This window comes from Flagellimonas onchidii, assembly GCF_004804315.1.
Lineage (GTDB): Bacteria > Bacteroidota > Bacteroidia > Flavobacteriales > Flavobacteriaceae > Flagellimonas > Flagellimonas onchidii.
Genome location: NZ_SRXX01000005.1, coordinates 115,344 through 230,686 on the forward strand (window position 1 = coordinate 115,344; position 115,343 = coordinate 230,686).

The window sequence follows — 115,343 nt, forward strand, 5'->3', positions numbered from 1 at the left end:
GCCGAGAACGCTCCATTGTTTTCCGCTTTGGATAATCAATTGAATTTTTTGAATACCGACGAATTGGATTTGAGTGACTTGAAAACCGCCTTAAGTTTTGATAATGGCTCGGTCAAGGTGAAACCATTTGAGATAAAATATAAGGATATAGCCGTAAACGTGGACGGGAGTCATACGTTTGACAAACAATTGCAATATAAGGCTACCTTGGATGTTCCGGCTAAATATCTGGGAAGCGAGGTAAACGATCTTATTGCTAAAATGGATGACGAAAGTTTAAAGGATGTAACCATTCCGGTGGTTGCCAATATTGGAGGTAGCTATACAAGTCCATCGGTAAGTACGGACCTTAGTTCAGGTATTACCAAATTGACCAAGCAATTGGTGGATATCCAAAAGCAGAAACTTTTGAATCAAGGGAAAGATACTGCAAAAGACATGTTGTCCGATGTGTTTGCAAAGGATGATCAAGATTCCACGCAAGTGGAGTCTTCCGGAGTTAAGGAGGCTTTGGGTGATCTTTTAGGGGGCAAAAAAGAAGATAGCACCCAAGCCAAGGACTCAACAAACTCTGAAGACCCTGTTAAAAACACCGCAAAGTCTATTTTGGGTGGACTTTTGGGCAAAAAGAAAAAAGACACGGTAAACAACTAGTACAATAGAGAAAAAATAGGTAAATGGTCAGAGGGGTAAAGGTTATTTTCTCTTCGGTCATCAATAGCATCATAACTGATTACAGGAATGTTTTTGGTTAAAATGTAGTCAATTCTTGCTGTGGGTTTTTTATCGGGGTTAAAACCATTGAAAGTTCCTATAGGTCCATGGGCTGGGATTTTACTTATTTCGAAGGCATCATCTAATTCAGCTTTTAAAATTTGAATGGGTTCATCGTCGGGGTGACTGTTCAAATCTCCGATCACTGCAATAGGTTCGTCTTGAATCTCCATGTCATTGATCAAACCTAGAACGAGCTTAGATGAATTTTTTCTGGCTTCTTTTCCAATATGGTCATAGTGACAATTGAATACGTGAATCGTCTTTTTGGTGTTTTTGTCCTTGAACATGGCATATGTGACAATTCGCTCCATGGAGGCATCCCATCCCACAGAAACCATGTGGGGCGTATCAGAAAGCCAGTAGGTTTTTGTATCCAATATTTCCAGACTATCTGGGTTAAAAAAAATGGCGGCATATTCCCCTTTTTGCTTGCCATCATCTCGCCCAACACCAACATAGGAGTAGTTTGTTAAGGTATCATCCAAATACGTCACTTGGTCGTGAAGACCCTCTTGAATGCCCAAAATATCTGGTTTGTAATGAGAAATCAACTTGGCGACATCCTCTTTTCGGTTTTCCCACCAGTTTTCTTTGTCATTCGGATTGTTGTATCGAATGTTGTAGGTCATTATTGAATGTTGGGCGTTTAGGCTAAAGATCATCATCAACAATGGGAGCAGTACGTACTTTTTTTTCATGATTTTTTAAATAGATGAAACTATGTGCTTAAAATGTTATTTAAATAATTGAATGGTATAATCCAAAAGCTCTATTCCTCCACTTTTTCCATGCCCTGGCACTACAATTTGCAAGTCAGGGTATTGTTGCTTTATTTTTTCAACCGTATTGGCCCATTCAGATTCATTGGCATCTTCCAGATTTCCCTTGCCGGCTTTTAGGGATTTAACCAGACAGCCACCAAACAATGCTTTTTTATATGGAATGTATCCAACAACATTGTCTACTGTATGTCCTTCGCCAAAATACTTTATAAAAACAGGCTCTGTACCGACCGCGATTTCCGTATCATTGACAAAACCTTGCTCTGGTATAAGCTCAAGTCCTTTTTGTGCAAGTAAATCGATTGTTTTTTGACTGGCAAATGACTTTATCCCTGCATCATGAAACTGCCGCAGCCCACCCCAGCAATCTTTATGAAAATGGGTGACGACAACTGCAGCGATTTTTTTCTTATGCACTTTTTCGACCCAATCAATAAGTTCTTTAGTTGCATAGTTATCGGTCGGACTATCAAAAATTATGGCTTCATCTTCATTAAAATAAACCATACCATTGCAGGGCACTCTACCAAAATCATTTGTGTTTAAATACGAAACATGAACAAAAACATTAGTGTTTAGAGGTTCAACGGTCAACGTTTCTGAACTATAGAATTTTGGTGGCTTATTATTCTCAGCACAACAGTAAAGTAAAATTAAGATGCTTAGAAAAACGAATGTCTTATTATTTATGAATTTCATTTTAAAATTATGCGCTGTAGCTTTTCTAGCTTTGGATAACTGTATTTCTAATTTTTAAATTTCAATTTTTCTGTCTGAAATATAGGGAACGATAGGATATCCATATTTACTCATATCGACACCAAGGTCTTTAGGAGAAGGTCCCACGAACTCTGTCTTTTTTCCGAATAAGCGGAAGGTATTGTCCGTAGAAATTTCAGCATATGCCCATATTGGATCTTTGTATGGAACGGTATATTTTATCCAGGGATGGCTTTTATCCACCGCTTCGCTATAACGAATGTGTTTGAAATCGTCTCCCAACCATTGATACGACATGCTGTTTATCTGAATATAGTGTATGCCATTGATATTGTTGTGATAGTTTTGATGATGATGACCTGAAAAAACAAACTGTACTTTTTGAAAACCAGCTTGTTCGTTGGCCTGTTCCAAAACCAGTCTACTCTCGGTGCCGTTATAAATACCCCCTAAATCGTTATCCAACCCTTGGTGACAGAAAACAATTGTTGGTAATTGGGTTTCTGCCAAATCTTTTTCAAGCCATTCGAGCTGCTCTTTTCCAATATATCGGGCATATCCTTTAGGACGATTGGGTGACGGATCTTTGTCATTTCCATCCAAAACAATAAAATGATATCCGTTGCAATCAAATGAATAATATTTCCCCTCGGAGTTCCAATATTCAACAACTTGTTCTCGGGTAAAACCGCCATCCATATCATGGTTTCCGATGACATGGTATTTTTTTCCAGGGTAACTGTTCCAAATAGACATGAAATCTAGATTGTGATCGTATGGGCGGCAAAAATCTCCTAGTTGAATTATAAAATCTAGATTTTTTTCCTTGGCTTCATCGACAAAGGCCTTTAATCTGGAGTCCGCATCGTGCATAATATCTTTATGGATATCTGCGCAGATACCGAAATTTAATGATTTCCTTTTGTTCTTTGTCAAATTTTGAGCGCTAAGACTTGTTGGAAGCGCTGCCGCTAGGCCACCTATTGAAAGAATTTTGACAAAGTCTCTTCTGTTTTTCATTTGGTTGATTTTTGGTTATAGGGGTTTTGGAAGTTATTTTCAATTATTTGATGTCAATTCCAACGTAGTATCCTTCGCTTCCCCGTATGTTGAAAACGGTACTATCTTCAAAGAGTAAATATTGACCTTTTACCCCTTTTAAGATACCCGAATAACTAGGAGTTTTTTCTAGGTTAAGGCTTTTGACTTTTTCTGGGTACTGTAAAACAGGAAAGTCTAAATGGGTTTCTGAATTCGAATCGATAAAATAATCTAGCACTTCGTCCGGAACGTTTGGCTTTAATTTACTACGCCATTCCACTAGATTAACATCTTCAATAGTATTGGTGAGCATTTTACGCCAACTTGTTTTGTCACTTACATGAGCTTTAAGCGCTACTTCTGTAATTCCTGCCAAATACCTATTGGGGACTTCAACAATTTCAATCGCCTCGTGGGCACCTTGATCAATCCATCGTGTTGGGACTTGTGATTTTCTGGTGACCCCAACTTTGACATTACTGCTATTGGCCAAATACACGATATGTGGTTGCAATTGCGCTTTCTTTTCATATTCCAGATTACGATCTTCTTTACCTAAATGAGCGGTACTGAGCTCTGGTTTCATAATCCAATCGCCGGCTGCTGGGGATTCATAAAAACAAGACTTGCAAAAACCTTGACGATAAATGGGTCTTTCCCTCCCACAGTTCAAACACTGATACTTGATGAAGTCAATTTGGATTTCCTTGTTCAACAATTGATTCATGTTCAAAAAATCGTTCTCGAAAACCAAGTAATATTGAATGGGAGAACCCAGTTCGGTCTGCATTTTTTGTAATACACCTTCGTAAAGCATAGTAGAATGAATGTGTTTTTAAGCTGATTTGAAAATGAAGGTTAGATGACCTATTTTAGCTAAAGCACCCAACCTTGTAATAGGTTAAAGATACCTAAAAATGCCAATACCCTTATTCAATTCAATAGCTTCTTGGTTGTTAAAAAAACGATACCACCAAATAGAGCTTTTTCTAAAATATCCTTTGGATGTGCAAGGGGAGGTGCTTCAGCATTTAGTGGATTTTTCAAAGGACACCATGCTGGGAAAGCAATACGGGTTTAAGGATATTGCAACGTACGAGGAATTCGCGAATCGTGTGCCCATTGTAAATTATGAAGGTATAGCCGATTTGATAGAACGTAGTCGGCAGGGCGAACAAAACCTTTTTTGGCCTACTACTATAAAGTGGTTTGCCAAAAGTAGTGGTACAACAAATGCAAAGAGTAAGTTTATTCCAGTAAGTGTTGAAGCCTTGGAAGATTGTCATTATAAATCCAGTAAGGATTTGCTTTGTCTTTACCTTAATAATAATGAGAATTCTCAATTGTTTCGAGGCAAGAGTCTTCGTTTGGGTGGAAGCAAAAAGTTATATGAGGATAACGGTACTTTTTTTGGTGACCTATCGGCGATTTTGATAGATAATATGCCACTATGGGCAGAATATAGCAGTACTCCAAGCAACAAAGTGTCATTGATGAGCGATTGGGAGCCTAAGCTCAAGGCTATTATTGATGAAAGCATTCTAGAAAACGTAACAAGTCTGGCAGGAGTACCGTCATGGATGCTTGTATTGCTTAATGATGTATTGGAGAAAACAGGAAAAAAGAATCTTTTTGAGGTGTGGGAGAACCTAGAAGTCTATTTCCATGGAGGTGTTAGCTTTGCACCATATCGAGAACAATACAAACGATTACTGCCCAGAAAAAACTTCAACTATTATGAGACCTACAATGCCTCGGAAGGGTTTTTCGGGATTCAGGACAGGAACAATTCCCAAGACCTTCTTTTAATGTTGGATTATGGTATTTTTTATGAGTTTATCCCAATGGATTCTTATGGAAAAGAAGAAAAAGCCATTCCCTTATGGAAGGTTGAGATAGGGGTCAACTACGCTATTGTGATTACAACAAATGCCGGTTTGTGGCGATATAAGATTGGAGATACGGTTCGTTTTACTTCTAAAAATCCATATAGGATACGGATTACTGGCCGTACCAAGCACTTTATCAATGCTTTTGGGGAAGAATTGATTATTGAAAATGCAGAGGAGGCCTTGAACCAAATTTGCCAAAAGACGGATGCCCAGATAAAGGATTATACTGCTGCTCCTATCTTTATGAACGGTAGTGAAAAAGGTGCTCATGAATGGATAATCGAGTTTAGGAAACCGCCCAAGGATGTGGCTTACTTTACAGAATTTTTGGATAATGCACTGAAATCACTTAATTCAGATTATGAAGCTAAACGTTATAATAATATTACATTGCGTATGCCAAAGGTTCATGTTGCCCGTCCAAACCTGTTTCACGACTGGCTCAAATCCAAAAATAAGTTAGGAGGGCAACACAAGATTCCCAGATTATCCAATGAAAGAGCTTATATTGACGAATTACTCCAATTAAACCTTAAGAACTGATTCTCATTCTTAGGCCAAGGCTGCGAAAACGTTTTCGTTAACACCTCATTTTATCGAACAAACCTCCGTTTTTGTCAAATAAATATGGATTTTCCTCGTTTATGGGTGAAGTTTGATTCTGAAATTTTAAGTTCCCTCATCTTGTTAAACTAAAAAAATTGGTTATGGCTGAAAAACTTGTTATTATCTCCGATATGTGGGGAGTTAAAAAGGGTCTTTGGATTACATCTTATTTTGGATATCTTCAACAGTATTATGACATTGTCTTTTACGATTGTCAACAATTGGGATGCATTGATACACCTGTTTCTTCCGAAGAAAATATTCACAAGGCTTTTGTAGAGGGCGGTATTGATACGGCAGTAGCCCATTTACTTAAAAAAGAAACCGAGGCGAGTCATTATTTGGCATTTAGTACTGGGGGTACCGTGGCGTGGAAAGCTGCATTGAAAGGTTTGCCAGTAAAATCACTTACAGCTGTTTCACCTACCAGGATAAGGTTGGAAAATGAGAAACCTGATATACCAATGAACCTTATATATGGAGGGAAAGATGAATTTCGACCGAGTAAGGACTGGGCTAACAAACTAGAAACTGAAATCAATGTGATTCCGAACTTTGGGCATCAATTGTACTCAGATGAGAAAATTATATCAGAAGTTTGTTTAAGCCTGCTCACAAAGGTCACCAAAAAAGCAGTTTAGTCTACGAAACTGCTTTTAATTTCTTTATGGTTTCATACGAAAGTTTTTCCTCGGCATAGGCCTTGGTCACCTTAAATTCCTTTTCGTCGCTACTCGGCAGTGTGAACATTGCATCCGTGAATACAGCCTCGCACAGAGAGCGCAATCCTCTGGCTCCTAATTTGTACTCAACGGCTTTTTCCACAATATAGGTCAATGCCTGTTCCGTAATGCTAAATGAAATGTCATCCATAGCAAACAGTTTTTCGTACTGTTTGATAATGGCGTTTTTGGGTTCGGTAAGAATGGCCCTTAATGTTTTGGCATCCAAAGGATTCATATGAGTGAGTACAGGAAGTCGTCCAATGATTTCAGGGATAAGTCCAAATTCCTTTAAATCTTTTGGAATAATGTATTGAAGAATATTCTCGTTATCCAGACGATCTTCTGCCTTTGAAGCACTATAGCCAACTGCTTGCATATTCAATCTTTTGGTGATGATGCGCTCGATACCGTCAAAAGCACCTCCGGCCACAAAAAGAATATTCTCTGTATTTACCTCAATAAATTTTTGATCTGGATGTTTTCGCCCACCTTTAGGTGGAACATTGACAACGGTTCCTTCCAATAATTTCAAAAGACCTTGTTGAACACCCTCACCTGAAACATCTCGGGTAATTGATGGGTTGTCACTCTTTCGGGCAATTTTATCTATTTCGTCAATGAAAACAATACCTCTTTCTGCCTTTTCAAGGTTATAATCAGCAGCTTGCAACAACCTTGTCAAGATACTTTCAACGTCTTCTCCAACATAACCGGCTTCCGTTAAAACCGTGGCATCGACAATGGCTAAAGGAACATTCAACATTCGGGCTATGGTCTTGGCAATAAGGGTTTTTCCAGTACCCGTTTGTCCGACCATAACAATATTACTCTTTTGGATTTCAACATCATCATCCTTGCCCTTTGGCTGTAAAAGCCTTTTGTAATGGTTATAGACAGCAACCGACATTACCTTTTTGGTGCGCTCTTGCCCAATAACAAAAGTGTCCAAAAAGTCTCTAATTTCAAGAGGTTTTTTCAAAACCAATTCCGAAGAAAGGTCTTGATTTTTAGATTGTTTGGATTCCTCAGCTACAATACTATGGGCTTGTTCTATACATCTGTCACAAATGTGTGCGTCTAGACCAGCTATAAGAAGGTTGGTCTCAGGTTTTTTTCTACCACAAAAAGAACATTCCAAGTTTTCCTTTGCCATATAAACATTTAAAGTTCAATCACTAATAACGTAAAAAATCTGTGTTTTGTTTGTTATTAGTGGTTGTTTTTTATCTTATTTGTTCGTTTTTAGGACTTATCCCTTACCAAAATTTCGTCGATCATGCCATATTTTTTGGCCTCATCTGCCCTCATCCAATAATCTCGATCACTATCCTCATAGACTTTATCAAACGACTGTCCAGAATGTTTGGCAATAATCTGATACAATTCATCCTTGATTTTAAGAACTTCTTTAGCAGCAATTTCTATATCACTGGCTTGGCCCTGTGCTCCAGACAAGGGTTGGTGTATCATTACACGTGAATGAGATAGCCCACTACGTTTGCCTTCTTCGCCCGCGCAGAGCAATACAGCAGCCATGGATGCAGCAATACCGGTACAAATAGTAGCTACGTCCGGTTTTATAAACTGCATCGTGTCATAAATGCCCAATCCGGCATAAACACTTCCGCCAGGTGAATTTATATAGATTTGAATATCTTTTGAGGCATCTGCGCTTTCCAAAAAGAGCAGCTGCGCTTGGATAATATTGGCAACCTGATCATTGATGCCTGTACCCATAAATATGATCCTGTCCATCATTAATCTTGAAAAGACATCCATGGCTATGGCATTCAGCTGTCTTTCCTCTATAATGTTTGGAGTCATTCCAACTGGGTACATACTACTCACGATTTGGTCGTAATACATGCTGTTGACCCCATGATGTTTGGTGGCATATTTTTTGAACTCTGTTCCGTAATCCATAGGAATTTCTTCGATTTAGCTTAAAAAAAAGGTGCCGAAAACTAAGCTTTCGGCACCGTAAAGATACTTATTTTTCTTTTAGCCCAATCTAGCTGTAGGCTTCCTTAACAAAGTCATCATAGGTAACCTCTTTTACCTTGAGGTTTGCGTGTTCTTTGTAGAAAGTCAATAGTTTTTGGCTCATCAGCTGCTCTGAGAGTCTTTTTACTTCGTCTTGATTGCTCATTACACGAGTCGCGATGTTTTCCAATTCTTCTTCTTGGGGGTCCAAATGTCCATATTGCGCCATTTGTGACTTGATAAAGCCTTTGGCAAACTCTTTCAACTCGTCTAATTGAACTTGAAGGTCATTTTCTTTGATAATTTTACCTTCTATAAGTTGATAACGAAGTCCTTTTTCAGACTTTTCAAATTCTTCTTTGGCTTCATCATCTGTTAGAGGGTTTTCGCCACTGACTTGAATCCATTTTCTTAAGAATTCTGATGGAAGATCAAATTTGGTGTCTTCAATCAATCTTTCCGTGATATCGTTCAATAATTTTTGGTCGGATTGTTGCTCAAATTGCTTTTCAGTGTCCTCTTTGATTTTCTCCTGAAGCTCTTTTTCCGATTTTACAGTGTCCTTTCCAAATAATTTATCAAATAACTCTTGGTCGAGAACAGCGGGTTGGCGTTCGTTGATTTCTTCAATGACAAATGAGACTTCGACATTAAGTTTCTCAGCTTTTTCCCTACTAACTCCCAAGGCACTGGATAACAGGTAATCTTCTTTAAAAAGCCCCTTGGTTTTTAGTTGAACTGAATCACCCACTTTTTTGCCCACAAGGGCATCTAAAGCTTTTTTGCCCTTGATTTTATCAAGTTCAATAGTAGTCTTGTTTTCTATTTCCTCAGCTTCATTTTTGAAAGAACCGGTCAGTTCATCAGACTTGCCAGCTTCAGTTTTTGAAACCAATTTACCGTACTGTTTCTTGATGCGGTCTACTTGCTCATTGACCATTTTTTTATCAGCAACGATTTTATATTGGGTAACTGCTTTTTTGGTCTTTACCTTGACTTCAAAATTTGGCGCTAATCCCAATTCAAATTCAAAATCGAGACTGTCACCGTCCCAGTCAAAATCTTCCTGTTGTTTTGGAAGTGGATTTCCTAGAACATCCAATTTTTCCTCGGTAAGATATTTGTTAAGGTTGTCTTGAAGTAATTTGTTTACTTCATCTACTAAAACCGCTTTTCCATACTGTTTTTTGATAAGGCCCATAGGTACATGTCCTTTTCTAAATCCAGGTATGTTAGCCTGTCTTCTGTAATCATTCAGAATTTTTTCTACCTTATCTTTATAGTCATCCTTGCTTATGGCAACTTTTACCACTGCATTTAGCTCGTCAATCTGCTCTTTTGTGATATTCATCTCCTACCTTTTTTTGCTATTCAAAAATGGGTGGCAAAAGTAATGCATTTTCTGATTGGTGCCAACTTTTTAAAGTATTGGTTTCCAAATACAATCAATTCTTTTTATCCTCTTTGAAAATTGAATGTAAAATAGATTGTAAAAAAGATAGTAGTAGGCTGAAAATTATAGCCCACCAAATACTGGAAACTTCAAATCCATCAATAAAATTTGCAGCAATCAGTATTATGAGTGCATTGACCACCAAAAGAAATAAACCTAACGTAATGATGGTAATGGGCAACGTCAGAATAATTAAAAATGGCTTCACCAAAAAGTTAAGCAATGCCAGAACCAAAGCCACTATAATTGCAGTGGTTATACTGTCAACATCAACTCCTGGCAATACATAGGAAAGAATGATTACAGCTAAAGCATTTAATAATAATCTGATAATTAGTTTCATCTTCAAAATTGGTTTAAACAAAAAAGGCACCGCTGAAACGGTGCCTATAAATATAGTGAATTTGAGTTAGTTACTCGATGTAAAGCCCTGTGTAGTCAAGTGGATTCACTCCGGGTAGATTGGACCCAAATTTTTCATTTATGGCCTCGAGAAAAGCATTGGCAAGAATAGCATACCCACGAGGTGCCGGGTGCACGCCATCCAAAGAGAATCCTCCTCCTGTGGCAAAAGTAGAAGTGACTGTACTGCCATCTGGCAAAGGAAAACCAGAGGTCTTCAATTCACTCAACAATGCATTGGCGTCGACAAAAGCCAAATCAAATTGAGTTGCGAGAGCTTCTATTGTTGCATTATAAGCTGTAAGGGCATTGCTTATCGCAGTTTGCTCTTCAGGTGTTAATACCCATTTATCCTCTAGGGGAATTGCAACTCCATTAATTGATGTTGGATCCTGCGGGTTAGCCAGTGACCCAATAAATGTGCGAGAGGTCAAAACCATTAGGTCTTCTGCGGTAGCTTGCCTCATGTTTATAAGTGCAGAGTTGATACCGGTCAAATTAGTTAAATCTTCATCAAGAATTACTACGGCATTACTATCTCCAGCGGAAAAGGAAATGGTTCTTTTGGCTATTTCCATGTCTGCTTCCTCTTGGGTAATGGCCATCTGACCCACAAGAAAATTCAAGGCACCGGCTACTCCTGCATTGTAAGCCGCATAAGAACCGTTTAAAAGTGTGGCGGTAGCCTCATCTAGAGGAACCGGGTTATGCGGTACGGTAGTGAAATAAGGAATATCCGTTACATTTGGAATGTTAGCAATGACACCATCTGCTCCTCCAGCGGTCATGGTTGCAAGGATGCCATTAAGAGCATTTGCAAAAACGTTGGGGTCAGTAATATCGTTTCGCTCGTATGTGGCAGGATTAATGTTTCCTGTTTGGTCTGTTCCTGAACCTCCATTGGTGGCATACAAAAGGATGTCATTAGAGCCCACCCAGGTCGAAAAGAAGGTAGCTTGTTGAGCTGCTGCATCTCCGATAACAGTGGCATCTTCGCCCGAAGAGAACCTAACAAAGTATGGGTTGGCAGCTCCCAAAGCCAAAGCGGCCAAACTTCCATATCCCGGAGCTAACAATTCATAACTTTTGGCACCAGGAACGCCCATGTTGTTAAATGGTCCGGTAAGTTTGGTGGAAATTTCAGTGGATCCAGTGCCAGCAACAGGAGTTGGGGCAGGACCATCAGGTAAAAAAGACAAAATCAATCTATTTCCCAAAAGTGGATTTCCCTGCAATGTGGCGCCACCTAGATTATCCGCCATAAAAGGAATTTCAAAAGCTCCTCCACCTACCAAAGCAAAGTTGGAAGCCAACATATTTGGAAACGAAGCTTCTTGTCCAGCCCTAAACAACGCATTGTCAGAAAAACCTGCCGTTAGAGAATTTCCTATGGCGACATATTTAGAGAAATTGGCTGTTCCGGCAGTGTAAACCACGGGGTCTGGTTCTGGCGGTGTTACTATTGGAGCTTCATCATCTTCACAGGCAATCAAGAATAAGCCTAAGAAGGGGAGCAGAGCATATAACTTTTTCATATTCAAATCTGTTTGAGTTAGCGTAAGTTAAATTTATGTTTAAACCAGTCTTACCAAAACTAGGTGAAATTTGTTATTCAGGCAATAAAATGGGCAAAAAAATTATGCATGCATAATAAAAGGCAGTAAAATTTATGAATTTAAAAAGCGTAAGGACTTTTCGGAAAACTGCTTAGGGTTTTCTGCATGCAGCCAATGTCCGGCATTGGAAACAGTTTCAATTTCAGAATTTGGAAAGTGTTTTTTTATCTCAGAGAAATCATTAGGAAGAATGTATTCTGACCGATCACCACGAAGGAAAAGAGTGGGGCCATCATATTTTTCATTCGAATTGATGTTTTCTCCAATCTCATCCATTTTGTCTTTCAGAACATCAAAATTGAAACGAAACCCTAGTTTTCCAGGTTCCTCCCAGAAAAGATTTTTTAAAAGAAATTGTCGAATGCCAAATTCTGGAAGGTATTGGGAAAGTACCGTGTCGGCTTCTTTTCGGCTAGAAATTGAATCAAGGTCCAATTTGCCCAAAGCATCTATTATATATTGATGATGTGGCGGGTAGTATTTTGGCGCAATATCGGCCACTAATAGTTTGGAAATTCGGTCAGGGTTGGTGACCGCCAATTGCATTACCGTTTTGCCGCCCATGGAATGCCCAATAAAATGGGCCCTTTCAATTTGATGATGATCCATATACTGAATGACATCCGAGCTCATGAACCCGTAATCAAAATCATCGGAATGAAAACTCTTTCCGTGATTACGCTGATCAATCAGATGAACTTGAAAATTGTTTTGGGCGTATTGATTTCCCAAGGATTTCCAGTTGTCGGACATGCCCAAAAAACCATGTAAAATCAACAAGGGCTGCCCTTCTCCAAGAATCTTTGAATGTAATACTTCCATTACGTCAGCCTGTGTAAATACATATTGATAACATTTTCAAGCCCCAAGTAAATAGATTCGCAGATAAGTGCATGGCCTATGGAAACTTCTAATAGGTTAGGGATGTTTTCTTTAAAAAATTGAATGTTGTCCAGGTTTAAATCGTGTCCTGCATTAATGCCTAAACCTAATTCATTGGCCTTTTTAGCTGCTTCGGCAAAGGGTTTGATGCTTTCAGATTTATTTCCAAGCGCAAAATCATGGGCAAAGCTCTCGGTGTAAAGTTCTATTCGGTCAGTCCCTGTTTCTGCAGCCCCTTCGACCATTTGAACATCGGGGTCCACAAAAATCGATGTCCGTATGCTATTTTCTTTGAACGTTTGGATTACATCAACCAAAAAGTCCTTGTGCTTTACAGTATTCCAGCCAGCATTTGAGGTAATAGCATCTTCAGCATCAGGAACCAAAGTGACTTGAGTGGGTTTTATGGCCAAGACAAGGTCGATGAACTTAGGTATTGGATTACCCTCAATATTATACTCGGTGGTAACTACGTTTTTGAGGTCATATGCATCTTGATATCGTATATGGCGTTCATCGGGTCTTGGATGTATAGTAATGCCTTGGGCACCGAAAGATTCGATATCCTTTGCGGATTTCACCAAGTTGGGCATATTGCCTCCCCTTGAATTTCTAAGGGTTGCCAGTTTGTTGATATTGACGCTTAGTTTTGTCATGTATAGCAGTTTTGAACGTCAAAAATAAGAATTAGGCACGCCTTTTGCGATTTAAAATTAGTATTTTGCGCTAGAATAAATTGTTATGCAAATCCAAGATCAAATAGTATCTACCGTACCTATTTTTGAAGTCTCAGAGACTTTGGAAGAGGTTATCCGATTTTTTGAGGAGACTACTTTTTCCCATGTTGCGGTTACTGAGGATGGGGTTTTCATTGGATTACTGTCAGAGAATGATTTGGCATGTTTTGAGCCCAAAAAAAATATTGAAAGCTTCCGCTATGAATTGGAAACCTTTTTTGTGACCAAGGAAACTGCTTGGTTGGATGTGCTCGAAATGTTCTCTAGGAACGAGGCAAATATTTTACCTGTGCTCGATGATAACCAAATCATCATGGGATATTATGATCTTGAGGATATTGTCTCTGTTTTTATCGATACACCTTTTTTTAGGGAACCTGGAGGAATCCTTGTGGTTTCCATTGGAATCAAAGACTATTCTTTTAGCGAAATTGCCCAAATAGTAGAAAGTAACAATGCCCGTTTGTTGGGAGCTTTTATTACCGATTCACAAAATGATGTAGTGGAAATTACACTTAAAGTTGGCTCCGAAAATTTGAATGAAGTGGCCCAGACCTTCAGAAGATATAATTATAATATTGTCTTTGGTAATAGTGATGACCAGTTTTTGGAGGATTTGAAGCAACGATCGGACTATCTGGAAAAATACCTTAACGTTTAGGATGAAAGTAGCGGTTTACGGGCAAAGTTTTCATGAAGAGGACAAGACCTATCTAATTGCATTGTTGGAGGAACTTCAAAAAATTGAGGCCAACATTTTTTTGGAATTAGGCTTTGATCAGCTTGTCTCTGAACATATCTCGAGTTTCAATTACAGTACTTTTTCCCAAAACTCTGGTTTGGACTCCTCCTTTGAGATGTTCATCAGTTTTGGGGGGGACGGTACCATGCTACGGGCAGTTACTTATGTAAAAGACTTGGGGATACCCATTGTTGGGGTGAACACCGGTCGACTTGGTTTTTTGTCAACCTTTAAAAAAGAAGATGTCCGCAAAGTTGTAACCGAATTCACGAAAGGAAATTATACCATTGAGGAACGAAGTTTGGTAGAAGTGGAATTGCATTCCGAATTAGAAGAAATTGGAGATTTGAATTTTGCCCTCAACGAGATTACGGTCAGCAGAAAAGATACCACCTCGATGATTACAGTTGAAACGTATTTGAACGAAGAATATCTTACCTCGTATTGGGCCGATGGTTTAATAGTATCCACTCCAACAGGTTCCACAGGATATTCTTTGAGTTGTGGAGGACCGGTGATAGAACCTTCGGCAAAATCCTTGGTTTTGACACCTATTGCCCCGCATAACCTTAATGCAAGGCCATTGGTTATTTCCGATAATACCAAAATTAGGTTGAAAGTATCTGGTAGGGAAGAAAATCATCTGGTCTCGTTGGATTCAAGAATTGCCAGTATCCCCAATGGGAAGGAAATCAGGGTACGAAAATCAGATTTTACCATTAAAATGATCGAATATAAATCAGAAAGCTTCTTGAAAACACTCAGAAACAAGTTGCTTTGGGGCCAAGATAAGCGTAATTGAACCTATCAAAACAATAAAAGAAGCTAAAAGCTGTTTATCAAAAGAGAACATTCAAACAGTATACCCTATTGACTTTCCTTTACCTCTAATATGTTTAAGTTTTTGATTGTATGCGGATAGTTTTGGCTATTTTACTCTGTTGTGTGTTCAAGGTCAGTGCTCAAACCTATGAGGTTGGTCTTTTTGCTGGCGGAGCTAACGTCATAGGAGATGTGGGCAGGACCAATTTTATTTTACCTTCGGGCCCTGCTTTTGGTGGATTGTTTAAATGGAACAAAAGTAAAAGGTACGCCTGGCGAGCAAGTGTGTTGTACGGAACCTTTACCGCAGATGATACCAAATCAAGTAAATCTTCTAGAAGACAACGCCAATATGTGATCGACAATTCAGTATTGGAGTTCTCTGCAGGTCTGGAGTTTAACTTTGTGGAATATAATCTTCATAAGCTCGGACCAGCCTTCACTCCCTATCTTTATACAGGATTAACGTACTTCAGGTACGATTTTAATTATTTTGATGCTCTACAAGTGCAGGATATTAACCAAAAAGAAGGTAGTTTTGCAATTCCAATGACGGTAGGGGCCAAATATCGTTTAAATGAATTTTTGATTCTAGGAGCAGAGATTGGGGCCAGATATACCTTTACGGATAATCTGGATGGGAGTAACCCGGAAGGTTCCAATTTTGAAAGCTTCAGATTCGGAAATATATTGAGCGATGACTGGTACGTCTTTTCTGGTATTACATTAACGTATACCTTTGGGCGCAAACCTTGCCAGGATTGTTTTCAATAAAATGCATACACTAGAGGACGTAGACAAAAACAAACTCCCCAAGCACGTAGCCGTGATAATGGACGGTAATGGAAGATGGGCCAAACAAAGGGGGAAACTTCGGGTTTTTGGCCATGAGAATGGGGTGAAGGCCGTACGCAGCACGGTTGAAAGTTGTGCAAAACTTCAGATAGAGTACCTTACCCTTTACGCTTTTTCTACAGAAAATTGGAATCGCCCCAAATTGGAGGTAGAAACATTGATGAGGCTTCTGGTGTCCTCTCTTCGAAAGGAATTACAAACATTGACCAAAAACAACATAAGACTTTGTACTATTGGGAATATTGATTCCCTTCCTTCAAAAGCACAAAAAGAATTGGCAGAGGTCATTTCTAAAACCGCTGATAACACTGGTATGACCCTTACTTTGGCCTTGAGCTACGGTTCTAGGGAAGAATTAAAAACTGCTGTTAAAGAAATCAGTATCAAAGTTAAAAATAGTATAATTGCACCTGAAAATATTGACGAAACCGTTATTAATGACCATCTTTACACGCATTTCATGCCAGATGTGGACTTGCTTATCCGAACCAGTGGGGAACAAAGGATAAGCAATTTTTTACTTTGGCAAATTGCATACGCTGAATTACATTTTATTGATGTATTTTGGCCGGATTTTAGTGAGCATCATTTGGTAGAGGCAATATTAAGTTACCAAAATAGAGAACGACGATTTGGAAAAACTAGCGAACAACTTAACTAAGGTTACGAAAAATACCACCCAACTATATCTAAAATTACTCATCCTTATACTTTTTACAAGCCAAAGCTTTGCGCAGGATACCTCTTTTGAGAATGGGAAGGAATATATTTTAGGCGGATTGACCGTAACGGGTCTTCAAAGTTATAACGAGCAAACCGTTAAGACCTATACCGGACTTCGCGTGGGGCAACCTATCACCGTCCCCGGGGATGAAATTAGTGCGGTTATTAAAAAACTGTGGGGCTTGGAACTTTTCAGCAATGTTGAGTTCTATTACACCAAAATAGAGGGCAACAAAATATTTTTGGAATTGAATATTTTGGAACGTCCAACGCTTTCCAATGTCACTATATATGGAGTCAAAAAACGTAAAGTAGAAGACATCCTCGACGATACTGACCTCAAAAAAGGCAAGAAAATTACAGAGAGCCTTATTGCGAATACCAAAAACTATTTGGAAAATAAATACAAAAAACAAGGTTTTTTAAACGCCAAAGTAACCATTGCCACGGCTTCAGATACCATAGGAGCAAATACGCAGAGCATGGTAATCAATGTAAAAAAAGGTGATAAAGTAAAGATTAGAAGTATTGTTTTTGATGGAAATGAGCAGTTGTCCGACAAAAGATTGCAGAAATCACTAAAAAAGACCAAAAAGAAAAAATTCTACCGTTTCTGGAAAAAATCAAAATATATAGAGGATCAATACAAGGAAGATCTCTCCAATCTGATCGATACTTATGCTGAAAGGGGATATAGAGATGCAAGGGTACTTTCGGACACCTTTGTCAAGGTAGACGAAAAAAGTATTGATTTAAAAATAAATGTAGAGGAAGGCAACAAGTACTATTTTGGAGATATCAATTTTGTTGGAAACTCTGTTTATTCGGATAGGATATTGAGTCAAGTTTTGGGAATTCGTAAGGGACAAACGTACAATGGCGTGTTACTCAAAAAGCGAATTGCCGATGATTCTAAGCCCGATGGAGAAGATTTGACCAATCTCTATCAAAATAATGGCTATCTTTTTTCTAGCATCAATCCGGTAGAGGTATCTGCAATCAACGATACTATTAACTTTGAGATTAGAATTATAGAGGGTAAAGAAACCTTTTTAGATCACGTAACGGTTACCGGTAATGACAAAACCAACGACCATGTGATTTTTAGGGAACTACGAACTAAGCCCGGGCAGAAATATAGCAAAGACAATATTGTAAGAAGTATTCGTGAACTTGGACAATTAGGCTTTTTTGATGCTGAGCAGATTGCTCCGGACATTCAAAATCCGAACCCTAATGCTGGTACAGTGGACATCAATTACAGTTTAGTGGAGTCGGGCTCCAGCCAAATTGAGTTGCAAGGTGGTTTTGGTGGAGGTGGTTTCATAGGAACCCTCGGACTTTCATTTAGCAATTTCTCCCTAAAGAACATTTTTAATGGAGAAGCGTACAAACCCGTTCCCATGGGTGATGGGCAAACTTTTGCGTTACGTTTGCAGGCGAGTAGAACTTTTAGGGTCTACAGTTTAAATTTTTCAGAACCATGGTTAGGCGGTAAAAAACCGGTTAGATTTAATCTTTCCTTATCAAGAACGCAGCAGTTTGCTACCAGTTTTAATAGTAGGGGTAGATTCGATGTGGACAAGAACAGAGGGTTTGCCATTACTGGTGTATCTGCAGGTTTGGCCAAAAGGGTACGATGGCCAGATGATTTCTTTACCGTTTCTCATTCTGTTGCCTATCAGCTCTACGATTTTAACAATTTCAATAACGGACTTTTCAACTTTGGTAATGGTAGCTCAAACTCCTTGAGCTATACATTAGGTATTTCTAGAAGCTCGCAAGGGCCTAGTAGAATATTTCCAATGACTGGTTCAAACTTTGAATTGACAGCGAAGTTTACACCGCCATATTCACTTTTTGGAAGCAAGGATTTTAAGGAGATACGATCCCAAATCAATGATAAAACAACTCGGTTAATAGAAATCGGTGGACCAAATACCGGAACCGTGGAAGAACAGGCCGAATTTGTTCGCCTTAGTGATGAAATAGAAACTTTGGAAGAAGAACGCTTTAAACTGTTGGAATTCTACAAGATTAAGTTTAAGGGAGATTGGTATACCAACTTGGTGGATAAGTTGGTACTTCGAACCAATGCAGAGTTCGGATTTTTAGGAAGCTATAACAATGACATAGGTGCTGTACCTTTCGAACGCTTTTTTGTAGGAGGGGATGGCCTTGGTAACTTTACACTTGACGGCCGGGATGTAGTACAACTTAGAGGTTATGAAAACAGCTCTTTGACTCCTTTTAGCCGAAATGCAATAACAGGTCAAAATGAAAGGGATGGAGGTACAATTTATAATAAATTCTCTCTAGAACTTAGATATCCGTTGACCTTGAAACCATCTGCTTCCATCTATGCACTTACTTTTTTGGAAGCGGGTAACGCCTTTAACAATTTTAGTGAATTTAATCCGTTTGAATTAAAACGATCTGCCGGAGTGGGGCTACGTATTTTTATGCCGGCATTTGGTCTCTTGGGTATTGATTTTGGATATGGATTCGATTCAGATGCAAATCCATCCTCAGTTGGGCCAAGCGGCTGGCAAACGCACTTCATTATCGGTCAGCAATTTTAACTCTAAGAAAATATGGGCATCTTAACGTAATAAACAGCTCATTTTGAATTAATTAGTTATTTTGGCACGATATTTTCTTTGTAAAAGCGGAATCAAAAATGAATAGTAAAGTTCTTTTGACATTGATTGTTTTGATGGTATCACTGCATGGCTTTTCCCAAAGAGGTGTCAGAATAGGATATGTGGATATGGAATATATCCTGGAAAATGTGGAAGAATATCGTGATGCTACAGAACAGTTAAATGCCAAAGCTGTTAAATGGAAGCAAGAAATTGAGCTCAAACAAAGTGTTATAGAGCAAATGAAGAAAGATTTAATGGCCGAAAAAGTATTGTTGACGGATGAACTCATTGCTGAGCGCGAAGAGGAAATCCAGATTTTGGAGGGTGAAATGCTAGATTACCAACAAGATCGTTTTGGCCCACAAGGTGACTTGGTGTTACAAAAACAACTTTTGATTCAACCTATACAAGATCAAGTTTTCAATGAGGTCCAAAAAATAGGAGGTAATAAAAGATATGATTTTATTTTTGATAAATCAGCAGATGTCGTAATGTTGTATTCCGAAAAAAGACACGATATAAGTGACTTGATATTAAGGGAGATAGCTAGGACACGAAAAGTGAGCAAGTCCAACAAAAAAGCAAAGGAAAAAAGCAGGTTGGACAAGTTCAAGGATGAACAGGCAGAAGAAGATAAAGAAATAAGTGAGGCCTTAAAAGAGCGCCAAGCAAAAGCGGAAGCAGCAAAAGATGCAAAAGCAAAATCAGCCGAGGAGCGAAGAGCCGAGCAATTACGATTAAGAGAAGAACGAAAGAAAGCATACGAGGCAAGAAGGCAAAAATTATTGGAAGAGCGTGATGCCAAGCGAAAAGCAAAGCTTGAAGAACGAAAAAAAGCGCAGGAACAAGAAAAAGATTCAATACCTAATTAAATATTGAAACATAAAAATTAACTTTTCAAAATAGTAACTTAGAACCATGAAAAATGTAAAGAAGATCGCTGTAGCCATTGTATTGTTTGTTGCAGCTACGGGCTTTGTAAATGCGCAGAGCAAGGTTGCACACATTAATGTACAGCAATTATTGTCTGAAATGCCGGAGATGAAGACAGCCCAAGCAGAACTCAAAAAATTACAGGAAACCTATAGAGCTGATATAGAAAGCTCACTTACTGAATATCAAAACAAAGCGACTCAGTATTCCAACGAAGCCTCTTCAAAGACAAGAGAAGAAAATTTGAAGCGACAAGAAGAATTGGCAGGTTTTGAAAAAAGCATTGGTGAATTCCAGCAAAATGCACAACAGCAAATGGCACAAAAACAGCAAGAACTGTTTGCGCCAATTTCAGATAAAGCCAAAGCCGCTATCGAAAAAGTGGCAGCTGCCGAAGGTTTCGACTATGTTATTGACGCAAGTCCAGGATTGAGCCTTATCGTTGCCAAAGGAAAAGATTTGTTGCCAGCTGTAAAACAAGAGCTAGGCTTCTAAATTTGGATTAAAAATATATTTAAACCGCTTTTTTCCGTTGAAAGAAGCGGTTTTTTTATTCCATTGATTCAATAGTTATATTTTTGGATATGCAAAATCCAATAGGAATTTTTGATTCTGGCGTAGGTGGGACCTCTATCTGGAAAGAGATTCGTAAAATACTCCCTTTGGAAGATACTATATATTTGGCCGATAGTAAGAACGCGCCCTATGGCTCAAAATCTGAAGAAGAAATACTTCAACTTAGTATAAAGAATACAGAGTACCTTCTTGAAAAAAAATGTAAGCTTATTGTGGTGGCGTGTAATACCGCTACTACAAATGCCATAGACGAGTTACGGGCAAAGTATGAGGTGCCCTTCATTGGTATTGAACCAGCAATAAAGCCTGCGGCTTTGCGGACCAAGACCAAGAAAGTAGGGGTATTGGCTACAAAGGGTACACTGACCAGTAATTTGTTTTATAATACCTCCAAAATATTTGCGGAGGGTATCCAAGTATTTGAACAAGAGGGTACAGGGCTGGTCGAATTGATCGAGGCGGGTAAAGTAAATTCTGAAGAAACAAAGAAGCTGCTGGTTAGATATATTGACCCAATGCTTCAAAACGGAATCGATTCGCTTGTTTTGGGCTGCACCCATTATCCATACTTAATACCTGTGCTAAAAAAAATCCTTTCAACCGATATCAGCATTATTGATTCTGGGGAAGCGGTTGCACGTCAAACCAAAGCGGTTCTTGATAAGCAAGGGCAGTTAGCTTCGGAAAATAAAACTCCAAAACACATTTTCTATTCCAATACCGATATCACTGTGCTTCAAAGCATGGTTAAGGAACCCAATATTCAAGTGGCCCATCTGGATTTTTAAGAATACCTCATTCTAGAAATGAGAAGCCCGAAATGGATAATCTGACTATTTTCTTTTATAAGTAAGATATGTGAAATCAAATTTATGCTTATCATCCTTTGGATGATATTTCTCACGCGTTAACTCCCAAGCGGCCTCATCAATTTCTGGAAAAAAAGTATCCGCTTCAAAGCTATGGTGGATTCGGGTCAGCTCAATGTCCGTAGCAATGGCCATTGACTGTTTGTATATTTCCCCTCCACCAATAATAAAGGAGCGTTCTTCATCCCCGACCAATCCGATAGCTTCCTCCAAAGAGTGTACTACCTTGCATGGGAATTTAGGTTTGTAGTTTTGATCCCGCGTCACCACAATGTGCTCGCGGTTCGGTAAGGCTTTAGGGAAGCTTTCCAGCGTCTTTCTGCCCATAATTATCTTATGGCCCGAAGTGAGCGCTTTAAAACGCTTAAAATCGTCCGGTAAATGCCAAGGAAGGTCGTTGTTTATGCCCAGCGCATTGTTTTCTGCTGCAGCTGCGATTATGATCAATTGTTTCACTGATCTTTTTTTTTATTGATGTTGGAAATGGGAAAATCGGTCTCTATTTCCTTTTGAAGTTCTGAAATCCGTTGTTTTTGTTTTTGCACTAATCTCTCCCGTTGCTTTCGCTCCCAATCCTGGCCCATAAACTTGTGGGTGACAAACACATTGAAAGTGTGAAGAACCAACAAAAACATCCAAAGAAGAATAGCCCAAACAGACCAATCATATGTTTCTCCATATTTAAGAATCTTATTGGCCAGCACCAACAGCACACTTCCAATCAAGAACATCACAAAATGGGAGAACAACCTTTTCTTTTGGCGAACCCTCTTTTGGGCATTTTCCAATAGTTCGTGTTGTTCAATGTCAAGAGTACTTTCCGATGATTTCTTTTTGGAAAACATTGAATGGCTATCTTTATTCACAAATATAACCTAATTAGACCCAAAGCACTAGAAATGCAAAATCTCCGAAAAAAGTTCCCCGTTTTAAAACAATGTATTTATGCAAATACTCCGGCAACTGGATTATTGTCTGAAGATTTGATGGAGTGGAGGCAAGAACATGATTTGGACTATCTAATCGGAGGAAGTATCACCAAGCAAAAGAATTTTGAAAGCATTGGGGATGTAAGAGATGCCGTTGGTAGGTTTTTTCAGTGCATATCGGAAAATGTGGCTTTGGTCCCGAATTTTACACTTGGATTGAACATGTTGTTGGAAGGACTATCTAAAGATAACCGTATACTTTTGGTGGAAAATGACTATCCTTCTCTAAACTGGCCTTTTGAAACCAGAAGTTTTCATCGAGAATATGTCAAAATTAGCAAACACTTTGAGGAGGAAATCTATAATAGAGTTGAATCTGGAAAAGTTGATGTTTTGGCCATAAGTATAGTACAATGGATCAATGGTATAAAAATCGACCTTGATTTTATAAAAAAGCTAAAGAACGATTTTCCAAATCTTTTGGTTATTGCGGATGGCACACAATTTTGTGGAACCCAATCTTTCAACTTTGCTGATTCTGGGATTGACGTACTCGGGACCAGTGGTTATAAGTGGCTTTTGTCGGGTTATGGCAATGGTTTTGTTTTGGTGTCCAAAGCAGCAAAAGAGCGCTTTATCCCCAAGTTTATTGGCAATGGTTCTGTAGACAGAAATGTGAATTTAAGAAACACCATACCCTTTTGTAAACATTTAGAACCTGGACATTTGGATTCTTTCAATTTCGGAAGTCTACAATTTTCACTGAACTTTTTAGAGACCGTTGGTATGAATCATATTGATGTTCAACTTCAAAAACTATCACAAAAAGCCAAAGAAGGATTTTCTTCATTAGGGTTATTGGAAAACGAGGTGGTGGAACGTAAGGTACATAGTACAATATTCAATATTAAAGGAGATGAGCAGCTTTTCAATAAATTATTGGACGAAAACGTGGTATGTACCAGGCGTGGAAGTGGCATTCGACTCGGTTTTCATTTCTATAACACCGAAAATGAGATAGATGCCATTTTGGATATTATTAAATCTTGAGAAGCCAATTCTTTATTTTGTAAAAAAAATCCTCTTGATTTTATCAAAGTAATTCTATTGTTAGCTGCATTTTAATAATCTGATAAATCGAACTTAACTTATTGTGAATAAGCGGTTTTATCTATTGTTTTGTGCTGGTTTTTAATCTTAAAAAACAAAATCATGGCAATAAAGAAACAATACCTTAAAAGCAAACCTGTTTGTAAAGTAACATTTACAGTACCTGCGGAAGAAGCTGAAAATGTAGCTGTTGTAGGGGACTTCAATAATTGGGATCCAAAAGGGAACACCTTGAAAAAGTTAAAAAACGGAACATTCAAAGGAACCTTTGACCTTCCAAAGGAAAACACATTTGAATTTAGATATTTGGTTGACGACACCTATGTGAACGATGTAGAGGCAGATCGTTACCAATGGAACGATTACGCTGGTACGGAAAATGCCGTTTTAGAACTGTAATCAGAAAAAAAATGTTGCCATTGAAGTCTTTAGGCTTCAATGGTGACCCCTTTCCAAAAGGCTACCCGACCTTTTATTGACCGGGCCAATTCACTGGTTTCTGGGTAATACCAAGCGGCATCTGTGTTTTCTTCTCCATCAACCTCCACGGTGTAATAAGACGCGACCCCTTTCCATGGGCAGGTGGTATGTGTTTCGCTGGATTTAAAGTATTCTTTTTTAATACTTTCTGCAGGAAAATAGTGGTTACCCTCAATGACTATGGTATCATCACTTTCTGCGATTACGGTATTGTTCCAAATTGCTTTCATAGGCTACTTTTTAAAAACATAGTTTTTAAACCACTGTTTATCATCCGTAAAACTGTTGACAATCTTAAGATCGGCTTGATTAGCCAACCATTCCACAGTGGTATCATCATACTTTTGGGAAATCTCTGTATGGATGGTTTCCCAAGCATTAAGACGAACATTAAGGTCTAAACTTTCAATCTGGACCGATTGGGCTTCTTTGGACACTAAATAGCTTTTAGCAGTTCCGGTCTCTGGATCATATGCTTCCCAGTGCAAAAATTTATCTACATCAAAGTTTCCACCCATCTCTTTATTGATTCGGGTAAGGATATTCTTGTTGAAAGCTTCTGTAATCCCAGTTTTATCATTGTAGGCATCCAAAACGGTCTGTGGGTTCTTTTTTTGGTCAAGACCCATGAAAATAAGGTCGTCATCGCTTATGGAATCCCTCATGTTTTTTAAGAACTCAATAGCTTGGGGGTGCAATAGATTGCCCATGTTAGAGCCCAAGAAAAGAATAACCTTGCGTCGGCCGTTAGCTTTTCCAATATCACGTAGCGTTTCAAAATAAGTGCCTTGCAGTGTATTGACCTCAACTTCCGGAATCTCCTTCTTTATGGATGTCTCCAACTGATGCAGGGCATTTTGGCTAATGTCAATGGGTCTATAATCAAAGCTGATTTGTTGGTTCACAAAATGACGAAGCAGGATTTTTGTCTTTTTTCCATCACCAGCGCCCAATTCGAATAGGCTGAAAGGTTCTCCATCTTTTCTGAAAAGCTGGGCTATTTCACCTTTGTTTTCATCTAAAATGTGGTATTCATAATCGGTAAGATAATACTCGGGCATCGCCATGATATCCTGGAATAGTTTATCTCCCACTTCGTCATAAAAGTATTTGGAGGATAAATATTTGGGAAATGCTGTCAGTCCCTCGTAAACTTCTTGTTCAAAAGTCGAGACGAAAGTTGGAGCTTGTGTTGTTTGCATAGGTCCTATGTCGAAATTATTTGGCCAACCTTAATCCGGTAAATTGCCAACGTAACTGGGGATGAAAAAAGTTTCGGTATGTATGTCTTGTATGTTTCTCCGGTGTTGCCACTGAACCCCCTCGTAAAACTTTTTGATTGACCATGAATTTACCGTTGTACTCACCAAGAGCGCCGTCAGCTTTTTTATATTTTGGATAGGGCAAATAAGCACTTTCGGTCCATTCCCAACGTTTGCCCCATGGGAAATAAGCTTGGGCAACTTCCCACTCAAATTCAGTAGGAAGGCGATGGCCCTTCCATTGTGCGTAAGCAAAAGCCTCAAAATAGGAAATGTGGGTCAAAGGTGTGGCCATGTCTACCTTTTGTAGTCCTTTGGAGGTATAATGATTCCATTCACCTTCGATTTGGTGCCAGTATAGGGGAGCGGAAATGTTATTTTGATTCACCCAATCCCATCCTTCGGCGTGCCAAAGGTCAAAACGTTGATACCCTCCATCATCTATGAATTCCAAAAATTCACCATTGGTGACCAATTTATTGGAGATTTCATAGGAATGGAGAAAGACTTTATGTCTTCCCAATTCATTATCGTAACAAAAATCTTCCGAATCATGCCCAATGTTATAGATACCTTCTTCAACTGTAACCCATTCTTGATTGTGACTTTCGACAGGATGGTCTTGAAATTGGACTGAATAAACGGGTAATAAAGGATTGTTTCCTAAAATATATTTGATATCGGTCAACAAAAGTTCCTGATGCTGTTTTTCGTGATGAATACCAATTTCCAACAAGGAATTCAGCTCACTGTTTTGGGTAATTTCAAAAAGCTTTTGAATGTTTTCAGTAACGTATTTTCGATACGCATAAACCTGATTTACCGAAGGTCTTGAAAGATTTCCGCGATCGGAACGAACGACTCTTTTGCCAACAGTTTCGTAATAGCTGTTGAATACAAAAGAGAAGTCGTCGTCAAATTGGGTATACCCTTGAAGGTGCGGTTTTAGGATAAATTCCTCGAAAAACCAAGTAGTGTGACCCAAATGCCATTTGGGCGGACTGACATCTACAACGGGTTGTACCACATAATCCTCAATCTCAAGGGGTTCGCATATGGATTCAGTGTGTTTTCGGGTTTCCAAAAAGAAATCCAACAGGGAATCGGTAAGAATCATAGCAGTGTTTTATTCCTTAAAGATAAAGAATAATGCCTTAGCCCATGGCATAGATGGGAAGGCTGAAACTAAAAGATGTACCCTCATTTGGCTGGCTAAATACCTTGATGCTGCTATCGTGGATTTCAACAATTTTTTTGACAATGGCAAGTCCCAAACCAGCTCCTTCTTTTTGCTCACCTACTTTGGTTTGTCGGTAACGCTCAAAAATCAAAGCCTGATTGTCTTTTTTGATGCCAGGGCCGGAATCCTTGATGATCACCTCCACGTGATTATCCTCGGTTTCGATTTTCACTGTGACCTTTCCGCCTTCTGGGGTGAATTTAAGGGCATTGTCCATCAAATTTTGAATGGCTCGTTCCACAAGAGAAATATCAGCAAAGACCAAAGGAACATTTTTGTCCATTGACAATTTTAGATCTATGTTCTTTTGTTCGGCCAATATCATGTAATTTCCATGGATATCATTGGCCAGTTCACTGATTAAAAAAGGTTCTTTTTCAGGTTGGATTTGATTGGCCTCTAATTTGGAATATTCAAACAATTGGGAAATCAGTTTGGACAAACGTTCACTACTGCGCGAAATGGTCTTCAAATATTCCGCCCTTTCTTCGGTGCTCAGCTCATTATCCTTCATGTGCAGGGTCTCTATATAACCTTGAATAATGGATAAAGGAGTTCGTAGATCATGTGAAATATTGGCAATAAGTTCCTGCCGTAACTGATCAACCGATTTTATTTTCTCAATATCGGAAAGAATGGTGTCCGCCATATGGTTGTAAGTACTGGCTACATTGGCTAAATCGGTTTTTTCCGCATTTTCAATTCTGTATTGAAGATCACCCTGTTGAAAACGCTTAGCGGCGTATATGATCTTTCGTAAACTTCGGGTAAGATACCAAATGGCAAGAACACCCAGCAACGTAGCAAAAATCAGGGTCAATATTGAACCTCCAAGACCTAAACGCATAAAATAGCTATTGAAAAGGTCGTTTTGGGTGGCTAAAAAATCTTTTCCAGCCAAAATAATGTATACATATCCGGTATGACCATCTTTGTTGAAATGGGCCGCCGAAAAAATAGTCTGTTTGGTCAAATCCTTTGGGTCATCCCCTAGGGTATAATTGCTTCCATTTTCATTAATGAACTTTTTTATCGGGATCAGGTTCACCTTTTTTTGCTTGGTTTCAGGAGCATCATGATTCAATACCACGGAGTATTGTACATATCCCTCTTCGTCCAAAAGATAGACTTCAATTGCACGGTTAACGGCCATCATATCGTGCATAATATCCCCAAAAAGGGCCTTGTTCACAGTTCCCGTAGAGTCAAATGGATGAGCATTTTTGAATTTTTCCTCAATAAGATCTTGTGCGAGATTGGCATGTAAACGCTGTGTGGTCTCGTGAAAATACTTGTTGGAAAGATAAATTGAGGTCACCGTATACCCGATTCCGGCCAAAAGCAGAATGGCCAGAAAAGACAAGGATAATTTTAATATAAATCGAACGGAAAGAATACTGTTTTTCATGGGTTGGTTTTTGGTCAGGCGCCAATAAGTTCTTCATTGAATTTGTAACCTACGCCCCAAGTGGTCAAAATAAACTTGGGATTGCTCATATCGGGTTCAATTTTGGAACGAAGTCGGTTAATATGTGAGTTTACGGTATGTTCATAACCTTTAAAATCATACCCCCAGATCATATTCAACAGCTTCGTGCGATCGTAGCTTTTTCCGGGATTGGACGATAGAAGTACTAGCAATTCAAACTCCTTGGGTGACAGTTCTATCTTTCTACCATCAAGGAGCACTTTGCGCATATCAACATCAATCGAAAGAATGTCATATTCCATGAGCTTTGGGTTGCCTTCGGACGTTGATTCCACTGTATCCATTTTTTGTCGTCTAAAGATGGCTTTTACCCTTGCGATAAATTCGCGAACGCTAAAGGGTTTGGTGAGATAATCATCAGCACCCACTTCAAGCCCCAAAACCTTATCAATCTCCTCTGATCGGGCGGTCAGCATTAAGATTGGGGTTTTAATTTCGCGGGCCCTTAGCTTTTGACAGATTTCGATGCCATCCATTTCGGGAAGCATCACATCCAAAATAATAAGGTCTGGATTTTCGGCCATGGCCTTTTGCAAACCAATATCACCTTGGTTTGCGGTAACCACAGAACATCCCAAATCCTTAAGGTGAATCTCCAAAAGACGAATGATCTCAATATCATCCTCAACGATCAAAACTTTTTTCATGATGCAACGAAGTAAAATGTAAAATATCACGGAAAGTTCACCATTTCGTATAAAATTTTCATGATATCCCGGTTTAACAGTCTGTTTTTTGGGTAAATCTTTACAATTTTCGCAAATACATTATTTAATTAACTGGTAATCAGAGTGTAATGAATTTTGACTTTTACGTGATATTTCTGCAACAACTTCCCTTTTCATTTGTAGAGCAATTATAAACAACAAGAAAATGAACAACTTAAAATCTATTATGACATTATTGGGCATAGGATTGATTTTGGTTTCATGTGATCCAGAAACAGACGATGCACCATTGGTCTTGAACGCAGGAGAACTTTCAGGAGGACCTTTTACTTTTACTGTTGATGGTACCCCTGATATGGTAAGCGGAATCACCTTGGATGACTCTAATGTGGTTGGAACCAACAAAGGGTATGTTATTACTGATGACGCTGGTAATATTTTAGGACTCCCACCTACGCTTTCCGATGTGGAAGGTGTTAATTTTGATGGTGCCGGAGCGGGAATTTGCTTTATATGGCACATTGTCTATGAAGCTGGACTTTCTGGATTGGAAATGGGCGAAAACACTGATGATTTATCTGGTGAATACGAGCTTTCCAATTCCATTATGGTTACGCGAAATGGTCTTAACGCTGGTAAACTTACAGGTGGCCCATACACATTTACCGTTGATGGAACTCCTGACATGGTGAGTGGTGTTGCTTTGGATGACACCGATCTTAACGGAACTAACCAGACCTTCGTGATTACGGATGACCAAAACAAAATTTTGGGGTTACCGCCAACTCTTGAAGCTCTTGAAGGTGTAAACTTTGACGGTGCCGGTGCTGGAGTGTGTTTTATATGGCACTTGACCTATGAGGATGGGCTTTCTGGATTGGAAGCTGGTGAAAACGTAGCAGATTTTGATGGAAACTATGCACTTTCCAATTCCATCATGGTAACTAGAAATGGGCTGAATGCAGGAAAACTAGCTGGTGGACCTTTTACTTTTAAGGTTGATGGAACACCTGACATGGTCAGCGGAATTACACTCGATGATGCGGAACTTAACGGAACCAACCAGACCTACGTTATTACGGATGATCAAAATAAAATTCTTGGATTACCACCAACGTTGGAAGCAGTAGAAGGAGTAAACTTTGATGGCGCAGGTACTGGAGTGTGCTTTATTTGGCATTTGACTTATGAAGATGACCTTGAAGGACTGGAAGCGGGTAATTATGTGGCTGACTTTAGTGGAAACTATGCACTTTCGAACTCCATAATGGTGACAAGGGAAGCACTGCAGACTAAAAACTTCACCGTTACTATAGAAAACGTGTTCCAACACAAAGATTATTTTGCCAACGGAACTACTGGATTAATTCTTCCAGGTCAGTCAGAATCCGTCACATTTAATGCAGGTACTGGGCATTACTTGAGTTTTGCGACCATGTTCGTTCAGAGTAATGATTTATTCTTTGCTCCAGATGAAAACGGAATAGCATTATATGATGCGGACGGTTACGCAATTACTGGTGATATCACAGATCAGATTGATTTATGGGATGCCGGAACAGAAGTGAACGAAGAGCCAGGTGTAGGCGCCAATCAACCTCCAAGACAAGCAGGGCCAAATACCGGTACTGATGAAAACGGAACTGTTGAACTGATCGAGAATGTAGGTGACGGCTATGACTACCCAGCGGTTAATGAAGCCATCAAGGTGAAATTGGAGCACGACGGAGGTACACAGTTTACATTGACCATTTACAATATTTCAGATACGTGTGACTTAGAAACACCATTCGCCCCTGGGGTATGGGTAATCAACAACGCTGACCAAACACCTTTATTTGTTGAAGGCGAAGCTGCTTCTGAAGGCTTGGAGGATCTTGCTGAAGATGGAGATATAAGCATTTTGGATGAAGAATTGACTGCTGTTAGTGGATTGGTTTCACCATTTGCACCAGGAGCTTATGAAATCAATGGACAGGTATTTACTACTGGAAAAGCTTCTTCTGCTGCCTTTGAGGCCTTGGCTGAAGATGGTAACCCTTCAGGTTATGATTATGTGTTCAATACTCCTGTGGGAGCAGGAGGACCAGCACCTATTTTCCCAGGTGAATCATACAGTTTTGAATTTACCGGACAGGCAGGTGACGTACTCTCTTTGGCAACTATGTTGGTACAATCGAACGATTGGGTAGTAGGAGCCAACAATATAGAGTTGTTCGATGGTGATACGGCCATTTCAGGAGATATCACTTCAATGTTCAGAATCTATGATTCAGGTACCGAAGTGGATGAATACCCAGGAGCTGGTGCGTACCAAGCACCAAGACAGCCCGGGCCAAACACTGGTGCCGATGAGAACGGCTATGTAGAACTTGAAACCCATATTCCAGCCAATGTACCTGCCATTGCCGATATGGTTAAGATTACAATTACAACCAATTAATCGCTATGAAAGAGAAAGTTCGCAGGTAGTTTGTTTAATTGTTTGTGGAACACCCAGGTTAGCGCCTGGGTGTTTTTTTATAGCTTAAAAGTTATGGGAATTGAAAAAGGAATCACAACGGGCTTACCATTGTTTTTACCGGGAATCATTTTTGGCAATTGTTGAATAATTCGGATAGCTTCTTTTTCCAAAACTTTATGAGGGCCTTTTGTTCTAATATTATCGATGCCACCCTCTTTAGTAATTTCAAAAATAATGTTTACTCTGCCAGATTTTCCGGATCTTATCGCTTCTACGGGATATCTAAAATGTCTTGTAATATGATCTTGCATCATTAGCTGAAAACACTGCTTGGCTTTTTTATATGAAAGATTCTCGCAACCGGGGAAAATGGGAATCTCCCATACCGTACCCCCTTCATATTTTTCTTCGGCAGGAATTTCTACCAGTATCCCATATTTTTCTTTAGGTGGAAGAAATAAATAATTGAAATAGTGGACAGATGCTATAGTATCAGCTTTACGGTTCAAAACTTTGAATTGGGGCAATGAAGGCGGTATCTCGCTTATCTGACCTCTAAATTTTTCAGATAGCTTTTTAGAGTTAATTTGAATCTGACTTTCTTTATTTTGTACATGACCTTCGCGATTAACCTGAATGGACAATCGAATGCTCAAAGTGTCTTTGGAATGTTTTCTGATTGCCATCAAATTACTCTTCTGATTTAGAATGGCAACTACCTTGTTTTTTATCAAACCATTTAAATATTCGATTGCGGCTGTTTCGTCACTTACATTTGGATGTATCAAAAGCTCCCGTGGAAAATATTCAATTTGTGGAGTTTTTGGTTTGGGTAGGATAAAGTGAACCGGAAGTCCGTAAACAAAGGATACACTTTTACCATCCTTAATTGCAGGTTTCAGATGGGAAAGCATCCCAATAGCTCTTACGGCCTCATTCTTAAAATCATCATTTTTACTTCGGGCCTTAATGTTTTTTATAGCTCCTATGGTATCCACTTCAAACTGAAGGTATACCACACCCTCTTCTTTGTTCAAAAGGGCTTGTTCGGGATATTGAACCACTTCGCCCACATGCTGAATTACTTGGTTCTTAAAACAGATGTTCTGGTCAGTTGCCCCATTGCAAGGACTCCCTTCAAACCGAGGAAAATGGTCTACCTCATGAGGGTTGTATAATTTCTTTTCTTGTGAAAATGCAAGCTGTGCAGAAAAGAATACAATAAAAGTAAAAATGATTTTCATGGAATATTGTTAGAATTTACTTCTTGAGCGTCCAACGGCAAGAACATTTAGTTCAGTTTTGAAATGGCTTGGTATGGGTTCATTATTTTCATTTTTGGCAGGCTCCAAGACAACTTCATTTTCCGCTAAATATTTTTCAATCGCTCTTTTGGCTTCCGGAAAAGTGGTCACGGCTATGGCGTTCGATAGGCTTCCATCTATATTGATCTCAAAATAGACCGTTACCTTACCGCTAAACTTTTGACCATCTGCCAAATGCAGTTTTTTTGATTTGGTCACAATGTCAAAAAGCTTGTCCTCAAGACAACGTTTTTGATCTTTTGCCCTTTTGCAGGTCGAAAAAACAGGAGGAATCGGAGCATCTTCGCAAGCGATAAGCGGTTCCGGTTCCGTAATTGGAGGTGTTTCAATGTTTGGATTGAAGACTATGGGGAAACTATGCGAGATGTTAACTGCTCTTCCATCTTTTTGTGCGGGAACCATTTTTGGAAGTGCTTTTACAATTCTGATGGCTTCTTCTTTAAAAGAGTTTTCAAGAGATCTTGCCTTAATGTTGGAAACTATGCCCAGGGTATCGACCACAAACTGAACATAGGCTTTTCCGGTTACTCCCTTTTCTCTGGCTTCTTCTGGATATTTGAGGTTAGTGGTCACATGGGACATCAACTGTAGCGTAAAGCACGATCCGGTATTTGGGTTTTTGCACAATTCACTATTGATGATGGGGTAGATGTCTACTTCATTGCTCTTATAGATTTTTGACTGTGCGAGCGAAACGTGAAAACACAACAAGAAGCCCAGCAAAAGAATTTTGTTCATAAATGACGTTAGGTTAAGGTAACTGGGGGTACTGTTGGTGAATATAGCCTACTGAACGATAAAATCAAAAGGTTATCGTGTAAAAAGAACCGGATTTAAGTGTGAATCGATGACCGAACCGATTTCCACCCCGGGGCACCAAGTTTCCCAATCGTTGACCTGTCCGTCGTTTTCTGGTTTTTTCAGGGTCATGTCCTTGTCCATATAAATAACGGTCATCACTTTTCGGGTTTGGTCGGTGGTATTGGCGCCTGCCCTATGGAAAATCCAACCGGAATGAAAACTGACCTCTCCGATATCAAAAGGTTCGGACACCGTTGGGCAATCGGTCAGCCGTAATTTTTCGCCAATTTTGGTTTCACTTTCATCGCTGATAGATAATTCCCTTCCTGTTAAGATGTGTTGACTGCCGGCGGAAAACTCCAAGGGACCCATTTCGGAAGGAACGGCCTGTAAGGGCATCCATAAGGTGATGGATTTGTCCGAAGATAAGGGCCAATAATATTGATCGGCATGCCAGGGCGTGATGCCACCGCCGCCTTCTTTAAACAGCGCTTGGTCGTGGTACATACGAACCCCATCCACTTGCATAAGGTCGGAAGCTAGCTGTGCCAGGCGTTTGCTGAACAAGATTTCCTTGATTTCTTCGTCCTGTGTCCACAGGTTGAAAATCTGTAAAAAGGCTTTACCGTAGGTGTCCCGTTCTTCGAGAGGAATGTCTTGGGTATTCAGCTCCTCCACTTTAGTGGAAATTATGGTATTGATATGCTCAAGAACCTCCGGCGGCAATACTTCTTTGATTTTGATAAAGGCGTTTTGTTTGTAAAATTCAATTTGCGCTTGGGTCAGTTGGAAGGGCTCTTGGAGAATATCGAGATTCATACTTTGGGTTAAGGGTGGAAGATTAAAAGTTCTAATACAGCAAGTTAAGCAAAAGTCAGTTGTATTGCATTTTGAAAATGAGATGGACAGAAACCGTCAATTCGAGTTTTTCCTGTCAGATTGAGCGTAGTCGAAATCAAAGGAAAAGTATCGAGAATAGGGTTTTGTGACGCCAAATTCTTTTCTTACTCAAATACTTCCGAAATATCTTCGATGAATTTTAAGGTACCTTGTTCCAAGGTCTGGGTAAGGGCGTCCAAATTGCCGAAATCTGGATTATTGACCAAAACATGTTCGATGATGGATTCTTTTGGGGTGGGAGAGAGGGGGTATTTGTTCCAATCCCGGTCTTGGAACACTTCCCAATATTTCTTTTGGATTTGTTTGTTCTGTCCTACCAGCCAAACTTCGAAACGAAGTACCTCGTGATTGAACACCAACCCAATTTTTAGTTTTTGGCTTTTTAGCGATTTTGGGGTGATGGGAAAATAGCTCATGTCCATATACCCTTGATAAAAATTGCCCACGATAAACTCCCCGGGGTATTGATTGATAAAATGGTTCCGTACCCCCATTAAATATTGGATAAGGGCCTTATAGGCTTGGGGAACATGGCCTAAGGCTATTTGTTCTTTGTACTGTGGGAAATGTTGTTGTAGGATTTCGTTCATTGATGAATTTTTCAGGTTTTTTATAAAGGTCATAATTTATTATGACCCTTAAAACCGAAGTGCGATTTATCTTTGGCCGATATATGGGGCGAATGATTTAAAGAAGGTTTTTAACCTTTGATGAGAGTTAAAAGGAAACAAATGTTAGATACAAAACAACTTGAAAATTTAGCCGAACTTATTAAAGATGGTTATGGCACCCCAGACAAAATGGCTAATGTTCTGGACTTAGGAGTAGAAATGTTGTTTTATGTTGAGGAAGGGGCCTTTTCCCAAAGGGAAATTCAACATGTGGTTACCGCTATCAGGGATATTGTTGGAGTTTTGAGGAAATCAGTAGTTGATTGATGATTTTATTATGGTGCTACTCAAAGTCACAATGAATAGTAGCTGCTATTATTGGACAATGTTTTTATTTGTGCGACAGCTGAGCTTTCAATTCTAACAAAGCACTAACTGCATTTTCGATTTGTTTGTCAGATTTAGTTCCAGTTACCACTTTTCCAGAAGGTTGATGAGTAATTTTTACATGAACAAACATCCTTCTAAGAATTTCCATTGGATCAAGTTCCTCTATTTCCAATTCTTCTTCATTAAAATATTCAATCACAAGATTTTTCTCTCCGAAAAAGCCTTTCAACTCTTCATACTGCTCATCTAAATCCATTCAATTTTTTTGCAAATGTTATACGACTGTCTCGGCAATGATTTCATCGAAATCCAGCTGTTTGATTAATACGTTTATTTAGGTGTGGTACAAAACCATAATGGGGATTATTGCCATTGTTAGCAAACGTTATTATTTTTCCATTTGTGCATTCCTCATCATTAAATCATATTCTATGCCATCATCTTTGATTTCGCCTTTCACTTTGATAGGTTCATTTTCGTTCAAATCTGGTTCTTGGGACTTGTCCGAAAACAATATCACAAGCTTCCTTCGATTTCCTTTAAAATCTATTTCTGTCAGAATATAATTGTGTCCACCATCCGCTCCAGTTGTTTGAACTTTATATTTCTTAACGAATAATTCTGTCATTTTTTATTTGATAAATACCGCATTTTTGAGTTTCCCATTTTTGAAGTCCAACTCACAAATAAAACCTCCGAAATTCCAAAGTTTGTTTCCGCGACCCTTCATAAATTCCACATAAGAATCAACAGTCATATTTGTTGGATGTTCTGCCGTCCAAACTAAATTGCCATTGCTATCAAGAGCCTTACAATTTTGAAACTGTCTATGTCTTGGTGCATTATCGTCGAAATCATAAATCACGACAGCCAAATCGTTAATAACTCGAACATCTTTTATTCGATGTTCCAATTCATATTGTTTTCCGTCAATACTTAAAGTTCGATTATCAGATTTTACTTTATTCAATATGTTTTTTCTAATGTTTGCTAACGGTCTAGGCTATGATGTCGTTGTGGAGATTTGCGTAGGGAAATCTTTCATACGGAATCTAGCTGAATGAAAGGTTTAAAGAACTGAAGTTAGCCAAAATAACGTAACGAATTGAAGCATTTGTCACAAATAGTATTTTCTAGTTTGTTCTTTATCCTCTTTAGGGATTTCCTCCCATTCGATTTTGGAATTTTTTGGCTCCCTTTTATTTAAAATTATTCTTTTGCCATATCGTTCAGGAATTAGTTCAAATTCCCTTCCGTCTCGTTTGATTTTGTAGATGTAAGTACTTCTGCAGTATAGGAATTCATCCACGAATTGAGCCTTTATCCCATAATTTGTCGATTTTAAATCTGAGGCAACACTAGGGTAAATAAGGCAATTGATTTCTTCATTCTTTAAAAGAATATTACTTAATGCGCTTCTGGGCTTATATTTATATTCTTCCCCTTTTTCAACTCTTTCTTGAAATTTTGAAGAAATAAATTGTTCGATGAGCTTGTCTTTTTGACAGGCATATCTATAGTCTTTTAATTCCAAATTTTCTTTCGGATTAGCTTTTAATGCTTCAATTCCTGCATACTGTGAACGCATTTTGATTTGAGGGTATTTTTTATGAAAAATACCAATCATTACTAGGTCCATATTCGAAGGAGCCAATTCTTTGATTACAGCACCTAAATAGTTGGAAGAGTAAAAAAAATTTTGTCCTTTATCGCTACATCTATTCAGTCTATGATGGACTTCGCCGATTTCTTTGAAATTTGGATACCATATTGATTTTGTTGTCTGTAGATCTGACTCGTTTGTGCCAGTTATTATTCTTGCTCTGAAAAGTCCCTCAAATGAAAGATTTATAGTTGGTCTTGTATGTCCTAAAATAGCTTTTGAAAAAAAATATTCTATTTCTTCAATTGAGCTATTCCGAAAATCAAAACTCCTAAGTTTTTCCTCCCAATTATCGTTCATTAATATTGTGTGTAGCTTATTGTATGAATGTCTTCTGCATCAATAAACCGGATTAAGACAAATAAGTAATGCTATTAAACCGCCACAACCCCTTTAATATGAGGATGGGGGTCGTAGTTCAATAGTTCAAAATCGTCAAAAGTAAAGTCAAAAATATTCTTCACGCTTGGGTTCAACCTCATGGTAGGCAAGGGTCGCGGGTCACGGCTCAGTTGCAGTTCCACTTGTTCCATATGGTTATTGTAAATATGGGCATCACCAAAGGTGTGTATAAAATCTCCGGGTTGGTAGCCACATACCTGGGCCATCATCATCGTAAACAAGGCGTAGGAGGCAATGTTAAAGGGCACGCCCAAAAATATGTCGGCACTACGTTGGTAGAGCTGGCAAGAGAGTTTGCCATCGGCCACATAAAACTGGAAAAAGGCATGGCAAGGGGGTAGGGCCGCTTTTCCGTTGGCCACATTTTCACTAAACGAAATAGAGGTATCGGGCAGCACGCTGGGGTTCCAGGCAGAGACCAACATGCGTCGGCTATTGGGGTTGTGCTTCAAAGTCTCGATTACTTCTTTAATCTGGTCGATCTCCTCACTGTTCCAATTGCGCCATTGGTGTCCGTATACTGGGCCCAAATCTCCATTTTCATCGGCCCATTCGTTCCAAATACGTACGCCATTCTCCTGCAAGTAACCCACATTGGTATCTCCTTTTAAAAACCACAGCAATTCATGCACAATGGATTTTAAATGCAATTTTTTGGTGGTCACCATGGGAAATCCTTCCGATAGGTCGAACCGCATTTGGTAGCCAAAGACACTTTTTGTCCCTGTTCCGGTACGGTCGCCCTTTTGGTTTCCGTGTTCCAATACGTGTTTTAGTAAGTCGTGGTATTGTTTCATGATTGTAAAGGTAAAAGGTAAAGGGTGAAAAGGCAAAAGGTGGGGCAGGTGGGTTATTATATTTTATTAACTATAGGTGAGGCGAAGGGTTAGAGGATTGAAAGGGTAAGGGCTAAGGATTAAAGGTGAAGGTAAAAGGGTCTAGAGTGGAAGGTTAAAGGGTTATGGGTTTTGTTTGTTGTATTTGATTAGTGCAGCTATTTGCTTTTGGAGGCGTTGTACTTTTTTGATGATAGGAGTTATGTTTTCTGATGGAATGAATTCCAAATCCTCGCAAAGGATGAGATGATTTTCTAATTCATAAGCAGAACCAAGACTTATTTGAAGAAACCGTACAAAATCCTTGTTGGAATATTTGCCGCAACCTTCCGCTATGTTAGCAGTGATTGAAACAGAACATCTATTAATTTGGGATATCAACCCGTATTTTTCTGTGTCGGGAAGCACTTTGGTAGTCAAATAGATTTCTTTAACCAATATTCTGGCCTCTTTCCAGACTTTCAACTCTCTAAAATTTCGCATGGCAATAACCTTTTAAAATCTTGAGGTTGATTTTATAAGTTTGTTTGACGTGCCAAACTTTAACTCTTCACCTTTTTACCCTTCAACTTTACCCTTCAACCCAATTTATCCTAGAATCATACCGGCGATGGTGGCAGAAAGTAATGAAGCCAAAGATCCGCCCAAAACGGCTTTCATACCGAATTCGGAAAGGGTTTTGCGCTGACCTGGAGCCAAGGAGCCAATACCTCCAATTTGGATACCAATGGAAGCAAAATTGGCAAATCCACAAAGCATGTAGGTGGCCATAATCACTGATTTGTTGTAGGTAAAATGTAGACTACTGGCCATGTTTTTTAGTTCAGCGAGTTGAATGTAGCCGATAAATTCACTGGCAGCGAGCTTTATACCTAACAACTGCCCCATGAGCATGATGTCATCCCCGTTTACCCCGATGAGCCACATGAGGGGAGCGAAGACCGTACCTAAAATGGCTTCCAGTGAGAAACTATCATATGGCGAATTGTTGGCAATCCAATTGTTCAAAGTCGTGAAATCACCGACCCAACCTAAGATTCCATTAATCATGGCGATAAAGGCCACAAACACCAAAAGCATGGCACCAACATTCATGGCGAGTTTGAGTCCTTCTGTGGTTCCGTTGGCAATGGCATCCAAAATATTGGCGCCAATATTTTCATTGGAAACTTTTACATCCGTATTGATTTTTTCCGTCTGCGGATAAAGGATTTTAGAAACGACAATAGCTCCAGGTGCCGCCATTACCGATGCGGCCAGTAAATGTTTGGCAAAAACCAATCGCAGCGCAGGGTCATCTCCACCTAAAAACCCAATATAAGCTGCCAATACTGCTCCAGCTACGGTCGCCATTCCCCCGATCATGACCAAAAGAATCTCTGATCGGTTCATTTTTTCCAAATACGCCTTGATTAATAGCGGGGCTTCGGTCTGCCCCAAAAATATGTTTCCAGCAATAGAAAGGCTTTCTGCACCTGAAATCCCCAATGATTTTGTCAATAGCCAAGCCATGGCCTTGACCACTTTCTGGATGATTCCCAAGTAAAATAAAACTGATGTCAGTGCCGAAAAGAAGATGATGGTAGGTAATACTTGAAAAGCAAAAATGAATCCGAAGGTGTCCATATCCACCACAAGGCCTTCAAACAAAAATTTACTTCCCGCTCTTGTAAAATCGAGGATGCTGACGAATACCTGCCCAATTTTTTCAAAAATCAATTTTACCAAAGGCACTTTAAGAACACCGATGGCAATTAAAAGTTGTAGTGAAAGTCCGATTACGACGGTTTTCCAATTGATGGCCCTACGATTGGAACTAAAGAGGTATGAAATCAGGATCAAAACTGCCATTCCCAAAGCGCCTCTCCATAAACTGTTTATGGAAAAACCTTGATTGGGAATTATTTCTGGGGCTTGACTCTGCGAAATATCATCCAGAATGGTGGTGTCGTGTGCAAGAGCCAGTGAATCTGGAAGTGCATTCTGACCAAAAGTGACTGCACAGGTAAAGAATAAAAGTATGAGTAGACTTCTGGTTTTGTTCGGCATGTAGTGGATTTATTTGCGCTTGGAGATTTCGTCCCTTATTTTGGCGGCCTTTTCGTAATCTTCGCTGGCTACCGCTTTTTCCAATTCTTTATGTAGTTCTTCGAGCGTAAGCTCACGATACCCTTGGGACGAGGCACCGGATTCTATCTCCACGGTTTCTCCTTCCTGGAGGATTTCATCTACCACAATACTGTCGTCATCTTCATTTTCCTCATCTTCTTTGGCCGAAAACTTTAGGAAAATACCGGCTTTGTCCAAAATGGTCTTGTAGGTGAAAATCGGGGCATTGAACCGTAGCGCCAAAGCAATGGCATCGCTGGTTCGGGCATCGATAATTTCTTCTACTTTATCCCTTTCGCAGATGATGCTAGAATAGAACACACCGTCTACCAACTTGTGTATGATCACCTGTTTGATTACAATCTCAAAACGATCTGAGAAGTTTTTGAACAGGTCGTGTGTAAGCGGCCGTGGAGGCTTTATTTCTTTTTCCAATGCAATGGCAATAGATTGGGCCTCAAAGGCACCAATGACAATGGGAAGTTTTCTATCTCCTTCAACTTCATTCAAAATAAGGGCATAGGCGCCATTCTGTGTTTGGCTGTATGATATCCCCTTTATTTTTAACCGTACTAAGCTCATATAATCTTCCTATAAACGCAAAAAAGCTGTTCAAATAGTGGCGATACCAGTTATCTGAACAGCCCCTTGCAAAAGGCAAATTAACAAAATTTAAGCGTTTTGGGCTTTAAATTCCTTTAATTTTTCGATGAGTTTGGGCACTACTTCAAAGGCATCCCCAACAATCCCGTAATCCGCGGCCTTAAAGAAGGGAGCTTCGGGGTCGTTGTTGATCACTACTTTGGTTTTAGAGGCACTTACCCCGGCCAAATGTTGTATGGCACCAGAGATGCCAATGGCAATATAAAGGTTGCTGGCCACAGGTTTTCCGGTCTGTCCCACGTGTTCTCCATGCGGACGCCATCCTAAATCGGATACAGGTTTGGAGCAAGCAGTAGCTGCACCTAAAATATCGGCCAATTCCTCGACCATACCCCAATTTTCAGGACCTTTGAGACCACGACCTCCAGAAACCACGATATCGGCATCGGCAATGGTGGCTTTTCCAACCACTTTGTCCACTTCTACGGATTTGGTGGTGAAATCTGCGTCGGACAGTGATGGGTTAAAATCTTCAATGGAAGCGGAACCTCCATTTTCATGGATGCCATAGGCATTGTTCGAAACTCCAACGATTTTTACATCTGAGCTGATTTCGGTATGCGCGAAGCCTTTGTTACTGAAAGCCGTTCTTTTTACCACAAATGGGGATGTACTTTCTGGCACGGCAACCACATTGGGAACATAACCAGCGGCCAACTTGGCGGCAAGTATCGGAGCCAAGAATTTAGTATCCGCACTTGAGCTTACGATAATGATCTTTGCGTCTTCTGCTTGGGCGGCTTGGGCCAATACATTCGCATAGGCTTTGGCGTTAAAAGTGTCTAATTGACCATTGGCCACCTTTAATACTTTGGATACTCCATAGTTGCCCAAAGAAGCTTCGTCTTCGGCATTTATGGTAACTGCAGTTACACTTCCGCCAACTTCCTGTGCTACTTTGTGAGCATAAGAAGCTACTTCCAATGCATTCTTTTTAAATTTTCCTTTGTCTGATTCGGTATATACTAATACTGACATAATTTTTTCTGGATTCTAGTTCTTAAATCACTTTAGCTTCGTTGTGCAATAACTCGACCAATTCCCCAACATTTTCAGCATCTACCAATTTAACAGGTCCTTTTGCTGCTGGTTTTTCAAACTTTTGGTCTTGGGTCTGGGAAGCCGCATCGACAGGTTCAACTACATTGAGGACTTTTTTTCTGGCCATCATAATTCCTCTCATATTGGGAATCCGAAGGTCGCTCTCTTCTACCAATCCTTTTTGCCCTCCAACTACCAAAGGTAGTGTGGTGCTTATAGTCTCCTTACCACCGTCGATTTCACGTGTTGCGGTTGCATTGGTTCCATCAACCTCCAGCCCAATACAAGTGTTCACAAAATTCATATCAAGGAGTGTGGCCAAAATTCCTGGCACCATCCCTCCATTATAATCTATGGATTCCCTGCCGGCAATAACTAGGTCGTAACCCCCATTTTTTACTACTTCAGCCAATTGTGTGGCCACGTAGAATCCGTCAGTAGGTTCGGCATTAACGCGAATCGCTTCATCAGCACCAATAGCTAAGGCTTTGCGGATAGTAGGCTCGGTTTGCGCTCCTCCAACGGTCACCACATGAACTGTCGCACCTTGCTTTTCCTTGAACCACATGGCGCGCGTCAATCCGAATTCATCATTGGGATTAATCACAAATTGTACTCCGTTTGTATCAAACTTGGTGTCCCCTTCCGCGAAGTTGATTTTGGAAGTGGTATCCGGTACGTTGCTAATGCAAACTAAAATCTTCATAGTATTTTGGATTTATCGGCGCTAAGATAGCTATAAAAATTCGAAATTTATTATGCATGCATAATAAATTTTTGTTCTTTTTTTAAATTTTACTACGGCATTGTTCTTTTGGATTTTGCTATTTTTGCATGCGTTTTTGAGCATTCTAACTCATATTCTAATACTTAATGAAAACACTACAGTTCAGACAAGCAATCGCAGAGGCCATGACCGAAGAGATGCGTAGGGATGATACGATTTATTTAATGGGTGAAGAGGTTGCCGAATACAACGGTGCCTACAAAGCGTCAAAGGGAATGTTGGATGAGTTTGGACCGGAAAGGGTTTTGGACACTCCTATTTCTGAATTGGGTTTTGCGGGAATCGGCGTTGGGTCTGCCATGAATGGAAATCGACCTATTATTGAGTTCATGACTTTCAACTTTTCATTGGTTGGAATCGACCAGATTATAAATAATGCGGCAAAGATTAGGCAAATGTCTGGTGGTCAATTTGCATGCCCTATCGTATTTAGGGGACCGACTGCTTCTGCCGGTCAGTTGGCGGCAACACACTCACAGGCTTTTGAAAGCTGGTATGCCAATTGCCCTGGTCTAAAAGTTGTTGTTCCGTCTAATCCTGCTGATGCCAAAGGATTGTTGAAAGCGGCCATCCGTGATGACGACCCCGTTATTTTTATGGAGTCTGAACAGATGTATGGTGATAAAGGTGAAGTGCCAGAAGGAGAGTACACCATTCCACTAGGAGTAGCTGATATCAAAAGAGAAGGAACAGACGTGACCATCGTTTCCTTTGGAAAAATCATCAAAGAGGCTTACAAAGCGGCCGATGAATTGGAAAAAGAAGGAATCAGCTGCGAGATTATCGACTTGAGGACCGTTCGTCCAATGGATCATGATGCTATTTTGAATTCCGTAAAGAAGACCAATAGAATGGTAATTTTAGAAGAAGCATGGCCTTTTGGAAATGTGGCTACTGAGATTATCTACCATGTTCAGGACAAAGCATTCGATTATTTGGATGCTCCTATTGTAAAATTGAATACAGCAGATACACCAGCTCCTTATTCTCCAGTACTTTTGGCGGAATGGCTACCTAATTCCAAGGATGTGATCAAAGCTGTTAAGAAAGTGTTATATAAATAGGATACTTATATTTGTAAGGTATATTAGCCTCGTCGACAAAAAAGTTGGTGAGGCTTTTTTTAAGGAACAGTTTTTGATAAGAAACTACTTTTAAATCAAACGAACCATTACGCTTAAGAGATTTCCGCCTAGGTTTTCTCTAGCGGGACATATCAAAAAATGAAAAGATTCCTTTTAGTTTTTTTCCTAACGTTATTTAGTGCTTTTGCTTATTCACAGACCAAGGTCGGTGGTATTGTTATAGATGATTCCGGTTCTCCCATTGCCTTTGCCAATATTGTTTTTAAAGATTCTTCGGAGGGAACCATCACAAATGATAATGGGCGATTCTATATAGAATCGGATGAAACATATAGCACTATACTTATTTCTTTTATTGGGTACGAAACCAAGGAAATTGAACTTCAACAGAAGGTGAACTTCAACATGGAGATTGTGCTGGCCGAATCTACAGAGCAGCTAAAGGAAGTAATTGTATACACGGGCAAACAATCTAAAAAGGATAACCCTGCTATAGATATTCTAAAGAAAATCTGGGCAAAAAAGAGGGAGAATGGACTGCGAAAGTTCAAACAATATCAATATGATAAGTATGAAAAAATTGAGTTTGACTTAAATACCATAGACAGTGCCTTGATCAAAAGTAGATTGTTCAAGGGACTTGAATTTATGTTTGAAAATCTTGATACCTCTAGGATTACTGGAAAGACCTACTTACCCATGTTTTTGAATGAAACCTTCTCCAAAGTTTACGGCGACAATGTTATAAATGAGGAAAAAGAAGATGTATTGGGCAACAAAAATTCTGGATTTAGCGGGCATCAGGCCATCACTGCCTTCGTAGAGGACCTATATTCAGATTACGATATCTATGACAACTATTTAAAGTTCTTTGACAAGAGCTTTACAAGTCCTTTGTCTAAAACAGGCGTGGATACCTATAATTATGTACTTTCAGATAGCACTTTTATAGATGATAAATGGTGCTATAATATTATATATTATCCCCGACGTAAAAATGAACTGACCTTTAAGGGTGATTTTTGGGTGAATGATAGTACATACGCCATCAAAAAAATAAATCTTCAAGTTACCAAGAGTGCTAATATCAACTGGGTAAAGGAAATTTATATTGAGCAGGATTTTGATGTGGTCAGCGATTCCGTATTCCTTTTGAAGCGGGATTACATGCTTAGTGATTTTAGTCTCTCAAAAAAGGAAAAGTCGCGAGGTATCTATGGCAAGCGTACAACGGTGTACGACAACTATCAGTTCGACACCAACAGATCAGAAGAATTTTATAAATCGGAATCAGACCCTTATGATCCCAGAGTTTTCTCGCAGGACAGTACCTTTTGGAAGAATGCCCGTTTGGAAAAGTTGAATGAGGATGAGTCTGGCATTTTTAAGCTTCTAGACACCTTGAAAACAGTACCAAAATTTCGTACGTATTATGACTTGGTCAGTATTCTGGGCTCTGGGTATATTGAAATAGATAAGTGGAACATCGATATTGGAAACATTTACAGTGTCTTTGGTTTCAATGATGCTGAAGGAACACGGGTCCGGCTTGGGGCAAGAACCTATTTTGGGCAAAACGATTTGTGGCGCCTTCAAGGTTATCTGGCTTACGGATTTACCGATAAAAAGGTCAAGCATGGTTTTTCTGCTAAATTTTTATTGGACAGAAAGAGCAGGCTAATATTGTCAGGAGGAAATAGAAGGGATATAGAACAATTGGGGCTTAGTCTTACCAGTACCAATGATGTGTTGGGAAGGAGTATTGCCTCTTCTTCTTTGGTCACAGTGGGGGCTAATGACCGTTTGACCAATATTAATCTATCTACTGTTAATTTGGAAATTGAACCTGTAAAGAATTTTAGGGTAAGGTTTGGGAGTTCGTTCCGAACTTTGAGTTCTGCCTTGCCCGACGCGTTTAATTTAGATTATGTGGACCCTGAATCTCCAACGGGAATATCATCCGAAGTAAAGCAGTTCGACCTAAATACTACCCTGATTTACACTCCAGGAAAGAGAACCATAGGTTATGGGGTGGAACGTGCTAATATCAATGATAACCACAGTACTTTAGTATTGAACTATACCAAGGGCCTAAGCGGATTTTTAGAAAGTGACTTTAACTATGAGCGCCTTCAGTTTTCTTATAAACAGCCCTGGCAAATAGGTGGTTTTGGAAGACTTACCAGTAGTGTGGAACTGGGTAAGACCTTTGGAGAAGTGCCATTGAGCTTACTAAGCGTTATACCCGGAAACCAAACCCTTTTTTCTTTGTACAATGTCTTTCCTAATCTAGATTTTTATGAGTTCGTGACAGATACTTACGCCACATTGCATCTGGAGCATAATTTTAATGGTAGACTGTTTTCCAGAATTCCCGTTTTGCGCAAGTTGAACTTAAGGGAAATTGTAGGGCTTCGAGGTGCTTGGGGGAAATTATCTGACGAGAATATCGCACTGAGTGCACCGGCTAACATTCCTTTAATGGCACCGGAAGATCAAATCTATTGGGAGTATTCCTTTGGAGTAGGGAACATTTTTAAAATTCTACGGATAGACTTCAATTTCAGAGGAAATTACCTTGATAATCCTGATGCAAGACCGTTTGGCATAACAGGTACCTTCGGATTTAATTTTTAATTAACATAAAACGTGGGCTGACTGTGCGCAATTCACGCAGTTCACACTATTTTTGCAAAAAATTTAAAACCTTAAGATGTCAAAGAAAGAAGTAACCTTCGATGTGCTGATTGAAATTCCGAAAGGAAGTAGAAATAAATATGAATACGATTTTGCCTTAAATAAGATTCGATTCGATAGAACTTTGTTCTCATCCATGATGTACCCGGGAGACTATGGTTTTGTCCCAGAAACGCTGGCGTTGGATAAAGATCCTTTGGATGTATTGGTTTTGGGAACGGAGCCCACCTATCCCATGGTTGTTATGGAAGTTAAACCTATTGGGGTTTTCCATATGACTGATGAAAAAGGTCCGGATGAAAAAATAATCTGTGTTCCCGTTAACGATCCTGTTTGGAACAACAAAGAAGACATCACCGATATCAATCCACATAGAAAAAAGGAAATCGAACACTTTTTTGCCGTGTATAAAGATTTGGAAGAGAAGAAAGTAGATACTGGAGGATGGGGAGATGTAAATGAGGCTATAGACATCTATCATCAATGTGTACAACGCTACGATGAAAGTCCGCATAAAAAGCAGCGAACCTTTACCATATAAACAAAATTGAACCCAAATTAATGCGTTTTTGATTACCAAAAACGCATTTTTTTTATTAGGGTGTATTTTACTACATTAGCTGCCATTAAAAAAATCTTAAAATAACTACGAACTATGGATTTAATCGTAAAGTTTCTGCCCGCATTCGGTATTTTGGGCTTGTTGTACGTGCTTATTAAAAACGTATGGGTCTCAAAACAGGAGGTTGGAGATGATAAAATGGCGCGAATCGCCAAAAATATTGCCGATGGGGCAATGTCATTTTTAAAGGCAGAATATAAAATATTGAGCATTTTTGTCATATGTGTGGCCATTTTGTTGTACTTCAAAGGAAGTAGCGAGGAAGGATCAAATGGAATGGTTGCAGTTTCCTTTATCGTGGGGGCTATCTGTTCAGCACTTGCTGGTTTTATCGGAATGAAGGTAGCCACAAAAGCTAATGTAAGAACAACACATGCCGCTAGAACTTCATTAGGGAAGGCCCTTGAGGTCGCTTTTGCAGGAGGTGCAGTTATGGGTCTTGGTGTTGTAGGATTGGGTGTTCTTGGTTTGAGCACGCTTTTTATGTTTTATAGTGGTCAAGGTTGGGAGCTTGGAGAAGTATTGAACGTACTTTCAGGTTTCTCTTTAGGTGCTTCATCCATTGCACTTTTTGCTCGTGTTGGGGGTGGTATTTATACCAAAGCCGCTGACGTGGGAGCTGACCTTGTGGGTAAGGTAGAGGCTGGTATCCCGGAGGATCACCCGTTAAACCCTGCTACAATCGCGGATAATGTTGGTGATAATGTAGGAGATGTTGCTGGAATGGGAGCTGACCTTTTTGAATCTTATGTAGGTTCCATTATCGGAACCATGGTATTGGGAGCTATCATAGTAACTCCAGGTTTTGATGGTCTTGGTGCGGTATACTTGCCATTGGCTTTGGCGGCAATTGGTATTGTAATGTCTATTATAGGTACCTTTTTTGTTCGTGTAAAGGATGGTGGAAACCCACAAACTGCTTTGAATATTGGAGAATTTGGTTCTGCATTTTTAATGCTGATAGCATCATATTTTTTAATAACAAATTTTATTCCTGAATCCATTGAAGGACTACCATTTGGTGCAATGGGTGTTTTCTATGCTACTATTGCCGGTTTGGTGGCTGGTTTGTTGGTGGGTAAGGTTACCGAATATTACACAGGTACAGGAACAAAACCGGTAAACTCGATTGTACGTCAATCCGAAACTGGTTCTGCAACTAACATTATTGCTGGATTGGGTGTTGGAATGATGTCCACAATGATTCCTATTATTTTGATTGCTGCGGCTATTTTGGTCTCTCACCATTTTGCAGGTCTTTACGGAATCGCAATTGCTGCGGTGGGGATGTTGGCAAACACTGGAATCCAGTTGGCTGTTGATGCTTACGGACCTATTTCGGATAACGCTGGTGGTATTGCTGAGATGGCTGAATTACCAAGTGAAGTTCGAGAGCGTACCGATAAATTGGATGCGGTAGGAAACACTACGGCTGCAATTGGTAAAGGATTTGCGATTGCTTCTGCTGCATTGACTGCTTTAGCACTTTTTGCAGCCTTTATGCAAACCGCAGGAATAGAGTCTATTGATGTTTCGCAACCTAAGATTATGGCTGGACTGTTGATTGGTGGAATGCTTCCATTTGTATTCTCCGCACTTTCAATGAACGCGGTTGGTAGGGCCGCTATGGCAATGATTGAAGAAGTTCGTCGTCAGTTTAGGGACATTCCCCAACTTAAGGATGCTTTAGAGGTGATGCGAGCTGTTGATTCAGATATATCTAAAGCTACCGATGAGCAAAGAGCAACTTTTGATGCTGCCGATGGTGTGGCAGAATATGAAAAATGTGTGGCTATTTCAACACAAGCCTCTATCAAAGAGATGGTATTGCCTGGTCTTTTGGCTATAGCTGTTCCTGTCGCTGTTGGATTTATCGGTGGAGCTGAAATGTTGGGTGGATTGTTAGCAGGTGTAACTACCGCAGGTGTGTTGATGGCTATTTTCCAATCTAATGCCGGTGGTGCTTGGGATAATGCTAAAAAGACAATCGAGAGTGAAGGTCGTAAGGGTTCTGACGCCCATAAGGCTGCTGTTGTTGGAGATACTGTAGGAGATCCTTTCAAAGATACTTCGGGTCCATCTTTGAACATCTTATTGAAATTGATGTCCGTTGTGGCGTTAGTTATCGCACCAAGTTTGGTAAGCCCTGATGCAGGTGATGAAATGGGTATGTTGAATGTTGATGGAATTGAAGTTTCAATTACTGAGGAAGGTGTTCAGGAAAATCCAGAACAAGTTGAAAAACAAGCCCAGCTTGAAATGAATACTACAGAAGCTCAAGTAGCGATTGAAAATGGCAAAGAAGCTAAAAAAAAGGTAGCCTTGTCCGATAACGCGAAGGAATAACTTTAGTTCATATATAGAATATGAAAGGCCCGAACCTTTAGGTTCGGGCCTTTTTGTTTAATGTCACATCGAACGCAGTCGAGATGTAAATCATTGCATGTTTTTCCTTCAACACTTCGACAGGCTCAGTGTGACAATTACTGCAACTTAAAGGTAATCGGAATAGAGAAAGGAACTTTTACCGCTTTTCCTCGCTGCTTTCCAGGGGTCATTTTAGGAAGTTTGTCAATGATTCTTGCAGCCTCTTTTTCCAAAGTTTCATGTGGCCCTCGCATACGTACTTCATCAATACTACCATCTTTTTGAATGGTGAACATTACACTCACTCTGCCTTGTAAGCCCATTTCTTGAGCCATTACTGGATAACGGAAATTTTTTCTGATGTGTTTCTGCATCATTTCCTGAAAACAAGCTCTTTTATCCTCTGCATCTTCACAACTTGGAAAAATTGGTACTTCCTCAACGAATACCCAAGGACAAACAATGAGGCCTTCTTCCTCTTCTTTTTCAAAAACAATATTATCAATGTTCAATGCGCTGCATGTAATTATTCCGGTTGTATCTATGGGAATGGGCAGATTACAACCCATTATTGGAATTTCCTCTTCAATAATAGGAATAACGGAAGGTGGAGGGGGTGGTAATTGAAAAGTAATGGGTGGCACCTCTTCGATAAGTTCATCCTGTATTTCAACATAAGCAATATTCCAATCAGGTGTTTTGTACTGTATTTTCCATTCTAAAGCAAGATAGGAAAGTAACAAAATGGTTGTTAGTCCTATTAAAAAGTAAAGTGGGCTATTCTTTTTCAATTCCGATTTTGGATTCTTCTTTAATTCCATAAGTCGTAGGTTTTACGGATTTTTCAATAAGATTTTGAGCTTGTCGAAGGAAAATCTTTTATTTTCGAGTACCTACGACAAACTCAAACTTATTATTGTTGGGTTATTGCAACCTAAAGGTTATAGGGATGGAAAAAGGAACTTTTACAGCTTTTCCTCGCTGCTTTCCAGGGGTCATTTTAGGAAGCTTGTCAATGATTCTTGCAGCTTCTTTTTCCAAAGTTTCATGTGGCCCTCGCATACGTACTTCATCAATGCTACCGTCTTTTTGAATGGTGAACATTACGCTCACTCTACCTTGCAAGCCCATTTCTTGAGCCATTTCTGGATAACGGAAATTTTTTCTGATGTGTTTCTGCATCATTTCCTGAAAGCAAGCTCTTTTGCCTTCGTTGGTCTTTTCATTTTCACAACCGGGAAAAACAGGCACAGCTTCGATAATTGCAAATGGAATTACCTCATTAGGTTCTTCCTTGTCAAAAACAACATCTTCCACGTCCATTATTTCGGTTTCATGGTCTATTTCGCTCGACTCAATTACAGTTTCAATAATGTCTTCGTCATTATCGACAACCTCAATTATCGGGGGAGCTTGAATTTTCGGTGGAGGTGGGGGAGGTAATTTATTGATTAATAAAGGGACTTCTTCGATAAGTTCATCTTGAACATCCAAACTTGCAATGTCCCAATCTGTGGTTTTATAATATGTTTTCCACTCCACAGCTACGTAAGACAATAACAAGATTAATGTTAGCCCAATCATAAAATAGAGGGTGCTGTTCTTTTTTAGTTCCAATTTTGGATTTTTCTTAAGTTCCATGTTTTCAAATTTTATGAAGCCTAGACTTCGAGTTAGAGATATTGGGTGTTAACCCTAACCTAAAACTAGTTTGAAAACCATGGTTGTAAAACCCATAATGAGGGAACCACCTGTTTGAATGAGGGACTGGGAAAAAAAATTAAAGACCTAGCTCGGTCAACGTTGTTTTAAGGGCTTCACTTGAAGGTCTTGGAGCATTGGCGTTCACTATTTTTCCATCAGGGTCGATCAAAATAAAACGTGGTATACCCTTAATTTGATAATCCTGAACAAAATCAGACTCCCAAGCTTTGTCGGCAATCAGCTGTGTACCACCTAATGCTTTGTCAGTGACCATTTTTTGCCAGGCATCGTAACTTCTGCGTGTATCTATAGAGATGCTGACAAATTCAATGTTTTTATCGTGATAGGATTTTTCAACTTCTTTTAGGGATGGTATTTCTTTGATGCAAGGTCCGCACCAAGATGCCCAAACGTCAATGTAAACATATTTGCCCTTAAAATCGGATAGTGAAGATTCACCACCTGCATGGTTTTCGTAAGCCTCAAATGCAGGAGAAATAGCCCCAGGAACTATTTTTTTGAGCTTATTGTAAGAATCAGTGATTTCTTCTTTATGGGTATCATTTGTCGATATCGACATAAACTTGTTGTAGTAACCATCTAAATCCTTGGTGTACGGAATGTTGCCCAAAACCCCTCTGTGAACAATAGAGTTTCGGATGTTTTCCACGGGAATCTGCTCCACTATTTTAAAAAAGGCTTCATTGTTATCAATGCTATCGTTCTTGGCAAGCTCTTTGGCTTGGTCTTGGTAATGACGATGAACCAAGGACTTATACATGACGGAATAGTCAAAATCTTCTTGATTCAAAAATGACATTTCTTTTCGTTTATCTGGAAAACTTTCCGAGACTTTAAAATCAGGATCTTCGGTTACAGCTGCATGAGCAAAATCTTTATACTCACCCAGAAGCGTGGTGGAGTAGTGGTCGATATCCCTTTTTTCTTTTTCCCGAATATTTTCGGGTATGCTGTCAAACGAATCAAGCAGGTTTTCTACTGCTGTGCTCATTTCATTTACCTTGGCTACAAAATCAGATTCTTCTTGTGCATAAAAACTTTTGAAATCATTACCGGCTACCTCTTGGTACTTGTTTTGTTTTTGTACATAATAACGATCTATGGCTGCCCCATCTCCTTGAAATACTAGGGTGTTTTTAAAATCTTTTGGATTATATTTTACATGTACATTATATCCATTTTCCAAATAAAGAAGTATGTTGTTGATACCATCGGCCAATCGGTAAGGTATGTGTTGGATATTCCGTAAAGTATCTGAGAAAGTGCCATTTTCGTTTACTGGAATCTCTTTTCTAAATTCACCATTGACTGAGATTAAGGCCATTGTTTTGGTTTCAGGATCAAGCACTTTACCTGAAATGAGGGCATCTTTCTTTTCCTCTTGTTGGGAACAGGCTCCTAAAATTAAAAGGATAAGGATTGGGAACAGGTTTTTCATGGAGTTTAGGTAAACGATTAAATGGGTTGAGATCTTTGATTTGCTTAAAATAGCCCGTGGATTTCGGCATCAATTTTATTGATAACTTGACCCAAGTCTTCAGGTTCATCAACAAAGTTGATGTTGTCCACATCAATGATTAAAAGCTTGCCTTTTTCATAGGTGTTTACCCAGGCTTCATAACGTTCGTTCAATCGACTTAAATAATCAATGGAGATACTGTTCTCATAATCACGACCCCGCTTATGAATTTGTTTTACCAAATTTGGAATGGAACTCCTAAGGTAAATGAGCAAATCTGGGGGTTGGACCAAGGTTTCCATTAACTCAAAGAGACTTTTATAGTTTTCAAAATCTCTATTGGTCATCAGACCCATGGCGTGTAAGTTGGGTGCAAAAATATGAGCATCCTCATAAATGGTGCGATCTTGAATAACATCTTTGCCACTTTCCCTGATACTTAAGATTTGACGGTAGCGACTGTTCAAAAAATAAATCTGGAGATTAAAGCTCCAACGCTCCATCTGCGTATAGAAATCATCTAGGTAGGGGTTATCCACTACATCTTCAAATTGGGCATCCCATTTATAATGTTTGGCTAATAAAGTGGTCAATGTGGTTTTTCCTGCTCCAATGTTTCCGGCTACGGCAATGTGCATGGGTGTTGATCTTGAATAGTTATTAGATTGTGGTTTGTGATTGCAAAGGCATACAATATACAACGAATCTTGTGGAAGGTAAAACCAACTTTGTTGGTTTTATAAACGTTTCGATGAAAAACCATTCTCAGTGTTTTAATGCATGACAACTGCAACCGGGAATTGAAAAACTCTGGGTTTGTTCGTGCCAAGGAAATGCTTGGTTATACTTATTGTTTTCCCAATAGAATTTGCTTCTTGTTTTGGATTCGTTACCTATTTCATTCATAGTTTCGGTATCGTACAGACGTCCATTGACCATGGTATATCGAATGGTATTGGTGTTCTCAATGTCTTCCAATGGGTTTTTGCCTAGCACTATTAAATCTGCTAGTTTACCTGCTTTTAAAGAGCCAATTTCATTGCCCATACCTATGTATTCGGCACCATTGATGGTAGCAGCCTTAAGGGCTTCCAAATTAATCATGCCTCCTGCTTGTAGCATCCAAAGTTCCCAATGGGCGCCCAAACCTTGTAATTGTCCATGGGCTCCAAGATTTGCTTTTACTCCAGCATTGGAAAGGTCAGTCACGGTTTTAGAAACTAAAATATGACCATTTGTGTATTCTTCTTGGGGAACTTTGGTTCGATGACGACTTCTGGAATCAATAATGTGTCTGGGAGTATACTTCAACAGTTTTTCATTCTCCCAAACATTGTCACGCTCATAGTAATAATATTCGCCGTTCAATCCCCCATAATTTACAATTAGGGTAGGGGTGTATCCACTTTTACTATTGCTCCAAAGGGTAAGAATATCATTGTAAACTGGAGCAACGGGAATATTATGTTCAATCCCGGTATGCCCATCCATGATCATACTTATGTTATGGAAAAAGGTAGACCCACCTTCGGGAACCACATTAACACCCAGTTCTTTGGCTGCTTGCATCACTTGCTGTCTTTGTTCACGACGAGGCTGATTATAACTTTTAACCGAGGTTGCTCCAAAAGCTTTTGTTCTACGGATAGCAGAACGGGCATCATCCAAACTGTTGACCACGGCCTTGAAATCTCCATCTGCGCCATATAAGATAAATCCAGTAGAGTAGATTCTCGGCCCGACCATTTCACCACTTTTCACCAATTCTGAAAGTCCAAAGACCGTCTCACTATTGGCGGATGGATCATGTGCAGTAGTTACTCCAAAGGCAAGGTTAGCGTACAATTGCCAATGTTTTTTGGTATTTAATCCATCACGGAATGCTCCAATATGAGCATGGGCATCTACAATACCGGGCATTATGGTTTTACCGGTAGCATCAATAACCTCAGTGTTTGATGGAATAGAGATTTCCGAAGAAGAACCTATGCTTTCTATTTTATTGTCTTTGATTATGATGGTGGCATTTTCCAAAACTTCATCACTTTCCATAGTGATGATACGTGCATTGGTAAATGCTATCCTACCTTTTGGTCTGTCTGTTTTAGCAATAAGCCCAACGGATACGCCTTTTTCTGTAATGGGCGGAATACTATCAGGTGAATTTTTAAGAAACGTAAATCTTTGATTCACATCATTGGAGAAATATTCACTTCCCAAAGTCCAATGCAGTTTTTTGCTATCATTGGACCAGTGTAGGCTATAACCCGCATCTTTAGCGACTTGGGTAACAGGGAAAGCTTTACTATTAGGGTCAAAATCGATGATTTGCCCGGTCATTGCCATCGGAGCGACATAGGCCTTATGCAAATTAGAGAACAACAGCCATTTATTATCGGGAGATGGCACAATGTGGTTAGCGTATTTGGATTTAAAATGGACGCGTTCATCCTTACCGTTTAAATCTACACTTTTAAGCTCTTTGGTCAACGAACCAAAAAATTGCCCTCCAGTTTGAAAGAAGATTCGTTTGTCATTCTTGCTAAAGGTTGGTGTTAAGCCATTTCCAGTAATCTTTTTGGCATTGTTTCCATTGGAATCCATAATGTAGATCCCTGGCTCCTTTGTATAGGTGTGTCCCTGATCATTGCTTCCTCCTTGTTTACCATAAACAATGTGATTTCCGTCGTTGGAAAATGAGGGGAATCTAAAGATTCCTTTTACAGCTGTTAACTTCATAGATGTTCCACCATTGCTTGACACTTTTTGTATGCTTCCCAATTGTTCGTCGTCCCAGGTCACATAGATAATTTGCTTTCCATCGGGAGAGAAGGAAGGTTCAAATTCTAAATCAGTACTTTTTGTCAAACGCTTGGGCTTGCCATTGGGCAGCGTTTTGGTCCAAAGATGTCCCAAGGCACTAAAAACTATTCTTTTTCCATCTGGAGAGGTTTTTACATGACGAATTACCTTGGCAGTAAACTCGTCAGAATCTACCTGATGTTGTACACGATGGGTTTCGGCAATTTTAATTGTGTTGTCTACCTGAAACGGTATGGAGTCTACTTGAAGCGTTTCAATATTGATTTTTTGAATTTTACCACCTGCCCAAAAAACAAGGGCCTTGCTGTTGGGCATCCAACTGAAGTTGGGATAAGTGCCAAAAATAGCCCAGGCTTCCATCTGGTCTTTATTCAAGATATCATAAATAGGCCATTCCTCCCCAGTTTCCAAATCATGGATGAACAGAACAGTTTTGGTTCGTACTCGTTTTACAAAAGCTAGTTTTTTGTTATCGGGAGAAACTGTGGGCCTTGATGCGCTTCCGGGACCTCCAGTGATGGTAATGGTCTTTCCGGTTTCAAAATCGTAGCGTTTTACGGCATAAATCTGTGCGTTGGGATTCTTGTTATACTGGAAGAAACCTCCCGGATACAAATCCTCACAGTAGTACAGATATTTTCCGTCACTGGAGACCGATGGTTCGTTTACGTCCTGTTGATCGTTTTTGCGTTTGGTAAGCTGCAGTCCGCTTCCTCCCGTAATATGATATTGCCACATTTCACCTGCACCTAACGAACGCTGGGATGTAAAGTGTTTTCTTGCGATCAAATGGTTTCCATCTGGTGTCCAGACGGCGTTGTTCAACAATCTGAAGTTTTCCTTTGTGATTTGTTTGGCATTGCTGCCGTCAACATCCATTACCCATATGTTGTCTCCGCCACCAGCATCAGAAGTAAACGAGATTTGCCGACCATCTGGGCTAAAACGGGGTTGTATCTCAAAGGGCAAGCCTGAGCGCAACGCTTGGGCTTTTCCACCCGAAATGGGTATGATATAAATGTCTCCCAATAAATCAAAAACTATTTGTTTACCATTGGGGCTGACATCAAGGTTCATCCAAGTACCTTCATCAGTTGATAAATCAACATCATTTATCGGCCAATCGGAATAGGGATTGGAAACATCCCATTTTTTATCGTCTTTTTTGTCCTGGGCAAAAGTGAAGCATACTAAAGAGAGTGCAAGAAATGAAAGGAATACTTTGCTTTTCATGATTTGTGAATTAGTCGGTCAGCAAAATACGGATAAACGGCTAAAAAGTAACTCTTGGGATTTTAAAAATACTTAGGGAAGTAGGTTAAAAGAAAAACTATTTTGTTGTGGCAAAGTTAACAGATAAGCTTGTAGCCATAACCCCTGACATTGATAATCTGTACTTCAGGATCTGGTTTTAGCTTTTTTCTAAGCTTGGTAATAAAAACGTCCATGCTGCGGGCATTAAAAAAATCATCATCTCCCCATAATGTTTTTAGAATGGTAGAACGATCAAGAATCAGATTCTTTTTTTGGGCAAGATGATAAAGCAGTTGCGATTCGCGGTGTGTGAGGATGGTTTCTTCTTTTCCAAGCAATAGCAACTGTTTTATGCTGTTAAATCGAAACTTTCCGATAGTAATGTCTTCAAGGTTTTGCTGTAACGCTATACGATTCAAAAGCGCATTGATTCGTACAATGAGTTCTTCCATGCTAAAGGGTTTCTTCAAATAGTCATTACCTCCGTGCTCAAATCCTTCTACGACATCTTTGGTTTGTGATTTGGCGGTTAAAAAAATGATGGGAATGGATGGATTCTCTTTTCTGATTTCCTGAGCCAGAGTAAACCCATCTTTTTTGGGCATCATTACATCCAAAACTAAAAGGTCTGGATCATATCGATGGTAAGCCCGCAATGCTTGTTCCCCATCTTCACATAAAGTGACCTCAAAATTCCGCGTTTCCAAGCTTTCCTTGATAATCATTCCCAAGGACGCTTCATCTTCTGCCAAAATTATTTTTATTGATGAAGTCATATTAGAATTTTGAAAACGGTATTCTTTTTATCGGAGACCAATTGGAGAGTTCCCCCATGTTTTTCAATGATTTTTTTGGAATAAAAAAGCCCTATACCAAACCCTTTTACATCATGTTGGTTTCCTGTTGGTACGCGATAGAATTTCTCAAAGATTCTATCTCGCTGCGATGGGGAAATGTTTCCACCGTTATCGGCAACCGTGATTTCGAATTGATTTATTAATGAATTCAAATTAATATGTACTTGGTTACCTCCATATTTTATAGCATTGTCAATGAGATTGGCCACAGCATTTTCGAAATGAAAAACATCCACTTCGGTCTGAAAAACTGAAACATTGGTACTGAACAGTAAGTCTTTCTCGTTAGAAATTAGCATTCGATATTTTTCAACTAATTGTTCCAAGATTTTCACAATATCAGTAGACTCTTTACTAATAATGAGCTTATCGTTGTCCAGTGTGGCCGTTTCCAAAAGTTTTTCTACCATTTGGTGGAGCTTTTGTAATTGTTGATTGGAAATGTCCAAGTATTTTTCCGTTTTGGTCTTGTCGTTTTTCTGGTTGAAATTCCTGATGCCTTCAATGGCCGTTGTTACGGTGGCAATGGGAGTTTTAAACTCGTGCGTGATATTACTGATGAGATCGTTTTTGATTTCGGACAATTGTTTTTGTTTGTTTATGACACGCATCAAGTATAGCAGGCACAAAACAATGGAAGTTGATAGTGCAAATGAAAGTAAGATACCGGTAAGACTTCTTTTTAAAATGGTTAAAGTGGGATTGGAAAAAAACAACTGTAGTTTTTGGGAGTCGGGAAGATATGTAGATTTCGAGTCGGTCTTTAATTCATGGTTATTTGGAAAGACCCGATTCGACCCAAAAATTATGGAATCGTTTTTAAAATGGGCAAATCTGTATGCTATTTTTATATCCTTTCGGTTGAGTTCATGCAATAATAAACTGTCCAATACTTTAAAATCTATACTATCACTCAAGGCTGCCACTACCAATTTGTTTGCTAGTTTTCGCAGCTCACCTAAACTGTCCCTCATTTTCTGTCGGAACATGCGTAATGAGTGTTTGTCTCCTTCCGAGAACCTTACTGTCAAAGAAGATCCCTTGGTACTGTCTCTGTTTTCCGAAATTCTTTCTTCAGCAACCAATGAATCTAGCTTGGCTTTTATCCATGTTGAATCCTTGCCGATTATTTTTAAGAAACGACCATTGCGTTTTTGTCCGTTTCGTGAATTGATTCTTCCGAAAAAAGCAAAAAAATCCGTTTTGGCCTGACCAGCATAATAAGCTTCCAAACTGTTGTCCAAACTAATCTGTACTTCATTGACCAAGCGCTGTTTATTGGTGCTGTAGTTTTGGATGTTCCAATAAATCTGAATACCAATGGTCACAAGAATTGTAAGACCAATTAGATAAACCAAATTCTTATGTTTTGTGTATTCCATTGCCCCTAAAATAGACCATTGTTTTGGGAATATAATTTCGCTTAACACTAGTTAACACCGGTTAACGGTGTTTTCCATCGGCTAGATTCAAATTTGTGGAGATGTTGAACATAAAAACATATACATGAAAAGTATAAAATGTATTCTACCGACTTTAATCACCATTCTGTTTTTGGCCAAAGGATTTGCTCAGGATTTCCAGGGTGAGGCCACTTACTTTAGCAAAACCTCATTTGATTTGGATTTAGATGGAAGACAGCTTTCAGAGGAGCAAAACCAACGAATTAGACGACGGGTGAAAAACTCATCTGAACGCACTTATGTTTTGACTTTTGATAAGACATCTTCTTTATACATACAAGAGGAAAAATTGGATGCTCCCACCAACGGTGGTCAAGGACGCGGAAGAGGCGTTCGGTTTGCTTTTGGTGGTTTTGGTGCTGGCGGCAAATATTATAAGAATGTACAGGAGAAGCGATATCTGAGCCAGTCTGAAATGTTCGGGAAGCAGTTTTTGATTAAGGATAGCCTTGCTCAATGGGAATGGGAGCTGGGTTCCGAGACCAAAAAAATTGGGAATTATACCTGCTATAAGGCCACTGCCATTATTGAGCCAGATTCCACCACTTTTGAACGTTTACGACGAATGGCAAGAGGGCCTAGAACCCGTCAGGGAGGCGAAAGGGATAGTACAAGAAGCAATACTGTTTTATCTCGAATAGAAGAACCGAGGGAGCGAGTTGTGACGGTCTGGTATACTCCTGAAATCCCCATCAGTCAAGGGCCTGGAGACTATTGGGGGCTGCCCGGGCTTATTTTAGAGGTAAATGATGGAAGAACTACGATTCTATGCACCAAGATTGTGCTGAATGCTGAAGACGCAGAGGAGATAAAAATACCTTCCAAGGGAAAAGAAGTGAGCCAGGCGGAGTACGATAAAATTTTGGGCGAAAAAATGGATGAAATGTCCGAGCGATTTCGTGCAGGCAATAGACGTGGTGGAGGTAACGGAATACGAATTATTACAAACTAAGGCGAAGTGCGAAGTTGTAAATTCATAGTCTGTGCCATATTCTTTGGTGTAGTGGCAAATTATGTCCAAGGTCAAAAAATATCCATTAGCGGTACAGTAAAGGACAGCCTAGGAAACGCGTTGGACGTAGCTAACATTGTAGCCATAAATCAAGCTGATCAAAAACCGGACGGTTTCGGTATTACTAATCCAGATGGGTTTTATAAAATCAATATTAAGACGAATAGCGACTACATCTTAAAGGTTAGCTACTTAGGGTTTCAAACTCGTGAAATTCCTTTGGAGACGCAAGAAACGGATGTAAATCTCGATGTTACCTTATATGAAAAACCTCAAAGCTTGGAGGAGGTGGAAGTAGTCTATGAAATACCCATTACCATTCAAGGGGATACCATTGTGTACAATACTGATTCTTTTGTTTCGGGAACTGAAAAAAAACTGGCGGATGTATTGGAAAAACTGCCTGGAATTGAGGTAAACGATGATGGTGAAATAGAAGTCGAAGGCAGACGAGTCTCGAAAGTTATGGTCGAGGGAGAAGATTTTTTTGATGGAGATTCCAAAATAGCCTCCAAAAATATTCCGGCCAATGCGCTGGATAAGGTTGAGGTTTTACGAAATTATAGTGAAGTAAGCCAATTAAGGGGAGTGACCAACAATCAAGATAATGTGGCTTTGAACATCAAACTGAAAGAAGGTAAAAAGAAATTTTGGTTCGGAGAGGTCACTGACGGAACCGGGGCGGATGGTCGTTATGTAGCACATCCGAAGCTGTTTTATTATAGTCCCGAGTACAGCATCAACATTCTTACTGACCTTAACAATGTCGGGGATTTACCCTATACAGCGCGTGATTTAAGAAACTTTACCGGTGGATTGCGTGGAGCAACAAGGCAAAATAATGGAACCTTGTTCAATACAGGGTCCAATGATTTGGGATTGAGTACACTTCAGAACAATAGGGCAAAAGAAATCAGCTCAAGGTTCGGAGCACTGAATTTTAGCTATAAACCGTCGGAAGCTTGGCGATTTAGTGGTTTTGGAATTTATTCCTATAACAATAGCTTGATGGAAACCAATGCGGCAAGAACCTTTATTACCACCAATCAGCAAGAAAATACGATAACCGATACCGATCAGGTGTCACATTTGGGGTTGATAAAGTTTGAGGCCAATTTTAGTCCTTCGTCCAACCTTCAATGGAACTATGACGCTTTCTTTAAGTTTTCCGATGAAGAAGAGGCGGTAAACGTACTTTCTATCTCCGATGTAACCGATAATATTGTTGAAAACAAGAAGCAAAAACCCACTAATCTTACGCAAAATTCAAACTTGTATTATACCTTAAACAAGAACCATATTTTTGCTATGGAACTGCAATATGTGCATACTGACGAGGATCCTTTCTACAATGCCATCCGCGAAGAGCAACCTTTTTTGAATATTATTCCCTTTAATGATACACAAAGCAATTTTGATATTAGCCAAGAGCAGCGCGTGCTAACAAATAGGGTAGATGCCAAACTGGACTATTACTGGGTTACCGGTCCAAAAAGCAATCTGAATTTTACCTTGGGAACCACGCAGAGTAGTCAAAACTTTAACTCAAGGATTTTCCAGATTTTGGATGGCGGAAGCGTATTGGATTTTAATGATAGTGAACTGGGCAATAGTGTGAGTTATGATTTTTCGGATAACTTCCTCGGTGTTCATTATAAACTTATTACAGGCAAGTTCACTTTAAACCCTGGATTTACAGTTCATAACTACACGGCAACAAATTCGCAATCGGGAACAACTGTGAAAGATGAGCTTTTTAATGTGGTTCCCGATTTATTTATCAACCTTCAATTAAAACAATCCGAAAGTTTGAGATTGAATTACAATGTAAGCCGAAATTTTTCCGACATTAATCGATTCGCTCAAGGCTATGTTTTCAGTGATTATAACTCTATCTACCAAGGGAATAGGGACTTGGAAAGTGCCCTTTACCATAATGTGTCCTTGAATTTTTTCAGTTTTAATATGTTCAGTCGCCAAAATATTTTTGCCAATGTATCTTATAGCAAGCGAATTGATGCTTTTAAGAGCAGTACGGATATTGGGGGAATCAATCAGGCCAGAACAACCATAAATTCTAATTTAGAAGATGAGACCTTTAATGCATCTGGCAACTTTCAGCGTACATTTGGTAAAGTAAAGGTGTCCGCAAGAGCTAGCTTAAACCATTCCAATACCAACAATATTGTCAATGGTGCTCCCCGAAATTCCAAATCGTGGACGCATAGTTATCGAGGGTCTGTCGGAAGTAGTTTTATCGATGCTCCAAATTTGGAACTGGGTTATCGTTATTCCGTTAACAACTACAACACAGGCGGCACAGAATCCACTTTTTTTACGGATCGTCCGTTTGCAAAGTTCGATATGGCCTTCGGGAAGGGTTTTATCTTTTTAGCCGATTACGATTACTATTTCTATCGGGATAAATCAGGTACGGTAGAAAACAAATATGGATTTTTGAATGCGAGCCTTTCCTATCAAAAGAAAGATAGTAAATGGGAATACAGCATAAATGCTACCAATTTGACCAATAATCAAGAATTGAACAACGACACCTTCAATGACTTATTTTTTAGGACTTCGGCGTATGTGGTGCAGCCCCGCTATGTAGTTTTCAAAATCAAATATGACATATAGCCAGTTGTTGGACTAGGATTAATTTTGAGGAGTTTAAGTTTTCACATACTTTTGCCCTTCAAAATAATGAGGAAAGATTTGACTGCTTGCAACCTCCCTAAAAAATGCTAAAAAGGAGTGTAAACTTTTTTGGGCTGAAACGTCAAATCTCACCATAAAACATGTAGTCCATGCCATATCTGTTTACATCAGAATCCGTGAGCGAAGGCCATCCAGATAAAATTGCCGATCAAATAAGTGATGCTCTTTTAGATAACTTTTTAGCCTTTGACCCTGAAAGTAAAGTAGCGTGTGAAACTTTGGTGACCACAGGTCAGGTAGTCCTGGCTGGTGAGGTAAAGAGCGATACCTATTTGGATGTGCAAACGATTGCACGGGATGTCATCAATAAAATTGGCTATACAAGAGGCGAATATCAGTTTAGTGGAGACTCTTGCGGGGTAATTTCTTTGATTCATGAGCAATCTCAAGATATTAACCAGGGAGTAGACAGGGGAAGTAAGGAAGAACAGGGTGCAGGCGATCAAGGTATGATGTTTGGTTACGCGACCAAGGAGACCGAGAATTACATGCCTTTAGCGCTTGATATTTCACATAAAATTCTTCAAGTTCTAGCCGATTTACGACGAGAAGGTAAAAGAATCCCATACTTAAGGCCGGATGCAAAAGCTCAGGTAACCATTGAATATTCCGATGATAATGTCCCTCAGCGAATAGATACCATTGTGGTATCCACTCAGCACGATGATTTTGATGCAGATGAAAAGATGTTGGCTAAAATAAAGGAAGACGTTCTTTCCATTTTGATTCCAGAGGTCAAAAAGTTACTACCTGAATCTATTCAGGTACTTTTTAATGACGACATTAAATACCATATCAATCCAACAGGTAAGTTTGTAATTGGTGGTCCCCATGGCGATACTGGCTTGACTGGGCGTAAAATCATTGTGGATACGTACGGTGGAAAAGGTGCTCATGGAGGAGGCGCCTTTAGTGGCAAGGATCCGAGTAAGGTGGATAGAAGTGCCGCTTATGCTGCTCGACATGTTGCAAAAAACTTAGTGGCAGCCGGTGTGGCGGACGAGATTATGGTACAAGTTAGCTATGCTATCGGGGTGGTAGAACCAACTTCCATTTTTGTAGACACTTATGGTACTTCCAACATAGATTTATCTGATGGTGAAATTGCAAAAAAAGCTTCAGAGTTGTTCGATATGCGCCCTTTTGCCATAGAAGAGCGATTAAAATTGAGAAATCCAATCTATTTGGAAACGGCTGCTTATGGTCATATGGGAAAGCAACCCCAAAAGTTATCCAAGGTTTTTGAATCTCCCTATAATGGTAAAGTTGCAAGGGAAGTAGAGCTTTTTACTTGGGAGAAATTAGATAGCGTTGATGCCGTAAAAGAAGCATTTGGGCTATAGCACCTTATTTTATTTTGCAGTCCTGAAGAAGAAAAAAGAAACCTTTTAGGAAAGAGAATTCTTTGTAGTTTTAGGCGTCAATCAAAATTTCATTAAAATGAAAAGAATACCTCGCCTTGTTATGCTGATGTTCGTAGTGGCATTGGCAATCTCATCCTGTAAAAAAACCGTCAAAAAAGAAGCTAAACCTGAAGATAGCTATGTAGCTGACAACTACAATAAGCAAGAAGTGGATATTGAAATGCGGGATGGCGTCAAATTGCATACGACTATTTATTCCCCAAAAGATACTTCCAAGGAATATCCAATTTTAATGCAGCGGACACCTTACAGTTCGAGGCCTTATGGCGAAGGGAATTTTAGAAGACAGATTGGACCCAACGTTCATTTGATGAAGGAAGGAAACATTATTGTTTACCAAGATGTTAGGGGTAGATGGTTGAGTGAAGGTCATTACGAGAACATGCGGGCCTATATCCCCAATAAGACTTCGGATGGCGATGTGGATGAAAGCTCAGATACCTATGATACCGTTGAATGGTTGGTGAACAATGTTGAAAACAATAATGGCAGAGTAGGTGTTTGGGGCATTTCGTACCCTGGATTTTATGCAACCTACGCAACTGTGGATGCTCACCCGGCTTTAAAAGCCGCTTCACCTCAAGCTTGTATTGGAGACTTCTTTTTTGATGATTTTCATCATAACGGAGCTTATTTATTGAGTTATTTCAGGGCTACATCACTTTTTGGAACACCGAGACCCGATAATGACCAACCTATTGATACGGCTTGGTATACCTTGCCTAATATTCAGACCGAAGACCAATATCAATTCTTTTTGGATGTTGGTCCACTAAAGAACTTAAATTCCTTTTTTGAATATGAGACGGCAGATACACCGACCATGCGACCCGATGGTCTGACCGATGATTATTTTTGGAACGAACTCAAGGAACACCCTAACTACGATGAACTTTGGCAAAGTAGGGGAATTATTCAGCACCTAAAAAATGTGAAGACCAATGTGGCCACCATGATTGTTGGCGGTTGGTTTGACGCGGAGGATTTATATGGTCCATTAGAAACCTATAAAAATATAGAGCGATATAACGAAGGAAATTACAATACCATGGTTTTTGGTCCGTGGGACCATGGCGGTTGGGCTAGAAACGTTGATAGAAACGTAGTGGGTAATTATTACTTTGGAGATTCCATTTCCAAGTTTTACCAAAAGAATATCGAAACAAAATTCTTCAACCATTTCTTAAAGGGAGATGGAGATGAGAATAGCGGACTTCCCGAAGCCTATGTTTTTGACTCAGGTAGTAAAAAATGGAAAACATATGACCAATGGCCACCTAATGGAGTAGAAAAACAGACCATGTTTCTGTCGGAAGATCAAAAGTTGACCTCGGAACAAGAAACGGTTTCTGGAATTCGATTTGTAAGCGATATAAAGAAGCCCGTTCCGTATTCCGAAGACATTAAATCCGTATTTACTCCAAGAAAATATATGACGGATGACCAGCGCTTCGCAGCTCGTAGATCAGATGTGCTTGTCTTTGAAACCGAAGTTTTGGAAGAAGATTTGACCTTGGCCGGAGATATTCTTGCAAATTTAAAGGTGGCAACAACGGGAACAGCGGCTGATTGGATTGTTAAGGTAATCGATGTGCATCCTTCGAACACCAAAACCAATGAAGAAATGCAGGATCACCTTAAAATGTCAAACTATCATTTAATGGTTCGCAGTGAGGTTTTACGTGGACGATTTAGAAACAGTTTTTCTAAACCTGAGCCATTTACACCCAATCAGAAAACGGGCGTGACCATAAAACTACAGGATGTTTGCCATACCATTAAAAAAGGACATAAACTTCAGATTCAGGTGCAGAGCACTTGGTTTCCTTTGATTGATTTGAATCCGCAGACCTATGTGGACAATATCTTTAAAGCGGATGAAGATGATTTTAAAACCCAAACACATACAGTGTTTACGGACTCTAGCATCGAGTTTTCGGTTTTAAAATGAAAACGGATTCGGTCAAGAAACTAAAAAAGCCGTGGCCTACTAAAGAGGCTATGGTGCAAATTTATGAAGCTAAACTTTGGGGCGATAATGGTGCTGAATTTTATTCCGGTGACGGATCTCACCATCCGGAATTGGTTGAACCTTATATAGATGTTCTACAATCATTTTTAAAATCTTTTGAAAATCCATTGGTCGTGGTTGATTTAGGTTGCGGAGATTTCAACATTGGTAGCGAACTGGTTGAACATACCAAAAAATGTATAGCTGTGGACATTGTTGAGGAAATGATAAACTTCAACAAAAAGAAATTCCGGTCTCCTAATTTGGAATTCCATTGTCTGGATATTGCTAAAGATGAGTTGCCATCTGCAGACTGTGCTATTTTAAGACAGGTATTGCAACATTTGTCAAATGCGGAAATCAAAAACGTCGTGGATAAACTCTATGACTTTAAATATGTGGTTTTAACCGAGCATGTACCTCATGGTGATTTTTTACCCAATGTGGACATTATTTCCGGTCAAGGCATTCGATTAAAAAAACAAAGTGGTGTGGATTTGCAAAAAGCGCCATTTCGTTTAAAAGCGAAGGAAGCAAAACATCTAATATCTGTAAACTCTCCAAGTTTCGGAGGAAGATTGGTGACCATCTTGTTTAAGATGTTTTGAGTTTAGGACGGGATGTTTTTCCTCAGTTGAACTATAAAAACCTTTAGGTTTTACAAAATTTCCCGAAATCATTAGGATATTAAAACATTCTGATACTATATTTGTCCTCACAAGTTCAAACACGTATTGAATAGTTATCAAGAAAGGTGGAGGGAATAGACCCTATGAAGCCTTAGCAACCCTTGACTTCCCGATGGCTTATCGGAATCAAGAAGGTGCTAAATTCTATCCCATTTGGGAATAGATAACAACGACCGATTCATTTTCGGTTTCACTTTCTTATAACTTTTTGATTTTTCCTATCGACCTTAAAGGTCGAACAGGGTTTGGCTTTTTAATTTATCGATGTTAATAATTTAAAAAACTAGAAATCATGAGTGATCAAAAATTTTCAACCAATGCTCTGCATGCAGGCCACGATACAACACAAACAAGTGGAACAAGGGCAGTGCCTATTTATCAATCAACATCCTATGTGTTTAATGATACAGACCATGCGGCAAACCTATTTTCGTTGGCTGAACTTGGTTTTATTTACACGCGCCTAAATAATCCAACAAACCAAATCTTACAAGAAAGACTAGCCGCCATCGAAGGTGGAGTAGGTGCAGTTGTGTTTGCTTCTGGTACTTCGGCCATTTCAACAGGATTGTTGACATTGTTAAGAACGGGCGACCACATTGTAGCCTCGAGCAGTTTATACGGTGGTACATATAACTTGTTGAACGTTACTTTGCCTCGTTTAGGAATTACAACCACTTTTGTGGATGCATCTGATCCAGCTAACTTTACTAAAGCAGTACAAGACAATACAAGGGCATTCTTTGTGGAATCTTTAGGGAATCCAAAATTGGATGTATTGGATTTGAAAGGGATTTCAAAAGAAGCCAAAGCGGCTAAAGTTCCGTTTATTGTAGATAATACGGTTGCAACACCAGGTCTGTTAAATCCAATTGAGCATGGGGCAAACTTGGTAATCCATTCTTTGACCAAATATATTGGCGGACAAGGAAATTCTCTTGGAGGTGCAATTATTGATGCCGGAACGTTTGACTGGGCCAACGGAAATTTTCCGGAATTTACTGAACCATCAGCAGGATACCATGGCTTGGTGTATAGCGAAGCACTGGGTGCTGCTGCGTTCACATTCAAGTTGATTTTAGAAGGGCTTCGAGATTTCGGAGGTGCATTGAGTCCGTTTAATGCTTTTCAAATTTTACAAGGTTTGGAGACCCTACCGGTCCGAATTAAACAACACAGTGAAAATGCATTGGATTTGGCTGAATGGTTGCAAGGTAGAGAAGAAGTGGCATGGGTAAATTATCCTGGACTAAAAGGCAATAAATATTACGATTTGTCTCAAGAATACTTGCCAAAAGGACAGAGTGGTATCGTGACCTTTGGAGTGAATGGAGGTTTTGAGGCTGCGAAAAAATTAACCGATGCAACAAAGGTATTCTCATTATTGGCAAATATCGGAGACACCAAATCTTTGATCATTCACCCGTCAAGTACAACGCATCAGCAATTGGATGAAGCACAACAAGAATCTGCTGGGGTGACCAAGGATTTGATTCGTTTGTCTGTCGGTCTAGAAGATATAGCTGATTTAAAAGCCGATTTGGAACAGGCATTTGCCGCAATTTAAGATTGGCAATGTGTTATAGTGCGGTCGTGATAAAATATAATATAGATGGTACTTAACCCCTATTAATTTTCAAGAAATGCTCCATAAAATAGAAATAAAGAATTTTACCACAATAGGTGGAGTTGCCCAAGATTTGCAGCTATCTTATCAGATTTTTGGAAGAGAATTGCATACGGCTTCTATTGTGTTGGTAAACCACGCTTTGACAGGAAATTCAAACGTAACCGGTGAATCTGGCTGGTGGTCCGATTTGATTGGAGAAGGAAAAAGCATCGATACCCACAAATACACTATTTTATCGTTCAACATTCCAGGAAACGGATACGATGGTTTTGTAATCGATAACTACAAAGATTTTGTGGCAGGAGATATTGCTAAAATCTTTCTTCAAGGATTGCAAAAATTGGAAATCGATCGACTTTATGCCATAATCGGGGGTTCACTTGGAGGAGGTATTGCTTGGGAAATGACCGCATTGAATCCTCAAATAACAGAGCATTTGATTCCTGTAGCTTCGGATTGGAAATCTACCGACTGGCTGATTGCCAATTGCCAGATTCAAGAACAGTTTTTGGTGAATTCAAAACAACCGGTGCATGATGCCCGTATGCATGCCATGCTTTGTTATAGAACTCCAGAATCCTTCAAGGAGCGTTTCAAGCGAAGTACCAATGAGGAACTGCAGGTCTTTAATGTGGAAAGCTGGTTGATGCACCATGGCAAAAAGCTTCAAGAACGTTTTCAGCTGTCGGCATACAAGCTAATGAATCAGTTGTTGAAGACCATTGACATCACTCGAAATGGTGATGAGGCCTTCAAGGCGCTTCAAGAGAGCAATACCAAGATTCATATTATAGGTGTTAACTCGGATTTATTTTTTACCGCAGAAGAAAACAAAGAGACCTTTAGGCGATTGGCATTGGTCAATACTAATGTCACCTACGGAGAGGTACAGTCTCTGCATGGTCATGATGCTTTTTTAATGGAGTTTGAACAGTTGGAAAAACTTTTGGAGTCAGTATTTCAGAAAAATGGCAAGGCTGAACGGATTAAAATTCTAAAATTCGGTGGAAAATCCTTGGCCAATGGTGATGGGATTGAACGGGTTCTTAAGATTATTTCAAAAAAGGCAAACGAAAAGGAACACTTTGCGGTAGTCCTTTCTGCAAGAGGGAAAGCCACGGATCAGTTGGAAGCTATGCTTAAAGGTTCAGCAAATGGTGACGATTTTGAGGAAGAACTGAAGTTTTTTGGAAACTACCAAAAAGAGGGTTTATCGGATGCATCGGTAATCGCAGATGAACTAAAGGCTGTTGAAAAGATTCTAAAGGGGGTCTCGCTTACTGGAGATTATAGCGCAAAGACGAAGGATGAGCTCATGGCATATGGGGAGCTGATTTCCGGAAAAGCGGTTACTGCGTTGCTGAAGGAGTCAGGAATAAAAGCACAATTGGTGGATTCAAGATCTCTCATCAAAACGGACGATACGTTCACCAATGCTGAGGTAGACGAGGGCGTCTCCAAAGAAAATGTGATACGTCGCTTTAAAGAACTGGATGCTGAAGTAGTTCCTATTGTTACGGGCTTTATCGCCTCCAATAGTTCTGGAGAAACCACAACTTTGGGACGAAACGGGACCAACTACTCGGCAGCGTTATTGGCCAATTTCCTGGATGCTTCGGAATTGCTCAATTATACCCATGTGAATGGGATATACACCGCCAACCCGGATTTGGTGGCCGATGCCAAGCTTATCGATGTTATTTCCTATGCCGAAGCCAATGAGCTGGCAAATTTTGGAGCAAACATTCTTCATGCGAAGACCATTATTCCGCTCATTGAGAAAAACATCCCATTGCGTATTCTCAATACCTTTAATGATGATAACGAGGGGACATTAATAGGACCAAAAACGAATAATGGAGGTATAAAATCCTTATCTGTTCTAGAGGACGTGGCCTTAATCAATCTAGAGGGTAGGGGACTGCTAGGAAAAGTGGGTATTGATGCCCGTATTTTTAAGGCACTCGGGCAGAACAATATTAGTGTTGGTATTATTTCCCAAGGGTCTTCCGAAAGGGGAATAGGTCTAGTCGTGGATTCCAGAGAAGCGAAAAAGGCGAAAAAGGTACTCGATTTGGAATTTGAGACCGATTATACTGCTCAAGATGTAAATCAAATTACCGTTGTAGAAGATGTTTCTGTGATTTCTATTGTAGGACTGGATTTAAGTACATTCCACGAACCTTTCAATGCGTTGGTGAAAAACCAGGTGGTTCCTTTGCTTTTTAATAATACGGTAAGTGGCAAAAATGTGAGTTTGGTATTGAAGAAATCCGACTTGCATAAAGCCATCAATGTAGTTCATGGGCAAATTTTTGGAATTGCCAAAAAGGTAAATCTTGCCATTTTTGGACATGGAAATGTGGGGGGAACTCTTATCGATCAAATACTGGATTCTAAAGAAAGTATTGAAAAAAGAAAAGATATTGATCTTCGAATTTTTGCGGTGTCCAATTCCAAAAAGGTGCTATTGAATGCAGAAGGTGTCTCCAAAAACTGGGAAAAGGATTTGGATAAAAAAGGAATTTCGTATCAAATCCCAGATATCATCGAATTTGCAAAAACCAATCATTTGGAAAACTTAATTGTTGTGGACAACACTGCAAGTGAAGCGTTTGTGGCCAGCTATGAGCAGTTTATTGCTAACGGGTTTGATTTGGTCTCTTCCAATAAAATAGCAAACACTTTGGGGTTTGATTATTACAAATCCATCCGACAACATTTGGAGAAAAATCAAAAACAATACCTCTACGAAACGAATGTAGGAGCTGGACTTCCGCTTATCGACACGATAAAACTATTGCATCTATCAGGGGAAAACATCACAAGAATTAAAGGAGTGTTTTCCGGTTCTTTAAGTTATATTTTCAATACATTCTCCGAAAATGAAGTTTCATTTTCAAGTATTGTGAAAGAAGCTATGGAAAAAGGGTTTACCGAACCAGACCCCCGCGAGGATCTTTCCGGTAATGATGTGGGACGAAAACTGTTGATTTTGGCCCGAGAACTTGATTTGCACAACGAGTTTGATGATATCCAGATTGAGAATTTGATTCCAAAGGAATTACAACCTTTAAGTTTTAATGAATTTAACGGACAAATCGAGGTTATGGATGAGGTATATGGAGAGGTAAAGAAATCTCAGCAAGAAGGCTATGTATTGCGATATATTGGCGATTTACATGGTGACTTGCAACAGGATAAAGGTATATTGGATGTGAAACTAGTTTCTGTACCCAAAGAAAGTGCTTTGGGGCAAGTGAGTGGTTCAGATTCTATTATTGAAATTTATACAGAATCATATGGCGAAAATCCTTTGGTGATTCAAGGAGCTGGGGCAGGAGCCGCGGTTACCGCAAGAGGGGTTTTTGGTGATATTTTAAGGATAGCAGAAAAAATATGAGCGAGAAAAAACAATTTGAAACAGAAGCAATTCGAACACAGATAGAGCGAACGCAGTTCTTGGAGCATTCCAGCCCAATGTATTTGACCTCAAGTTTTGTTTTTGAGGACGCGGAAGATATGAGAGCTTCCTTTGCAGAGGAAAAGGATAGAAATATTTATTCACGATATTCCAATCCAAACTCTTCAGAATTCATTAATAAGGTCTGTAAAATGGAAGGTGCAGAAAGTGGCTTTGCTTTTGCGTCTGGCATGGCGGCTGTTTATGGAACCTTTGCAGCCTTGTTGGAAAGTGGAGACCATATTGTTTCTTGTAGGAGCATTTTTGGTTCTACCCACACCTTGTTCACGCAGTTTTTTCCAAAATGGAATATTACGACCAGCTATTTTAATGTTAACGATGTGGATAAGGTTGAAAGTTTGATTACGAACAAGACCAAAATCATTTATGCAGAATCTCCCACTAATCCTGGGGTGGATGTATTGGATTTGGAGGTTTTGGGGGATATTGCCAAAAAGCACAACCTCATTTTCATAATTGATAACTGCTTTGCGTCTCCTTATTTACAGCAACCTATAAAGTTTGGTGCGCATTTGGTCATTCACTCCGGAACAAAGTTGATGGATGGTCAAGGAAGGGTTTTGGCAGGAATCACAGTCGGGAACGCTGATTTAGTTGATAAAATTTACCGATTTTCTAGGATTACAGGACCTGCTCTTTCTCCATTTAACGCATGGGTGTTGTCAAAGAGCTTGGAAACTTTGGCACTTCGGGTGGATAGACATTGTGCGAATGCCTTACAGCTAGCAACGTTTTTGGAAAACCATCCCAAAATTGAATGGGTGAAATATCCATTTTTAAAGTCTCACCCCAAATATGAAGTTGCCAAAAAACAGATGAAAGCTGGTGGTTGTGTGGTGGCTTTTGAAGTAAAGGGAGGTTTGGAAGCAGGAAGAAAGTTCTTTGATTCGGTAAAAATGTTATCGCTTTCTGCCAATTTGGGAGATTCACGAAGCATTGTAACTCACCCAGCATCAACAACCCATAGCAAATTGACAACTGAGGAACGAAAATCGGTTGGAATTTCTGATGGTACCGTACGAATTTCTGTTGGCTTAGAACATATTGACGATATTACAGCTGATATTAAGCAAGCACTGGGCTAGCGGAGTATTCTACTTCTTTTTGAATGTTGCGAAAAAAGTACCGGTCTCTCTTCCAAAAGATGACCCTGTTTTAGGCCAATCTTCGTTATAGTCCATTTTAAGTTCTAAGGTAGTTTCATTCAATTCTAGAATTTCCGCACCATAATCTACCCAAAGACTCCCTCTTTCATCATGATATAGGTATTTTTTTTCTTCCACTTTCCATCCGCTTCCTGGATTCAAAAAATCGAAGGCAAATGCCCACTGTTCAAGAAATTCGCCATCACTTAGTTCAATAACTCCGGTGGTTTCCGTAATGATTCTTTCATATAGAAATCCCTCACCTGTAATATCAAAGGCGTTTGGGTTTTCGGAGAAAGATAGTTCAACATCCAAGTCTCTCCCTTCCCCGTAAAACAACATTTCAAAATAGTTGGAACTGGTAGCTAAAGCCGACCCAATCCTTCCATTTTCAGATGTAATTTCAACAAGTTGCCACTTTCCCAATAGAAGGGCAGATATTTGATCAGATTCTCCTTCATCTACCTCATTTGTTTCACAAGAAAATAATAATAGGGCAATAACTAAAAATAGTGCGTGGATTGGTTTCATAAGAGGTTTTTGTTCTTAGCTTGTGTAAAAACGATCAAACACTTTTTATAGTATTGATGTTTTTTATTTTCTATATTCGTGAGATGCTGTCCAAGAAGACCAAATATGGCTTAAAAGCCCTTACTTATCTAGCTTCGTTAGAAAGTCGTGAGCCCGTTCAAATTGCCGAAATCGCAAAGCACGAAAACATTTCCCAAAAGTTTTTGGAGAGTATTCTGCTTACCCTTCGGAGAAATGGTTTTTTAGGCTCAAAAAAGGGCAAAGGAGGCGGATATTATTTAATTAAGGAGCCCAAAGATATTTTAATGACTGCGGTAATGCGGGTGTTGGAGGGGCCAATTGCCATGGTGCCCTGTGTTAGCCTTAATTTCTACGAAAAATGTGCCGACTGTCCGGACGAAAACAAATGTTCGGTAAATAAATTAATGCTTCAGGTTAGGGATAGTGCCCTCGAAGTCTATCGAAACAATACACTTGCCGATTTAATTTCCTAGTCCGAATTCAATACCAAATCTGATTCTGGATCAATAAATCCATAAAATTCAACACGACATGCTTTAAAATCTATAAAAACGATAGGGTAATAGTAATTTTATGCCGTTTTTAACGATTCCAATAGAATAAAACACGTATGTTTGTATTTCCTAGTAAATTGATAGGGTAATATTATGATAGCAGACCAATTAATTCTGAACACCAAAAAAGAGAAGACATCTTTTAAGAAAGATAAAAATTCAGAGAGACCGATTCGAAGTATTGCAAAAGCTATAAGCTGGAGGGTTGTTGGAACCTTGGATACTTTGGTCATCTCTTATTTTTTTGTAGACGAGGTAATGGTTGCTGCTTCAATCGCTTCGGCTGATTTCATCACAAAAATGATACTCTATTTCTTCCACGAAAGAATTTGGAACAAGATTGGCTGGGGCAAATAAATGATTGCATTATGGCATTTTCTCAAGAAAACATAGAAAATTTAAATAGGCATTTTAAGGGAATAGATCCACAAGAAATAATCTCTTGGGCTATTGCGAATGGTAACAAGCCTGTGGTAACCACAAACTTTCGTCCGTACGAAGTCGCTATTCTTCATGCAGTAACTGATGTGGATAAAGATATTCCTGTTATTTGGTGTGATACTGGGTATAACACCCCTAACACCTACAAGCATGCTGAGGAATTGATTTCTAGATTAGGATTGAATATCAAATTATATGTACCGAAGCAAACAGCTTCACATCGCGATGCTGTTATGGGAATTCCACAAATTGATGACCCTTTGCACAAGGTTTTTACCGAGCAAGTAAAACTGGAACCTTTTAGAAGGGCTATGGAAGAGCATAAACCAGATGTTTGGTTTACTAATTTACGCCAAGGACAGACAGCGCATAGAGATTCTTTGGATGTGCTGAGTTTGAGCAAGGATGGAGTATTAAAGGTGAGCCCTTTTTACTACTGGGATGACACCCAATTGGATGGTTATTTAAGAGAAAGAAGTTTACCTAACGAACATAAATATTTTGATCCAACAAAGGTTTTAGAAAATCGCGAGTGTGGATTGCATACCTAAAATATAAAACAGAACTTTGAGCATACTTTTAGAAGAAATACAAAAACCAGAATTATTGGATTTGGAAAAAAGACCAAAGGCTAATGCACTAGAGCATGAGGCCATTTATATTATAAGAGAGGTTGCCGCGCAGTTTGAAAAACCCGTATTGTTGTTTTCAGGAGGAAAGGATTCCATTACCCTGGTAAGATTGGCCCAAAAAGCGTTTTGGCCAGCAAAAATACCATTCCCTTTGATGCACATTGATACAGGCCATAATTTTCCCGAAACTATTGAGTTCAGAGATAAACTAGTTGAGGAATTAGGTGTTGAGCTTATTGTAAGAAATGTCCAAGATTCCATAGATCAAGGTAAAGTAGTTGAGGAAACTGGAAAATATGCCAGTAGAAACATGTTACAGACCACTACTTTGTTGGATGCTATTGAAGAATTCAAGTTTGATGCTTGTATTGGAGGTGCTCGAAGAGATGAAGAAAAAGCTCGCGCCAAGGAGCGCATTTTTTCTGTTCGTGACGATTTTGGTCAATGGGACGAAAAAAACCAGCGCCCAGAGTTGTTCGATATGTTGAACGGGGAGATTGAAATGGGACAAAATGTTCGAGTTTTTCCAATCAGTAACTGGACAGAACTTGACGTTTGGAGCTATATTGAAAAAGAAAATATTGAGATTCCATCCATCTATTTTGCACACAAACGAAATACTTTCTTAAGAGATGGCTTGATTTGGTCCGCGGAGGATGAAGTAGTTTTCCGTGCTGATGACGAAGTTGTTGAGGAACGAATGGTTCGTTTTAGAACCGTAGGAGATATGAGCTGTACCGCAGCCGTAGCCTCATATGCTGATACTATTGAGAAAGTAGTGGCTGAAATCAGGGAATCAAAAATTTCAGAACGTGGTGCACGAATCGACGATAAGCGTTCTGAAGCAGCAATGGAAAAACGTAAACAACAAGGATATTTCTAAATCAATTTGTCATTCCCGCGAAGGCGGGAATCCAAAAAGAACAAAATAAGAAACATTGGAAGTACTAAAAATAGCAACGGCAGGTAGTGTGGATGACGGAAAAAGTACCTTGATTGGACGACTGTTGTATGATACCAAGTCATTGACAGACGATAAATTGGAGGCCATTGAGCGTACCAGTAAACAAAAAGGGTACGATTATCTCGATTTTTCTTTGGCAACTGATGGTTTGGTGGCAGAAAGAGAACAAGGAATCACTATTGATGTGGCTCACATTTACTTTTCTACACCTAACAAAAGTTATATTATAGCTGATACTCCTGGGCACGTAGAGTATACCAGAAATATGGTGACGGGAGCGTCTACATCCCAAGCCGCAATCATTCTGATTGATGCTAGAAAGGGAGTGATTGAACAAACAAATAGACACTTTTTTATCAATAACCTGTTGCGGGTCAAAGAAGTGATCGTAGCCGTCAACAAAATGGATCTGGTCGAGTATTCTGAAGAAAAATACAATGCCATTAAAGCTGATTTTGAGCAATTGATGAGCAAGCGTGATTACGCAGATCAAAAAATCACTTTTGTTCCAATTAGTGCATTAAAAGGAGATAACGTTGTAAAGAAATCCAACAATACCCCATGGTACGGTGGAGAAACCATATTGGAACACTTGGAAAGTTTGGATTTGGCCGCTGTATCTAACGTGGGAACACCAAGATTTCCGGTTCAATATGTGGTTCGACCCAAAACCGAGGAATTTCATGATTTCCGTGGATTCGCTGGAAAAGTGTATGGTGGCGAACTGAATGTAGGGGATGAGGTTGTGGTATTGCCTTCGATGACTCGAAGTCGAATCAAGAACATTTATTTCTATGATCAAGAATATGAGACTGCTCCTAGAAGGTCATCTGTTACCATTACATTAGAGGACGAAGTCAATGTGAGTAGGGGAGATATGTTGGTCAAAGCGGGGGATTTACCCACTATAGATAAACAACTTACCGCAACGGTTTCTTGGATGGATTCCGACAATCTTGTCACTGGCGGAAAGTATTTGGTACAGCACGGAGTGAACAAAGTATTGGCCAAAGTGGAGGCCATAGAACATAAGATTAATCCCGATTATTCCGGGATTGAAGAGAACGTTTCAACCTTACAAATGAATGACATTGCCAAAGTAAGATTGAAATTGAATAAACCTATTTTTTACGATCGGTTCAAAGACCATCGTACAAACGGTTCCTTTATAATTATCGACAGTAGAACAAATACAACGGCAGGTGTTGGTTTCATAAACTAAATGCGACCAACCAACGCCAAGTTGAATGACATAGTTTTGAATAAAACCTATTAACCAGATAGGAAAAATAGAAAAATGAGAAGCTTTAGAACAGAAATAGAGAACCCTGTAGTTGAAAAAGACATTATTGAATTGGAAAGAAAGATTCGCCAGTTTAAAGGAGGCGAATTGGACGAAGAAAAATTCAGGAGTCTACGTCTGGCCCGTGGAGTTTATGGGCAACGTCAACAAGGAGTTCAAATGGTTCGAATCAAATTACCTTATGGTAAAGTAACCTCTAAGCAGTTGCTTCGCATTTGTGATGTTTCCGACGAATACTCCAGAGGAAGATTGCACATTACCACGCGTCAAGATATCCAGATTCATTATGTAGACCTTGACCGTACACCTGAACTTTGGGCGGAGTTGGAACGGGATGATGTTACCCTTCGCGAAGCCTGTGGAAATACAGTCCGTAACGTAACCGCAAGTGAAACTGCTGGAATTGATGTTGATGAACCTTTTGATGTTTCTCCGTACGCCCATGCTGTTTTTCAATATTTCCTAAGAAATCCTATTGGACAGGAGATGGGTAGAAAGTTCAAGGTTTCTTTCTCATCCAGTGATGCTGATACTGGACTTTCCTATATGCATGACCTAGGCTTTATTGCCAAGGTTAAAAATGGGGAAAGAGGTTTTAAAGTAATGTTGGCCGGTGGATTGGGTTCACAACCTCGTCATGCGGATGAGCTTTATAGCTTCTTGCCAACCGATAAAATTGTTCCCTTAATGGAGGGTGTAATCCGTGTTTTTGATAGATACGGGGAACGTAAGAGTCGCGCCAAAGCCCGTATGAAATTCTTATTGAAGGATATAGGCTTGGACGGTTTTAAAGAATTGTTGGAACAAGAGCAATTGGCGATCCCAATTCGATCTTACCCTATTGATTTTGAAAGCTATCCAAAACCTGTGGTAGCTAATGTCGAAGTTCCTTCGCTTCAAATTGAAGAAACTGAGGAATTCGAAAAATGGAAATCCACTAACCTTGTTCCACAGAAACAAAAAGGCTTCGTAGCTATCGGAATCAAGGTGTTACTGGGAGATTTTTATACAGATAAGGCAAGGGAATTAGCCAAATTGGTCCAAGATTATGCTGCTGGCGAAATTCGTTTATCCCTCCGCCAAAATATTCTGATTCCTTATGTAAAAGAAGAATTGGTTCCATTTTTCTATTCGGAATTGAAAAAATTAAACTTCGTGGAAGCTGGGTATAATAAAGCTTTGGATATCACCGCTTGTCCCGGTACTGATACCTGTAATTTGGGTATTTCCAGTAGTACAGGAATTGCTGAGGAATTGGAGCGTGTTATAAAAGCTGAATATCCGCAGTACATCAGCAACCCCGACGTGGTTATCAAAATAAGTGGCTGCATGAATGCATGCGGACAACATAATATGGCAAATATCGGATTTCAAGGAATGTCCATTCGCACCAAGGATAAATTGGTGGCTCCAGCACTTCAGGTGTTGTTGGGTGGTGGAAACTTTGGAAACGGTAAAGGTAGATTTGCCGACAAGGTGGTAAAAATCCCAAGTAAGAGAGGCCCCCAGGCCCTCAGATTGATTCTGGATGATTTTAATGCAAACGGGAATGGGGCTTCCTTTGCTGATTATTACTGGGAAAAAGGAGAGCAATATTTTTATGAGTTCCTAAAACCACTTACAGATATTGAAAACCTGACCCAAGATGATTTCATCGATTGGGGTACGGAAGAGAAATACAAGAAAGAAATTGGTATCGGTGAATGTGCCGGGGTGATAGTGGATTTGGTAGCTACACTTTTCTTTGAAAGTCAGGAAAAGATTGAAAAGGCGGAAGAAGCCTTAGCTGAAGAAAAATGGGCCGCAAGCATTTACTATGCATATCAGTCCATCGTAAACTCTGCCAAAGCGCTTTTAACCTCTGAAAAGGTTAAGGTTAACACCCACGCCGGAATCATTAAAGATTTTGACAAATTGTATGTTGATACTGGTAAGATTGACTTAGCAATAAGCTTTGAAGACATAGCACTTCAATTAAATAAAAACAAACCTACACAGGAGTTTGCGCAATCCTATTTGGAAGACGCTAAACAAGTTTTGGAAGTGTTGGAAGACTTTAGAAAATTGGAATTAGCGCATGTATAACGGAAAGTTGACAGTGGTAGGGGCTGGCCCCGGTGATGTGGATTTGATTACCCTAAAGGGAATCAAAGCTTTGCAACGCGCGGATGTTGTGTTGTACGATGCCCTTGTAGACACTGAGCTTTTGGAATATGCTCCAAATGCAGAACATATTTTTGTGGGCAAACGCAAAGGATGCTATGCTTATCAGCAAGATCAAATCAACGAATTGATTGTACAACGTGCTAATCTGAATAAAAATGTAGTTCGATTAAAGGGAGGTGACCCTTTCGTTTTTGGACGGGGAGCTGAGGAAATGGAATACGCAGCGTTGTATGGCTTGGATGTTGAGGTCGTCCCGGGGATTTCATCTTCAGTGGCTGTACCGGCATCCCAACATATTCCTGTGACCAAAAGAGGCGCTTCGGAGAGTTTTTGGGTAATTACAGGTACTACCAAAGAGCATAAGCTGTCCACGGATGTTGCTTTGGCCGCCAAGTCCAATGCAACCGTCGTGATTTTGATGGGAATGTCAAAGTTAGGAGAGATTACGGAGCTCTTTGCGAAGGAAGGTAAATCGGATATACCAGTTGCTATCATTCAAAATGGTACAAGAGATAATGAAAAAATTGGAATTGGCACAGTCTCTACGATAGTGGAGAAGGTCAATGAGCAAAAGTTGTCGAATCCAGCCATAATAATAATAGGAGAAGTCGTAAGACATAGACAAAAAATAAAGGAGATTCAAAAGAACTCGATTGAAGCGGGAATAAAATTGTTTGAAAAAGTATAAATATCAGTTCGGACTGTCATCATTGTCACACTGAGCTTGTCGAAGTGTTGTCGAAGGAACAGGCCGAGACCTTTAAAGTAAGATTATGATCAAAACAGATATACTAATAATTGGAGCAGGACCGACAGGATTGTTCACAGTCTTTGAAGCGGGATTGTTAAAGCTAAAAACGCATTTGATTGATGCGCTTCCACAGCCCGGGGGCCAATGCTCGGAGATTTATCCAAAGAAGCCGATTTATGATATTCCTGCCTATCCTGAGATTTTGGCCGGTGATTTGGTGGATAAACTCATGGAACAGATTAAACCTTTTGAGCCTGGGTTCACCTTAGGTGAGAGAGCCGATACTTTGGAAAAACAAGAGGATGGTTCCTTTATTGTCACTACGAACAAAGGGACCAAGCACCATGCTCCGGTTGTGGTAATAGCGGGTGGATTGGGTTCATTTGAACCTAGAAAGCCTTTAATTTCCAACATTGGAGATTTTGAGGACAAAGGAGTGGCTTATATCATCAAAGACCCAGAAGTATATCGCGACAAAAAGGTAGTTATCGCAGGAGGCGGTGATTCAGCTTTGGATTGGGCAATTTATTTGGCAGATGTTGCTTCTGAAGTAGCTTTGGTACACCGAAGAAATGAATTTAGGGGTGCCCTGGATTCAGTTGAAAAAGCATCCGAATTGGCCAAGTTGGGCAAAATTCAACTCTATACTGAAGCAGAGGTTAAAGAATTGCACGGGGAAGATGAGTTAAAAGCTGTGGTCATTAAACACAATGATGAGGCTAAAGGAGAAACTTATGTGGAAACGGACAATTTTATTCCACTTTTTGGACTTTCCCCAAAATTGGGTCCTATTGGAAGTTGGGGCTTGGAGATTGAGAAAAATGCCATCAAGGTCAACAATTCAAAGGATTATCAGACCAATATACCAGGTGTTTTTGCCATTGGTGATGTAAATACCTACGAAGGAAAATTAAAACTGATTCTATCAGGGTTCCATGAGGCAGCTGTAATGTGTCAATATGCCTACCAGATCATCAATCCTGATAAGAGATTTGTAATGAAATATACCACAGTTGGTGGTGTAACCGGATTCGACGGTTCCAAAAAAGAGGCCAAAAAAGAAGTGGTGCAAAGTATAGTCTAAAAGTTTTTTTAGGTTATTTGAGTTAGTCAAACCTTCCATTGTTCCAACTTTGGAAGGTTTTAACTTAAAAAAAGGGCCATTTAAGTTGCTTTTGATTATAAAGTGTGGTTATTTTGTCCTCAGTTCATTTAAAAATTGAAGTTGTTATCAAGAAAGGTGGAGGGATTGGACCCTTAGAAGCCTTAGCAACCCTTTAATCCATATAAAGAAGGTGCTAAATTCTACCTTAATCGGAGATTCGGTTCGGGAAGGATAACATAGGATACTTTTCTAACGTATTTCTTACATTTTTCTTGATACCATTTATAACCCTAATTAAGGGGAATTGAGTTATGAAAAGTATTGAAGAAATATTACAAGAACGGATTTTAGTGTTGGATGGAGCCATGGGCACCATGCTGCAACGCTATAAATTCGAAGAAGAAGATTTTAGAGGTGACCGTTTTAAGGATTGGAAACATCCTTTAAAGGGAAATAACGATTTATTGTCTTTGACTCAGCCTGAAGCCATTGCTGAAGTTCATAGAAAATATTTTACCGCAGGGGCAGATATTGTAGAGACCAATACATTTTCCGGGACTACCATCGCAATGGCGGATTACCATATGGAGGATTTGGTATATGAACTCAATTACGAATCTGCACGAATAGCCAAGGAGGTAGCAACGGAGTTCACAGAAAAAGAACCGCATAAACCTCGATTTGTAGCTGGGAGTATAGGCCCAACCAATAAAACGGCCAGTATGTCTCCTGACGTGAATGATCCTGGATTTCGAGCGGTTTCATTTGATGAACTAAGAGAATCGTATAAAGAACAAGTAGAAGCACTTTTGGATGGGGGCTCTGACATCCTTTTAGTGGAAACGATTTTTGACACCCTAAACGCAAAGGCTGCTTTGTTTGCCATCGAAGAGGTAAAGGATGAAAGAAATATTGAAGTGCCCATAATGGTGAGCGGTACGATTACCGATGCTTCAGGTAGAACCCTTTCTGGTCAGACTGCAGAAGCTTTTTTGATTTCCATCTCACATATTCCGATTATTTCAGTAGGATTCAATTGTGCTTTGGGCGCAAAACAGTTGGTTCCACATTTGGAAGTCGTATCGGCCAAAACGAGTTATGGTGTCTCGGCACATCCCAATGCTGGTTTGCCAAATGCTTTTGGGGAATATGATGAATCACCGGAAGAAATGGCTTCGCAAATCAAAGAGTATGTAGAAAAAGGATTGGTGAATATTGTTGGTGGGTGTTGCGGAACTACTCCAGATCATATTAAAGCTATAGCGGATTTGGTTAAAGATTACGCTCCACGTAAGTTGACGGTTGATAGTTTTTAGTTTATGGGAGCAACAAACAGCGAACAACAAACAACGAACAACCACAAACGTCCTTTACGTTTATCGGGCCTTGAGCCTTTGGTGATTACCCCAGAAAGTAATTTCACCAATGTAGGGGAACGCACCAATGTGGCCGGGTCCAAAAAGTTTCTTCGCTTGATCAAAGAGGAGAAATATGATGAAGCTTTGGATGTAGCCCGACATCAGGTAGAAGGAGGGGCGCAAATTATTGACATCAACATGGACGATGGCCTTATCGATGGCAAGGAGGCCATGGTAAGGTTCTTAAACTTGATTGTCTCTGAACCCGACATTGCAAGAGTTCCCATTATGATTGATAGCTCAAAATGGGAAATCATTGAAGCTGGACTTCAAGTGGTTCAAGGAAAATGCGTGGTCAATTCTATTAGTCTAAAAGAAGGAAAAGAGCAATTTGTCCAGCAAGCCAAATTGATTAAGCGCTATGGTGCTGCGGTAATAGTAATGGCTTTTGATGAAGTTGGACAAGCAGATACCTATGAAAGACGGATTGAAATCGCTGAACGCTCTTACCGAATTTTGGTAGATGAGGTCAAATTTGCGCCGGAGGATATCATTTTTGACCTGAATATCTTTCCCGTGGCCACTGGAATGGAAGAACACAAGCGCAATGCCATTGATTTTATTGAAGGCACACGTTGGGTTAGACAAAATCTTCCGCATTGCAGCGTTAGTGGTGGTGTCAGCAATGTTTCATTCTCATTTAGAGGAAACAATCCCGTGAGAGAGGCCATGCATTCGGTGTTCCTGTATTATGCCATTGAGGCAGGAATGAACATGGGAATCGTTAATCCAGCTTTGCTGGAAGTATATGATGACATTCCCAAAGATTTGTTGGAGCATGTAGAAGATGTGATTCTCAATAGACGGGATGATGCTACAGAAAGGTTGTTGGAATTCGCTGAAACAGTTGTCGGGAAGGCAAAAGAAAGCAAAGTCGATTTATCGTGGCGGGAAGAACCTTTACAGGACAGGATAACCCGTGCCTTGGTCAAAGGAATAGACCAGTACATCGTTGAAGATGTGGAAGAAGCCCGTCAACAGGCTTCAAAACCCCTTGAAGTTATCGAAGGTAATTTGATGACCGGGATGAATGTGGTTGGCGACTTGTTTGGAAGTGGGAAAATGTTTTTACCTCAGGTGGTAAAATCAGCCCGGGTGATGAAAAAGGCTGTGGCGTACCTCACACCTTATATTGAAGAATCTAAAGACTCCGAAACACAAGCAGCTGGAAAAATATTGATGGCAACCGTCAAAGGAGATGTCCATGATATCGGGAAGAATATCGTAAGTGTGGTGTTGGCCTGTAACAATTACGAAATTGTGGATATGGGGGTAATGGTACCGCCAGAGAAAATAATCAATAAGGCCAAAGAAGAACGGGTTGACATTATTGGCCTTAGCGGTTTGATCACTCCTTCACTGGATGAAATGGTCTTTTTGGCTAAAGAAATGGAACGTCAACAATTTACAGTGCCACTATTGATAGGTGGAGCTACTACTAGCAAAGCCCATACTGCAGTAAAGATTGACCCGCAATATAGTCAGTCGGTGGTACATGTAAATGATGCTTCGCGTGCAGTGACCGTTGTTGGCGATTTGTTGCAAAAAGAGACCTCCGACAGGTACAAAAAGTCCATAAAGTTGGATTATGAAAGTTTCAGGGATAAATTCTTGAATCGGACCAAGCAAAAAGAATATCTGACCTTGGAAGGAGCTAGAAATAACAAGTTGCAAATTGAATGGAATTCTGCGGACATTGTGAAGCCCAAGGAAACCGGAATTCAAGTTTGGAAGGATTTCGATTTAAAAAAACTAACAAATTTCATTGACTGGACTCCATTTTTTAGAAGCTGGGATTTACATGGAAAATATCCAGACATCCTTAAGGATGATGTGGTGGGGAAACAGGCCACCGAACTTTTTGAGGATGCCCAAAAGATGTTGAAAAAGATTTTGGAGGAAAAACAATTGACAGCGAAGGCTATTTTTGGATTGTTTCCAGCCAATTCAGAAAATGATGATGATATCGAAGTTATTTCGAATGAAGGAGAGAAAACGATTTTCAGAACCCTCCGTCAACAATTAAAGAAAAGAGCAGGAGTTCCAAACATTGCATTAGCGGATTTTATAGCTCCAAAATCTTCGGGAATTCAAGATTATATGGGTTGTTTTTGTGTGACAACGGGATTTGGAACACAAGAACTGGCCAAGAAATATGAAGAGAAGTTAGATGACTATTCCGCTATTATGGTGAAGGCCTTGGCAGACCGTTTGGCAGAAGCTTTTGCTGAATACCTTCACAAAGATGTGCGTACAAACCATTGGGGGTATACGTGCAAAGAGAGTTTTACCAATAATGAATTGATTGCTGAGAAATATCAAGGAATAAGACCTGCACCGGGCTATCCGGCATGTCCGGATCACTTGGAAAAACTTACCATTTGGGAAATACTGGGTGTAGAGGAAAAAATTGGGGTGAAACTGACTGATGGTTTAGCCATGTGGCCTGCTGCCAGTGTAAGTGGATACTATTTTGGACATCCACAGGCCAAATATTTTGGACTTGGAAAAATTAAGCAAGATCAAGTAGCTGATTTTGCCAACAGAAAAGAAATTGAATTGGAGAAAGCACAGAAATGGCTAGCTCCCAACATAGTTGACGGAAGTTAGTTGATGGTTTCATGGAATACACCGATTTAGATATTTGGAAAGAATCTCGAAAACTAGTCAAGTTGGTTTATAAACAAACCAAATCTTTTCCAAAAGATGAAGTTTATGGATTAATAAGTCAAATGAGAAGGAGTAGTATTTCTATTCCTTCAAATATAGCAGAAGGATGTGGACGAAGAACTTCTGCCGACACGATTCAGTTTTTACATATAGCTAGAGGTTCACTATATGAATTGGAAACTCAACTGTACTTATCCTTAGATCAGGACTATCTGGCCGATACTGATTTCAATTCTCTTTTAAAACAAATTAAAACCTGTAAAAAATTATTGAATGGCTTTATCAACTATTATTCATCAAAATAATAAAGTATTGCCACTAACTATCAACAAACAACGAACAACCCAATAGGATGAAAGTAACCGACCACATAAAAAAAGCCAAAGGAGAAACACTTTTTAGCTTTGAGATTATACCACCTGTAAAAGGAAAGAGTATACAGGAACTCTATAACAATATAGATCCATTAATGGAGTTTAAACCTCCGTTTATAGATGTTACTACCTCTAGAGAGGAGTATGTCTATATTGACAGGGATGGACTTTTGGACAAAAAATTGACCAGAATGCGACCCGGTACTTTGGGTATCTGTGCGTCCATCACACATAAATATAATGTAGATACGGTTCCCCATGTGTTGTGTGGAGGTTTTACAAAAGAAGAGACCGAGTATTTGTTGGTAGACTGTCATTACCTCGGAATTGACAATGTAATGGCCTTGCGTGGAGATGCCATGAAAGAGGAAAAGTATTTTGCCCCAACCAGCGGCGGACACCTATATGCCTCAGATTTGGTGAAGCAAATTAGCGATTTGAACAAAGGCAACTATCTACATGAGGTCATTGAAACTGACAATTGTGCCAATTTCTGCGTAGGTGTGGCCGGATATCCAGAAAAACACATGGAAGCCCCTTCTTTGAAATCCGATTTAAAACGGTTGAAGCATAAAGTGGATCTGGGTGCTGATTATGTGGTAACCCAAATGTTTTTTAATAATAAAAAATACTTTGAGTTTGTAGATGAAGCTCGAAAAATGGGTATTAACGTGCCCATAATCCCGGGAATAAAACCCATTGCGGTTAAAAGACACCTACAATTGTTGCCTCAAGTTTTTCGAGTGGATATTCCTGAAGATTTGATTGAAGCCGTTGAGTCTTGTAAAAACAATAAGGAAGTCAGACAAGTAGGGGTGGAATGGTGTATTCAACAGTCCAAAGAACTTAAAGATGCAGGTGTGCCTGTGCTGCATTATTACTCGATGGGAAAATCAGATAATATCAAAGCGATTGCCAAGGAAGTTTTTTAAGATACTTGATGGTAGGGTTTCAACCGAGGTTAGAAAAATATTGAATACCTAGCACCTTTCACCCTTCAGTCAAATATGTCTATTTTTGCGCCTCATGAAGCGCCTACTTTATTTATGTGTGTTATTAAACAGCTTACATGGATTTTCCCAACAAAAAGAAATCCCTAAAAAGTACGTGTTGGATGCCAGTCAATTTTATGGCTCCATACTTTTACATAACACGGATATTTCCCATTTAATAGCCAATCACCCGGGAGGTTTTATTCTTGGATTTAATCGTAAAAGGTTCGGAAACGAAGAATGGGAATCATTGTATGGATACCCAGATACAGGTTTTTCGTTCATTTACCAGAACATGAACAACTCTACATTGGGTGAGAACTTTGGATTGTACGCTCATTACAATTTTTATTTTTTTAAACGGAATTTGCAGTTTCGAGTGGGGCAAGGGGTGGCCTATAACACAAACCCTTATGATAAGAACAACAACTTTAGGAACAATGCCTATGGTACCCATCTTTTGAGTTCTACCATGGTAATGCTCAATTATCATAAAGAAAATTTGTTTTCCGGACTGGGTTTGAAGGCAGGGCTTTCGTTGATTCACTATTCCAATGCTAATTTTAAGGCACCCAATACATCTACCAATACGATGGCGCTAAATGTAGGACTGACCTATGATCTAGATGGTGGGAATACTTTCGAATTCATCGTTCCTGAGCCGATAGAAAAAATCACCGAACCGATTCGCTATAATCTGGCTTTCAGAACCGGGGTTAATGAAAGTGATGTGATCAATTCGGGTCGATATGGATTTTGGATACTTTCGGCCTATGCGGATAAAAGATTGGGGAGAAAAAGTGCAATTCAGTTAGGGACGGATGTGTTTTTTTCCAATTTTTTGAAGGAATTGATTCGATTTCAGTCCATCGGATTTCCTGAATTGGAAGTGGCATCAGATACCGATTTTAAACGTGTGGGGTTGTTTGCAGGTCATGAGTTGTTCATTAATAAAATGAGTATGGTGACCCAATTGGGCTACTATATCTACTATCCGTTTGACTTTGAGGGTCGGGTTTATAATCGAATTGGGTTAAAACGTTATTTCGGAGATAAAATCTTTGGGGCCATTACCTTAAAATCGCATGGCGCTAAGGCAGAGACTGTTGAATTTGGAATAGGAGTTCGGCTATGAAAAAAGCGATAATTACATATTTAGTTGTGATTTTAGCAGCCTGTAATGGTGAAAATACTCCAGATTGTTTCCAAAATGCCGGTGACTTGACTCGAAGGACCATTGAAGTTTCGGAGTTTGGGACAATCACGGTATTCGAGAATATCAATTTGATTCTAAAACAAGGCGATGAACAGCAAGTCGAAGTTGAGACAGGAGAGTTTTTGCAAAATGAAGTAACGGCTAGGGTAGAGGACAATCGTCTTATTTTAAGAAATGAAAACGGTTGTAATTTTATCCGGGATTATGGTTTGACCACAGTTTATGTTACTTCACCAAACATTACTGAAATTCGAAGCAGCACTGGATTATTGATTTCCAGTGATGGAGTTTTGGATTACCCAAACTTGAACCTGATTTCAGAAAGTTTCGTCAATCCAGAAACTGAAACCACGGACGGTTCTTTTGATTTAAACCTTAACGCAGAAAATATTCGAATCACAGTAAATGGAATTGCTTTTTTCAAACTTAGGGGCACGACAACAAATCTGAATGTTAATGTGGCTGCAGGGGACTCTCGAATAGAAACGGAAAATCTAGTGTCTCAAAATGTGAGTATAAATCATCGGGGGTCCAACGACATCATAGTAAATCCCCAACTGAGAATTTCTGGGGTGATACGGGGAACGGGAGATGTCATCAGTATCAACCGTCCACCAGAAGTTGAAGTAGACGAGCTTTTTAATGGACGGCTGATATTTAGGGATTGATTTACTGAATGGGAATGTAAATCTCAGTCTTCAACTTGTCCTCTGCTGTTTTTTCCGGATTGTTCAAATATTTTTCCCTTACAGGCTCATCACGAAGTTCGTGGTCACTTTCCATCAACCAAGTATTAAAAATGTAATCATAGACGGCTCCAAGATTGGAATAACTGCCTTGGTAATGGAAAATCGCAAATTTACCACCTTTCAATACTTTTGTTCCCACATTTCCTGAAGGTTTGGCTTCCTTGTGAACGACCAAGCAAGCATCATAACGAATTTGGTTTTCTTCAGTAACGTTGGGGTCATCAAAAGCTTGCCCAAGATGTTCTATTCCCGCAGTAAAGAGCTTTTGCTCCTTGACAACTTGCCATAAGGTGGTCCAAGCTGCAGGATAATCCAATTTTTCATAGGCTCCTTTAAGGGTTAAGTAAATGCAATCTTTGTCTTCTAAGGTGTTGATTTTCGGTTTTTTAATGTTCAATGTTGTTTCCATTCGTACTGTTGTTTTAAAATTGATTTTTTTATTTTTCCTATAATTTGATGGAGTGGTTCCAAAATGTTGTCGAAATGCCTTGGTTAGGGATGATGGGGTTTCGTAACCCACATGATAACTGATTTCTTCAATAGACAATTCGCTATATCGAATCATTTTGGCAGCGGTTTCCAATCGAATTCTTGAGATATACGCTCCAATGGGTTCACCCAATAGGGCCCTGGTAATGCGATGAAAATGATATGGAGAAAAATGGGAAAGCTCTGCTAAGGTCTTTATCTCGATTTTTTCATCCAGATGGTTGTGGACATATTCCACGACCTTGTTCAATTTTTGCTGATAGATTTCCCTATTGCTTTTGGTTTTAGCCACCTCATTCATATTTATGTCACAAATGTATGGGGAAATGGCCCTGTGAACTTTTCCAATCTTGCGGACTTTCTGAATGATAGGCAATAAGAAGTGAAAATCTTGGATTTCTCAGTACTTTCGAAAAAAAGGAGACCTAGCTTGAAATCAATATATGCCTATTTAAAAAATCTATTTACTCAGGAAGGAATCAAATCATTGAAGGGATTGCAAGGAATCGTTAAAGCGGATGCGATGCTTTATAATTTGACTACAGAAAGGAAAGTTCCTGGAATGGCTGTGACCGTCTTAAAAGGGGGTAGGGTTGCTCTTGAGAAGGGATATGGCTATGCCAATCTTGAAAAAAGGATTCCGGTAGATCCTCAAAACACCATATTTCGAATTGCTAGCATTTCAAAATGTATTACAGGAATTACTTTGGCTAAAATGATAGAGGAGGGGTTGGTAGATTTAGATGCCTCATTCTACGATTATGTACCCTACTACCCTAAAAAAGAATATGATTTTACACTTCGGCAGCTGGCCGGACACACCGCTGGGATTCGAGGATATAAGGGCAAGGAATTTGCGTTAAATCATTCCTTCTCCATAAAGGACAGCGTTGATGTTTTTAAAAATGACCACTTAGTTTTTGAACCCGGAAAGGGTTATCTGTACAACAGCTTTGACTTTGTGCTTCTCTCGTTGGCCATGCAAGAAGCTGCCCGAGTCCCTTTTGAAGATTATGTTGGAGAAAAGATTTTAGACCCTTTGGACATGCATGATACTCTTCCGCCAGGTAAAGATGAGGATGTGATAATTGGAATCGATGGTCTAGCTGAGTTTTATTCAAAAAGAGCCACAGGCTTCAAAAAAGCAGTGTCCGTCAATAATCATTACAAAATGGCAGGAGGAGGCTATTTATCCACAAGTAACGATATCGCCAAATTGGGAAGTGAAATATTAAATCCGAAGATAGTAGAACCCAAAATTCTTAATGAGGTTCTAACCTCCCAAACTGTTGGTGGGAACCCAACTTATTATGGTTTGGGCTTTCAGGTAAGTCAAGATACGATGGGTAGGAGTTTTGTGGGGCATGTGGGCAATAGTGTGGGAGCATATTCCAATTTTTTTGTGTACCCGAATGAACAATTGGTGATTTCCATTTTAATGAATTGTACAGACCCTAAGCTGCAAAATGAACTTGATTCGATAAATATTTTATTTAATTAGGAATCCTTACTATATTTGCAGAGCAATAATGCAAAAACCTAAAAAATAGAAGAAATGAGTAAATCAGTTTTTTATCATGCAGGCTGTCCTGTATGCGTGAGTGCAGAACAAGATTTAGTTAGCCTTATCGGTTCTGAGAATGTGTCAATAGTTCATATTGGCGAAAACAAAGAAAAAGTGAACGAAGCAGAGCGCTTTGGTGTGAAATCAGTCCCCGCTTTGGTAACTCCCAACGGTAATGTGCTACATATTAATTATGGAGCATCAATCGAAGATTTAAAGGGGTGATATTTTTTTAATTATAATAGTTAGGAATCCTAATAAAAATTTGAAATATGAAAAGTAAAAATGTATTTATGTTGGGCTTATTGCTCAGTGGAGGTCTATTAACCTCCTGCGCCCAAAAAAGTCAATATAACAATGACGACTTTCAAATTAAATCGGTCCAAGTAACTAACAAGGCCGATTTAGGAATCATGGTTTGGGAGATTGCGGTCAATGGTGAGGCGGGTAGCACGGTTCCGGTTCCAGCCGGACAATTGGATGGTGCACCTGTTTTGGGTTATGTTTTTCCAACAAGTTTACCACCTACAGATGTTGGTTTCAGTGCAACAGAAGGTATTTTGGCATTGGCCCTGACCTCACATCCTGATTTTGATGATACTCCGCTATGGGATGAGAATAATGATTCAGTTTTTGATAATGATGGTGTAGAATGGCATCCCCATTGGGTAGTACTTGCACAGGATAACCGCGTTGCAGGTGGACTTTCAGTAAAGCAGTTCAAAAAAGCGGACAAAACAGTGGTATTGCCGCCGACCAATCCCGGTATGCCAATGTATATGGATTCTCCCGGATATCCAGTAACTACCCAAAGCAATAGCATAAAAGTTGTTGTGCCTCATTACAGAATGAACAACAAAACCGATTTCAGTTATGATGGTGTAGCAGCTTTTATGAAAGTCAACACCAGTGTCGAAGATTTGCCGATGCTGGGAGTATATGAAGTTTTTAGCGTCGCAAGTGGAGACTTGTCTTTACCTTATACTGTAAAATAATGGAAGTTTCAGTTTGGGATACCTATGTGCCAAGAGAAGATGGAAAAGTGATGCATTTTGACATTTTGGTGCCTTCAACCACAACGAATACTGATGTTATCTTTGGATATGGGACGGAGTATTTAAAGTCCAAATCTTTTGGAACCGGAAAATTATCCGCTAAAGAGTGTCGATTTTGCCATATGCAATCAGCACCTGCTCATGTGGTTGAAAGCATTGAAGCAGAAGGCTATTATATTATAGAAATGGAAAATTGTTCCTAATTTAATTAGGATAACTAACTTTGCCTGTCGAGATTATCGGCAGGCATTGTTCATTATGGATAAAAGAAGCATTTTTGACCCAGAACAGCAGCAAATTGACCTCTCTAGCAAAATAATTGCTGGCCTGGAGCGCATTTCACAAGCCTTCAAGGCGCTTCTATGGGAAAAAGCCAAGCAATTGGGATTAAGCCCGATTCAGATTCAAATCTTGATTTTTGTGGCCTATCATAAAAGCGAGTTCAATAATGTAAGTTTTTTGGCTCAGGAATTTAATGTGACCAAACCAACTATCAGCGATGCCATACGCGTTTTGGTCAAAAAAGAATTGGTGGTCAAAGACCATTCGTCAGCAGATAATCGGAGCTATTCCATTCTTCTTTCCGCAGCGGGAAAAAAAATTGTTGCAGAAACGGAACATTTTGCCAACCCGCTGGCCGAACAATTGGAATTGGTTGATGCTGAGGAAAAAGAAAACCTGTTCAAGACCCTGAGTAAATTGATTTATCAATTGAATCAAATCGGCGTGTTGACCGTACAACGCACCTGTTTTGCATGTAAGTTCTATCGAAAAACAGGCGATGATCATTACTGTAACCTACTGGAAAAACAATTGAAACATTCTGACATCCGATTGGATTGCTTGGAATTTGAAGAAAAACTATGATTCCGGAAGAGCTTTTGAAACAGTACGGAGCTACTCAGATACTTCTTCAAAAAAAGGAAGTGCTTTTTAATGTAGACACCCAAGCTCGTTATTATTTTCAAGTAGGTTCGGGTAAAATCAAAATGAACAACTTCAATGAAGATGGGAAGGAGTTCATTCAGGGAATATTCATGACCGGCTCAAGCTTTGGAGAACCTCCTTTGTTTGCCGAATTGAAATATCCTGCCCAAGCAGAAGCTGTGGAAGACAGCTCGGTTTGGAGACTGGAAAAAGAAAGCTTCTTCAAATTACTCCGTGAAAATCCGGAAACACATTTGGAATTGACTAAGGTACTTGCGGGTCGATTGCACTATAAAGCCACCATGGTTGCTGAGATTTCCACAGAAAGCCCAGAGCATCGATTGCTCAAGTTGATTGATTATTTCAAAATACATATCCATAAAATTCCAAAGGAAGAACCCTATTTGGTGGAATTGTCCCGTCAACAAATGGCGGACCTTACCGGTTTAAGGGTAGAAACCGTGATCAGGGCCATCAAGTCGTTGGAGAAAAAGAACATGGTTCAACTCAAATCTCACAAGATTCTTCGGTAAAACTTTGAGCAAAAGGCTTGTTTTATGATTTCGGTCATAAACAACAGCCTTGCAGCAGCTCTAATTTTGTTTCATAATATGACAAATGACAGGTATTATGGAACTCTATCACAAAGGATTATACGAATTTGAAAAAAATATGAGTGGTTATGCCGCCATTTTTATCATTGCCCAGAGTTGTTTGGGGTCAGTGGCCGCTCTTTACATATTGGTTAACGGAGTTGCTCCATTACAAATGTTCCAATTGTTTTTAATTACGATTGCTTGTATGGGATTTAATGCTTCCGTTTTATCCCAGCAAAAGCCAAAAGTGGTTTTCAACCTGTTTATTATCAGTGTTGTTCTCAGCACTTTGGTATTAATCTTAAATTTGTTCTAGTATGTCCAGAAAGCAGATAGAAACAAGGGAAGATGTAAATTTTTTGGTGACCAAGTTCTACGAAAAGGTCAGAAAGGATACTGATATAGGTCACTTTTTCAATGATATTATTGAGGATTGGCCCGAGCACATTGAGAAACTGACCAATTTTTGGGAAACCAACCTGTTTTTTGTGCAAAAGTATAAAGGTAATCCGCTTGTTGTGCATGCAGAGGTAGATGAAAAAATGAATCAGACTATAACCAATGAGCACTTTGGAATTTGGTTACGCCATTGGATTGATACCATTGACACCAATTTCATAGGAGAGAATGCCGAAAAAGCCAAACAACGTGCGCGAAACATTAGTGTCCGTATGTTCATCACTATTTTTGAACACCGCAAACGTTTAGCCTCAAAATAAGGTAATCATTTAAGTGTATTCTTGTGCAAAACCCTGACAAAGTGTCAAGGTTTCTTTTACATCATCTAATGTAGTTCTTGGGTTGATCAGGCACATTCGTAACACCACTTGACCATGTAACAAAGTTGTGACTAAAAGTGCCTTACGAGACGACACTACTTTTTCTGATATGTGTTGGTTGATTTCATCCAACTTCTGTTGCGAATAGTTTTTCCCAATCGGATTGAACCTGAAATTGATAACAGCCAACGTAGCAGGAAAAACTACTTCCCATTGCCCACTTTTTCGTAAAATGGATTCCGTAGCCTCTGCCAAATCGATATTATAGGTAATGGCTTTTCTAAACTCATCAAGTCCAAAGGTTTTAATTGACATATAAAACTTAAGTGCCCTGAACCTTCTGGTCAATTGGATTCCGTGATCATAAAAATTGATTTCAGAAGTGTTTCCTTCTATATCCCTCAGATATTCAGGTTTTTCAGTGAAGGTGTGACTTAAGTGTTTATGATTTCTTACCAAAAGACAACCCATTTCATACGGTTGGAAAAACCATTTATGCGGATCAACCGTCAACGAATCGGCTTTTTCAATTCCCTTCATCAATTGTTTCCCCTTTGCGGATAGAATAGCCGCCGCACCGTAAGCTCCATCAATATGAAACCAAATGTCCTCTTTTTTACAAATTTTGGACAAATCCAATAATTGGTCAACTGTCCCCGTGTTAGTTGTTCCTGAGGTGGCAATCAAGCAAAATGGATGAAATCCTTCCAAGCGATCTTTGGCAATACAATTTTTAAGCTTGTTGATCGCAAATTTGAACTCAATATCCGTAGGAATGATTCGAATCTGTTCCTTTTTAAAGCCTAAAACCCGAATTGCTTTGATATTGGAAGAATGCGCTTGGTCTGAAAGATAGATTACTGCTTTGGAAAAGTCGTCCCCGCATTTAATTTGTCTAGCCGTGGTCAGGGCGGTTAAATTTGCCATTGACCCTCCACTGGTAAAAATTCCTCCGCCCTTTTTTTGGGGAAAGCCAAAAATCTTAAGCAACCACTGTATTGTAATGATTTCGAGTTCTGCAGCGGCGGGAGATGCTACCCATCCACCTGAAAAAATGTTAAACCCTGTGGCCAATGTGTCGGCCATAACACTTACATAATTGCTTGGCCCGGGAACAAAAGAATAGGCTTTCGGATGGGACATATTGGTGCTGTTTGTCATTACCTTTTCTAGAACAAAGTCAAGCACTTTACTTGGTGCAGTACCCTTTTCTGGGACCTCTTCAAGGAATAAAGAATCCATTTCTTCCCTTGATCCCATGGCAACAGGTAATTTGTTTTTTTGTGAATCGAAATGTTCAACAATGGCATCCACCACTTGATAACCATAGGTTTTCATGGCTTCGGAAGACAGTTCTAGCTTGGAATTGTTCGGTTTCATAAATCCATTATCCATTTAAGCCATAAAAGTACCGATTTGGATATACAGATAACATGATATTTGACCTAAAATAGAAATTGCATCTGCCATACAAATACCTTAATTTTATTCAATAAGCCTACATAATGCGCAAACCGTTTTTAGTTCTTGTTTTCGTTTTGTTTGGATTGCAGCTAACTGCACAACAAGCTGTTTCTGGATTTGTGAATTTTGATGATTCCAATGCATGGAAACCTAAGGTGTATTTAAGTCAAGTAACCCTATCCGATGCGGAAAATAACCCGAAAACAAAACCAATTGCGGTAACAGATATTCAAAAAAATGGTTTCTTCAAGTTTGATAAAAAATATTTTTCCGACAATGACAAGATATACCAGTTACATGTTGAACGGATAAGGCAAATCGTGAATGACACTATTGCCAACAAAGTTAGCTTCATGTTATCAGCAAAGGATAAAATTGAGTTTCAAAAAGGAAAACAAGTTTTTAGCAACTATGTTACGACTAGTCAAGCTGACAGGGAATGGCAAAAGTTAAAGGAATTTGAATCAAGATTGACTCATCAATATTTGCAACAGGAAGAAATGTCGAAACCAAGAAAAGGTTTTGTGAAAGATTCCTTGCAAATATTATTGGTGAAATTGGTTGGGATTAAAGAATTGGAAAGAAAACAATTGTTGGATAGAGATATCTCTGAAAATGAGACATACTATCTAAATCTGCTCTCAGAATTGAAATCAAGCGATTTGACCCCATCGACATATGCATTTTTAGAGCGAAAATTAGCTTATTTGACCAATGCGGATTTGGAAAGAAAACTGTCACAAAGCAGGTGGTTGAATCTTGGATTGTTTTTCCTGACTGTAATTTTTGGAATTGCAGTTGTAAAAACGAGAAGAAACCGACGCGCAGCTTTGGTTTCTGAATTGAGTAAACAAGAGTTGACAATCCGCAACCTTATTCTACAAGGAAAAAGCAATAAGGAGATCGCCAATGAGCTTTTTATTAGTTTGAACACGGTAAAAACGCATATTACAAACATTTACAGCAAGTTAAATGTCGCCAACAGAAAGGAGCTGTTGCAAAAAAGTACGGGTACTAGTACCTAAATCATACCCCCAGGATGCTTTCCTAAACAGTTTTCCGAATTTATTTTGTATCAAAACACAATACTTTGAGACGGATAAGCCTATTGTTCTTTTTAATTATTTCTAATGCATACGGTCAAGATGTTTTCAAACTTGAAGGGCAGGTTTTTGATGACACTGGGCTTGTAGTTTCCATTGGAGATGTACTCCTTTTAAAAAGCGGGACAAACACTTTGGAAAAATATGCAACGATTTTGGAAGGTAATTTTACCTTAGAAGATGTCCCTCAGGGAGACTATGTACTGCAGATTTCGGCATTGGGTTTTGAACCGTACCAAGAAGCCTTTTCGATAAATGCAAATAGAGTTTTCAATATTGTTTTAAAAGAAGGGGCGACTGAACTTAGCGAGGTTGAAGTGGTGGCAACCAAAAGCCCGTTTGAATATAAAGCAGGCAACCTAAAAGTAGATGTCCAAAACCCCTACTTTTCGTCCATACCCGACCCCGTGGATTTGCTATCCCGACTCCCAAATGTGCAGATATCACCGGACAGGGAATCCATATCCATTTTAGGTAAAGGCAATCCTCTAATTTACTTGGGCAATCAACGTATTTCCATGGAAGAGTTCTCTGCGCTACCTGTAGATGGTATTGCAACAATAGAGTTGATCAACAATCCATCGGCCAAATATGAGGCAGAAGGCAGGGCAGTGCTACTGATTATGTTGAAAAAGAGACAAAATAATGGTTTACGTGGAAGTGTTACCGAAACGGCATCAGCAAAGCGGAATTTCAACAATTATTTGGGATTCAATACAAGTTATGCAAATGAAAAATGGACAGTCCGGGGTAATTTGGGATACAACCAATTACAGCAGTGGGAGAGCAATAGTTTTTTGTTTGAAATCCCGGAAAGGGAAGTCTTGGTCGACTATCTTGTTTTGATTCCACGAAATGATAGAGTACAGATAAACGGAGGGCTGGGTCTATATTTTCAATGGAATGATTCGGACTATATTTCCTTCAATTCCACAATCCGATTACAAACCGATGATGCTCCTTTTTTCACGGACACGTTTTTAGCGGATGGTAATATTGAGGAGTTTGTCGAAACACAGACGCAAAATGATAATAGTAAGAATTACTACAGCTCCTCGTTCAATTTCAACAAAAAACTGAACAAGACCTGGAACCTTTTTACCGGGGTGCAGTACTCTGGATTCAAACAAACTTTGGACACAGAAATTACAAACAGCGTTGATGGTTCAGCATTTATTTTAGATCAGACAAGAGAACAGGAATACAGTATCAATTCATTGGCATTTCGGCTCGATGTGGAAAAGAAATTTTCTGAAAATCTAAAGTGGGAGTTGGGTGTCAACATCAGTAGGGCCAAGGCTGATGCCTTTACCGAGATCGAACAATTTTCGGAGAACGAGGAAACCCTTATCGATTTTGGATATGAAGAGAAACTATATGCTGCTTATAGTTCGGTCGCGGGCAAACTAAGTAAGAAAATTGATTTTGAAACTGGTTTACGTGTTGAACACAATACCGTTGATGGAGCCATTGCATCAGACGATTCACCAATTGTTTCCAGAATAAACACCAATCTGTTTCCCAAAACCAATATTACTGTTACATTGGATAGCACAAGGAGCCTAAGTGTCAACTATGGCAAGAGCATTCAACGACCCGATTTTTCGCGGGCCAGCTCCATTACAGCATTTATCAATCCATTTTTGGAAGGTTCTGGAAATGTTAATCTAAGGCCTACCTTAACTGATGAATTCTCGGTGAATTATCAAAAAGGAAATAAGTCATTGTTCATGACCTATTACCAAAGTTCCAATCCGACCAACTTCACAATTTCATACGATCCTCAGGCCGATACGACTTTACTTTCCCTTGTAAATCTTGAAAAAGAAAATGGATTCTATGCCGGGGTGACTTTACCTTATTCCAAAGGAATATGGACTTCAAATAACACGGTTTCCCTGAATTATAATCAACTAAAAGATGGTGGAGCCACTTTTTCAAGCGCGAAGCCCTATATCTACGCCTACACAAATCACCAACTGAAGATTGCAAAGGATACTACCTTGGTTTTAGGGGCTTGGGCTTTGAGCAAGAGACAAGTAGGTATCTTTAAAAGAAATGGCCTAGCGGTCTTTGAAGCCTCACTGTCCAAAACTTTTTTTAAAAATTGGGATTGTACATTGCGGTTCAACGATATTGCCCGGGCTATGAACTTTGAAGAAAAATATACCTTGAATGGCGTCATTGCGGATGGGGTATATTTTGCCGATGGCAAGGAAATGGCACTTTCATTAAAATATCGATTTGGAAATAATAAAAAGGCCAACTTTAAAAATCGGGATGTGGATTCAAATTTGGACCGGATAAATTAACTGTTGGCAGATTGACTAAGAGGTCAATTCTGTGAACAGACTTTCCAAGTTTTTGTTTTTTCGGCTGAGTTGAAGGGTTTTTAATTGGTTATCGTGCGCAAAATCAAAAACGGCGGGACGCATATCTTCTGAGGTGCCAAAAGTGAGTTCATAAACAAAACCACCTGTATTTTTTACTTGAGAGACGTGTGGTATACTTTTTAATAAAACTTCCTCTACACGATAGTCGAATTCCACTTCTATAATCTGCTCCGTGGCTTCACGTAGCTCCTCTAGCTTTTTATCCGCTACCAGCTCCCCTTTATTTATGATAATGACCCGGTCGCAGACCGTTTCAACCTCTTTCATAATATGTGTAGAGAGCAAAATGGTCTTGTTCTTTCCAATGGAACGGATTAGTTTTCGGATTTCTATCAATTGGTTGGGATCAAGTCCGGTAGTGGGCTCATCCAAGATTAATACCTCTGGGTCATGCAGTAGCGCTGCCGCCAAACCTACTCTTTGTTTGTAGCCTTTAGAAAGTTGCCCAATCTTTTTATGGGCTTCAGGAGAAAGTCCAGTTTGTTCGATTACTTCGGCAACCCTACTTTTGCCCACCTCATACACATCGGCATTGAATGCTAGAAATTCCCGTACGTACATTTCATGGTACAGCGGATTGTGTTCTGGTAAATAGCCAATGCTTTTTTGTACTTCTTTTTCAGATTTCAGTACATCGTGGCCATTTACTTCTGCCTCTCCATCATCGGCTTTATAATAGGTAGTCAAAATTCGCATCATGGTCGATTTTCCAGCACCGTTGGGCCCTAAAAAACCAACAATTTCTCCTTTGTTAATGGAAAAAGAAACATCGTTCAGCGCTTTTTGTTTGCCGAAGGTTTTAGTAATGCTATTGACTTTGATAGACATGAAAATGAATTTGAATCAAAAATACTGTTTTAGATTTTCAGCCGAAACAACAAACTATATTTTGATGGGAGTCACTTGTTTCTATAGTTTTCTAAATCACTAAATCCTTAAAAAATCAAGATTTCTACGAAGCAAAATGTAACAAATTGAACATTTTCACTAAAAATCGAAAAAATTTTGGGTTTGTCTTTTGTTTTTCAATTGAATACCTATCTTAGCTCAAGATTTTGCTAAAATGACAAAGACGTATTTCTGGAATGGTTTTTATTTCTACTTCTTTTTTAAGAGAAGTACGGGATTGTTCTAGATATACACTAAGTATAAAAAAGATATAAAGTCCCGATGTAAATCGGGATTTTTTTTTGCCATGGGTTTAAAAGTAGCGATACAAGGAGTTAAAGGATCCAACCATCATCAGGTTGCAAATGATTTTTTTGGGAACGACATTGATTTGGTCGAATGCCTGTCTTTTGATACGATGATTGACCATTTATGTAATGGAACTGTGGATAAAGGCATCATGGCGATTGAAAATTCGATTGCGGGCTCCATAATTCCCAATTATAATCTTGTGTATCATAATAACATCCATATTATCGGGGAGCATTATTTGAGCATCCATCACAATTTGATGGTATTGCCTGGAAGCGATATGGAAGCTATTGAGGAAGTCCATTCCCATCCGATGGCATTGCTGCAGTGCAAGAAGTTTTTCAGACAATATCCCAATATTAAACTGGTAGAAAGTGTGGATACTGCAGAGACCGCGAGAAGAATTAGAGAAGAAGAGCTCACCAATATTGCAGCGATAGCTCCCAAAAAGGCGGCCGAATTATATGATTTGGAGATTATTGCTTCGGAGATTCAGACCATAAAGAACAACGCAACAAGATTCATCATTCTGAAAAGGCAGAACAAGGTGCTCCCCAAGGAAGAGATCAACAAGGCTTCTTTGCGATTTATTACAGATCACAAAAGAGGAAGTTTAGCCACGGTTTTGAATGTGATGAGCGATTGCAATATGAACTTAACGAAAATCCAGTCCCTACCGGTTATTGAGACACCATGGAAATATGCCTTTTTTGTGGATGTCACTTTTGAAACCTACGAGCATTTTGCCAAGGCTAAATCGCTGTTGGAGATTATGTCAGAAGATTTTAGGGTTTTGGGCGAATATAAAAATGCACTTTTAACATGATTACGGCGGATCGTTTAAATACCGTACAAGAATATTACTTCTCTAGAAAACTGAGAGAGGTTAGGGGATTAATGGCCGAGGGTAGGCCCATTATCAACATGGGAATTGGAAGCCCCGATTTAGCTCCTTCGCCAAAGGTGTTGGAAACTTTAAAGGACTCCATTACCGATACGGGAGCACATCAATATCAGAGCTATCAGGGATTGCCAGCCCTTAGGGAGGCCATTGCGCAATTCTATCAAGATAAGTTTGACGTGGCCTTGGAACCGGCGAACGAGATTTTACCCCTAATGGGTTCCAAGGAGGGTATTATGCACATTAGTATGGCCTTTTTAAATGAAGGTGATGAGGTATTATTGCCCAATCCAGGATATCCTACCTATGCTTCAGTAACGAATTTGGTAGGTGGGGTTGCAAGAACCTATGATTTAAAGGCTGAAAATGGATGGTTTCCCGATTTGGAAGCACTTTCCAGTCAAGATTTGTCCAAGGTTAAGTTGATGTGGGTCAGCTATCCGCACATGCCTACCGGAGCGACAGCTAGCAAAAAGCAGTTGAAATCTTTAGTGGATTTTTCCAAAAAGCATAAAATCCTATTAGTGAATGATAATCCATACAGTTTTGTGCTTTCCCAAAATCCCATCAGCATTTTGTCAATCGAAGGGGCCAAGGATTGTGCCTTGGAACTTAATAGTTTGAGCAAGACGTTCAACATGGCAGGTTGGCGTGTTGGAATGGTCATGGGGAACAGTGAGTTTATAAATGCTGTGCTAAAGGTAAAGAGCAATATGGATTCGGGAATGTTCTACGGAATCCAAAAGGGTGCCATTGCGGCTTTGCAAAGTGGAGCAGAATGGTTTGAATCATTGGATGATGTTTATTCCAAACGAAGGGAGCTCATGTTTCAGCTAGCTGAAAAATTGGGATGTGAGTATTCAAAAGAAGCCGTTGGGATGTTCGTATGGTGCAAACTTCCGGAAGGAGCCGTGTCGTCCGAAGAATTCATAGATCAGGTGCTATATGACAAGAATATTTTTATCGCTCCGGGAACCATTTTCGGTAGTAATGGAGAAGGATATATCCGCTTTTCGCTTTGTGTGAAGGAAGAAAAAATAAAAGAAGCCATTAAAAGATTTGAGTAATCAGATATGAGAAGTAAGTTTTTTATAAAAAGGGAAGGCATCAATCTAGAATCTCAATACTCATATCTAAAATCTAATTAAAATGAATATAGCTGTCATAGGAATTGGATTGATTGGGGGGTCTTTTGCGAAGGACATAAAGCGACTGCACCCAGATTTCAATATTATTGGAATAGATAAGAACGAGGAGCATATAAAAGAAGCCTTGGAGCTGAAACTCATAGATCAGCAGGGAACATATGACTCATTGGAAGATACTGATGTGGTTTTTGTAACCATTCCTGTTGATGCTTTGGTTCAGGAGCTTCCAAAGATTCTTGATGCAGTGAGAGACGATACGGTTGTTGTAGATGCGGGCTCAACAAAAGAGCTTATCTGTCAAGTGGTGGATGATCATCCCAAGCGCAGAAATTTTATGGCTTCTCACCCCATTGCAGGTACGGAGTTTTCAGGCCCTTCAGCGGCGATTTCAGGTTTGTATGAGGGCAAGACCAATATCATATGTGAGGTAGAAAAAACAGCCTTCAAGCTGCAGGAAAGAGCGTTGGAGATTTTTCAAGAGCTCAAAATGCGCATCCGATACATGAATCCGAAGGCACATGACGAGCATATAGCTTATGTATCCCATTTATCACATATCAGCTCATTTATGTTGGGAAAGACGGTTATCGAAAAAGAAAAAAATGAGCGTGATATTTTTGACATGGCGGGCAGTGGTTTTGAGAGCACAGTGAGACTGGCCAAGAGTTCCCCCGATATGTGGACGCCCATTTTTGAGCAGAACAGAGACAATGTCATTGAAACGCTGGAAGAGTATATTCAGAATCTGGAGACGTTCAAAAAATTACTGATCGACAATGATTTTGAGAATGTGTACAATGAAATGAGCAATACCAATAGAATTAAACAAATATTAAAAGGAATACCACTTACAAAACAATAAAAAAGAAGATGGAAAACAACAAGGAAATGAGAAAATGGTTGGATGATATGAATTTGCCACACCCTTTGGTGATAGCAGGTCCATGTAGTGCAGAAACCGAGGAGCAGGTGCTGAAAATTGCGCACGACCTTAAAGATACCGATGTAAACTACTACCGCGCGGGAATCTGGAAACCGCGAACCCGTCCAGGAAATTTTGAGGGCGTTGGAGCTATTGGTTTGAAGTGGCTGCAAAAGGTGAAGGAAGAAACCGGAATGAAAACCGCTACGGAAGTGGCAAACCGTGCACACGTAGAGCTGGCTTTGGAGCACGATGTGGATTTGCTATGGATTGGAGCGCGTTCTACCGTAAGCCCATTTATTGTGCAGGAAATCGCTGATGCTTTAGAAGGTACAGATAAAATCGTATTGATCAAAAACCCTGTAAACCCTGATTTATCTTTGTGGTTGGGGGCTGTAGAACGTTTGTATTCCGCTAATATCAAAAAGTTAGGGGTAATCCATAGAGGTTTCTCTACATATGAAAAAACCAAATACCGTAACATTCCAGAATGGCAAATGGCCATTGAGTTGCAATCGAAGTTCCCTGATTTACCAATTATCAATGATCCAAGCCATATCACTGGAAAAAGAGATATGATCTTTGATGTTTCCCAAACCGCTTTGGACTTGAATTTTGATGGATTGATGATTGAAACACATCACGACCCTGATAGTGCTTGGAGTGATGCTGCCCAACAAGTTACTCCAAATACTTTGGTACAGATCATGAGGGATTTACGCATCAGAAAAGAAACCGACGAAGAAGCCGAATACAATAGTAACTTGAGCAATCTTAGGGCCCAAATTGATGTTATCGACAACCAAATAATCGATACCATGGGCAAGCGAATGAAGATTTCAGACGAAATCGGTAAGCTTAAAAAGAAGCGAAATGTAGCCGTATTGCAATCCAACCGTTGGAACGCTATTTTGGGCAACATGATTCTGGAAGGCGAGCAAAGAGGACTAAGTGAAGAATTCGTGCTCAGAATGTTCAAGGCCATTCACCAAGAATCCATCAACCACCAAGAGAAGATCATTAATAAATAGTTTTTGATTTTTAGTGGTATTCAGCCATTTGAGGGTAAAAGTAATTTTATCTTCAAATGGTTTTTTTATTTTAAACTGTAACAGTTTATCCAATACTGCATCTTTAGTACTGATTAAACACACTATTATGAAAAAACTACTAATACTAGGGGTTTTCCTGTTTTCAACAGTCACTTTTTCCCAACGGATGATAGATACCGAAGTAGGGGACTTTAATAAAATCAAGGTTTTTGATTTGATTGAGGTCAACCTGATTCAATCCGACGAAGACAGAATTGTGATTAAAGGAAGAAATGTGGACGATATTATCTGGATGAACAGAGATGGAGTATTGAAGCTTCGTATGCAGTTGGATAAAAAATTCATGGGCGAAGATACCCTGATCGAGGTTTTCTATACCGATTTGGACGTTATAGATAGCAACGAAGGAGCTCAAATCACTTGTAACGAATTGGTAAAGAAAGATAAGATAGAACTCCGGGCGCAAGAAGGGGCCTCCATTCGCATTGGGATGGATGTGGAATACGCCGATGTAAGGGCCGTGACCGGAGGAATTGTCCAAGCATCTGGACTGGCAAAAAACCAGAGTGTGGTCATCAATACAGGCGGAATCTTTGATGGAAGGGCCTTGCGGACCCTTTCAACCGATGTTAAGATATCTGCTGGCGGAGAGGCTGACGTGTTTGCTTCCGAACAGGTTGATATCAATGTAAAGGCAGGCGGCGATGTAAATGTATATGGGAAACCTAAAAAAGTATATAAAAATACTTTTATTGGAGGTAGAATCCATATGATCGATTAGATAGAGGTTATCAAATAAAAAAAGCCCCATCATTTGATGGGGCTTTTTCTTTTGAAGATTATTTTCGGAAAATATATCTTGTTATAAAGATACCTTGGCCGTCACCTTCACCGCCATCACTTTCCACGGCACTACTTACAAAAGCCAGCTCCCATCCGTTGGTGACCATGTCATTGATCATGGATGAAAGCACCGCATCGTTAGCAGCTATATTCTGAAAACGGATTCCACCTATATTGAAAAAGTTCAACAGTTTGGTTTCCTCAAAGTTCTTTACTCTGATTTTTCCCCGTTTTGATTTGTTCCGGGTATTGTCATCCTCGGTTTGTACACTTGTGTATTCGCGGTAATCTTTGTCCTCCAACGCATTAATGATTCGAGATCTTCCCAACCCATTGGGCACTATAGATTCGACACTGGTGATTACCTTATACTCTTGGGCATTAACACCAAAGCTCATGGTCAACGCCAAACTTGCAACTAATAAAATTTTCTTCATGATAATATTTCTTTATGATACCAGAAAGACAGTTGCAAACATTTAAGGGTTGCATTGAAGCAAAAAAAAGCCCCTTGAAAAAATCAAAGAGCCTCTGAATTATATGGATTTTATTTATTTCCTAAAGATGTATCTGGTAATAAAGATACCTTGTCCATCACCTTTTCCGCCTTCACTTTCGACAGCACTGTTTACAAAAGCCAATTCCCATCCGTTTGCAATCATGTCATTGATCATGGACGTGATCAAAGCATCGTTTGCAGCGATGTTCTGGAAACGGATTCCTCCAATGTTGTAGAAGTTCAATAATTTGGTTTCCTCAAAATTCTTAACTCGGATTTCACCTCGTTTTGATTTGTTACGTGTTTTGTCATCTTCAGTCTGAACACTAGTGTATTCTCTGTAGTCCTTATCTTCAAGGGCATTTACAATTCTTGATCGACCAAGACCATTAGGAACAATAGACTCAACACTTGTAATTACTTTGTACTGTTGAGCACTCATTTCAAAAGTTGCTGCCAAGGCGATTACGGCAAAAAATAAAAGTTTTTTCATGTTATAATGATTATTTAGAAAATTAAACTGTAAATACATATATCGAAGCAATTGAAGGATTATTGTTTCTTTGCAATGAAAATATTAACAAAATAGTGCAAGGAACTGTTTATAAATCTACTGGAAGCTGGTATACCGTAAAGTCTGAGGACGGTGGTTTTTATGAATGTCGTATAAAAGGAAAGTTCCGTATTAAAGGTATTAAGAGTACAAATCCCATTGCAGTTGGGGACGAAGTCGTTTTTGATTTGGAAAGAGTTGGAGATGAAACTGTAGCTGTAATTTCCGAGATTAAGGAGCGGAAAAATTATATTATTCGTAAATCTGTTAACCTCTCCAAGCAGACACATATTATAGCAACCAATCTTGATCAAGTATTTTTGTTGGTTACCTTAAATAACCCACCCACTTTCACAAGCTTTATAGACCGGTTTTTGGTCACTGCAGAAGCCTACGACATTCCAGTTGTACTGTTGTTCAACAAGATGGACGTATATGATGAGGATGAAATGGTAGAGGTGGACTATTTGATTCAGTTATATCAAGAAATAGGCTATCACTGCATTCAAATTGCAGCAAAAGAAGGTGATAATATAGAACGAGTAAAAGATTTTATGATTGGTAAAACTAGTATGTTTGCCGGTCATTCGGGTGTTGGAAAATCAACTTTGGTTAATGCATTGGAGCCTGGTCTTAAATTAAAAACTGCAGAAATCTCGCAACAACACCTTCAAGGACAACATACAACCACATTTGCTGAGATGTACGACCTTTCCTTTGATGCTAGAATCATTGATACCCCTGGAATAAAAGGATTTGGTATTGTAGATATGGAAGAAGATGAAATTGGGGATTACTTTCCGGAGTTTTTTAAGTTAAAATCAGAATGCAAATTCAATAACTGCCTGCATTTGGATGAACCTAAATGTGCCATCAAAACGGCATTGGAAAACGATGAGATCTCGTGGAGTCGTTATCGCAGCTATGTCCAAATGCTTACAGGAGAAGATGATAACTATAGAATCGACATTCATAAAGAACGGTAAATGAGGGCAGTAATACAACGCGTGTCAAAAGCCAGTGTAAAGGTTGAAAGGAAAATTGTTTCAGAAATTGGCAATGGACTTTTGGTTTTATTGGGAATAGAAGATGCCGATAGCTTGGAAGATATTGTTTGGCTTTCCAAAAAGGTTGCCAACCTTCGCATTTTTAATGATGTTAATGGAATAATGAATTGTTCCGTTCAGGATGTAGATGGAGATGTCATCGTTGTAAGTCAATTTACTTTACATGCACAAACCAAAAAAGGAAATCGCCCATCTTATATCAAAGCATCAAAACCAGAAATTGCAGTTCCGCTTTATGAGGGTTTTGTTAGTCAAATGGAACAAGATTTGGATAAAAAAGTAGGGACAGGCGTTTTTGGAGCGGATATGAAAGTTGATTTATTGAATGATGGACCTGTAACCATTTTTATTGATACAAAAAACAGAGAATAATGAACATCCAAAACGCCCAAAAAGCTGTTGATGAGTGGATTAAAAACCACGGAGTGCGCTACTTTAATGAACTTACTAATATGGCCCAACTTACTGAGGAGGTTGGTGAGGTGGCACGAATCATTGCCCGACGGTATGGCGAGCAAAGCGAAAAAGAATCCGATAAAAACAAAGACCTTGGGGAAGAGCTAGCAGACGTGCTCTTTGTGGTACTCTGCTTGGCCAATCAGACAGGAGTGGATTTACAAAAGGCCTTTGATGATAAATTGGAAATAAAGACCAAACGGGACCATGATCGTCATCAGAATAACGAAAAACTAAAATAAAAAAGGTTACATCACAGCTTGATAATGCGGTTTTTTCTAGTTTTGATGTTTTAATCAAATTAGAAATAATTGAGACTCCAACTTTCCTTTCCGTCCGAGAAAAAAATTAACAAGTCGATTCAGATTACGGGCTCTAAAAGTGAGACCAACCGATCTTTATTGTTGCAAGCGCTTTTTCCCAATGTCGTTGTGGAAAACAAGTCCAATTCCGATGATGGGCAGGTGATGCAGGCAGGATTGAAGAAAACAGCTGGCCAAGTGGATATTCACCATGCAGGAACGGCCATGCGGTTCCTTACAGGTTATTTCGCATCGCAGGAAGGAAAAGAAGTCGTACTTACAGGCTCTAAGCGTATGAAGGAACGTCCCATAAAGGTTTTGGTCGAAGCACTTCGCGGTTTAGGGGCACAGATTGAATACGAAAAGACTGAAGGTTGTCCTCCTTTAAGAATTAAGGGTAAGCGCTTGACCAAAAGTAGCGTTTCTTTACCCGCAAACATCAGTAGCCAATATATTTCTTCTTTGTTGCTTATTGCACCGAGTTTGGAGAATGGTCTGGAATTGGAACTTTTAGGAAAAATTACTTCGGTGCCCTACATAAAAATGACTTTGGGACTTTTGGAGCAAATCGGCGTAGAAACCCAGTTTGAAGGCAATCTGATAAAAGTAACACCAGTACAACAAGTTGACAGTACTACTTTGGTTGTGGAATCTGACTGGAGCTCAGCAAGTTATTTTTATAGTATTGTCGCTATGTGCGATGTTGGAACAGAGATTCAATTGTCTTCATACAAGGAGAACTCGCTTCAGGGAGATAGCGTTCTGGCAGAAATCTATAAAGATTTTGGTGTGGAAACCATGTTTTCTAACAATCAGATAACACTTAAAAAGAAAAAGGAGTGCCAGCAAGATACCGTGAATTACGATTTGTCAAACGCCCCTGATATAGCACAAACTATTTCTGTTACTTGTTTAGGTTTGGGTGTGGGATGCCATCTCACGGGGCTTCATACGTTGCCTATTAAAGAAACGGATCGTTTGGCAGCCATGAAGACCGAATTGGAAAAATTTGGCGCTAATGTTGATATCGACGCGGAAAGTCTAACACTTTATTCCACCAAAGAAATTAATTCAGATGTGTCTGTAGATACGTACCATGACCATAGAATGGCAATGGCTTTTGGACCCTTGGGTCTTTGCACGTCTCTAAAAATCAATGATGCAGGGGTGGTTTCCAAATCGTATCCGGATTTCTGGAACGACCTTGAAACATTGGGTTTTTCCGTTGACACAATGTAATTCACATTTAATCACCAAATTACTTGACATCCCCTATGTCGAGATTGTATATTTGCGCTCTTTTAAAAAACATCCTAAAAAAGCCACATGAAACTATCTAACTTCAACTTTGAATTACCTAAGGAATTATTGGCGGAGTATCCTGCAGAAAACAGAGACGAATCCAAACTTATGGTAATCCATCGTGATACTGGAAAAATTGAGCACAAAATGTTCAAGGACCTAATTAATTATTTTGATGAGGGTGACGTTATGGTCTTGAACAACACCAAAGTATTTCCTGCAAGACTCTATGGTAACAAGGAAAAAACCGGTGCCCGCATCGAAGTTTTTTTACTGCGTGAGTTGAATCAAGAGCAACGTCTTTGGGATGTTTTGGTAGACCCGGCAAGAAAGATAAGGATAGGGAATAAGTTGTATTTTGGTGATGATGAGAGTTTGGTGGCCGAGGTTATCGATAATACGACGTCAAGAGGAAGAACCTTGCGTTTTCTTTATGATGGGTCGTATACCGATTTTAGAAGAAAACTGCGCGAGCTAGGCGAAACTCCTTTACCAAAATATATTAAAAGGGATGTTGAGCCAGAGGACGAAGAACGTTACCAAACCATTTATGCTAAACATGAGGGAGCAGTGGCCGCTCCAACTGCTGGATTACACTTTTCAAAGCACTTGTTGAAACGATTAGAGATTAAAGGCGTTGATTTTGCTGAAGTGACTTTGCACGTAGGATTGGGAACCTTCAATCCAGTTGAGGTGGAAGATCTTTCCAAACATAAAATGGACAGTGAGGAGCTTGTAATCGATGAAAAGGCTACCGAAGTGGTGAACAATGCCAAAACAAAGAAAAAGCGAGTATGTGCTGTAGGAACAACCGTAATGAGAGGTTTGGAAAGTGCAGTTTCTTCGGAGCATACCTTGAACACCTTTGAAGGTTGGACCAATAAATTCATTTTCCCACCTTATGATTTTAGTATAGCCAATTGTATGGTGACCAATTTTCATTTGCCAAAATCAACCCTATTAATGATGATTTCGGCATTTGTTGGGCACGACCTAATGAAAAAGGCATATAAGCAAGCCATTCTGGAACAGTATCGCTTTTACTCTTACGGAGATGCGATGTTGATTCTTTAATAGAACCAGTTCCAAAAGAAGAAAAAATACTATCCCGAATGATGTTCAATCGTTCGGGATTTTTCTTGATTATCTTTATCCTGTGGAAGTCAAAAAAAAGGACATTAGGGCGTTGACCAAGGACCAGCTTCGAGATTTTTTCGTTGCAAATGGCGATAAGGCCTTTCGCGGAAATCAAGTGTACGAATGGCTCTGGCAAAAATCGGCACACTCTTTCGATGGTATGACCAATATTTCCAAAGAAACCCGTCAAATGTTGGAGGATAACTTTGTTATCAACCATATTCAGGTAGACCAGATGCAACGGAGTTCTGATGGTACTATAAAAAATGCGGTTAGACTTCATGATGGACTAGTGGTAGAATCTGTACTGATTCCTACTGAAACAAGAACCACGGCTTGCGTTTCAAGTCAGGTAGGTTGTAGTCTGGACTGTAAATTTTGTGCCACGGCCCGCTTAAAAAGAATGCGCAACCTCAATCCTGATGAGATTTATGATCAAGTGGTAGCGATTGACAATGAAAGCAGATTATATTTTGATAGGCCACTGAGCAACATCGTTTTTATGGGTATGGGGGAGCCATTGATGAACTATAACAATGTACTGAAGGCCATCGAAAAAATTACATCTTCTGAAGGATTGGGCATGTCACCCAAAAGAATCACGGTTTCAACTTCAGGCGTTCCAAAGATGATTAAAAAGATGGCTGACGAAGAAGTGAAATTTGGATTGGCGGTTTCGTTACACTCGGCAATCGATGAGGTGCGCACCTCGATAATGCCGTTCAATAAAACATTTCCGTTAAAAGATTTACGAGAAGCCCTTGAATATTGGTACAGTAAGACCAAGAATAGAATTACATATGAATATGTGATTTGGAAGGGAATCAACGATACTCAGAAAGCAGCTGATGCTTTGGTCAAATTCTGCAAGTTTGCTCCTTCAAAAGTTAATTTGATCGAATATAACCCAATCGATGATGGGGAGTTCCAACAAGCTTCCAATAATGCGGTTGAAATGTATCAAAGAACATTGGAAAAAAACGGAATAACCGTTACTGTCAGAAGATCAAGAGGTAAGGATATAGATGCCGCCTGCGGGCAACTGGCCAATAAAAGCTAAATTCAATTATCAACTATCAATTATCAATTATTCATTGTTCATTGTTCATTGTTCATTGTTCATTGTTCATTGTTCATTGTAAACTGTCATTACCCACTGTAGATTATCGATACTTTTGTCCACGTAACTTAAAACTTTGGTCTTCTAAGGATGAACTCTCTCATTTTCGCTACATTTAGGCCCTCAAAACACGATATTGAAAGTAGTTTCACAAATTAGGGAGCCTATTGAAAAGGAAATGGAACTTTTTGAAGAGAAGTTTCTAAAATCCATGTCCTCAAAGGTGGCTCTTTTCAATCGGATTACGTATTACATCGTAAACCGTAAGGGAAAGCAAATGCGACCCATGTTTGTGTTTCTTACTGCCAAATTGATTAATGGTGGCAAAGTAAACGACCGTACTTATTGTGGTGCCTCAATTATAGAATTAATACATACTGCCAGCTTGGTGCACGACGATGTGGTGGACGATAGCCACAAACGAAGAGGCTTTTTCTCTATAAATGCACTATGGAAAAATAAGATTGCGGTTTTAGTAGGCGATTTTCTTTTTTCGAAAGGGGTTTTGGTGGCTTTGGAAAACAAGGATTATGACCTTTTACATATTATTTCCAATGCTGTAAAGGACATGAGCGAAGGTGAGCTCCTTCAGATTGAGAAGGCTCGTTTACTGGACATTACCGAAGAAGTTTACTATAACATCATTCGACAAAAAACAGCTACACTTATTGCTGCTTGCTGTAGCATGGGCGCTTGCTCCGTAAAACCAGATTCTGAAGAAGTGGAAACTTTTAGAAGATTTGGTGAGCTTTGCGGAATGGCTTTTCAGATAAAAGATGACCTTTTTGATTATGGAGCAGAGAAAATTGGCAAGCCCACTGGTATAGACATCAAGGAGCAAAAAATGACACTACCTCTTATTTATGCCCTTAACCAAAGCGATAATGAAAAAAGACGTTGGCTGATCAGTTCCATCAAAAATCATAACAAGAACAGAAAAAGGGTCAAGGAAGTTATCGCGTATGTAAAGGAAATGGGCGGTTTGGAATATGCTGTTTCCAAAATGCTCAAATTTAAGGATGAAGCGCTGTCCTTACTGGACAATTATCCCGATTCTGAATACAAATCTGCTCTTGCCTTAATGGTTAACTACGTTGTGGATCGTAAAAAATAAGGTGCTAAAATAGTCTGTTTAGCTACGGTCAATAATTTTCTTAGAATAATCACTTGGTCCGGGCAACCATTTTAAAACCTATCTCGTCTATCTTTATAGAAACAAACCGGGAACCACATTTGAAAATTATTTCCTTGCATACCAACGAGCGGCTTTTAATAAAGAAGGCCATTGCCCAAAACCCTCAGGCGCAGAAATTTTTATATGAAAAATACGCGCCAAAAATGTTGAGTGTGTGCAGACAATATATGAAAGACCTTCAATTTGCGGAAGATGTCATGGTAAATGGGTTTGTTAAGGTATTTGAGAACTTGAAATCGTTTCAATATAAAGGAAGTTTTGAAGGTTGGATACGAAAAATAATGGTGAGGGAAAGTATTTCGCAGCTTCGAAAGAAACAATTTGTTGTCTACGATGATGAAATTTTTGAAGCCACAGCATACGAAATAGAGGAGAATACATCGGTTTTGGATACCGAGTATGTGCAGCGATTGATAGATAATCTGCCAGAAGGATACAAAATGGTATTTCTGCTTTATGCCATCGAAGGATATAAGCATCATGAAATTGCAGAGATGTTGGAGATTTCTGAAGGAACATCCAAATCGCAGCTGTTCAAGGCCAGGAAGATGTTACAAGAAAATTTAAAGTTGAATGGAATGTTGCCTCGAGCGCAGTTGAGAGGTAAATAGGTGAAAAAGATTATGGGAAAATTGGAAAAACATATCAAAAAAACTATTGAAGAGCGTAGAATTGCTCCTTCACCTCAGGCCTGGGAGAAGATTTCTTCTGGGATTGGAGTCGAACAGAAAAAGTCTGGCAACAAATGGCACACATATGCAATTGCTGCTAGTTTTATAGGTCTTGTTCTTGTTTCCATATTCCTTTTCCGAACGGGAACCCCAATCGAGACCACCCCTCGGGCTGTTGATATACAAAATCAACAAGAAGAGCCTTTACAACCAGATAAGTACAACCAGATTCCATTAGAAGTTGAGCATAATCATACCCAAATGATTATTGCAGATGTAGAAAAGGCTCCAATTAAAGATTCAAGTACTGTGGAGAGCGTATCCATGAATGTGCAAAAAACCATATTAGATGTTCAAAATTATACCTTAAAGGATGGCGTTTTAAATAATTCAGAAGTATTGATTGCCCAAAAGATAAATGAGGTCGCCGAACAAGTAGCTTTATTGGAGACTATGAACAACAATGTTAGTGATGCAGAAGTTGATTCACTTTTAAGAGCTGCCCAAAGACAAATTCTCTCTGAACGTATTTTTGATTCAGAAAAAGTAGATGCCATAGCACTTTTGACAGAAGTGGAGGATGAATTGGATGACTCTTTTAGGGACCAAATATTTGAAGCACTGAAAGACGGCTATTTAAAACTTCGAACCGCTGTAGCAGACAGAAACAATTAAAAATATTCATCAATCAAAAGTCTTTTTTACTTTCCCTTCCCATTAAAGGGAAGGGGAGGAAAGAAGGGATAAAATCAAGAAATCATTATGAGAAAGATTACACTGTATTTTACGGTAACGATATTGTCATTGCTGACTCAAAATGTTGCGGCCCAAGAAGAGTATGAAAACGAAGTAAAACATTTGAAGGCACAAAAGGAAAAAATCATACAGCAAGAAAAGGAGGCACTAAAAAAAGAGGTTAAAGATATTAACCGGAGAACCCAGCGTGGTGCGTTGACAGTTGAGGAAGCCGAACTATTAAAAGCTGAAGTGGCAAAAAAAAGGGCCTTGAATATCGAAAATAGAGTGGCCATTATCGAAAATAAAATTTTGCTGATGCAAAGAAATCAAGGTCAACTATTGACTTTGACCGAAATGGACAGTATTGACGGAAACAGAATAAGATTGGGGCTCGATATAAATGGAAAACCTGCATTTTCTTTTAACCGTAGATGGAAAGATGAAGTTACATACGACCGACGTACATATTCAGACTTTGTTTTTGCCGTAGGTTTGAACAATGCTTTAATAGATGGGCAGTCTTTAAATGATTCGCCCTACAAAACTGGGGGGAGCAGGTTTTTT

111 protein-coding genes and 2 riboswitches (2 of these 113 cut by a window edge) are annotated in these 115,343 nt (G+C 39.5%); of the genes, 66 read left to right on the forward strand and 45 right to left on the reverse strand.

The window, feature by feature from the left end; genetic code table 11:
* On the forward strand, window positions 1-654 hold the end of the coding sequence (locus tag E4661_RS07010; protein WP_136466119.1) for an AsmA-like C-terminal region-containing protein. Its footprint begins 2,049 nt before the window's first position; 654 of the gene's 2,703 nt are visible here — the last part of the coding sequence; its start codon lies beyond the left edge, outside the window; the stop codon is at window positions 652-654.
* Here the strand turns inward: E4661_RS07010 and E4661_RS07015 are convergent.
* Genes E4661_RS07015 through E4661_RS07030 form a run of 4 tightly spaced genes read right to left on the reverse strand, consistent with a single transcriptional unit; the run spans window position 651 to window position 4,137 of the window.
* Window positions 651-1,475 (reverse strand): endonuclease/exonuclease/phosphatase family protein, encoded by an 825-nt coding sequence (locus E4661_RS07015; protein WP_240751424.1) that lies wholly within the window; start codon window positions 1,473-1,475, stop codon window positions 651-653. The genes E4661_RS07010 and E4661_RS07015 overlap by 4 nt on opposite strands.
* A 36-nt stretch (window positions 1,476-1,511) precedes the next feature.
* Complete coding sequence (gene bla / locus E4661_RS07020) at window positions 1,512-2,258, reverse strand: subclass B1 metallo-beta-lactamase (protein ID WP_205728936.1); 747 nt, start codon at window positions 2,256-2,258, stop codon at window positions 1,512-1,514.
* Window positions 2,259-2,312: 54 nt separating this feature from the next.
* Window positions 2,313-3,299, reverse strand: coding sequence for a metallophosphoesterase family protein (locus tag E4661_RS07025; protein ID WP_136466120.1), 987 nt, complete (start codon window positions 3,297-3,299; stop codon window positions 2,313-2,315).
* A gap of 43 nt (window positions 3,300-3,342) precedes the next feature.
* Window positions 3,343-4,137, reverse strand: coding sequence for a DUF2797 domain-containing protein (locus tag E4661_RS07030; RefSeq protein WP_136466121.1), 795 nt, complete (start codon window positions 4,135-4,137; stop codon window positions 3,343-3,345).
* 100 nt (window positions 4,138-4,237) lie between these two features.
* Here E4661_RS07030 and E4661_RS07035 point away from each other — a divergent pair, with 100 nt between their 5' ends.
* Together E4661_RS07035 and E4661_RS07040 are read left to right on the forward strand one after the other, a co-directional pair.
* On the forward strand, window positions 4,238-5,755 hold the full coding sequence (locus E4661_RS07035; protein WP_136466122.1) for a GH3 auxin-responsive promoter family protein: 1,518 nt from the start codon (window positions 4,238-4,240) through the stop codon (window positions 5,753-5,755).
* A 164-nt stretch (window positions 5,756-5,919) separates the two neighbouring features.
* Complete coding sequence (locus E4661_RS07040) at window positions 5,920-6,459, forward strand: alpha/beta fold hydrolase (RefSeq protein ID WP_136466123.1); 540 nt, start codon at window positions 5,920-5,922, stop codon at window positions 6,457-6,459.
* A 1-nt stretch (window position 6,460) separates the two neighbouring features.
* On the opposite strand, the gene clpX is transcribed toward E4661_RS07040, so the two are convergent.
* The 7 genes from clpX to E4661_RS07075 all read right to left on the reverse strand — a co-directional run bounded on the left by clpX (window position 6,461) and on the right by E4661_RS07075 (window position 13,535).
* Window positions 6,461-7,696 (reverse strand): ATP-dependent Clp protease ATP-binding subunit ClpX, encoded by a 1,236-nt coding sequence (gene clpX, locus E4661_RS07045; protein ID WP_136466124.1) that lies wholly within the window; start codon window positions 7,694-7,696, stop codon window positions 6,461-6,463.
* An 89-nt stretch (window positions 7,697-7,785) separates the two neighbouring features.
* Window positions 7,786-8,466 (reverse strand): ATP-dependent Clp endopeptidase proteolytic subunit ClpP, encoded by a 681-nt coding sequence (gene clpP / locus E4661_RS07050; protein ID WP_136466125.1) that lies wholly within the window; start codon window positions 8,464-8,466, stop codon window positions 7,786-7,788.
* Between the two features lie 88 nt (window positions 8,467-8,554).
* Window positions 8,555-9,877, reverse strand: coding sequence for a trigger factor (gene tig / locus E4661_RS07055; protein ID WP_136466126.1), 1,323 nt, complete (start codon window positions 9,875-9,877; stop codon window positions 8,555-8,557).
* Window positions 9,878-9,971: 94 nt separating this feature from the next.
* Window positions 9,972-10,322, reverse strand: coding sequence for a phage holin family protein (locus tag E4661_RS07060; protein WP_136466127.1), 351 nt, complete (start codon window positions 10,320-10,322; stop codon window positions 9,972-9,974).
* A 70-nt stretch (window positions 10,323-10,392) separates the two neighbouring features.
* Entirely contained in the window at window positions 10,393-11,916 is a 1,524-nt protein-coding gene (locus E4661_RS07065; protein WP_136466128.1) for an SGNH/GDSL hydrolase family protein, read from the reverse strand.
* A gap of 132 nt (window positions 11,917-12,048) precedes the next feature.
* Window positions 12,049-12,819, reverse strand: coding sequence for an alpha/beta fold hydrolase (locus E4661_RS07070; protein WP_136466129.1), 771 nt, complete (start codon window positions 12,817-12,819; stop codon window positions 12,049-12,051).
* Window positions 12,819-13,535, reverse strand: coding sequence for a pyridoxine 5'-phosphate synthase (locus E4661_RS07075; RefSeq protein WP_136466130.1), 717 nt, complete (start codon window positions 13,533-13,535; stop codon window positions 12,819-12,821). Before E4661_RS07075 ends, E4661_RS07070 begins: the two co-directional genes overlap by 1 nt.
* An 85-nt stretch (window positions 13,536-13,620) precedes the next feature.
* On the opposite strand from E4661_RS07075, the gene E4661_RS07080 reads away from it, so the two are divergent.
* The 8 genes from E4661_RS07080 to murI all read left to right on the forward strand — a co-directional run bounded on the left by E4661_RS07080 (window position 13,621) and on the right by murI (window position 21,700).
* Window positions 13,621-14,277, forward strand: coding sequence for a CBS domain-containing protein (locus E4661_RS07080; RefSeq protein ID WP_136466131.1), 657 nt, complete (start codon window positions 13,621-13,623; stop codon window positions 14,275-14,277).
* Window position 14,278: 1 nt separating this feature from the next.
* Entirely contained in the window at window positions 14,279-15,160 is an 882-nt protein-coding gene (locus E4661_RS07085; protein ID WP_136466132.1) for an NAD kinase, read from the forward strand.
* A 110-nt stretch (window positions 15,161-15,270) separates the two neighbouring features.
* The gene (gene porG / locus E4661_RS07090; RefSeq protein ID WP_136466133.1) at window positions 15,271-15,954 is read left to right on the forward strand and encodes a type IX secretion system protein PorG; all 684 of its coding nucleotides are present in this window, start codon (window positions 15,271-15,273) and stop codon (window positions 15,952-15,954) included.
* Window position 15,955: 1 nt separating this feature from the next.
* On the forward strand, window positions 15,956-16,696 hold the full coding sequence (locus tag E4661_RS07095) for an isoprenyl transferase (protein ID WP_136466134.1): 741 nt from the start codon (window positions 15,956-15,958) through the stop codon (window positions 16,694-16,696).
* Entirely contained in the window at window positions 16,668-19,340 is a 2,673-nt protein-coding gene (locus E4661_RS07100; protein ID WP_136466135.1) for a BamA/OMP85 family outer membrane protein, read from the forward strand. Before E4661_RS07095 ends, E4661_RS07100 begins: the two co-directional genes overlap by 29 nt.
* Before the next feature lie 98 nt (window positions 19,341-19,438).
* A complete protein-coding gene (locus E4661_RS07105) occupies window positions 19,439-20,275 on the forward strand; it encodes an OmpH/Skp family outer membrane protein (RefSeq protein ID WP_136466136.1) in 837 nt (278 codons plus the stop codon).
* Between the two features lie 46 nt (window positions 20,276-20,321).
* Entirely contained in the window at window positions 20,322-20,831 is a 510-nt protein-coding gene (locus E4661_RS07110) for an OmpH/Skp family outer membrane protein (protein ID WP_136466137.1), read from the forward strand.
* An 89-nt stretch (window positions 20,832-20,920) separates the two neighbouring features.
* On the forward strand, window positions 20,921-21,700 hold the full coding sequence (murI, locus tag E4661_RS07115) for a glutamate racemase (RefSeq protein WP_136466138.1): 780 nt from the start codon (window positions 20,921-20,923) through the stop codon (window positions 21,698-21,700).
* 45 nt (window positions 21,701-21,745) lie between these two features.
* Here murI and E4661_RS07120 read toward each other — a convergent pair whose 3' ends face one another.
* Together E4661_RS07120 and E4661_RS07125 are read right to left on the reverse strand one after the other, a co-directional pair.
* Window positions 21,746-22,237 carry a dihydrofolate reductase gene (locus E4661_RS07120; RefSeq protein WP_136466139.1) on the reverse strand — a complete coding sequence of 164 codons (492 nt, stop codon included), beginning with the start codon at window positions 22,235-22,237 and terminating at the stop codon, window positions 21,746-21,748.
* Window positions 22,234-22,626, reverse strand: coding sequence for a 2TM domain-containing protein (locus E4661_RS07125; protein ID WP_136466140.1), 393 nt, complete (start codon window positions 22,624-22,626; stop codon window positions 22,234-22,236). Before E4661_RS07125 ends, E4661_RS07120 begins: the two co-directional genes overlap by 4 nt.
* A gap of 54 nt (window positions 22,627-22,680) precedes the next feature.
* Between E4661_RS07125 and E4661_RS07130 the strand changes: the two genes are divergently transcribed.
* Window positions 22,681-23,760: an aminotransferase class V-fold PLP-dependent enzyme gene (locus E4661_RS07130; RefSeq protein ID WP_136466141.1), complete on the forward strand. Its 1,080-nt coding sequence runs from the start codon at window positions 22,681-22,683 to the stop codon at window positions 23,758-23,760.
* A 162-nt stretch (window positions 23,761-23,922) separates the two neighbouring features.
* Window positions 23,923-24,219 carry an isoamylase early set domain-containing protein gene (locus E4661_RS07135; protein ID WP_136466142.1) on the forward strand — a complete coding sequence of 99 codons (297 nt, stop codon included), beginning with the start codon at window positions 23,923-23,925 and terminating at the stop codon, window positions 24,217-24,219.
* Between the two features lie 29 nt (window positions 24,220-24,248).
* On the opposite strand, the gene E4661_RS07140 is transcribed toward E4661_RS07135, so the two are convergent.
* The 5 genes from E4661_RS07140 to E4661_RS07160 are packed head-to-tail and all read right to left on the reverse strand — an operon-like array spanning window position 24,249 to window position 28,938.
* A complete protein-coding gene (locus E4661_RS07140; protein ID WP_136466143.1) occupies window positions 24,249-24,530 on the reverse strand; it encodes a DUF427 domain-containing protein in 282 nt (93 codons plus the stop codon).
* Between the two features lie 3 nt (window positions 24,531-24,533).
* On the reverse strand, window positions 24,534-25,502 hold the full coding sequence (locus E4661_RS07145; protein WP_136466144.1) for an L-histidine N(alpha)-methyltransferase: 969 nt from the start codon (window positions 25,500-25,502) through the stop codon (window positions 24,534-24,536).
* A 16-nt stretch (window positions 25,503-25,518) separates the two neighbouring features.
* Window positions 25,519-26,679: an ergothioneine biosynthesis protein EgtB gene (gene egtB, locus E4661_RS07150; protein WP_136466145.1), complete on the reverse strand. Its 1,161-nt coding sequence runs from the start codon at window positions 26,677-26,679 to the stop codon at window positions 25,519-25,521.
* A 37-nt stretch (window positions 26,680-26,716) separates the two neighbouring features.
* The gene (locus E4661_RS07155) at window positions 26,717-28,210 is read right to left on the reverse strand and encodes a sensor histidine kinase (RefSeq protein WP_136466146.1); all 1,494 of its coding nucleotides are present in this window, start codon (window positions 28,208-28,210) and stop codon (window positions 26,717-26,719) included.
* A 14-nt stretch (window positions 28,211-28,224) separates the two neighbouring features.
* Entirely contained in the window at window positions 28,225-28,938 is a 714-nt protein-coding gene (locus tag E4661_RS07160; protein WP_136466147.1) for a response regulator transcription factor, read from the reverse strand.
* A gap of 226 nt (window positions 28,939-29,164) precedes the next feature.
* On the opposite strand from E4661_RS07160, the gene E4661_RS07165 reads away from it, so the two are divergent.
* Entirely contained in the window at window positions 29,165-31,402 is a 2,238-nt protein-coding gene (locus E4661_RS07165; protein WP_136466148.1) for a spondin domain-containing protein, read from the forward strand.
* Between the two features lie 77 nt (window positions 31,403-31,479).
* Here E4661_RS07165 and E4661_RS07170 read toward each other — a convergent pair whose 3' ends face one another.
* The 4 genes from E4661_RS07170 to E4661_RS07185 form a co-directional block, all read right to left on the reverse strand.
* Window positions 31,480-32,667: an energy transducer TonB gene (locus E4661_RS07170; protein WP_136466149.1), complete on the reverse strand. Its 1,188-nt coding sequence runs from the start codon at window positions 32,665-32,667 to the stop codon at window positions 31,480-31,482.
* Between the two features lie 9 nt (window positions 32,668-32,676).
* Complete coding sequence (locus tag E4661_RS07175; protein ID WP_136466150.1) at window positions 32,677-33,486, reverse strand: energy transducer TonB; 810 nt, start codon at window positions 33,484-33,486, stop codon at window positions 32,677-32,679.
* Between the two features lie 72 nt (window positions 33,487-33,558).
* The gene (locus E4661_RS07180) at window positions 33,559-34,368 is read right to left on the reverse strand and encodes a phytanoyl-CoA dioxygenase family protein (RefSeq protein ID WP_136466151.1); all 810 of its coding nucleotides are present in this window, start codon (window positions 34,366-34,368) and stop codon (window positions 33,559-33,561) included.
* A gap of 185 nt (window positions 34,369-34,553) precedes the next feature.
* Window positions 34,554-35,039, reverse strand: a complete 486-nt coding sequence (locus E4661_RS07185) for a DUF7000 family protein (RefSeq protein WP_136466152.1) — start codon at window positions 35,037-35,039, stop codon at window positions 34,554-34,556.
* 141 nt (window positions 35,040-35,180) lie between these two features.
* Between E4661_RS07185 and E4661_RS07190 the strand changes: the two genes are divergently transcribed.
* Window positions 35,181-35,387 (forward strand): hypothetical protein, encoded by a 207-nt coding sequence (locus E4661_RS07190; protein WP_136466153.1) that lies wholly within the window; start codon window positions 35,181-35,183, stop codon window positions 35,385-35,387.
* 64 nt (window positions 35,388-35,451) lie between these two features.
* On the opposite strand, the gene E4661_RS07195 is transcribed toward E4661_RS07190, so the two are convergent.
* The 10 genes from E4661_RS07195 to E4661_RS07240 form a co-directional block, all read right to left on the reverse strand.
* Window positions 35,452-35,706, reverse strand: coding sequence for a hypothetical protein (locus E4661_RS07195; protein WP_136466154.1), 255 nt, complete (start codon window positions 35,704-35,706; stop codon window positions 35,452-35,454).
* 132 nt (window positions 35,707-35,838) lie between these two features.
* The gene (locus tag E4661_RS07200; protein ID WP_136466155.1) at window positions 35,839-36,078 is read right to left on the reverse strand and encodes a hypothetical protein; all 240 of its coding nucleotides are present in this window, start codon (window positions 36,076-36,078) and stop codon (window positions 35,839-35,841) included.
* Window positions 36,079-36,081: 3 nt separating this feature from the next.
* On the reverse strand, window positions 36,082-36,420 hold the full coding sequence (locus tag E4661_RS07205) for a DUF7957 family protein (protein WP_136466156.1): 339 nt from the start codon (window positions 36,418-36,420) through the stop codon (window positions 36,082-36,084).
* 147 nt (window positions 36,421-36,567) lie between these two features.
* Entirely contained in the window at window positions 36,568-37,413 is an 846-nt protein-coding gene (locus E4661_RS07210; protein WP_136466157.1) for a hypothetical protein, read from the reverse strand.
* Window positions 37,414-37,487: 74 nt separating this feature from the next.
* Window positions 37,488-38,312: a thymidylate synthase gene (locus tag E4661_RS07215; RefSeq protein WP_136466158.1), complete on the reverse strand. Its 825-nt coding sequence runs from the start codon at window positions 38,310-38,312 to the stop codon at window positions 37,488-37,490.
* 162 nt (window positions 38,313-38,474) lie between these two features.
* Entirely contained in the window at window positions 38,475-38,834 is a 360-nt protein-coding gene (locus E4661_RS07220; protein WP_136466159.1) for a four helix bundle protein, read from the reverse strand.
* Window positions 38,835-38,939: 105 nt separating this feature from the next.
* On the reverse strand, window positions 38,940-40,400 hold the full coding sequence (locus tag E4661_RS07225; RefSeq protein WP_136466160.1) for a NupC/NupG family nucleoside CNT transporter: 1,461 nt from the start codon (window positions 40,398-40,400) through the stop codon (window positions 38,940-38,942).
* A 9-nt stretch (window positions 40,401-40,409) separates the two neighbouring features.
* The gene (locus tag E4661_RS07230; RefSeq protein WP_136466161.1) at window positions 40,410-41,042 is read right to left on the reverse strand and encodes a bifunctional nuclease family protein; all 633 of its coding nucleotides are present in this window, start codon (window positions 41,040-41,042) and stop codon (window positions 40,410-40,412) included.
* Between the two features lie 90 nt (window positions 41,043-41,132).
* The gene (locus E4661_RS07235) at window positions 41,133-42,101 is read right to left on the reverse strand and encodes an electron transfer flavoprotein subunit alpha/FixB family protein (protein WP_136466162.1); all 969 of its coding nucleotides are present in this window, start codon (window positions 42,099-42,101) and stop codon (window positions 41,133-41,135) included.
* 22 nt (window positions 42,102-42,123) lie between these two features.
* Window positions 42,124-42,870, reverse strand: coding sequence for an electron transfer flavoprotein subunit beta/FixA family protein (locus E4661_RS07240; protein ID WP_136466163.1), 747 nt, complete (start codon window positions 42,868-42,870; stop codon window positions 42,124-42,126).
* A 167-nt stretch (window positions 42,871-43,037) separates the two neighbouring features.
* On the opposite strand from E4661_RS07240, the gene E4661_RS07245 reads away from it, so the two are divergent.
* The 4 genes from E4661_RS07245 to E4661_RS07260 all read left to right on the forward strand — a co-directional run bounded on the left by E4661_RS07245 (window position 43,038) and on the right by E4661_RS07260 (window position 49,701).
* A complete protein-coding gene (locus E4661_RS07245) occupies window positions 43,038-44,015 on the forward strand; it encodes a pyruvate dehydrogenase complex E1 component subunit beta (RefSeq protein WP_136466164.1) in 978 nt (325 codons plus the stop codon).
* Window positions 44,016-44,174: 159 nt separating this feature from the next.
* On the forward strand, window positions 44,175-46,673 hold the full coding sequence (locus E4661_RS07250) for a DUF5686 and carboxypeptidase-like regulatory domain-containing protein (RefSeq protein WP_136466165.1): 2,499 nt from the start codon (window positions 44,175-44,177) through the stop codon (window positions 46,671-46,673).
* Window positions 46,674-46,749: 76 nt separating this feature from the next.
* Window positions 46,750-47,274 carry an inorganic diphosphatase gene (locus E4661_RS07255; RefSeq protein WP_136466166.1) on the forward strand — a complete coding sequence of 175 codons (525 nt, stop codon included), beginning with the start codon at window positions 46,750-46,752 and terminating at the stop codon, window positions 47,272-47,274.
* Window positions 47,275-47,388: 114 nt separating this feature from the next.
* Entirely contained in the window at window positions 47,389-49,701 is a 2,313-nt protein-coding gene (locus tag E4661_RS07260; protein ID WP_136466167.1) for a sodium-translocating pyrophosphatase, read from the forward strand.
* A gap of 137 nt (window positions 49,702-49,838) precedes the next feature.
* On the opposite strand, the gene E4661_RS07265 is transcribed toward E4661_RS07260, so the two are convergent.
* The 7 genes from E4661_RS07265 to E4661_RS07295 all read right to left on the reverse strand — a co-directional run bounded on the left by E4661_RS07265 (window position 49,839) and on the right by E4661_RS07295 (window position 59,222).
* A complete protein-coding gene (locus tag E4661_RS07265) occupies window positions 49,839-50,543 on the reverse strand; it encodes an energy transducer TonB (RefSeq protein WP_136466168.1) in 705 nt (234 codons plus the stop codon).
* A 103-nt stretch (window positions 50,544-50,646) separates the two neighbouring features.
* Complete coding sequence (locus E4661_RS07270) at window positions 50,647-51,363, reverse strand: energy transducer TonB (RefSeq protein WP_136466169.1); 717 nt, start codon at window positions 51,361-51,363, stop codon at window positions 50,647-50,649.
* Window positions 51,364-51,502: 139 nt separating this feature from the next.
* The gene (locus tag E4661_RS07275; protein ID WP_136466170.1) at window positions 51,503-52,885 is read right to left on the reverse strand and encodes a TlpA family protein disulfide reductase; all 1,383 of its coding nucleotides are present in this window, start codon (window positions 52,883-52,885) and stop codon (window positions 51,503-51,505) included.
* Window positions 52,886-52,929: 44 nt separating this feature from the next.
* Window positions 52,930-53,544 (reverse strand): deoxynucleoside kinase, encoded by a 615-nt coding sequence (locus E4661_RS07280; RefSeq protein WP_136466171.1) that lies wholly within the window; start codon window positions 53,542-53,544, stop codon window positions 52,930-52,932.
* A 127-nt stretch (window positions 53,545-53,671) separates the two neighbouring features.
* Entirely contained in the window at window positions 53,672-56,962 is a 3,291-nt protein-coding gene (locus E4661_RS07285; protein ID WP_136466172.1) for an amidohydrolase family protein, read from the reverse strand.
* 116 nt (window positions 56,963-57,078) lie between these two features.
* Entirely contained in the window at window positions 57,079-57,759 is a 681-nt protein-coding gene (locus E4661_RS07290) for a response regulator transcription factor (protein ID WP_136466173.1), read from the reverse strand.
* The gene (locus E4661_RS07295) at window positions 57,756-59,222 is read right to left on the reverse strand and encodes a sensor histidine kinase (protein WP_136466174.1); all 1,467 of its coding nucleotides are present in this window, start codon (window positions 59,220-59,222) and stop codon (window positions 57,756-57,758) included. The genes E4661_RS07290 and E4661_RS07295 overlap by 4 nt, the downstream gene beginning before the upstream one ends.
* A gap of 124 nt (window positions 59,223-59,346) precedes the next feature.
* Here E4661_RS07295 and E4661_RS07300 point away from each other — a divergent pair, with 124 nt between their 5' ends.
* The 8 genes from E4661_RS07300 (at window position 59,347) to E4661_RS07335 (ending at window position 73,356) form a co-directional block, all read left to right on the forward strand.
* The gene (locus tag E4661_RS07300) at window positions 59,347-60,255 is read left to right on the forward strand and encodes a GLPGLI family protein (RefSeq protein WP_136466175.1); all 909 of its coding nucleotides are present in this window, start codon (window positions 59,347-59,349) and stop codon (window positions 60,253-60,255) included.
* Between the two features lie 6 nt (window positions 60,256-60,261).
* Entirely contained in the window at window positions 60,262-62,952 is a 2,691-nt protein-coding gene (locus tag E4661_RS07305; RefSeq protein WP_136466176.1) for an outer membrane beta-barrel protein, read from the forward strand.
* 170 nt (window positions 62,953-63,122) lie between these two features.
* Complete coding sequence (metK, locus tag E4661_RS07310) at window positions 63,123-64,376, forward strand: methionine adenosyltransferase (RefSeq protein ID WP_136466177.1); 1,254 nt, start codon at window positions 63,123-63,125, stop codon at window positions 64,374-64,376.
* A gap of 97 nt (window positions 64,377-64,473) precedes the next feature.
* Entirely contained in the window at window positions 64,474-66,408 is a 1,935-nt protein-coding gene (locus E4661_RS07315) for a CocE/NonD family hydrolase (protein ID WP_205728937.1), read from the forward strand.
* Window positions 66,405-67,076 (forward strand): class I SAM-dependent methyltransferase, encoded by a 672-nt coding sequence (locus tag E4661_RS07320; RefSeq protein ID WP_136466178.1) that lies wholly within the window; start codon window positions 66,405-66,407, stop codon window positions 67,074-67,076. Before E4661_RS07315 ends, E4661_RS07320 begins: the two co-directional genes overlap by 4 nt.
* A gap of 131 nt (window positions 67,077-67,207) precedes the next feature.
* Window positions 67,208-67,327, forward strand: a riboswitch (SAM riboswitch).
* Window positions 67,328-67,449: 122 nt separating this feature from the next.
* Window positions 67,450-68,724, forward strand: a complete 1,275-nt coding sequence (locus tag E4661_RS07325) for an O-acetylhomoserine aminocarboxypropyltransferase/cysteine synthase family protein (protein WP_136466179.1) — start codon at window positions 67,450-67,452, stop codon at window positions 68,722-68,724.
* A gap of 76 nt (window positions 68,725-68,800) precedes the next feature.
* On the forward strand, window positions 68,801-72,190 hold the full coding sequence (gene thrA, locus E4661_RS07330; protein ID WP_136466180.1) for a bifunctional aspartate kinase/homoserine dehydrogenase I: 3,390 nt from the start codon (window positions 68,801-68,803) through the stop codon (window positions 72,188-72,190).
* On the forward strand, window positions 72,187-73,356 hold the full coding sequence (locus tag E4661_RS07335) for a trans-sulfuration enzyme family protein (protein WP_136466181.1): 1,170 nt from the start codon (window positions 72,187-72,189) through the stop codon (window positions 73,354-73,356). Before thrA ends, E4661_RS07335 begins: the two co-directional genes overlap by 4 nt.
* 9 nt (window positions 73,357-73,365) lie before the next feature.
* Here the strand turns inward: E4661_RS07335 and E4661_RS07340 are convergent, their stop codons facing one another.
* A complete protein-coding gene (locus E4661_RS07340) occupies window positions 73,366-73,947 on the reverse strand; it encodes a hypothetical protein (protein ID WP_136466182.1) in 582 nt (193 codons plus the stop codon).
* 83 nt (window positions 73,948-74,030) lie between these two features.
* Between E4661_RS07340 and E4661_RS07345 the strand changes: the two genes are divergently transcribed.
* The 14 genes from E4661_RS07345 (at window position 74,031) to E4661_RS07410 (ending at window position 89,222) form a co-directional block, all read left to right on the forward strand.
* Entirely contained in the window at window positions 74,031-74,441 is a 411-nt protein-coding gene (locus E4661_RS07345) for an RrF2 family transcriptional regulator (RefSeq protein ID WP_136466257.1), read from the forward strand.
* A 174-nt stretch (window positions 74,442-74,615) separates the two neighbouring features.
* Window positions 74,616-74,879, forward strand: a complete 264-nt coding sequence (locus tag E4661_RS07350; RefSeq protein ID WP_136466183.1) for a DUF2061 domain-containing protein — start codon at window positions 74,616-74,618, stop codon at window positions 74,877-74,879.
* A gap of 11 nt (window positions 74,880-74,890) precedes the next feature.
* Window positions 74,891-75,514 (forward strand): phosphoadenosine phosphosulfate reductase domain-containing protein, encoded by a 624-nt coding sequence (locus E4661_RS07355; protein ID WP_136466184.1) that lies wholly within the window; start codon window positions 74,891-74,893, stop codon window positions 75,512-75,514.
* Between the two features lie 22 nt (window positions 75,515-75,536).
* A complete protein-coding gene (gene cysD, locus E4661_RS07360) occupies window positions 75,537-76,478 on the forward strand; it encodes a sulfate adenylyltransferase subunit CysD (RefSeq protein WP_417936351.1) in 942 nt (313 codons plus the stop codon).
* Window positions 76,479-76,533: 55 nt separating this feature from the next.
* Window positions 76,534-77,781, forward strand: a complete 1,248-nt coding sequence (locus tag E4661_RS07365; protein ID WP_136466185.1) for a sulfate adenylyltransferase subunit 1 — start codon at window positions 76,534-76,536, stop codon at window positions 77,779-77,781.
* Window positions 77,782-77,856: 75 nt separating this feature from the next.
* Window positions 77,857-79,947, forward strand: coding sequence for a HEPN domain-containing protein (locus E4661_RS07370; protein ID WP_136466186.1), 2,091 nt, complete (start codon window positions 77,857-77,859; stop codon window positions 79,945-79,947).
* Entirely contained in the window at window positions 79,940-80,716 is a 777-nt protein-coding gene (gene cobA / locus E4661_RS07375) for a uroporphyrinogen-III C-methyltransferase (RefSeq protein WP_136466187.1), read from the forward strand. Before E4661_RS07370 ends, cobA begins: the two co-directional genes overlap by 8 nt.
* Before the next feature lie 85 nt (window positions 80,717-80,801).
* On the forward strand, window positions 80,802-81,863 hold the full coding sequence (locus tag E4661_RS07380; RefSeq protein WP_136466188.1) for an NAD(P)/FAD-dependent oxidoreductase: 1,062 nt from the start codon (window positions 80,802-80,804) through the stop codon (window positions 81,861-81,863).
* 141 nt (window positions 81,864-82,004) lie between these two features.
* A riboswitch (SAM riboswitch) is annotated at window positions 82,005-82,122 on the forward strand.
* A gap of 73 nt (window positions 82,123-82,195) precedes the next feature.
* A complete protein-coding gene (locus E4661_RS07385; RefSeq protein WP_136466189.1) occupies window positions 82,196-83,200 on the forward strand; it encodes a homocysteine S-methyltransferase family protein in 1,005 nt (334 codons plus the stop codon).
* Between the two features lie 3 nt (window positions 83,201-83,203).
* Window positions 83,204-85,912, forward strand: coding sequence for a methionine synthase (gene metH, locus E4661_RS07390; protein WP_136466190.1), 2,709 nt, complete (start codon window positions 83,204-83,206; stop codon window positions 85,910-85,912).
* A gap of 11 nt (window positions 85,913-85,923) precedes the next feature.
* Window positions 85,924-86,277 (forward strand): four helix bundle protein, encoded by a 354-nt coding sequence (locus tag E4661_RS07395; protein WP_136466191.1) that lies wholly within the window; start codon window positions 85,924-85,926, stop codon window positions 86,275-86,277.
* Window positions 86,278-86,324: 47 nt separating this feature from the next.
* Entirely contained in the window at window positions 86,325-87,278 is a 954-nt protein-coding gene (metF, locus tag E4661_RS07400; protein ID WP_136466192.1) for a methylenetetrahydrofolate reductase [NAD(P)H], read from the forward strand.
* 94 nt (window positions 87,279-87,372) lie between these two features.
* Complete coding sequence (locus E4661_RS07405) at window positions 87,373-88,473, forward strand: acyloxyacyl hydrolase (RefSeq protein WP_136466193.1); 1,101 nt, start codon at window positions 87,373-87,375, stop codon at window positions 88,471-88,473.
* Complete coding sequence (locus E4661_RS07410; RefSeq protein ID WP_136466194.1) at window positions 88,470-89,222, forward strand: head GIN domain-containing protein; 753 nt, start codon at window positions 88,470-88,472, stop codon at window positions 89,220-89,222. Before E4661_RS07405 ends, E4661_RS07410 begins: the two co-directional genes overlap by 4 nt.
* A gap of 1 nt (window position 89,223) precedes the next feature.
* Here the strand turns inward: E4661_RS07410 and E4661_RS07415 are convergent, their stop codons facing one another.
* On the reverse strand, window positions 89,224-90,093 hold the full coding sequence (locus tag E4661_RS07415) for an AraC family transcriptional regulator (protein WP_168796344.1): 870 nt from the start codon (window positions 90,091-90,093) through the stop codon (window positions 89,224-89,226).
* Window positions 90,094-90,222: 129 nt separating this feature from the next.
* Between E4661_RS07415 and E4661_RS07420 the strand changes: the two genes are divergently transcribed.
* The 8 genes from E4661_RS07420 to E4661_RS07455 all read left to right on the forward strand — a co-directional run bounded on the left by E4661_RS07420 (window position 90,223) and on the right by E4661_RS07455 (window position 94,653).
* The gene (locus tag E4661_RS07420) at window positions 90,223-91,293 is read left to right on the forward strand and encodes a serine hydrolase domain-containing protein (RefSeq protein WP_136466196.1); all 1,071 of its coding nucleotides are present in this window, start codon (window positions 90,223-90,225) and stop codon (window positions 91,291-91,293) included.
* Between the two features lie 54 nt (window positions 91,294-91,347).
* Window positions 91,348-91,581: a thioredoxin family protein gene (locus tag E4661_RS07425; RefSeq protein ID WP_136466197.1), complete on the forward strand. Its 234-nt coding sequence runs from the start codon at window positions 91,348-91,350 to the stop codon at window positions 91,579-91,581.
* A gap of 47 nt (window positions 91,582-91,628) precedes the next feature.
* The gene (locus tag E4661_RS07430) at window positions 91,629-92,351 is read left to right on the forward strand and encodes a hypothetical protein (RefSeq protein ID WP_168796345.1); all 723 of its coding nucleotides are present in this window, start codon (window positions 91,629-91,631) and stop codon (window positions 92,349-92,351) included.
* Window positions 92,351-92,614 (forward strand): DUF2024 family protein, encoded by a 264-nt coding sequence (locus E4661_RS07435; protein ID WP_136466198.1) that lies wholly within the window; start codon window positions 92,351-92,353, stop codon window positions 92,612-92,614. The genes E4661_RS07430 and E4661_RS07435 overlap by 1 nt, the downstream gene beginning before the upstream one ends.
* Before the next feature lie 55 nt (window positions 92,615-92,669).
* The gene (locus E4661_RS07440) at window positions 92,670-93,278 is read left to right on the forward strand and encodes a MarR family winged helix-turn-helix transcriptional regulator (protein ID WP_136466199.1); all 609 of its coding nucleotides are present in this window, start codon (window positions 92,670-92,672) and stop codon (window positions 93,276-93,278) included.
* The gene (locus E4661_RS07445) at window positions 93,275-93,871 is read left to right on the forward strand and encodes a Crp/Fnr family transcriptional regulator (RefSeq protein ID WP_136466200.1); all 597 of its coding nucleotides are present in this window, start codon (window positions 93,275-93,277) and stop codon (window positions 93,869-93,871) included. The genes E4661_RS07440 and E4661_RS07445 overlap by 4 nt, the downstream gene beginning before the upstream one ends.
* Before the next feature lie 97 nt (window positions 93,872-93,968).
* Entirely contained in the window at window positions 93,969-94,250 is a 282-nt protein-coding gene (locus tag E4661_RS07450; RefSeq protein ID WP_136466201.1) for a hypothetical protein, read from the forward strand.
* A 1-nt stretch (window position 94,251) separates the two neighbouring features.
* Window positions 94,252-94,653 carry a group III truncated hemoglobin gene (locus E4661_RS07455; RefSeq protein ID WP_136466202.1) on the forward strand — a complete coding sequence of 134 codons (402 nt, stop codon included), beginning with the start codon at window positions 94,252-94,254 and terminating at the stop codon, window positions 94,651-94,653.
* A 9-nt stretch (window positions 94,654-94,662) separates the two neighbouring features.
* Here the strand turns inward: E4661_RS07455 and E4661_RS07460 are convergent, their stop codons facing one another.
* The gene (locus E4661_RS07460) at window positions 94,663-96,093 is read right to left on the reverse strand and encodes a pyridoxal phosphate-dependent decarboxylase family protein (RefSeq protein WP_136466203.1); all 1,431 of its coding nucleotides are present in this window, start codon (window positions 96,091-96,093) and stop codon (window positions 94,663-94,665) included.
* 125 nt (window positions 96,094-96,218) lie between these two features.
* On the opposite strand from E4661_RS07460, the gene E4661_RS19615 reads away from it, so the two are divergent.
* Window positions 96,219-97,202, forward strand: a complete 984-nt coding sequence (locus E4661_RS19615) for a response regulator transcription factor (RefSeq protein ID WP_313779459.1) — start codon at window positions 96,219-96,221, stop codon at window positions 97,200-97,202.
* A gap of 65 nt (window positions 97,203-97,267) precedes the next feature.
* Entirely contained in the window at window positions 97,268-99,592 is a 2,325-nt protein-coding gene (locus E4661_RS07470; protein WP_136466204.1) for an outer membrane beta-barrel family protein, read from the forward strand.
* A 15-nt stretch (window positions 99,593-99,607) separates the two neighbouring features.
* Here E4661_RS07470 and gldA read toward each other — a convergent pair whose 3' ends face one another.
* A complete protein-coding gene (gldA, locus tag E4661_RS07475; protein WP_136466205.1) occupies window positions 99,608-100,501 on the reverse strand; it encodes a gliding motility-associated ABC transporter ATP-binding subunit GldA in 894 nt (297 codons plus the stop codon).
* A 367-nt stretch (window positions 100,502-100,868) separates the two neighbouring features.
* Between gldA and E4661_RS07480 the strand changes: the two genes are divergently transcribed.
* From E4661_RS07480 to E4661_RS07500, 5 genes are all read left to right on the forward strand, one after another.
* A complete protein-coding gene (locus E4661_RS07480; RefSeq protein ID WP_136466206.1) occupies window positions 100,869-101,699 on the forward strand; it encodes a prephenate dehydratase in 831 nt (276 codons plus the stop codon).
* Complete coding sequence (locus E4661_RS07485) at window positions 101,696-102,841, forward strand: pyridoxal phosphate-dependent aminotransferase (RefSeq protein ID WP_136466207.1); 1,146 nt, start codon at window positions 101,696-101,698, stop codon at window positions 102,839-102,841. Before E4661_RS07480 ends, E4661_RS07485 begins: the two co-directional genes overlap by 4 nt.
* A gap of 82 nt (window positions 102,842-102,923) precedes the next feature.
* Entirely contained in the window at window positions 102,924-103,784 is an 861-nt protein-coding gene (locus E4661_RS07490; protein WP_136466208.1) for a prephenate dehydrogenase, read from the forward strand.
* An 8-nt stretch (window positions 103,785-103,792) separates the two neighbouring features.
* Window positions 103,793-104,875 carry a bifunctional 3-deoxy-7-phosphoheptulonate synthase/chorismate mutase type II gene (locus tag E4661_RS07495; RefSeq protein WP_136466209.1) on the forward strand — a complete coding sequence of 361 codons (1,083 nt, stop codon included), beginning with the start codon at window positions 103,793-103,795 and terminating at the stop codon, window positions 104,873-104,875.
* Between the two features lie 127 nt (window positions 104,876-105,002).
* Entirely contained in the window at window positions 105,003-105,677 is a 675-nt protein-coding gene (locus tag E4661_RS07500) for a head GIN domain-containing protein (protein WP_136466210.1), read from the forward strand.
* Between the two features lie 58 nt (window positions 105,678-105,735).
* Here E4661_RS07500 and E4661_RS07505 read toward each other — a convergent pair whose 3' ends face one another.
* Window positions 105,736-106,176, reverse strand: coding sequence for a hypothetical protein (locus E4661_RS07505; RefSeq protein ID WP_136466211.1), 441 nt, complete (start codon window positions 106,174-106,176; stop codon window positions 105,736-105,738).
* Between the two features lie 114 nt (window positions 106,177-106,290).
* Window positions 106,291-106,731 carry a hypothetical protein gene (locus tag E4661_RS07510; RefSeq protein ID WP_136466212.1) on the reverse strand — a complete coding sequence of 147 codons (441 nt, stop codon included), beginning with the start codon at window positions 106,729-106,731 and terminating at the stop codon, window positions 106,291-106,293.
* A 95-nt stretch (window positions 106,732-106,826) separates the two neighbouring features.
* On the opposite strand from E4661_RS07510, the gene rsgA reads away from it, so the two are divergent.
* The 10 genes from rsgA to E4661_RS07560 form a co-directional block, all read left to right on the forward strand.
* Window positions 106,827-107,777, forward strand: a complete 951-nt coding sequence (gene rsgA, locus E4661_RS07515; protein WP_136466213.1) for a ribosome small subunit-dependent GTPase A — start codon at window positions 106,827-106,829, stop codon at window positions 107,775-107,777.
* Window positions 107,778-108,230, forward strand: a complete 453-nt coding sequence (gene dtd, locus E4661_RS07520) for a D-aminoacyl-tRNA deacylase (protein ID WP_136466214.1) — start codon at window positions 107,778-107,780, stop codon at window positions 108,228-108,230.
* The gene (locus E4661_RS07525; protein WP_136466215.1) at window positions 108,230-108,556 is read left to right on the forward strand and encodes a nucleotide pyrophosphohydrolase; all 327 of its coding nucleotides are present in this window, start codon (window positions 108,230-108,232) and stop codon (window positions 108,554-108,556) included. The genes dtd and E4661_RS07525 overlap by 1 nt, the downstream gene beginning before the upstream one ends.
* Before the next feature lie 69 nt (window positions 108,557-108,625).
* Window positions 108,626-109,855 (forward strand): 3-phosphoshikimate 1-carboxyvinyltransferase, encoded by a 1,230-nt coding sequence (locus E4661_RS07530; RefSeq protein ID WP_136466216.1) that lies wholly within the window; start codon window positions 108,626-108,628, stop codon window positions 109,853-109,855.
* Between the two features lie 87 nt (window positions 109,856-109,942).
* On the forward strand, window positions 109,943-110,992 hold the full coding sequence (gene queA / locus E4661_RS07535; RefSeq protein WP_136466217.1) for a tRNA preQ1(34) S-adenosylmethionine ribosyltransferase-isomerase QueA: 1,050 nt from the start codon (window positions 109,943-109,945) through the stop codon (window positions 110,990-110,992).
* A gap of 82 nt (window positions 110,993-111,074) precedes the next feature.
* Complete coding sequence (gene rlmN, locus E4661_RS07540) at window positions 111,075-112,115, forward strand: dual-specificity RNA methyltransferase RlmN (RefSeq protein ID WP_136466218.1); 1,041 nt, start codon at window positions 111,075-111,077, stop codon at window positions 112,113-112,115.
* A gap of 196 nt (window positions 112,116-112,311) precedes the next feature.
* Entirely contained in the window at window positions 112,312-113,289 is a 978-nt protein-coding gene (locus E4661_RS07545; protein ID WP_136466219.1) for a polyprenyl synthetase family protein, read from the forward strand.
* A 119-nt stretch (window positions 113,290-113,408) separates the two neighbouring features.
* Window positions 113,409-113,981, forward strand: a complete 573-nt coding sequence (locus tag E4661_RS07550; RefSeq protein WP_136466220.1) for an RNA polymerase sigma factor — start codon at window positions 113,409-113,411, stop codon at window positions 113,979-113,981.
* Entirely contained in the window at window positions 113,982-114,716 is a 735-nt protein-coding gene (locus E4661_RS07555) for a hypothetical protein (RefSeq protein ID WP_168796346.1), read from the forward strand.
* Window positions 114,717-114,803: 87 nt separating this feature from the next.
* Window positions 114,804-115,343 carry the 5' portion of a porin family protein gene (locus E4661_RS07560; protein WP_136466222.1) on the forward strand. Its footprint extends 528 nt past the window's final position, so the window shows 540 of its 1,068 coding nt (coding positions 1-540); it begins with the start codon at window positions 114,804-114,806; its stop codon lies off the right edge, out of view.

Bases quoted from the DNA above. Each gene is read 5' to 3' on its own strand.
- egtB (WP_136466145.1), bottom strand. From the start codon at position 26,679: ATGATTCTTACCGATTCCCTGTTGGATTTCTTTTTGGAAACCCGAAAA.
- E4661_RS07525 (WP_136466215.1), top strand. From the start codon at position 108,230: ATGAACATCCAAAACGCCCAAAAAGCTGTTGATGAGTGGATTAAAAAC.
- E4661_RS07225 (WP_136466160.1), bottom strand. From the start codon at position 40,400: ATGCCGAACAAAACCAGAAGTCTACTCATACTTTTATTCTTTACCTGT.
- E4661_RS07040 (WP_136466123.1), top strand. From the start codon at position 5,920: ATGGCTGAAAAACTTGTTATTATCTCCGATATGTGGGGAGTTAAAAAG.
- E4661_RS07140 (WP_136466143.1), bottom strand. From the start codon at position 24,530: ATGAAAGCAATTTGGAACAATACCGTAATCGCAGAAAGTGATGATACC.
- E4661_RS07270 (WP_136466169.1), bottom strand. From the start codon at position 51,363: ATGGAACTTAAGAAAAATCCAAAATTGGAACTAAAAAAGAACAGCACC.
- E4661_RS07025 (WP_136466120.1), bottom strand. From the start codon at position 3,299: ATGAAAAACAGAAGAGACTTTGTCAAAATTCTTTCAATAGGTGGCCTA.
- E4661_RS07190 (WP_136466153.1), top strand. From the start codon at position 35,181: ATGTTAGATACAAAACAACTTGAAAATTTAGCCGAACTTATTAAAGAT.
- E4661_RS07500 (WP_136466210.1), top strand. From the start codon at position 105,003: ATGAAAAAACTACTAATACTAGGGGTTTTCCTGTTTTCAACAGTCACT.
- E4661_RS07215 (WP_136466158.1), bottom strand. From the start codon at position 38,312: ATGAAACAATACCACGACTTACTAAAACACGTATTGGAACACGGAAAC.
- metH (WP_136466190.1), top strand. From the start codon at position 83,204: ATGGGAGCAACAAACAGCGAACAACAAACAACGAACAACCACAAACGT.
- E4661_RS07180 (WP_136466151.1), bottom strand. From the start codon at position 34,368: ATGAATCTCGATATTCTCCAAGAGCCCTTCCAACTGACCCAAGCGCAA.
- E4661_RS07070 (WP_136466129.1), bottom strand. From the start codon at position 12,819: ATGGAAGTATTACATTCAAAGATTCTTGGAGAAGGGCAGCCCTTGTTG.
- E4661_RS07480 (WP_136466206.1), top strand. From the start codon at position 100,869: ATGGGTTTAAAAGTAGCGATACAAGGAGTTAAAGGATCCAACCATCAT.
- queA (WP_136466217.1), top strand. From the start codon at position 109,943: ATGAAACTATCTAACTTCAACTTTGAATTACCTAAGGAATTATTGGCG.
- E4661_RS07280 (WP_136466171.1), bottom strand. From the start codon at position 53,544: ATGCACATTGCCGTAGCCGGAAACATTGGAGCAGGAAAAACCACATTG.
- E4661_RS07445 (WP_136466200.1), top strand. From the start codon at position 93,275: ATGATTCCGGAAGAGCTTTTGAAACAGTACGGAGCTACTCAGATACTT.
- E4661_RS07220 (WP_136466159.1), bottom strand. From the start codon at position 38,834: ATGCGAAATTTTAGAGAGTTGAAAGTCTGGAAAGAGGCCAGAATATTG.
- E4661_RS07130 (WP_136466141.1), top strand. From the start codon at position 22,681: ATGCAAAATCTCCGAAAAAAGTTCCCCGTTTTAAAACAATGTATTTAT.
- E4661_RS07435 (WP_136466198.1), top strand. From the start codon at position 92,351: ATGGAAGTTTCAGTTTGGGATACCTATGTGCCAAGAGAAGATGGAAAA.
- E4661_RS07240 (WP_136466163.1), bottom strand. From the start codon at position 42,870: ATGAAGATTTTAGTTTGCATTAGCAACGTACCGGATACCACTTCCAAA.
- E4661_RS07425 (WP_136466197.1), top strand. From the start codon at position 91,348: ATGAGTAAATCAGTTTTTTATCATGCAGGCTGTCCTGTATGCGTGAGT.
- tig (WP_136466126.1), bottom strand. From the start codon at position 9,877: ATGAATATCACAAAAGAGCAGATTGACGAGCTAAATGCAGTGGTAAAA.
- E4661_RS07355 (WP_136466184.1), top strand. From the start codon at position 74,891: ATGGCATTTTCTCAAGAAAACATAGAAAATTTAAATAGGCATTTTAAG.
- E4661_RS07350 (WP_136466183.1), top strand. From the start codon at position 74,616: ATGATAGCAGACCAATTAATTCTGAACACCAAAAAAGAGAAGACATCT.
- E4661_RS07410 (WP_136466194.1), top strand. From the start codon at position 88,470: ATGAAAAAAGCGATAATTACATATTTAGTTGTGATTTTAGCAGCCTGT.
- E4661_RS07495 (WP_136466209.1), top strand. From the start codon at position 103,793: ATGGAAAACAACAAGGAAATGAGAAAATGGTTGGATGATATGAATTTG.
- porG (WP_136466133.1), top strand. From the start codon at position 15,271: ATGCGGATAGTTTTGGCTATTTTACTCTGTTGTGTGTTCAAGGTCAGT.
- E4661_RS07320 (WP_136466178.1), top strand. From the start codon at position 66,405: ATGAAAACGGATTCGGTCAAGAAACTAAAAAAGCCGTGGCCTACTAAA.
- E4661_RS07065 (WP_136466128.1), bottom strand. From the start codon at position 11,916: ATGAAAAAGTTATATGCTCTGCTCCCCTTCTTAGGCTTATTCTTGATT.
- E4661_RS07105 (WP_136466136.1), top strand. From the start codon at position 19,439: ATGAATAGTAAAGTTCTTTTGACATTGATTGTTTTGATGGTATCACTG.
- E4661_RS07325 (WP_136466179.1), top strand. From the start codon at position 67,450: ATGAGTGATCAAAAATTTTCAACCAATGCTCTGCATGCAGGCCACGAT.
- murI (WP_136466138.1), top strand. From the start codon at position 20,921: ATGCAAAATCCAATAGGAATTTTTGATTCTGGCGTAGGTGGGACCTCT.
- E4661_RS07490 (WP_136466208.1), top strand. From the start codon at position 102,924: ATGAATATAGCTGTCATAGGAATTGGATTGATTGGGGGGTCTTTTGCG.
- E4661_RS07230 (WP_136466161.1), bottom strand. From the start codon at position 41,042: ATGAGCTTAGTACGGTTAAAAATAAAGGGGATATCATACAGCCAAACA.
- E4661_RS07335 (WP_136466181.1), top strand. From the start codon at position 72,187: ATGAGCGAGAAAAAACAATTTGAAACAGAAGCAATTCGAACACAGATA.
- E4661_RS07165 (WP_136466148.1), top strand. From the start codon at position 29,165: ATGAACAACTTAAAATCTATTATGACATTATTGGGCATAGGATTGATT.
- metF (WP_136466192.1), top strand. From the start codon at position 86,325: ATGAAAGTAACCGACCACATAAAAAAAGCCAAAGGAGAAACACTTTTT.
- E4661_RS07145 (WP_136466144.1), bottom strand. From the start codon at position 25,502: ATGCAAACAACACAAGCTCCAACTTTCGTCTCGACTTTTGAACAAGAA.
- cobA (WP_136466187.1), top strand. From the start codon at position 79,940: ATGTATAACGGAAAGTTGACAGTGGTAGGGGCTGGCCCCGGTGATGTG.
- E4661_RS07485 (WP_136466207.1), top strand. From the start codon at position 101,696: ATGATTACGGCGGATCGTTTAAATACCGTACAAGAATATTACTTCTCT.
- thrA (WP_136466180.1), top strand. From the start codon at position 68,801: ATGCTCCATAAAATAGAAATAAAGAATTTTACCACAATAGGTGGAGTT.
- E4661_RS07405 (WP_136466193.1), top strand. From the start codon at position 87,373: ATGAAGCGCCTACTTTATTTATGTGTGTTATTAAACAGCTTACATGGA.
- E4661_RS07125 (WP_136466140.1), bottom strand. From the start codon at position 22,626: ATGTTTTCCAAAAAGAAATCATCGGAAAGTACTCTTGACATTGAACAA.
- E4661_RS07060 (WP_136466127.1), bottom strand. From the start codon at position 10,322: ATGAAACTAATTATCAGATTATTATTAAATGCTTTAGCTGTAATCATT.
- E4661_RS07275 (WP_136466170.1), bottom strand. From the start codon at position 52,885: ATGAAAAACCTGTTCCCAATCCTTATCCTTTTAATTTTAGGAGCCTGT.
- E4661_RS07385 (WP_136466189.1), top strand. From the start codon at position 82,196: ATGAAAAGTATTGAAGAAATATTACAAGAACGGATTTTAGTGTTGGAT.
- metK (WP_136466177.1), top strand. From the start codon at position 63,123: ATGCCATATCTGTTTACATCAGAATCCGTGAGCGAAGGCCATCCAGAT.
- E4661_RS07185 (WP_136466152.1), bottom strand. From the start codon at position 35,039: ATGAACGAAATCCTACAACAACATTTCCCACAGTACAAAGAACAAATA.
- E4661_RS07250 (WP_136466165.1), top strand. From the start codon at position 44,175: ATGAAAAGATTCCTTTTAGTTTTTTTCCTAACGTTATTTAGTGCTTTT.
- E4661_RS07255 (WP_136466166.1), top strand. From the start codon at position 46,750: ATGTCAAAGAAAGAAGTAACCTTCGATGTGCTGATTGAAATTCCGAAA.
- E4661_RS07265 (WP_136466168.1), bottom strand. From the start codon at position 50,543: ATGGAATTAAAGAAGAATCCAAAATCGGAATTGAAAAAGAATAGCCCA.
- E4661_RS07455 (WP_136466202.1), top strand. From the start codon at position 94,252: ATGTCCAGAAAGCAGATAGAAACAAGGGAAGATGTAAATTTTTTGGTG.
- E4661_RS07505 (WP_136466211.1), bottom strand. From the start codon at position 106,176: ATGAAGAAAATTTTATTAGTTGCAAGTTTGGCGTTGACCATGAGCTTT.
- clpP (WP_136466125.1), bottom strand. From the start codon at position 8,466: ATGGATTACGGAACAGAGTTCAAAAAATATGCCACCAAACATCATGGG.
- E4661_RS07340 (WP_136466182.1), bottom strand. From the start codon at position 73,947: ATGAAACCAATCCACGCACTATTTTTAGTTATTGCCCTATTATTATTT.
- E4661_RS07510 (WP_136466212.1), bottom strand. From the start codon at position 106,731: ATGAAAAAACTTTTATTTTTTGCCGTAATCGCCTTGGCAGCAACTTTT.
- E4661_RS07235 (WP_136466162.1), bottom strand. From the start codon at position 42,101: ATGTCAGTATTAGTATATACCGAATCAGACAAAGGAAAATTTAAAAAG.
- E4661_RS07160 (WP_136466147.1), bottom strand. From the start codon at position 28,938: ATGAAAAAAGTTTTGATCGTTGAGGATGATATTGAGATCATTCGTCTT.
- E4661_RS07260 (WP_136466167.1), top strand. From the start codon at position 47,389: ATGGATTTAATCGTAAAGTTTCTGCCCGCATTCGGTATTTTGGGCTTG.
- E4661_RS07080 (WP_136466131.1), top strand. From the start codon at position 13,621: ATGCAAATCCAAGATCAAATAGTATCTACCGTACCTATTTTTGAAGTC.
- E4661_RS07075 (WP_136466130.1), bottom strand. From the start codon at position 13,535: ATGACAAAACTAAGCGTCAATATCAACAAACTGGCAACCCTTAGAAAT.
- E4661_RS07460 (WP_136466203.1), bottom strand. From the start codon at position 96,093: ATGAAACCGAACAATTCCAAGCTAGAACTGTCTTCCGAAGCCATGAAA.
- E4661_RS07295 (WP_136466174.1), bottom strand. From the start codon at position 59,222: ATGGAATACACAAAACATAAGAATTTGGTTTATCTAATTGGTCTTACA.
- E4661_RS07085 (WP_136466132.1), top strand. From the start codon at position 14,279: ATGAAAGTAGCGGTTTACGGGCAAAGTTTTCATGAAGAGGACAAGACC.
- E4661_RS07175 (WP_136466150.1), bottom strand. From the start codon at position 33,486: ATGAACAAAATTCTTTTGCTGGGCTTCTTGTTGTGTTTTCACGTTTCG.
- E4661_RS07030 (WP_136466121.1), bottom strand. From the start codon at position 4,137: ATGCTTTACGAAGGTGTATTACAAAAAATGCAGACCGAACTGGGTTCT.
- E4661_RS07170 (WP_136466149.1), bottom strand. From the start codon at position 32,667: ATGAAAATCATTTTTACTTTTATTGTATTCTTTTCTGCACAGCTTGCA.
- bla (WP_205728936.1), bottom strand. From the start codon at position 2,258: ATGAAATTCATAAATAATAAGACATTCGTTTTTCTAAGCATCTTAATT.
- dtd (WP_136466214.1), top strand. From the start codon at position 107,778: ATGAGGGCAGTAATACAACGCGTGTCAAAAGCCAGTGTAAAGGTTGAA.
- E4661_RS07300 (WP_136466175.1), top strand. From the start codon at position 59,347: ATGAAAAGTATAAAATGTATTCTACCGACTTTAATCACCATTCTGTTT.
- E4661_RS07135 (WP_136466142.1), top strand. From the start codon at position 23,923: ATGGCAATAAAGAAACAATACCTTAAAAGCAAACCTGTTTGTAAAGTA.
- clpX (WP_136466124.1), bottom strand. From the start codon at position 7,696: ATGGCAAAGGAAAACTTGGAATGTTCTTTTTGTGGTAGAAAAAAACCT.
- E4661_RS07370 (WP_136466186.1), top strand. From the start codon at position 77,857: ATGAGAAGCTTTAGAACAGAAATAGAGAACCCTGTAGTTGAAAAAGAC.
- E4661_RS07015 (WP_240751424.1), bottom strand. From the start codon at position 1,475: ATGAAAAAAAAGTACGTACTGCTCCCATTGTTGATGATGATCTTTAGC.
- E4661_RS07210 (WP_136466157.1), bottom strand. From the start codon at position 37,413: ATGAACGATAATTGGGAGGAAAAACTTAGGAGTTTTGATTTTCGGAAT.
- E4661_RS07200 (WP_136466155.1), bottom strand. From the start codon at position 36,078: ATGACAGAATTATTCGTTAAGAAATATAAAGTTCAAACAACTGGAGCG.
- E4661_RS07345 (WP_136466257.1), top strand. From the start codon at position 74,031: ATGCTGTCCAAGAAGACCAAATATGGCTTAAAAGCCCTTACTTATCTA.
- E4661_RS07290 (WP_136466173.1), bottom strand. From the start codon at position 57,759: ATGACTTCATCAATAAAAATAATTTTGGCAGAAGATGAAGCGTCCTTG.
- E4661_RS07395 (WP_136466191.1), top strand. From the start codon at position 85,924: ATGGAATACACCGATTTAGATATTTGGAAAGAATCTCGAAAACTAGTC.
- E4661_RS07095 (WP_136466134.1), top strand. From the start codon at position 15,956: ATGCATACACTAGAGGACGTAGACAAAAACAAACTCCCCAAGCACGTA.
- E4661_RS07035 (WP_136466122.1), top strand. From the start codon at position 4,238: ATGCCAATACCCTTATTCAATTCAATAGCTTCTTGGTTGTTAAAAAAA.
- gldA (WP_136466205.1), bottom strand. From the start codon at position 100,501: ATGTCTATCAAAGTCAATAGCATTACTAAAACCTTCGGCAAACAAAAA.
- E4661_RS19615 (WP_313779459.1), top strand. From the start codon at position 96,219: ATGCGCAAACCGTTTTTAGTTCTTGTTTTCGTTTTGTTTGGATTGCAG.
- E4661_RS07315 (WP_205728937.1), top strand. From the start codon at position 64,474: ATGAAAAGAATACCTCGCCTTGTTATGCTGATGTTCGTAGTGGCATTG.
- E4661_RS07415 (WP_168796344.1), bottom strand. From the start codon at position 90,093: ATGAATGAGGTGGCTAAAACCAAAAGCAATAGGGAAATCTATCAGCAA.
- E4661_RS07430 (WP_168796345.1), top strand. From the start codon at position 91,629: ATGAAAAGTAAAAATGTATTTATGTTGGGCTTATTGCTCAGTGGAGGT.
- E4661_RS07155 (WP_136466146.1), bottom strand. From the start codon at position 28,210: ATGAAAAACAGTATTCTTTCCGTTCGATTTATATTAAAATTATCCTTG.
- E4661_RS07285 (WP_136466172.1), bottom strand. From the start codon at position 56,962: ATGAAAAGCAAAGTATTCCTTTCATTTCTTGCACTCTCTTTAGTATGC.
- E4661_RS07450 (WP_136466201.1), top strand. From the start codon at position 93,969: ATGGAACTCTATCACAAAGGATTATACGAATTTGAAAAAAATATGAGT.
- E4661_RS07245 (WP_136466164.1), top strand. From the start codon at position 43,038: ATGAAAACACTACAGTTCAGACAAGCAATCGCAGAGGCCATGACCGAA.
- E4661_RS07440 (WP_136466199.1), top strand. From the start codon at position 92,670: ATGGATAAAAGAAGCATTTTTGACCCAGAACAGCAGCAAATTGACCTC.
- E4661_RS07380 (WP_136466188.1), top strand. From the start codon at position 80,802: ATGATCAAAACAGATATACTAATAATTGGAGCAGGACCGACAGGATTG.
- E4661_RS07195 (WP_136466154.1), bottom strand. From the start codon at position 35,706: ATGGATTTAGATGAGCAGTATGAAGAGTTGAAAGGCTTTTTCGGAGAG.
- E4661_RS07110 (WP_136466137.1), top strand. From the start codon at position 20,322: ATGAAAAATGTAAAGAAGATCGCTGTAGCCATTGTATTGTTTGTTGCA.